This is a genomic window from Porphyromonas canoris, from assembly GCF_000765975.1.
In the GTDB taxonomy this organism is placed as follows: Bacteria; Bacteroidota; Bacteroidia; order Bacteroidales; family Porphyromonadaceae; genus Porphyromonas_A; species Porphyromonas_A canoris.
On the sequence record NZ_JQZX01000007.1, the window covers coordinates 1 to 115000 of the forward strand.

The following is a 115000-nucleotide window of genomic DNA, read 5'->3' on the forward strand; positions in this document are numbered from 1 at the left end:
ACAAACTCTTAAGGGGGATTAGCTCAGCTGGCTAGAGCACCTGCCTTGCACGCAGGGGGTCGACGGTTCGAATCCGTCATTCTCCACAAAAAAGAAGAGAGTCGTAATGTTATCTGGCATTGCGACTCTCTTTTTATACCCTCTTTCTACTCCTAAACTCATTAAGTTTCTGTTTAAGCATTTAATTTTATTATCTTAGGAAAGGATATTCAAATACGAGCCCACATACCCAATTCTTGATTCCCTTTATTAAGTGTCTGAAAATAAATCAGATAGTTGGAATAAAACTCTCCCTTTGTCGTCTGTCTCTACATTTGACCTGCATTTATTTCCCAAATTCTCTCAGAAATAATTCCATAAAATCTGATTATCAAATTATTAGAGTTGTTGTCGAACTCCCACTCTTTTTCTATTATTATAGAACGACAACTTTTCCCTAAAATTTATCCCCTCTTTCTCTTCTCTATCCCTTTGTTTGCATCACTTTTTTCATGTAATTTTACGGCTATCAATCGTACCTTAGTGGAATTAAAACTGAAGTCTGCAGCCCGACGCAATGCCTCAGAGATGGCTATCAATCGTACCTTAGTGGAATTAAAACTCAAGAGGTATGATAGACTCAGACATCACCGCCGTTCTATCAATCGTACCTTAGTGGAATTAAAACCAAATATAAACACTATTTTTCAATCAGACAAATGGACCTATCAATCGTACCTTAGTGGAATTAAAACGCTGCTGATTTTTGTCAAGGATATAGCGGTGTGGCTATCAATCGTACCTTAGTGGAATTAAAACACATGCGGAAACCACAATCTATTTGAGATGCGATGCTATCAATCGTACCTTAGTGGAATTAAAACGCTAAGGTGCAAAACACTAATCAATTGAGCATCGAGCTATCAATCGTACCTTAGTGGAATTAAAACGTTGTTTCGAGGATGCGATTAGTACGCGTCGGAGACCTATCAATCGTACCTTAGTGGAATTAAAACTTGACTTCAACCCGTCCGATCCCCTCAATAGCCTCTATCAATCGTACCTTAGTGGAATTAAAACATGCAAAAGATACGGTAACGAGGACAGCGGATGCTCTATCAATCGTACCTTAGTGGAATTAAAACCGAATCATCAACGACTACGGCATGCAGAAGAAGCACGCTATCAATCGTACCTTAGTGGAATTAAAACACATCGAGAGCAACGACAGGACGGACTATTTGTCTCTATCAATCGTACCTTAGTGGAATTAAAACATCTTGTTGCGACTGTTTAGTTGATAAATCATTGTTCTATCAATCGTACCTTAGTGGAATTAAAACATATGATAGAAATTCCCAAGAAATTCCTCTACGAGACTATCAATCGTACCTTAGTGGAATTAAAACCACGTATTCAGACGGATCTATTTGAGATATATTAAACTATCAATCGTACCTTAGTGGAATTAAAACATGTGAGTGTCTGGAGAGCTTTGAGGTATCACAATAATCTATCAATCGTACCTTAGTGGAATTAAAACAGCATATTATCACAACAAGATAAACAACTTGGAGATCTATCAATCGTACCTTAGTGGAATTAAAACACTACGGATTAAACGATACACAAATAGCAGGCATTCTCTATCAATCGTACCTTAGTGGAATTAAAACGGATTATAGCGAATAGAATCGCCAGGCATAACATCCCTATCAATCGTACCTTAGTGGAATTAAAACAACATATACCACACTTGTTCATCTTGTGTGTCCTCTCTATCAATCGTACCTTAGTGGAATTAAAACTGAATTTTTCGGGAGGAATAGGATGAGAAGAAGAAACTATCAATCGTACCTTAGTGGAATTAAAACATCCTCGGTGGTGTGGGCGACAGGCGAGTACGAGAGCTATCAATCGTACCTTAGTGGAATTAAAACCAGCACGGCGACAAGGACACTACACCCGCTATCGAGCCTATCAATCGTACCTTAGTGGAATTAAAACCAGAGTCAGTATCTGTCGTAGTGAGTAATGCCTCTAACTATCAATCGTACCTTAGTGGAATTAAAACAGAACTCTACTACAAATTCGGAGGCGGAGAGGGCGACCTATCAATCGTACCTTAGTGGAATTAAAACCTTCGAGAGTGTCGTACGCTACCTGCGTCTGTTGTCTATCAATCGTACCTTAGTGGAATTAAAACCAGCCTTGATGATTTTAGCTCTTTCTTCGAGATTGTCTATCAATCGTACCTTAGTGGAATTAAAACCGAGCAAGGAGTGATAACGCAGGAGACTGACGTTGCCTATCAATCGTACCTTAGTGGAATTAAAACCACTATTGCGTAACGGTATAGAGACTCTGTTAAAGCCTATCAATCGTACCTTAGTGGAATTAAAACAGCATCCTTTATTTTGAAAGGTTTTAGACACATTTTCTATCAATCGTACCTTAGTGGAATTAAAACATAATATACCTCAAGGTTGGAGCCTGATTAGGGACTATCAATCGTACCTTAGTGGAATTAAAACACGATGCGGATTTGCCACCAACGTTACCGAGAGGATCTATCAATCGTACCTTAGTGGAATTAAAACAAACTATTCGGTATTCGACCATCGAATTGTGATATTCTATCAATCGTACCTTAGTGGAATTAAAACCTGGGGGGCGTCGGTCGCCTCCGCCATCGGCACGGCTCTATCAATCGTACCTTAGTGGAATTAAAACAGCTGTATGGCTTGAAGGCAAAGGGGGAGATAACGACTATCAATCGTACCTTAGTGGAATTAAAACGTGCAGATAAGCACACATCCAAATGTGCTGCACATTCTATCAATCGTACCTTAGTGGAATTAAAACGAGCGAATGCAACGGCAAGAGCAAGCTGGGGCAGTCTATCAATCGTACCTTAGTGGAATTAAAACATACCTAGGAAATCTTCAATAGCCATATTATAGGACTATCAATCGTACCTTAGTGGAATTAAAACTGAGACGATAGTACGCACATGCTGCTTGCTTCCCACTATCAATCGTACCTTAGTGGAATTAAAACCATCTGGTAAAACTATAAAAAAACAGATGCTGAAAGTCCTATCAATCGTACCTTAGTGGAATTAAAACTTCGAAGCAGCGATAGATAATATTTATTCAAAAATACTATCAATCGTACCTTAGTGGAATTAAAACATGTTATCCAGAAGGAGTCTACCATTTCTTCTAAACTATCAATCGTACCTTAGTGGAATTAAAACGGTTGCTGACTCTTCGTGTGAATAGTTATCCTTTCACTATCAATCGTACCTTAGTGGAATTAAAACGCTCTACTAAAAATAGAGCGTTATCATAATATACGACTATCAATCGTACCTTAGTATCTTCGCTGTTGTTTGTTAGCGTATTTGCTTTGATTGTTTCAAGCTTCTCTTCTACTCGACAAACTAATGTATTCTCTTCATCTTCTACTTCGACATAGAAGATATTGTAGTCTTGTATCTTGTTCAAAAAGCGTTCATATTCTTCTCTTTGCTCTTCTGTTAAACTACTGTCGAAATCTTGCTCAAAATCTTCATCAAAAAGAAATCTGAAGAAATTATGACCTGATTGAGCTTCGAGTTCTATATACTCTCTGAAAGAAATCTCATGAGTGTTTACTTGTTGTTCGTAGCTCTCTCTTAGAACTTCAATCTTGCTGCTGTTAATAGTTTTCATTGCTGTTTTTAGGTTTTACTTTGTGTTTTATCTTTATACTGCAAACATACACCTATTTTCTGAACTACACAATAGGAAATTCAGAAAATATATTGATTTAACTTTATTTAATACACTTATGTTCTGTACTCATTATTATATAGTAGTATATTTGCAGCATGGAAGACGAAATTGTACAGCTCAGAATAAAAGAGATACTGAAAGAGCGAGGAATGCAGGCAAAAGACCTTGCGGAGGCTCTCGGAAAAAGTCGCTCATATATTAGCGATGTGATGAATTGCAAGAAAGGAATATCTATATCCTCTCTCACAGATATTGCTCGTGCTCTTGATGTTGAGTTTCGGGATTTATTTGCGTACACGCGTAAAAGCGAAGTGATTGGAATCGTGAGGGTAAACGATGAGACTTACACAATAAACAGTATAGAGGATATTAAGAGGCTTACAGAAAGCCTTTAATGTTTTGCTATAAATCGAACCTTAGTGGAATCAAGACCGAAATTAAACACTTAGAATACAGTGGGCTTTTTGGGAAATAACAGTACTCGCTTGGCATACCGTAAGATCTGCCAGCGAGTCATTTTTTTATAAAAAAATCAGAACAATAAAAACAGGGGCGAAAGTACAACACTCTCGCCCCTGTTCTATAATAGCCCAATCTGGAAGTCTGTTCAGAAAGGTCTCTTAGGTATTCTTGCCTTGCCTGTTGCGCCTGTCAGGGCGGTTTTAATCTTCTTCTTGAGGTCTTCTACCTTTATCGTCCACTCCGGCTTGAGGTGTGCATAGGTGATGCTTATCCAATCTTCTACAGCTCTGCATACAAGATATTCATGTATAAGTGTTTGCAGTAGATTTGCTGTTGTGATGGAGAATTTATCGTAGACATTCATTGTTACATGATAAGACTCCGGAACATGGAACTCATTAGTATATTCGCTCTTGTCGTCCACTTCATCTTTTGTTATTCTGTAAAGTAGCTCGACAACTTCATCAAAAGCAAGATTCAAGACCCTTGTAACTCTGTCGATGTTTCCATCTTGAGCAACATCTATAGTCATGTGTCTTGCGTTTTCTATCTCTTCGCCAATTACCTGCCCCTGAACATAGCAATAATTAGAGATGTCGTACAACAGAGCCTCACGACCGAAGCAGTATTGCAGCTTCTTCTTCCCTGCCTGTATCTCTAAATCACGGGGTATGTATATATGATAGCTCATTGTTATTATGACCTCACGGGTCTTTTTCTCTGATGTATAGATCTGATAAGGTTGTATACGTTCTCTTGAGACTTCGCGAGATACGTTGCAGAACCTTCTCTGTTTGTAATGTCAAACCAATCTGCTATTGATTTGTTAACTATGTACTGATGCGCCTCTGTTGCGATTGTGTTGGCAGAGGCGGAGTTATAATTTTCAGGCATAGAGAGAGCCAGAGTGATATTGCTACTTGAAGAAATCAGGTTGTTTGAAGCAGTTGAGCTGCTATCTTCAATGTATTCAGATAGTATTGATCTGAGTTTGTTATAGTGATCTCCGATACTTCTAAGTATTTGATTTAGTTCTTCTTCGTCATTGTTGGCCTGCATATATGCAGCTTTGTCATGATTCCCATCGTCTCTCTTCGATCTACCTGTCAAAAATGTTTTGTTCTGTATGTCATAGATCATCTCTGAGATGTGTAGTGTAATCGTTAGATTTTTTCGTGCCATTTTATTCTGTTTTATATTGATACTCGTTTTGGCTTTGCTCTGTAATATATGAGAGCCTTAATTTCTTTGAGTTGCCCAAGTGCTTGTTGTACGTAAGAAGAAGCAACATTCTCTTCTTTTGTCATTGTGAGCCATCTGCTTGATATAGAGTTGATAAAGTAAGAATATATAGATGTCTCTATGCTGCTTCTTAGGTTTGTGTCGAAGTTCGACGGCATAGAGAGCGTGAGTGTGTAGTTGCTTGAAAGATCCACTTTCGATGTTGCCTTTTGAGTGCTAACTGCTTTAATGTACTCTTTAACCACTTGCGTTATCTCATCGCAAGTGCTGACCCAGAATGTCTCAAGCATCAGCCTGTCTGCATCAGATGTAGATACTTTTTCGTATGTGCTTTCGTCGTTCTTCGCTATATAAGATGTCGTCTTCGAGACCTCTTCATAGACAGACCTCTTTTTTATTGTTATGCTTATCTCTTTCATTATTCGTTATTCGTTGTTGTCTGCTTTCGATAGTTCAACGAGTTTGTCCTCTATTGTTTTAACCTTGACAGTTTGATCCTCAAACTGTACGCTTTGCAGTCGAGGAGCACAGTACGGAAGAATTGCGACAAACGTTCTGCAATAATTCACTTCATCGAGAGCGTTCATTCTCTGTATAAATGTTTTCATGTTATTATCAACAAAGTCCTTTATCATAAGACGAACCTCTCTTGTGATAACATTTTCAGATCCTTTTTGTCTCCCTCCTCTTCTGACGCCTTTTTGTTTCGTCTCTTTGCTATTATCCATCTCTCGATTAAATACTTACGAGTTTAATATCTGCAACACTTCTACAAATATCGTATCGTACTTTCGCTCTTAGATTACAGATATTAAATTCATATAAGTATATGTTACCAATCGCAATTGGAGCCGGAATGTCCGTTCTTGGAAGTGTCCTCGGTGGCGTCCTTCAGGCAAATGAGATGAGAAAAGCGCAACAAGATCTTGAAAGCAGAAAGCAAGCGAATAAAGATCTGTTCGATAGAAGGTACAATGAGGATGCAACTCAGAGAGCATCTGCTCTCAGAATGATCAACATGGCTTCTGACGCTATCCGCAACAGATCTAACAGGTCGGCAGGGGCTCAGGCTGTAACGGGCGCAACGAATGAAGCAATAGCGCTTGAGAAGGAGACCGCCAACAAGGCTATGACAGATGTCGTTTCTGACATTGTGGCGCAAAACGATTATAGAAAAGATGCGCTTGAAAGAGCCTTCTTAAATAGAGATGAGGCGTTCAATGCTCAGGTCGCTCAGATGAAACTCCAGAGAGCGCAAGGTGTTGCTGATGCTGTGAGAGGTGTCATGAGCGCCGGTGCTTCTTTTGCTGCCAATCCGCTCTTGTCGAAAGGAGGAAAGCAATGAGAACGATAGACGCAATAAGCAAAAGAAGAACATCGGTCCGGCAGGATTCCGGCACTGAACCCAAGCAAAGAACTGCGATCTCAGCCCCGACACTTCAACCCATATCTACTGCTCCGGCAGTTTTGCCAAAGGTGGAATCAGATGTTGTTGTGAAAGCTCCAAGCACAAAGATGTCCTACCAGGATGCTATAGATATATTAAATCAAAACCACGAAAAGAAGGAAGAAGAGATTGCAAAAAGAGAGGGCAGGAATATGCTGCTTGCTTCAATAGGCGATGGCATATCTGCTCTATCTAATCTCTTCTTTGCATCTAAAGGAGCATATAGTACATACGATCCTCGTAATAGCCTCTCCGGAGCTCTACAACAGAGATATGATAAATTGAAAGCTGAAAGGGATAGAAATAGAGATGCCTATATCAACTATTCTTTGAGAGCTCGCCACTTCGACGATCAGAGAGCAGATCAGGATAGACGCTACAATCTTGCTACACAAAGAGAAAAACGAGATGCACAAGAGCAAGACGAGAGAATGAAAAGGGACAGAGAAAACCAAATAAACAGGGCTGCCCTTGATTATTACAAGATAAACGCAGCCAAATCGGACGCTGGCAGAAAGGAAGTGGAGGCTGCTTATCAGAAAGATCTATCGCAGAGTCAGATAGACAGAAACAGGGCGGCAGCGTCAAGCAGCAGGGCGTCTGCCGCTAATAGCCTGGCAAGTGCGGAGAAACACAAAAAGGGTAAGACGATATCTATCCCGATAGACGGAGAGATTGTTGATATTGAGGCAGGTAGGATCAATTCTGCGACAATCGGGAAAGGTTTTGCAGACTTAGGTCTCAGCGATGAAAGAGAGGTCAGGTCTACACGAGAGAATCCATATCAGGGCAAGACGACCACCGTATCTCGAAAAAAACTTACAGACGACGAAAAGCTTGTACACATTATAAATGAAGCAAACAATGGAAATGAGAGGGCGAGAGAGTTTGTGTACACTCTTGCCGGGAAAACAAAACCTAAAGCAACATGGAAATGGTGAAAGCGCAAGATAAAGAACTGAAGAGAATATATCAAACGCTGTCGAAGAATTTCGATGGCATAGGATCTGAAGATGAGTTCAAGAAGAGAATGCAAGATGAGGGTAGCCGAAGGAAAGTCTTCGACTACCTTAAAAGCATAGACGGTAGTCTGAAAGACTTCGATGCCTTTTCTGATAGTATAATATCGCGTCCGTCTTTTGGTCGGAGGGTGTCTAATCGGTGGTTTGAAGAGGAAGAGCTTTTCTCTCAACGAAGAGGGGCCGTTCCAGTCTCAGAAGAAAAAGAAGAGCGCCGATCTTCAGGCGGCAATGCTCCCATAAGGCGATTTGACGAAGGATTTATGCAAGGAGGAAGAGCTCTTATACAAGGTGGGAAAGCTCTTGCTGGAGAAACTGCGAATCTATTTACCGGATCAAGCCGTGATGCCTCTGAGGCTATCAAGGTGTTGAATGATTTTGATGCTATTGGAATAGACATAGACAGCTACGAAAAATCTTTGGGTGCCAAATTAAAGTATAGAGACCATCTGTACAGCAATGCGCATAAAAAATGGGAGGATCTGTCTAAAAAAGATAGAGGCTTTATATCTGAGGCTTTGTGGCGCATCAGCAACCCGGAGCCACAGAGATACCAATATAACAAGGAAGATAATAAGGGCGCCATTAAAGCTCTGAGGAAGGCAATAGAAGAGTCCGGAGGGGACAAGAAGAAAGCTGTCGAACTGCTATCCAAGTGGTCTGAAGACAAAACATGGGGGGATAAGATTATATCAGAAGCGGGCAAAGAGCTTTCAGAGCAGAGACCGGTAGAGGGCGCTGCTTGGTTTGGCAATCTCCTTCCTCAGATGGTGCCAAATATAGCAGCTGTTGCAAGTTCATTACATCCTGCCACGAGACCTCTCGCAAGACCACTTGCGCAGATAGGAATGGGCGGTATGACTGCCTCTGCAGCAGGACAAGCAATGGCGGAAGCCAGACAATATAGCGAGCAGGAAGGAAAGAAAATAAGCGATGGAGATATTTGGAAGTCCGGTATCACATCCGGAGCCATTGAGTATGCAACGGAGAAGATCCCTCTTGATTATTTCTTTGGATGGTTAAAGAAGCCCGGAGTCAAAAACAGCATAGGAAATGCCGTCGGTAAGGTTGTTGCGGATAATCCTGCGGCACGGCAAGAGATGTCTAAGCTTGCAGCAAAGGCAGGCAGAGAGCTTGGAGCGGATGCTTTAGGGAAGAAGACATTGCTTCAACTCGCCAAAGATTCAAGTGTAGAAGGTTTGAGTGAATTTACTGCGGAAAGCCTTGGAACATTTGTTCCTGTGATATACCAAAACCCGGAAGACTATCCCACACTCAACGAGGCGCTACGCAATGGATTTGAAGGAGCAAAAGCAGGTCTTTTCATGGGTGGCGTTATTGGGGGGCCTAATAGGATAGCATCCAACTATGTCAACAAAAAGAGACGACAAGCACAGGGAGAGGTGCATGTGGTGGAGTCTAAGGATGGGAAGATATCGGAAGTCTTAGGGGTTGACAAGGATAATAATTTGATTGTTCAGGATGCTGATGGCAACCAATCTTCTCTATCACATGGCGATATTGCAGACTATGCCTCCATACCCTTTGAGCAATTCAGCAAAGGATTTTCCGATCAGGTAAATAATATTGCAGAGAAGAGCAGAGAAGAGGGGTATAGCATAGAAGATCCTACTCAGAAAAATCAAGCAAAGATGCTCTATGATAAGAGCAGAGAAGGAGTAGAGTCTATTTGGGGAGGAGATCCGGATGAGGAGCTGTTGAAATATGGCAATACGCCTGCAGAGCAATTGCAATCATTGAGTGAATCGGGAGCAGACGAGAAGACCATACAGGCAGTATCCGACTATATCAATGCTCGATCCGCATACGAAGGTATGATTGATAAAGTCATAGAGAGTGTAGACCTGAAGATTGCTCAAGACAGAGAGACGATTCAGTCTAATGCCAATAAAGATGGTAACGTATATTCCGCAAAAATACACGGAAGAGATGAGACTGAGTACTATATCGTTGGTGGGGACATTCATCTACTCGAAGACGGCAGCGGAGATGTAGATAAAGAAAGCAGCAGCGGAAGCGTTGTTGTTAAAGATTCATCAACAGGAGCGCTTGAGATGGTCTCTATAGATCAGCTTTCAGGCGTACAATCTACGCCCATTGAAGATCTCCTTTCAAAGCTTGAAACAACTGTTCGACAGAATGAAATGCAAAGGCTTGCGGGAGAGATAGATGGAGATCTGCCTTTCAATCCCGGAGATGTGTATGAGATAGATGGACCGGATGGCAGTACAAGTTCTGTGCAAATTCTTCAAAGCAATCCGGATGGATCTGTTGTTGTTTCTGATGGACACAATCAAGAGGTTGCCAAACGAGAGGATGTGCAGGCGCTTGTTGATCTGAAGAAGAGAAACGACCTATTCGGAAGAGCAAAAGACGAGGGCAATGAATCCCGGATGCAATACGAGCCGGGGAATGTTGTACGGCTCGGTGATGGAATTGAGGGGGAAGTCGTTCGTGGAGAAGATGCGGATGGCAATATACTTGTAAGAGTAGAGAAAGATGGGCAAGAGTCGGTCATTCAGCACCCATCAAAAGACATCGGAACGACTGATGTAAAAGATTCTGCCAATGATGTTTATATCCCTGATAAGATCGAAAATGAATCTGACTCAGAAGAACAAAATAAGATAAAGCCTCCTGTTGATAAAAATGGAAATATAGATTATGACTCCATTGGTGATGCGCAGATGTACGCAGATGCTCTTGTGTCTGAATTTCCGGACGACGTATCTCTGCAGTCCGAGATTATCAATGATGAGGTGGATAGGATTCAAGCGCAGATAGATCATATTTCTTCTCCTGAACAATCGAAAGGGAAAAGGAGGATTGAGATAGAGAGAGAAAAGAAAGCCTTGAAGGAGAGACTCCGAATGCTCAAACAAGCAGAGGAACTTCTTAATCCTAAAGATATTCAAGAGGATGAGACATCTGTTAGTGTTGCAGAAAATATAGATGCCTCGGAAGACAAACAGCAAGGCGATAATGAATTAGAGGATGAAGTTCCTGTTTCTTCTTTTATAGAAGAGATGAGGGAGAGCATAGATACCAATCCCTCCGAGGCGCAGAAAGAAGCCGGCAACTATAAGAAGGGACATGTCAAGGTGGATGGATTTTCTATTACAATAGAGAACCCTAAGAATAGTGAGAGAAGCGGAAAAGACAAAGATGGAGTGGCATGGAGCGTAACCATGCGAAATGACTATGGATATATACTTGGAACCAAGGGCAAAGATGGAGACCATATAGACATATTCTTGTCCGACTCGCCGGAGGAGGGGTCTGTCTTTGTTGTAGACCAAATAAAAGAAGACGGCTCTTTTGATGAACACAAGGTAATGTATGGCTTCTCCGGTATAGAGGAAGCCAAGGCAGCATACTTATCCAACTATTCACCCGGATGGAAAGGTCTTGGCAATATAACAGAAGTTTCTAAAGAGAATTTTAAGAAGTGGATAAAGTCATCCAAAAGAAAGACCAAGCCGTTTGCGGAGTACTCTTCTATGAACAGGGAGGAGAAAAATCCGGACTATCTAAACGAGTTGGAAGAGTTCAGAAAACAGACGGACACGAGCGGACGGACGAAGATAGACGAGGCAGCATACGATTCTGAAGAGTTGTACGCTCCTTTATTGGTTGATGGGATGCCGTCAAAATTGGCTGTATTAACGGCGGTATCAGACAATATAACAGACCCGGCTATTCAGATTGCCGTCTATGACTATTCTGACGAAATAGATGAAAAGACAAATGAGGGATGGCAGAAATGGGCAGACCTTTCAGATGAGTATAATAGTGGAACCAAAGCCCCCGACAAGGCAATAGAACGAGGAGATACAGGCTCATTGGGCTTTAGAACGGTAGATGCTGCTTTGGAGTTTGCAGATTGGTTTGAAAAGAAAAAGGCTGGCAGCATCCTGTTTAGAGAGGGTCAGACGAATGTTTATTCCGACGAGGAGTGGAGCATAATATCTAAAGCAAAGGACGAGGGGATATTTATGCTTGCTCCCAATGGCAATCCTACAAATCTCAATGAAAATCAGTGGGTGCAAGTTCGTACCAAAGCTTTCAAAGATTGGTTTGGAGATTGGGAAAAGGTTGCGAGGGTTGAGAAGTTGCGCAAGAGCAGTCCTGTGTCAATATCAGGCACGGAAATAGAGGCGAGCAAAGATCTCAAGCAATACAAGAAGAACGCGTTTGAGTACGGCAAAAGCTTGCAGGGCGTCTATGTCAACCGGGACACAGGCAAGAAGATAAGCTTACAGCGAGGTCGCAAGCGAGGTGGTCTCAATGAGGTCTTGCAGCATGATTACAAGGACACCGAACACCTCCAGAGCATAGCGGCAATTCCAGGTATCATTGAGAATGCCATCTATATTGACAGCGCAGACAACACGGATAGAAAGGTCAATGCTCAATCATTCGACTATTATATTGTAGGGATACAGATCGGAAGCGTTGATTACACCGTTCGTGCGGTTGTAGTTAACACCAAGAGCGGTGAAACTTACTATGATCACAAGTTGTCAAGTATTGAAAAAGGAAAGCTCCTTGACCTGATAGCAAGACAAGGAGCCTACAACAGCGATTTTGGCACAACGCCCGACACGAAGTCTACTATCACTGATCTTTCTAAGGTCAAAGATACAAAACTTGTTTCTCTTTTGCAAACCAACACCTCAAAGGTTGTCGACGAAAATGGAGAGCCAATGGTGGTGTATCATGGAACATTATCGAAAAGTCTGACAGAGTTCAGCAAAGATTTTATAGGCAGTCGTTATAGCTTTGATGATAAAGGGTTCTTCTTTATCAGTAGCAAGAAAATCGCGGAAGATTATGCGACATCAGAGTTTGATTCTTCTAAAAAGGGAGAAGTTGTTGATGCCTATGTGGAGCTGAAGACTCCACTAATAATCGATGATAATTGGTGCAGGAAAAACGGACTTGGCAAAAACATATTCAAAGATTATGATGTAATAGGTTTTTGGGATAGTTACCAATCTTTAATTATAGAAGAGTCTGAAAACAATGATGGTGTGATCATTTATGATGGGAAGTCCTCTATGGTTGTTGCTTTTGAACCTAACCAAATCAAGTCTGCCTCAGAGAATGTCGGTACATTCTATTCTGAAAATCCAAGCATACTATTCAGAGAAAGCGATACGCCGCTAAGAGAGTCTGAGGAAGATATCTTCGCGAGAGGTCAATTATCTGATAATATTCCTGAAGACTTCGCCTCTGTACACTTCGCCTACGAACCCGGACTTAGACACATATATGCTAACCCGGAGGCGTACGACAAGTTGGAGGCGATGTATAAAGAGAATGGCGGATATTTGGAAGAAGGGTGGGAATATGAGTTCTCTCCTGAAGATTTTACCCTGAAGAAAGGGTATGTGTGCTGCAAATCTTCAAATGAGTATGAGTATCCTGCTATGATCCCAGGAGCCGGTGATGACAGCTATTGCGTATTCTTCGAGGGTGAAGAGGTCGCAAGGATATATGATGGTGTCGTGGCAAAGGTTGGCAAACTGCTTGATGTCTGGAAAAGGCAAAAGGGAGGGAGCTACGAAAAGATGGGTGTGCAAAAATCTGACTATTCGCAAGGCGGCAACCTTAAACAGATCAATGAGCGATTTAATGATGATTTATTCAATTTGACGGAAGAGAACGCCGGTAGAGTAATCTTATCGCTTGGAACTCCCAATGCAGTACTGAAGAGCGTTGGAATAAAGGACATGCCAATCCGTCTATATGGTGGTAAGGTGATAAAGAAAGCTAAGAAGCACGGCTATAAAGCAATCGATTTAAGGGACCTTCCTCAAGCTATGTCTGATCCGATTTTTATTTTCAAAGGAAGTCAGGAGAACAGTTTTGCGATCCTAACGGAATTGACCATTGGGAATAATAGTATTCTCATAAGCTTGTCTATAGGTAAGGGAGGTGCCGATGTTGATTTTAACATAGTTTCATCCATATATGGCAAGGAGAATAATAATGTTCTTTCTTGGCTCACAAACGACAGAGCTTTGTATATAAACAAGAAGAAAGCTCTTGATTATATTGCCAGCGCTTCCGCTCCAATTGCGGATGCTAAACATAATAACCAAGAGCTTATCTCTGCCACAAAGGTAATAAAAGAATTTGAAAACCCAAGCACAGGAGATAAGGATGTTAGGCTTAGAGATGCAGATGGTGCGAATAAGGGCATCGGTAACGGCACTGAGCGAATCGAACAAGCGGTAAAAGATCTTGCCGAAAAGCTCGGAGAAAATATACGAATCGTCAAAGATGTAAGAGAGATCGAGAATAGAAACAAAGGAATAGAAGCTCGCATGCGAGGCTCAAAAGGATGGTATGATTTGTCTTCAGGGGAAGTCGTACTACTGCTTGAAAACGCCACAAGCGAGGCAGATGCAAGGGCTACTGTTTTTCATGAGGTGGTTGGTCATAAAGGTTTGAGAGAGTTGTTCGGTGATGATTTTGATGCTTTCCTTGATAGGGTTTATAGTCAAGTCTCTGTCAAATCAAGAGAGCGCATCAACGAGAAAGCAAAGGAAAAAGGATGGGACTTCCGCGTGGCAACAGAAGAGTATATGGCAGAACTCGCAGAAAGAGGTTTCTCCGATAATGAGGAGCATTCTTTTTGGAGGAAGGTGAAAAATCTGTTCATGAAACTTTTAGACAAGGCGAGTGTTAAACTTGGATTCTCTTTGACGGACGACGATCTCAGGTATATCCTGTGGAGGAGTTATAAGAAGATGACCGATAAGAGCTTGCTTGCGGAGGCAGATAATGTCTCTATGAAAAACAAACTCGGCATAGGTGCTTTCAGAGAAAAAGGTAGAATACCGGAAAATAATTACCGAGACGAAGAGAAACCTGTAACCGGAGTGGCGAGAGAGTATTACGAAGAGAAAGTAAAAGGTTTCGGATATAAGATGATGGAGGGATATGTGGATCATTCAAGGGGTCTGTTGAAGTTTCAGGAGGCTCTTGAGAAAGAGCATGGCAAGCCAATCGAGGCTCACGAAAACGCCTATCTCGGTCTTAACAGGTTGAGCAGCGTTAATACTTTTGATATGGAGGATTATATGCTTAACTATTTCAAACCTCTCATGAAAAGCGTTGCCGATGTTTCCGATAAGAGCAAAAGCGGATATAATGATCTTTGTAACTACCTCATCGCAAAGCATGGTCTTGAGCGCAATGAATATATGGCAGAAAAGAAAGCTGTAGAGGCATTGTTCAAGGGTAAAGATGTAGATTCGGAGTTGGCAAGAAAAACAAAAGAGAGCTTCTTGAATGAGAAGGAGGCTCTAAAGAAGAAGCTTGAAGACAGAGAGATTTCTACGGCAGAGTTCAGAAGAGATCTTGAAGACTTGAGGCATAGATACCTCCCAAGGTATAGGAGATATAGAGCTATGGACCACTCAGGATTGTCGGCCTTAACCGGCGACCCTGTGAATTTTGAGTCGTTATCCAAAGAACTTGTTTCGGAGTACGAGAAGGGACGAGAGTCGGAAATACAAGGATTATGGGATAAGATTAGGTCTGCGACAGGCGAGACTCTGAAGAAAGCATATCATAGCGGTCTGATCAGTCGTCAGCAGTATGAGCATATAAGTGGGATGTATCAGTAAGTTATTATTATCCACATTACTGTCCTAGAGGGCGACCAAATCGGAATACCTCGACCCTGTCTCACAAGCAAACACAAATAGGTTTCGGATAATTACAGACAGCCCTTTAAGATCAAGGTTGTACAAACGCTCTATCTCATCATCGGACGAAGCAACCGTTGTAACCTCCTCAATGCCCATCTTGTAGTCCGAGTAGTCTCTGCGGGCATCATATCCATCACGCTTGAGGCGATTTAAGGTTGAGATGATTGCTTGTATTATTTTGACGACCGTGTTGTGTCTAAGCTCATAGTTCTGCCGCACAAAATAAAAGAATGCTTTGACCAGCAGATAGCTGAAATCACTATTATTCACCTCCGTACCTATATAGGCTTCGAGGTATTTGGCGGTGTTGCGCAGCGTGCTTTTCATGCTCGCTGCGCACCTTCTTTGCGAGGAGGAGATATTCAAATAAGTATATCTGTCAGAAAATCAAAATAATAAGTCTTCATAAATAGGAAAGGGATTACGACTTGTCAACGAGCGAACTTCTTTCATTAATGATGATTACTATGTGCCGATATAATAGAAATAGAATCTATGTTTCAGATCAGCAACAGACAACGATTAAATCTTTCAAGGTTCTACTTGCAGGGTGTGGCATAGGAAGTAATATAGCCGAGGCTCTACTGCGCCTCGGCTTTGAGACAATTACGCTAGTTGATTGAGATATTGTTCAAGAGAGTAATCTAAAGCGCCCAAATTATATGCTTTAGCTTTTTTAGTATATAAAATTGTATGCCCGTATATATAAAGAGTTATATTTACGTAGTAAAACAAGAGGAGATGAGAATAAAGGATGTCTTAAAAGAAAAAGGTATGACCTATCAGATTCTTGCAGATGCAATGGAGGTGTCTTTGCAATCTGTCAAGAGGATGCTTAACGCAGAATCCATTACAACCACAACAGCCGAGAGAATAGCCAAAGCAGTCGGGGTGCCTGTGTGGGAGCTTTTTGTTAAAAGGGAGGAAGTTATAGGAGAAGATCTGATGGCACTTGTCTCCCATAAAGGGAACTACTATAAAGCGGAAACAATATCGGAGCTTGAAAATATAGTAGAGTCAATAAAAAGCGATAACGGGCTTGTAGAAAGCCTTTAATATCTCTATATTTGCGACAAATCAAATCTTGAGAAGAATCAAAATTCCTGTTAGTTGATCTCTTTGTTGATTTGTCCTTTGATTTATCAATCGTACCTTAGTGGCAAAATATAAAGGATATTGGCTATATATGTTGTTCTATCAATTGTACATTAATGATTTGAAAGAATAGAGAGAATTAATCTCTAATTACTTGACAGCATAATGTTATCCTTGAGGAAAGATGATATTTGATTTTTTGCACAGATAAGTCAGGTCAAGAAAAATTTTATGGATTTTCTTTTCTACCTTTGTACTCTTCTAATTACAAGGATTTTGAACAAAAGATAAAGGGAAATATGAGCAATTATCTCAGTAGTGATAGAAAAAAAGTAACAACTCACAGACTGCTGGAAATGAAACAGAGGGGAGAGAAGATAAGCATGCTTACAGCTTATGACTTCTCTTTCGGTGGATTGATAGATGAGTCGGGCATGGATGTTATTCTTGTTGGGGATTCTGCCTCTAATGTCATGGCTGGGAATGTTACTACTCTTCCTATTACATTGGATCAGATGATTTATCATGGTAAGAGTGTGATGAAAGCTGTAAAGCGTGCTCTCGTTGTTGTAGATCTTCCGTTTGGCTCTTATCAAGGAAATTCAAAGGAGGCATTGCACTCTGCTATACGTGTGATGAAAGAGACGCATGCCGATGCTATTAAGATGGAAGGCGGTTCAGAGATTACCGAGTCTGTTCAGAGAATTTTGTCGGCGGGTATTCCAATAATGGGACACCTGGGACTTACTCCTCAGAGCATAAATAAATTTGGCACGTATGCTGTTCGAGCAAGAGAAGAAGCCGAAGCCGAAAAGCTTCTTGCTGATGCGAAACTTTTGGAAGAATTGGGATGCTTTGCTCTTGTGTTGGAAAAGATTCCGGCACAACTTGCCAAACAAGTTGCAGAGAGTGTAATGATCCCCGTTATTGGCATTGGAGCAGGTGCCGGAGTAGATGGACAAGTACTTGTTATGCACGATATGCTGGGAATATCTCAAGGGTTTTCACCAAGATTCCTTCGTCGCTATGCCAAACTTAATGAAGTTATTCATGAAGCATTGAAAGCTTATATTAAAGATGTGAAAAGCGGAAACTTCCCTAATGAGAATGAGCAGTATTAACTGTCTATAGAAGTAGATTGATGGTAGATTTTATTACGATTTGTGACTATCTAGGCACATTTGCTTTTGCTATATCCGGTATCCGATTGGCTTCTGCGAAGAAGTTTGACTGGTTTGGTGCCTATGTTGTAGGTTTTGTTACTGCGGTGGGTGGTGGTACCGTTCGAGATCTTTTTTTGGGTGTAACACCTTTCTGGATGATACAAGAGTCATATCTTATTATCTCTTTTGTGGCTTTGCTTTTTACCGCAATTTTCAAAAAATATCTGGTCCGTATGCAGAATACGGTTTTTCTTTTTGATGCCATAGGGCTGGGATTATTTGTTGTGGTTGGTGTTGATAAAACATTGGATTTGGGTTTCCCATATTGGGTTGCCATTATCATGGGAACTATCACCGGCTTTTTTGGTGGAATGACTCGTGATATCCTTATAAATGAGATCCCTCTCGTTTTTAGAAAGGATATTTATGCTCTCGCATGTGTCTTAGGTGGGCTTATTTATACAATTTTGGTGAGTATAGGTGTGAACTTAGGGCTTACCCAGTTGTTGTCTGCTCTTAGCGTAATTGTGTGTCGTGTTCTTTGTGCTTGGTTTAACATCAGCCTTCCTGTACTAAAAGGGGCAGAAGAACAGGAGCAGAACAAAGACCATCCGGATAAAACACCTTTTATATAATGCTGTATAGAAGCCAATTCTGATCACTCAAGAGTTGAAATAAAGTTGTATCTTTGTTTCCTATCATTCGGGAGGATAACTTCCGATAAGTGTTTTGCTTTTGAGTCTCTAAAGAAAAAAGAATAAAAAGATGCAAGTTGGTTTCAATAAACCATCAGTATTGCTTATTTATACAGGTGGAACTATCGGTATGATAGAGAATAGTGAAACTGGGCTTTTAGAAGCTTTTGACTTTCACTACTTGGAGGCACAGGTCCCGGAGTTAAAGCGTTTTGGATATAATATTTCATCCGTCTCTTTTGATCCTCCATTGGATTCTTCTTCAATGGAGCAATTCTCATGGATAGAAATAGCCAAAGTTATAGAGAAGAACTATGACATTTATGATGGCTTTGTAGTATTGCATGGAACAGACACGATGGCTTATACTGCATCTGCTCTTTCTTTTATGTTGGATGATTTGGCTAAGCCTGTGATATTGACAGGGTCTCAGCTGCCAATAGGGAAGTTGAGGACGGATGGTAAGGAAAATCTTATAACATCAATAGAAATAGCTGCTGCTAAAAGGGATAATGGATTGCCTTATATTCAGGAAGTTTGTGTCTTTTTTGAAAACAAATTGATGCGAGGAAATCGAACAACCAAAATTTCAACGGATCATTTTAATGCTTTTGACACACCGAATTTTCCTCCTCTTGCTGATGTCGGAATAAATATACACTATTCAAAGGCAGTAAGAAGTGCAAGTTTATTGCCATTGAATGCACCATTAAAGATTTCAACATCAATGGATGCCAATGTTGTTGCACTAAAGCTTTTCCCAGGAATAACTCCCATTGTAATCGATCAAATACTGAGCATCCCAAACCTTAAGGGCGTTGTCATGGAAACTTTTGGCAGTGGTAATGCTCCTACTCATGAGTGGTTCTTATCGGCCTTACGTAATGCGATAGAAACGCGAGATATTGTCATTGTAAATGTTACCCAATGTATTATGGGGGCTGTTGAAATGCGTCGCTATAAAACGGGAAATGAACTTTCAGAAGCAGGGGTTATAAGTGGAACAGATCTCACCTTTGAAGCTGCTCTATGTAAGTTAATGTATCTCTTGGGTAAAGGACTCCCTATGGATGCGGTTAGGAAACTTATGCAGGAGCCATTAAAAGGGGAAATAAGTTTGGATTGACGAAGCAAACTTAGGAGAGATAATAGCATTAAGGTGAAACAATCAGCTGACTATATTACATTTTTTAGCATAGGAAGTGGCAGCAGTGGAAATTGTTACTTCTTCTCGTATTTTGGAACATCTTTACTCATAGATGCCGGGCTTAGAGGACGAACGATCGCAGATGCTTTGAAAGACAAGGGCATAGATCCGACCTCTCTATCCGGAATCTTGGTGACACACGATCATGCTGATCATGTGCGCGGAGTAGGAAGTATTGCTACGAGATATCATATGCCTATTTACGCTACAAGAAAAGTAATGCATGCTCTAATCACAAGTAGATATATCCAAGAAGATATTACAGGGTATTTGAAACCGATTGATCTGAATAAGGCCTTGGAAATAGGGTCTATTAAGGTTCATGCTATTCCCATCCCACACGATAGCACGGACAATATTGGCTATATGATAGAGACTCCCGTAGGAGTGTTTACTTTGATGACGGACATAGGAGATGTTACACCGGAAGTTGAGGGTGCTATAAGACAAAGTAACTTCCTTGTGTTTGAAAGCAACTATGACGAAGAGATGTTGAAAGGAGGCAAATATCCTCAATTCTTAAAGGAGCGTATCACCTGTGGTACAGGACACCTTAGCAATACGAAAAGTGCTGAATGCCTTGCTTGTAATTATCACTTGGATATGACTTTTATAGCTCTCTGTCATTTAAGCAAAGATAATAATCATCCGGATCTTGCATACAAGTTTGTAGAGCATCGCTTGTTTAGAGAAGGAATAAGAGTGGGTAAAGATTTAGAACTAATGGTGCTCAAGAGGAGCATTCCTTCCGAAAAGCTTTTCTTGCGTCGTGGAGAACTTCCCATTAGAATCTTATGACCCAAAAAGAATAGTACCTTTGTTTTTAGTTAATGTGAGAAAATGAAGCATTTCCAAGAGTATATAGTTTTTCTGTTGGGTATCCTTGCTCTGATCTTTTGCGGTGGTGGCTTATCGGCTCAGACTGTTGCAGAAGTTTTTATTGACGCTCCGGAATCCGCTTTCCCCGTGCTTTCCTTGAATAACAAGAAAGATCTAATAGATCGTTATGAAGCAAGGAAGGAGAAAGAAGAAGTAGATTTGGAGGTAGAAAATGAATTTAATGGTAAAAGTAGACTCCTTTATCTGAGTGATGTGAGAATGGTTGTTGTACTGGATAAGCACTCTAAGATAGAGCTTTGTATGCTTCCGGTAAAGGGGCAAAAAGATCCTTTGATTGCTGTTATCAGAACATCTTTAATTTCTCCTGAGCATTCGGTTTTGTCTTTTTATGATGTGTCTTGGAAGAAAAAAGATAAAACTCTTCATGAGCCATCATATTCTTTTGAAACATTCATAAAGAACAGTTCTTCTAAAGCTACGACACAGGGCAAGCTCGTAATGTCTCAGCTTGCATCCATCACAAATCTTCTTACTTTTATAGAAGATGAAAGAGGGAAAGTTGGTCTTTCTGTACATCTTACGGGTATAGATGATTCTTCTCTTGAGAGTGAGGAGAGTGTGAGAAGCCTATTGAAAAGCGAAAAAATAACATTTTGGTGGAATAATAAGAAGTTTTTATAGAATAGAAATAGCGACAACATATGCAGAAGAAAGCTTTAGTTTATACCATAGTTGTAGTGGCTGCCATAGCTTTGGGAGTGGCAGGTTTTATCCTTCTGAGACAAAATAATGAGCTCAAGGAGTTCAAAGAGCAGATGATACTGGATAGACAACTTCTTGAAGAGGAGTTTAACGATCTATCTATGCAGTATGAAGGATATAAATTCACAGTGAGTAATGACTCCCTACTGAAAAAACTTGAGGGTGAGCAAGCAAAAGTACAGCGCTTGATGGAAGAGTTGAAAACCGTTAAGAGCAATAATGCAAAACGGATTGGAGAACTCAAGAAGGAGTTGGAAACACTCCGAAAGATCATGCGACACTATGTACAGCAGATAGACTCGTTGAACAAAGCAAATACGGAGCTTAAAGAGGAGAATACTAGAGTCCGTCAGCAGATATCTCAGGTAACTACTACTGCTCAGAGACTTCAAGCCGAGAAGACTGCCCTGAATGAGCAGGTTCAAAGGGCTAGTAAGCTTAGTGTTTCGTATATTTCAGTCTCTTTATTGGATAAGAGAGGTAAAGAGACCAAAAAGATAAAGAAAGCAGCTCAAATCCGTGTTGTTGCAAATATAGATCGTAACGTAACGGCAGAAGTAGGAGAGAAGATCCTCTATGTTCGTATTTTGAAGCCTGACGGAGAAATACTGACTCTGCATGATGGCACTTTTGCTTATGAAAATGGAATGCTTGAATATTCTATCAAAAGAACTATTGAGTATGATGGTGAACCGGTTCAGGTAACTCTGTTTTGGGATATCAGTGAATATCTCTTGGAGGGTAATTATAGGGCAGATATCTTTTCGGATGGTCATTTGATAGGTAAGAAAGCATTTAGAATAGAGTAAAACATTTTCTTATGGAAGTATTTGATGGAGGATGGGGATTTTTTCTCATCTGTATAGTATCCCTTGTTACTATATCTAATCCTTTGGCTGTTATGCCGTTTTATCTTTCTCTTACAAATGGGTTAACCCAAAAGGCTAAGGGGCGAGTTATCGTAAAGGCTATAACAGCTTCTATTGTAACACTCTTGTTTTTTGCATTTCTTGGACCTCTTATTTTTAAGGTCTTTGGAATATCCATAGATGGCTTTCGTATTATTGGAGGAATTATCTTTTTTAATCTGGGATATGCAATGATGAACGATGCCGGCAGTAGGAGAAACTCTAAGCTTGTTGAAGATCACGATACGGAAAAGCAGGAGGATACCGATAATATCTCTATAATTCCATTAGCCATTCCTATTTTGTGTGGTCCCGGCATGATGACCAACGGAATTTTACTCCGAGAAGAGGCCGATACTAATGGAAAGGTAATAATATTGGTGGCGACCATCATATTGTTTTATATTTCGGCGGGTCTGATTTTAAGAACATCAGAACGCATAACTGTTTGGCTCGGAGAAACCGGTAATAAAGTTCTTTCTCGAATTATGGGCTTGATATTGATGGTGATAGCTGCGGAATTTATTATAACAGGTGTTAAGCCGATTTTGACTGAAATTATTAGAACAGCTGTTGGCAGCTGATTTTTTGAATAGAGTTTTATGCAAGAGTTTAAGAATATTCTCCCCACAGAAAAAGAGCATCCGAAGACCCCATGTTATGTTATGGAGGAGGAGAAGCTACGTTATAATCTTTCCCTCATACAAGATGTTGCCCAAAGAAGTAGAGCAGAAATAATATTGGCATTCAAGGCTTTTGCTCTTTGGAAATCTTTTCCAATATTTCGAGAGTATATCAAATCAAGCACCGCAAGTTCCATATTTGAGGCTCGGATGGGGTATGAATATATGGGATCCCCTACATATACTTTTGCTCCTGCATACAAAGAGGATGAGTTTGATGAGATTTTGAAGTATAGCGATCATATTGTCTTTAACTCTCTATCTCAGTTTCAAAAATTTTATCCTCTTGTGCAAAGCTATGGAGGAACACACTCTTGTGGTATTCGTATCAACCCGGAATATTCTACGGTAGGGACCGATTTATATAATCCTTGTGCTCCGGGTTCACGATTGGGTGTATTATCTTCTCAGTTGCCTCAAGAACTTCCCGAAGGTATAGACGGCTTTCATTTTCATTCGCATTGTGAGAGTAATTCTTATGATTTAGAAGAGACTCTAAAGCATGTGGAGGAGAAGTTTGGAAAATATCTTCCCGAATTAAAGTGGCTTAATATGGGAGGAGGACACTTGATGACTCATGCGGAGTATGATGTTGAACATTTGATTACACTGCTGCAAAGATTCAAAGAAAAATATCCGAATCTAACGCTTATTTTAGAGCCGGGAAGTGCTTTTGCATGGCAGACCGGCTATCTGAAGACTCAAGTATTGGATATTGTCGAAAATAGCGGAATAAAAACTCTTATCATAGATGGTTCTTTCACTGCTCACATGCCGGATTGTCTTGAAATGCCGTATCAGCCACGTGTTCGTGGAGCGGAGATCGGGGCATTTCCGGAGAAAGGATATGTGTATAGAATAGGAGGCAACAGCTGTTTGAGTGGAGATTTTATAGGAGATTGGACCTTTCCTCAGGAAGTTAAGATTGGAGACATTGTCTTGTTCGAGGACATGATTCATTATACTACTGTAAAGACGACAATGTTTAATGGTATTCCTCATCCAAGTATTGCTATTAAGCATACAGATGGCACGTTTGAGATTTATCGCTCATACGGATATGAAGATTACTTGAATAGGATGTGTTAGGCAGTTAAGAAGATATTAAAGGCAAAAAGGGATAGAGTTATGGGATTATTTGGTTTTTTTTCAAAGGATAAGAAGAAAACTCTGGATGAGGGTTTGGAGAACACAAGGTCCAATGTCTTTTCTAAGATTGGTCGTGCAATAGCCGGAAAAAGTACGGTTGACGATGAGGTCTTGGACGAATTGGAAGAGATCTTGGTAACATCTGATGTTGGAGTAGAAACCACTCTGAAGATCATCAAACGTATAGAAGAACGCGTTGCTCAAGACAAATATTTTGGAACCAACGAGCTGACCAAAATACTTAGAGGAGAAATAGCTGCTCTATTGGAAGAGAACAATTCCATGGATGGCGAAGCATTTTCTCTTCCGAAGGAAACAAAACCCTATGTTATAATGGTAGTGGGGGTCAATGGTGTTGGAAAAACAACGACGATAGGGAAGTTAGCATACCAATTCAAGTCTGCAGGATATAATGTCGTTCTTGGTGCAGCGGATACATTTAGAGCCGCCGCTGTTGACCAGTTGGTTATTTGGGGCGAAAGAGTGGGAGTGCCTGTTGTCAAGCAGCAAATGGGTTCGGATCCTGCTTCTGTCGCTTTCGATACACTCTCTTCTGCAAAAGCCAGTGGAGCAGACGTGGTTATCATAGACACAGCCGGCAGACTTCATAATAAGGTCGGCTTGATGAATGAACTTACCAAGATAAAGAACGTCATGAAAAAAGTTGTACCGGATGCTCCTCATGAAGTTCTTCTTGTTCTGGATGGTTCCACAGGTCAAAATGCGTTTGAACAAGCAAAGCAGTTTACAGCTGCAACGGAAGTGAATGCTTTGGCTATAACAAAGTTGGATGGAACAGCCAAGGGAGGTGTCGTAATAGGTATTTCAGACCAATTTAAGATACCTGTAAAGTACATAGGATTGGGAGAAAAAGTTACCGATTTGCAGCTTTTCCGTAAGAAAGAGTTTGTGGACTCTCTCTTTGGTGAATAACTCTCAAGGAGTATATAAGAGATTCAATTTGAATGAGAAAGAATAGAGTAGATATCATAACACTGGGATGTTCTAAAAATCTCGTAGATTCAGAACTGCTGATGCACCATTTTATTACGGTGGGGTATCAGGTCTTTCATGATCCTGAGAGGGTTTGTGGAGAGATCGTTGTTATCAATACTTGTGGATTTATAGGAGATGCCAAGGAGGAGTCTATCGAAACTATTCTTAGAATGGTAGAGGCAAAGAAGCAAGGTGCCATAGGACAGCTTTATGTGATGGGTTGCCTCTCTGAAAGATACAGGGAAGAACTGAAAAAGGAGATCCCGGAAGTTGATGCATATTATGGAAAGTTCGATTGGAAGAACCTTGTCGGAAATCTTACCAAGGCTTTTCTTGTTGATGCTTCGGGTCTTAGGAAGATCACCACACCACAGCATTATGCTTATGTGAAGATTTCGGAAGGGTGTGATAGAGCTTGTTCTTATTGTGCCATTCCTCTCATCACCGGTAAGCACAAGAGTAGGAGTATAGATAACATCATAAAAGAAGTTACATCTCTTACTGATAGTGGTGTAAAAGAAATTCAGCTCATCGCTCAAGATCTTACTTATTATGGAAGGGATCTTTATAAGAGAGCTGCTTTGGCAGACTTGCTAAGAGAGCTATGTACCATAGACAGACTGGAGTGGATACGTTTGCACTACGCCTATCCTACACAGTTCCCTTTGGATATTTTGCCGGTTATGGCAGCAGAGGATAAGATCTGCAACTACTTGGATATCGCTTTGCAACACGCTTCAGACAATATGTTGAAGATTATGAGAAGAGGTATCTCGAGAAAAGAAACAGAAGCTCTTCTAAGTCGGATTCGGCAAGAAGTTCCGGGTATTCACATCCGTACTACAATGATGGTAGGACATCCCGGAGAGACAGAGTCGGATTTTGAAGAACTCTTGGATTTTGTCGCTGCACAAAGATTTGAACGAATGGGAGCTTTTGCATACTCCCACGAAGATGACACATACTCTTGGAAGCACTATAAAGACGATATCCCCTTGAAGATAAAGAAGGATAGACTATCCAAACTAATGAAGTTACAAGAGGGTATTGCTTTTGATAATGCTCAACAGAAAGTAGGACAACAGCAAAAGGTCATTATAGACAGAGAGGATGCAGAGTATTATATCGGTCGTACAGAGTTTGACTCTCCCGATGTCGATCCGGAAGTACTAATCTCCAAGCAAGGATGCTTGTCTGTTCCTTTGGATATAGGGCAGTTTTACAAAGCTGATATTGTGGACACTATAGGTTTTGACCTTATAGCAGAGATACGAAACAAAACATAAATTGAAATTGTGGCATGAACACATACGGGAACGAATCTCGCCTCATATGCTTATGGGTGCACTGGCTTCAGACTACGCTTCTTGACGGAAATCCTTTTTGTTGGGAAGGTGTAGGTACTCTCTATGTGAAATGCGAAGATGAGTACATCGGTGTTTTAGAAGACACTCCATACCTTTTCCCTCCTCATATTGCTCTTGTTTTCGAGCCGGCCGGAGAGCTTATCTCTTTTCTTCAGAAGAGAGACTTGTCCCTTCTCTCATCATACTCTCAACATCATACGGCTCAACTGCTTTCCGAGATTTACTCTACATTCTCTTGCAAAGAGTTTGCCCTTGATCTGGAAGAACACACTCGCTCTTTCTTGTCTCTGCTTTTAGAGGGGAAAAGTGCGTACCAAGAGGGATTTGGTACACTCTCTCTGCGTAATGCTTCTGAAGGTAGCACTCTCGATTTCTCCCCTGATGCCTCTTTTGTCGAGCGACTTCAAAAACCTTTTGAGGCTTTTGAGCCAACCATACTAAAGTCTGCCTCTTTATTCCCCGATCTTTACATCAAAAAGATATCCGATATTCATATCGAAACACCGGTTCAAACATTTTCTATTCCTCGATTTATACCGGAAGAGAAAAAGGTTGAAAGCGGTAGTTTCGATATTTCTGTTTTAGGGCAAAAAGATACACCCTCTTCTTCGGAACAAGGGATTGATGTTGTACCGGCTGTGCAAAACAAGAAGAAATGGTCTCCTGCCTTTTTGTTTATTCCCATACTCCTTCTCTTGCTTGGAGGTATTATGTTTTGGTATCTGAACTCTCATAAGGAGACAGTCCCTGAAACGCTTCCCGCTCCTCTTCCACAAACAGAGGTGGTAGAGGCTCAAAAGGTAGATGCCGAACCGGAAGAGCAGACAGACAAGATGCTTCCTCTTGCTGTGGAGACAGTAGAAAGAGGCACCACTTTAAGTGGATTGGCACAGAAACATTATGGGAATGTTATCTTTTGGGTCTGCATCTACATGGAGAACTATTCTGTTATATCGGATTACAATAATGTCCCTCTCGGACAAGAGCTCAAGATACCTCCTTTGGACAAGTACAAAATGAAAGGAGATAGAGCCGAAGATATATCCCGATGCCGAAGAATCGAGTACCTCATCTACTCCTCCCAGTACAAACCCGGCGATGAGAACGATCTCTAAAATACTTACCACACTATAACATACAATATCTAAAGCCATATCCAATGTTTACTCCGGAACATTTTCTTCTCGTAGGATCTTCACTCATCATATTAGGACTTATTCTTAGCCGAGCCGGCTTCAAGTTGGGAGTACCTGTACTGCTTCTCTTTTTGGGAGTTGGTATGTTGGCAGGAGAAGAAGGGCTCGGTATCAGCTTCAACGATACCAAGATTGCACAGTTCGTCGGAGTGATGGCTTTGACGGTAATCCTCTTTTCCGGAGGTATGGATACCAACTTCAAGGATGTAAAGCCTCGTCTGAAAGAAGGAATATCTCTGGCTACGGTTGGGGTCTTGCTTACAACACTGCTTACAGGAACGTTCATATACTATCTCTTTCAGCTTGAGTTCATGCCCATCCATCTTACCTATGTGCAATCTTTGCTTTGTGCTGCGGTAATGTCCTCTACGGATTCTGCTTCTGTATTCTCTATCTTGAGGACGAAAGAGATTACGCTGAAACAGAATCTCCGTCCCACACTGGAGTTGGAGAGTGGAAGCAATGACCCTATGGCATATATGCTTACAGTGATACTTATTCAGCTGGCTTCGTTAGGCGATATAAGTACTTTTGAAGCAGTGTTTGACTTTTTCAGACAGTTTATCATTGGTGCTTTTGTCGGTTGGGGGATGGGAAAGATAGCCGTTTGGATGGTCAATAGGATCAATCTCCCCAATCCTTCTCTATATCCCATTTTGTTATTGGCATTTTCGGGGCTGATCTTTGCTTCTGCATACGCATTTAAGGGCAATGGATATCTGGCTGTCTATATCGGAGGACTCATTGTAGGAAACTCCAAACTCAAGTTCCAGAAGTCTGTCAAAGGATTTTTTGACGGCTTTGCTTGGCTTTGGCAGCTTATTATGTTCCTTACGTTGGGGCTGTTGGTCGTTCCTTCCGAACTCTTCCACGTTGCCATCCCGGCGATACTCATTGCTCTGTTCCTAATATTTCTTGGGCGTCCTATTGCTACATTTTTGACCCTCTTACCCATAAGAAGCTCTTTGAGTAATAAGGCAAGACTATACGTCTCATGGATGGGTCTTCGTGGTGCTGTCCCTATTATCTTTGCCACCTATCCCTTGGTTGCAGAAGTTCCCAATGCCACTACTATCTTCAATGTGGTCTTCTTCATTACTCTGCTTTCCCTCATTATACAAGGCTCTACCGCTACATGGATGGCAGAAAAGCTCGATTTGGTGGATGAGCCGGTGCAGAAACGAGTATTTGATGTCGAGCTTCCCGAAGAGATCAAGAGCGCACTAAGCGAGATTATTGTAACGCAAGAGATGCTGGCTTATGGCAGCACTCTTACAGACATACCCCTTCCACGCCATACACTTGCGGTGATGGTATTGCGTGGAGGACACTATTTTATACCGAGCGGAACTACCGAACTCCAAGTGGAAGACCATATCCTGCTCATTTCGGACGACCAGGAAGCTCTCTTGGCATACTATGAAGAGACCGGAATAGCTCCGTACAGAATGGAAGTAAACGAATAACGTTATGACCAGATCTACTTTACTTGCACTTTTTCTCTCTTTTCTCTTTCCTTTTTTCTCCTCTTCTATTTCTGCTCGCAATAGCAAGGGGACGTTTGTCGTGGTCATAGATCCCGGGCACGGAGGCAAGGATGCCGGAGCATTGGGAACCATTAGCAAGGAGAAAGATATTGTTCTCAAAGTAGGACTAAAAGTAAGAGAGCTTCTACGTAAGCAGGATCCCGGCATCGCTGTTTTGATGACTCGCTCCACCGATGTGTTTATCGGTCTCAACGAGAGGGCAGACTATGCCAATCGTAACCATGCCGACCTTTTTGTCTCTATACATGCCAACTCCGTAAAATCCAAGTCGGCACGAGGAATAGAAACTTATACTCTCGGTCTCGCTCGCTCGGAAGAGAATCTTCGTGTAGCGATGAAAGAAAACTCGGTAATCCTTAAGGAGGATGACTACAAGACAAAATATGAAGGTTTCGATCCCAACTCCACGGAGAGCTATATCATGTTCGAGTTCATGCAGAATAAGAATATGGAAAGCTCCATAAAGCTGGCTCAGAACGTGCAGAAGAATTTGGTTGTTGGAGGACGTAGGGTCAATAGAGGGGTTAAGCAGAATATCTTTCTGGTTTTGCGCCGTACATCCATGCCGAGCATCCTTATAGAGTTAGGATTTATATCCGATCGGCAAGAAGAGAGTTACATGAACTCCGTAGCCGGTATAGATGAAATGGCTCGTTCCATATCCTCTGCGGTGATCAAGTATAAGCAGGATTTAGATAAAAAGCTTTCCGCTCAGTCTGCGCAGTCTGCACCACAGCCGCCTGCGGAAGAGGTGAATGCTTCTACCAAAACATCTGTTCACGCAGAAACACCGAAAGCATCCGCTCCGGAAGGGGAGAAGAGATACCGCATTCAGATCCTTACTCATTCCAAAAAGATAGATCCGTCAGATGCTCGCTTCAAAGGGTATGGACAGCATCTCAAATGTTATCGGGATGGCGACCAATACAAATATACTCTTTACGACTTTGCCTCTCAAAAAGAGGCTTTGGAGCAACAAAAGAAGCTGAAGAAAGTTTTTAATGGCTGTTTTATCGTTACCTTTGTCGGAGATAAAAGGGTAGATTAGAATTATCGTTGTATTTATATTAAGCAAAACTGTATGGAAACACTCAACAAGAAGTCGCAGTTGTTAAGAATCGGAATTGTAGGACTCATTGCATTGGTCATTCTCTATTTTGGACTCAACTTCTTAAAGGGACTGAATATATTCAGTCGGGAATACGTGTACTATACCAGTCTGCAAAATGCCAAAGACGTTACCGTATCCACTCCCATCCTCATAGACGGATACCGGGTAGGCTTGGTTACGGCTGTGGAGTACGACTACAAAGACTTCACAGGTACAAAGGTCGAAATGTCCATAGATAAAAATCTGAAGATACCCAAGAGCAGCTACGTCATAGTCAAGGGTAACCCTTTAAGTGGAGCCGAGCTGGTGATTGTTCGCACCGGTACTACCGATTTTCATCAACCGGGTGAGAGGCTGAACAGTAAAGCCACAACGGATATTCTTTCTCAGTTTACCGACGAGCTTCTTCCTAAGTTGGCAGGGACGATCAACAGGATAGATACTCTTCTCATGGGTATTCATACCATTATTGACAACGGGAATATTCCCGAAACACTTGGTGAAATACATGCCACCTCTATCAACTTGAACCAAACCGTACGTACGCTCAGGCTCTCCATAGACAAGCATCTGCCCGGAATGATGACCGATTTCAGAGCCGGAGCAGCCTCCATAGCCGGCATAACATCCAAGCTCGACAGCCTCGACTATGCCGCTACTTATGCAGAGCTTCAACGTACCGTAGAGCAGCTTCATCAGCTTACCCGGAGACTTCAACAGCCCGACAATACACTCGGACTACTTCTCACAGACAAAAGGCTCTACGAACAGCTCAACCGCGTAACCCTCTCTGCCGACAGTCTTCTTGTGGACATCAAGGCAAATCCCAAGCGCTATGTGAAGTTCTCTCTCTTCTGACAACAGGAGATCGAGCTGCTCCTTTCTTAGGAACAATCTTTTAAGGATATATAAAAAACCGATTCGATTTTGGTCGAATCGGTTTTTTTATTGTCGGGACAGATAAAAAGATACCTTTGAAAAGGTCTCAAAAAGAGGATCTGTCCGCTCTATTACAGCCATTGAGCCATGAAAGCATCCATCTCTTCCGCCTTCTCTTCCAGCCTTTTGAAAAACTCAAACTGAGCCAAAGAGCGTTGCAGATTATGCTTCGGACTCTCTATCTTGTAGTAAGTATCACCATTGATATAGTCTGTCAAGAAGCGCACGGTCTGCATACAAGTAAGCAGTCTTCCGCCATAAGGTAGCAGACGGATCTCCTGAGGCGTTAGAAATGCCTGCGCACTCTCCATATATCCACGAGTGTAAGCCTCGAATATAGGCATATTGACGCCGATCTTCTCAAGCTCCGGTTCATCTTCTCTGCCGGTATTCACTGCTGTACGGATGAAGTCGCCTATATCGGAAAGAACAAATCCCGGCATAACCGTATCGAGATCCACCACGCAGAGCACCCTCTTTTCATTCTTATCAAAAAGGATATTGTTCACCTTCGTATCGCAATGGTTGGTACGCATCGTGAGCTTACCCTCTTCATACAGTCTCTCTTGAATGCACATCTTTTCGGCACGGCTTTCAAGCTCATCCACCAACCACTGTACCTCCGACAGTCTGCCCGCTTTATCCTCTTTCACTGCATCCCTTAGCTGACCAAGGCGAAACGTCATGTTGTGGAAGTTTGGAATGGTATCGCCCAACACTCCGGCAGGAATATCTGCAAGCATCGCCTGGAACTCACCGAACGCTTTACCTGCTTCGTAGGAAAGCTCCGGAGTAACAGCCTCGTAGCTCACGCTGTTCGGAATAAAGAGGCACACGCGCCAGTAGCTCTCGCCATCGAAATAATAGTTTTTGCCATCTTTGGTACGGAAAAATGTCAGTACCTTTCTGTCCAAATCTTTCTCTCCTCGCTCCGATAGTTTCTTGCGGATATGCTCCGTAACTGCAAAGATATTGTTCTGAAGCGTCTCCACATCCGTAAAGATCAGATGATTGATACGCTGTAAAATATACTTGAACTCTCCATCGGACATCCTCACTCCGAGAGTGTCATTGATGTGTCCGTTACCTACGGGCACCACTTCCACAACCTCTCCTTCGATAGGAAAGTGCTGAAGAATAGACGCATAGTCGGCTCTTGTATTCGTCATAAATAGAAGGGTTTATAAGGGTTTACTAAATCTTTTGTGTCCATAAACACGTGATCGTAAAGATACTATTTTTTCTCCGTATCTCTTCCTGCATTTTCCTACGGCACTTCTTCTTGCTTTTGTCTATCCTGCAACACTCCCTACCACCGAATCCCATATCTTCCTCATGGCATTGCTTCCTGCTTTTGTCTATCCTACAACATCCCCTCTACCGAATCCCATATCTTCCTCACGGCTCTCCATCTTGCCGTATAGCCGTTCAGAAGTTCAGATAACCCTGTTCACATCTTTCGTTAAACAGGATAAAGAGTTCAAATCACGAGTTGATTTCCAAAATTCAAGCCTCGATTTCTCAAAACCCAATCTCGATTTCCAAAAATCTACCCTTGATTTTTATACCCCATGTCCTGACTTCCACAATTGTTTGCTTTTAGACCTATTTTTATTCTTGATAAAGAATATTTATAAATACGCTTATGCCATCTTTTCATCATCAAACATCATAAGACCATTCCTTTTCATCTCTTTCCTAAACTGTATTTTCTCTCTTTTGCGAGCTGTTATTCTCTTTATCTATTTTGTTATTAAATGATTAAGCCATTCTTTTATCCTTTCGGATAAACTTCTTGTGAAGCAAACCGAACGATCTTACAATCTTCATTATAATAATCTCATTGTTTTATGATATGGATTGGAATATTAGTATTTATTGGCTATATTTGGAGGAAATAAAATCCCCGAAATACATTTAACAATTTATGAAGATTAAATTAAGCATATCCGGAAATAATAGTTTTGTCCCTTTTGTTCATCAACCTTTACTTGTTGGAACCATTCAAAAATGGTTGGGAGATAATGAATGGCATGGGAATAAATCGCCTTTTAGTTTTTCTCGACTTAGAGGAGGACGAGCGGTAAAGGGTATGAACGGAATGATGTTTGAATCCACCGGGAGCCTTATCATAGGTACTCCATACAAGGAAGTTTTAGATAGATTCGTAGATGGAATTTCTAAAGATCCAACCATGTTCAATGGCTTAGTAGTCCAAGAAATATTGGTCATGGGAGATCCTGATCTGTCAGGTTGTGATATATTCTATCCGGTAAGCCCCATTTTGTTGAAGCAAAAACAACCGGAAGGAGGATACTCTCATATTATTTTTTCAGATAAGGAAGCAGATAACGTGCTTACAGAATCACTTCAAGCAAAACTCAGAATGGGAGGTCTTGAAGACCCTTCTGCTTATGCGGAATTTATTAGAGATAGCGAAGGAGCCAAAGGGATGCTCATAGATTATAGAGGAGTTAAAAATAAAACGAGTTGGTGTCCGATCAGAATCGTTGGTAAGCCGGAGACAAAACTATATATCTGGAATATAGGAATAGGACACTCTACCGGTATAGGTTTTGGTTGTATAACAGACAAATAGATTATCAGTATGAATACAACAGAAAAAAGCATAAATCTTGAGATCCTTCGGGATGTTCCGGAACTTACGGATAAGATTCAACTCATCTTAGAACCTCTTGTCCCTCTTTCAATGGTTTCAGAGTTCCCGGGATCTTACTATAAAACTTTGGACGTTCCAAGTAAAAAAATGCTATGCGGACTATTTGAAAATATTTTCGGATGGCATTTCAGTCCTAAGTGTAGGGAAGATATAATTAAGGATATCTCCAGATATAAACACGAAAAGTATGATTATTCTTCAAGCTATAAGCCACTTCTAATGGAACATTTTGATGTTCTTAAATGTGAGATAAAGTCGGAAAGAGAGAGCATAAAGTTTAATGATTTTTGGAAAAGGCAGTATAGGAGAGAGGATGAAGGAAAGACACATGTGGGTGGATGTGCTAATGTAGATTATCGGGTAATTCAAGATCTTGAAAATATTGTGAAAGATCGGAAATTATTTCGGGCAAGAAACGGTTATTTCCCCACTTACTATACAACCCCAACGAATAGAGAATATATAGATATTGGAGGGTATTATGTAGTGGATCTTAAGGTTTCTTCTTGTTTTGGGAAATGGCTACTTGAATCTCTGAACAATAACATAGGTTACTTGGGAACGAGTGAAGGTTGGATAAATATTGAAGTTGGAAACTATGAAGATAAATGAACATCCTTTCATTAAATATGCGGAAGCTCTTCTTTTGTTTAGAGAAGAAAATTCTTCTGATGTAAAAACAGAGCGGCAGTTTCTTTTAGAAGAGATCAAACGCAGCAAAGAACACTTTCGTATAATGCCTAATGAGGCTTGCGAAGGAAAAGAAGAAGTTCTTTACAAGTATGTTGCAAAAGAGAAGGGGGATACGGCTAAGGGAGTATATCTTTCTCCGAGCGTTATTTCTACTGATAGGCTTTTCCACCATGCATGGAAGAGTCTGAGTGCATACGAAGAGACCTTATGTGTGTCGGACTGTGATCTTGAAAAGATGAAGGAGGTTGTGATGTCTGAAATACCTCTTGCTGGAGAATTTTTGGGATTTACTGAAAAAGGAGGAATAACAAGAAGTAAGCCTAAAGCTTCTATCAAAGAGAAAATCTTGGGTACCATAGCGACTACGACTGATCTGAAGCCATGTTGTCAGCACGAAGGAAGTAACTTTTGTATTATACCTGATCTCTCTGCTGAGCGAATGCTTGACTTCATATATGTTTTTGATAGAATGATGAGACAGAGAACAGAGGGATTATTTAAGGGAAGAGTAATCAAGAATAAACCCAAACGTCCGCTTCTGTATCGTGGAAATTATCCCGGAGCACCGAAAAGTTTTGTGATGAATGGAATATCTTTACTCGCCGCATTGGGAGAAATGATAAAGGATTCCGAGTGCTCCATTCGGGCAGAACGCGTTTTAGACGCACTAAAATCTGCTGATATTTATCTGATACAATATGGGGATGCAAAGCTATTCTCGTATAGTCACCATATTATAGAGTTGGCAAAACAAAAACAACTGCGTGGCATAGTTGACGGAATGTATTACTCTATACTTTATAAGTGTGGAAAAAGAGTTGTACAGAAGTCTGTTAGTATTGAATATGAACGTTTCGATTTTGCATTGTCTCGTTTTTTACACTTGTTTAATTCGTCATCTTTCAAGGATTTTATGGTATTTAGAGCAGAATATCCTGTTAGTGCAGAATTATTATTTAACACATATTTTATAAGGATCGAAAAAATGGATCAGAAAGTAGTAGAATCGGCAAAAAGTCTAGGACAGTGGCTGAATAAGATAGCCTCTAATGTGGCTTCCAAAGAGCTGGAAGGGACGAAAGGTTCCGCAGACTATTGGAAAAAGAGAGATGAGATAAAATTTAAGATCTTAGTTGAGTTAGAAAGTTCAATATTTTCAGCTAAAAATGGTCCTGCTATGATTGCACAAATCTTAACAAGGGCTGGTCGAATTTCAAATACAGATGCTCCTTTTGAAGCGTCTCTATTTATTGAAAGTACAATTGCCGGAAACATCCCATTGGATAGTGCCAAGGATGTTCTTATAGCTTTTTCTCGAATAAAAAGTAAAAAGAAGTCCATGGAGCAAGAAGACATTGATGACGTGGAAGATGATAGTGAAGATCTAAATAACGAATAAAAAAGAAATGAGATGAATATTACAGGAGTTTTGGTGTCTATAGTAGCACCTTTTGAAAACCATATTGCTAATGGTGGAGATAAGCTGTTGGGGAATGCTAATTCTATTAAAAGAAGACCTGATGGTCGAGTCTATGTCAGTGGACAAATGCAAAGACATGTTTTGTTTTCCGCAATGGATAGGCTTAATATGGTAGATCCGGACAAAAAAGATACTTTTCTTTCTAATGCCGATGGTATCACTTCTTTGATCGAAAAAGACTTGCGTGCAGATCTTGGAGGCTTTATGGCTACTAAAAAAGGAGGGTATACCCAAAGGCGTTCGGCTCCTCTTTCTACAACTTATGCCGTTTCACTTAATGATAGTCATGTAGGCAGGGATTTATTGGTAAGAATAAAATATGATCATAAAGCTAAAGATCAGCAGGTGATAGCTACCAAAGAATTCAGTGAACAGGATTCTATGCTAATGAATTTTCATTTGGATGTGAGTGCCTTAAGTATATCTAAATTATTTAATTATGAGAAGACTCTAAATATTGGAGTTAAATACGTCAAGCACGCGACCGAGCAAGAAAGAAAGAGAAGAGTGAAGCTTTATCTGGAAGCAACCAGAATGATGAATGACTATGCAAATCAAGCAAGAAATGCTATTTGTGGGGAACCGGAAAAAGTATTTATTGTTTTTGATGAACATTTGAGTAGAAAGGCTATGAGATATTTTAGTGCTGATGAGCAAGAGAGAAAGAATATTATAGCCGAACTGGATAGTAGAAATGCAAAGTATTTTATAGGAGACGATAAAACAGAGAATAGCGTCAATAAAGCATATAGTGACGCACTTGCTTTCTTAGAAGCAAATAATCTCTTTGATCCTTCTGAAAAAGATGAGAGGGGAAATGAGATTATAAAGAAGTATGAAGACATATTCAAATAGGGTAAATATATCAGAGGAAAAATCCAAGATTTTGGCTAAACCTTCGGGAATCACATTAGAGGAACATACCTCTAATGTGGTTCGTGAAGGAGAGACTATTATTGCCATATTGCCGGCGACTAAGGAGAAATATCATAGCTTTAGCGGAAAAGATTTCTCCAGAAGATTGGAGTTGGCTTGTAGACATCATGACGATGGAAAGAGAGAAAAGTGTTGGCAACAAGCTTGTTGGAAAGACTATGAAAACTTTGTTTTGTGGTTTAAAAAGGAACAGACTAAATCTTTTTCTCAGTACCAATTAGAGAGAGGAACAGAAGTCGGAAAAAATCTCCGTATGGTAGGGATCCGTCACGAGATTTCTTCCATAAAGTACGTTCAGAAAAAATTTCCTCTTTGGCTTAAGGTAGCCATTGGGGCACACCATGGGAAATTGGGATTTCGATATGAAGAACGATGGAAACAAGAGGCAGGAAAGGAGATTTGGATAGAGTTCTTGAAGGGGGCTAATAATATTTCAGAATTAGAGAATACTGAAAGATTAGCGATAGAGCATTATTGTTATGCAGGTCCAAGAGGTCTTTTAAGATTAGCCGATCACAGAGCGAGTGCAAGAGAAGAAGGTTTGGAGGTTGTTGATATTTCTTCTTTTGAGTATTCCTTTCCCTCAAATTGGGAAAAACGCACTGTCCAAAAACTTGTAGAGACAAATTGGAAGAAAGATTTTCTTTTAGTACGTGCTCCTACAGGAGCGGGAAAAACAGATGCCGCTTTATTATGGGCATCAAAACAGATAGAAAATAAGAGAGCTGATCGATTGGTGATTGCAATGCCAACCCGGTTTACATCTAACGCTTTAGCCATTAACATTTCTAAGACACTCTCTGATACAGGGTTGTATCATTCAACATCATGGCATGTAAAGTATCAGAGTGCTATAGAGATGGGGCATTCTAATGTGCAAAAAGAGCGAATGACTCACCAATTAGCCCGGTATTTAGCTACTCCTATAACTGTCTGTACTATAGATCATCTGTTAATGGCATTAACACTGAGTCGAGAAGATCATCATCTTATTACTTTTAATCTTGCTAATTCTTGTTTAGTGGTAGATGAAGTGGACTTTTATGATGATTTCACACAAGCAAATATTAGAGTTTTGTTAGAACTTTTGAGCTATTGGAAAGTCCCTATTCTCATGATGAGTGCTTCTCTTCCAGACTCAATTCTTTCAGAATATCGTGAACTTGGATATTCTAATGCAGAGCTTATTGAAGATGATTCCGATTATCAAAGGGTCAGATTTTTTATAAGAGACATCCAAGAGAGAGAGGGATTGGAGAACATTGAGAATACTTTACAAATAGCATTGGAGAGGAAGACTGCTATTATTTATGCCAACACCGTAGATAGGGCAATAATGTATTACGATTGGTTTAGGAATAGAGGGGTAGGAGTAGAGGATGTTGTACTGTATCATAGTAGATTTTCAGAGCCGGATAAAAAGAAAAAGGAGGAGCTTCTAATAGAGATGCTTGGGCGAAATGCTTGGGAAAAAGGAGAGGCAAAAGGATTTGCTATTCTAACCCAAATAGGAGAAATGAGTATAAATATAAGCTCTGATATTATGATATCGGATATATGTCCGATAGATAGACTTACTCAGAGAGCGGGGCGACTCTGTCGTTTTGATAATAATAAGATAGGAGAACTTTATATTATAGTTCCTCTAAAGAATGGTTGTATGTACCCGGCTCCCTATGGATCTTATGACAACAAAACAAAGAGTTGGAAAGCTTGTGATGCACTAACAAGTACAATAGATCTGATCTCTAAAGATTGTTATTCTGCGCAAATGCTTATTGATTTGGTCAATAAGGTATATTCAGAAGAACGTAGATATTCATTTGAAGCACAATATAATGCAAGAAAATTGAGAAAATCATTTCGAGATAATTGGATGATCAATCCCATGAATAATCCGGAGAAAGAAGATACAAACAATGATTTCTGGAAGTCTCGTGATATATCTCCACAAGAGACTGTTTATGTAGAACGTCCTCCTAAAAAGTACTTTTCTTCACGCATGGAATTTGAAATATGGAAATTGTCTCATTCGGTAGATATTCCCATATATATGTTTGAGAAAGGATATAGAACTCATATGATAAGTCAAGAAAAGGTTGTCATAGGAGAGCAAGATCTGAGTATTTTTGTTGTAAATACAGGTTTTTATTCTTTTGAAAAGGGTATAGATCTGAAGGAATCAGATGTCTTTTTATAGTCTATTGGATGTCAATGTTTATCACCGGTACTCATTTCAACTACTATTTAGTCTGTCACAGAAAGCTATGGTTATTTTCTTCCGGGATCACTATGGAGCATACATCGGATCTTGTGTACGAAGGAAAGTTGATTCATGAGAATAGCTATCCGCAACGATCCTTGAGGTACGAGGAGTTGGAGCTTGATGGCATAAAGATAGACTACTATGATGCTAAAAACAAAGTGGTACATGAGATAAAGAAATCGGATAAAATAGCACCTGCACATAGGCTTCAGCTTCTTTACTACCTCTATGTCCTTGAGCAGAATGGAGTGGTCGGTGCAACCGGGATATTGGAATATCCGAAACTCAGACGGCGTGAGGAGGTTTTGCTAACGGATATGGACAGAGAGCAGATACGGGAGATTGGAGAAGAGATAGAAAGAATAATAGAGAGTAAAGAGTGTCCTCCTGTGATATCATCTAAGATATGTAAGAATTGCAGCTACTACGATTTTTGTTTTTCCGGGAAAGAGTCAGAGCCGTTATGAAGAAAAGTTATTATCTATTCAATCCGGGAGAGTTGTCAAGGAAGGACAATACTCTTCGCTTTACTCCCATCGAAGAAGATGGCAATGGTATTGAGCATTTCGGACAGCCCCGATACATTCCGATAGAGGGCATAAACGATCTTTTTGTCTTTGGTTCTCTGAGGGCCAATAGCAGTTTATTCAATTTCCTTGGGCAGAATGGCGTGGATGTTCACTTCTTTGACTATTACGAGAACTATACCGGATCTTTTATGTCAAGAGATGCCTTACTTTCCGGCAAGATGTTACTGGCACAGACCAAAGCGCATCTGGATTTTGAGAGACGCCTATCGCTTGCCAAAAAGTTTATAAAAGGAGCTGCTTTTAATATGCAGAAGAATCTCAGCTACTACAATAACAGAGGGAAAGATGTGCAGGAAATCATAGATCAGATCTCGGCTCTTGCTTCACATTTGAATGCTGCGGACTCCATCGAAGCCGTTATGGGCATCGAGGGAAATATCAGAATTGCCTACTATGAGGCTTTCAATACCATCATAGATCATTTTGAAATGGGAGCAAGAAGCAAGCAACCACCCAGAAATGAAGTGAATGCCCTTATCTCTTTTGGTAATATGATGTGCTACTCTCAGTGTCTGAAGGCGGTACATCAGACGCAACTCAATCCCACCATCAGCTTCCTCCATACTCCCGGAGAGCGACGATACTCTCTCTGCTTGGATATCTCTGAAGTCTTCAAGCCGATACTTGTGGATAGGACGATATTTAAGGTTTTGAACAAAAGACTCATTCAGGAGAGACATTTCGATAGAAAGCTGAACAGATGCATTCTTAATCCAAACGGGAAGAAGATTTTTGTTCAGGCTTTTGAAGAGAGACTTTCCGAGACCATCAAGCACAGAAGGTTGGGGCGTTCCGTCAGCTATAAACATTTGGTAAAGTTGGAGTGTTACAAACTGGCAAAAGATCTGCTTGATATAGAGGAATACGAACCATTTAAGATGTACTGGTGATGTATGTGATCTTGGTATATGATGTGGGAGAAAAGCGAGTGGCAAAGATGCTGAAGCTGTGTCGGAAATATCTCAACTGGATTCAGAACTCCGTATTTGAGGGAGAAATCACTGAAGTAAAGCTTCTCGAACTCAAAATGGAAGCCTCTGATATAATGGACGAAGAGGAGGACAGTGTTATCATCTTTTCCTCCCGACAGCACCGCTGGTTGGAAAAAGAGATAATAGGAAAAGAGAAAGCCTCTGTGGATATCTTCTTATGACACGGCTCAATGTCTGTTTCTGCTCTTCTTTTACTCTATTATTGTAGTTTTTGGAAAGGGATTGCAGGTGTTGATTGTCATAGAATAATAAATCTCCGAATGCTATTATGGTTTTCTGTTATCGGATTTGCTCAGCCTTTTATTCTGGATTATAGCCTTTTAGATATCTTTTGCTTTCTGTTTTTATCTGCTTTTCTCGTAAATTTGAGAGTATCAATCGCACTTTAGCGGAATTAAAACTTCCTTGCTTACCATTTGATTTATAATTATTTTTACTTTCAATTGTACCTAAGGGGAATTAAAACTGCTCTTTGCATCTTGCGTCAAGCATCGAAATTCTCTCTATCAATCGTACCTTAGTGGAATTAAAACGAAGTTTGTAACCATCATGTTTTCTGTATATGAATCTATCAATCGTACCTTAGTGGAATTAAAACAATGATATTATTCGGCTTGGTTCTACTTTCACGGTTCTATCAATCGTACCTTAGTGGAATTAAAACAACGCATTTGCTCCAATCTCTTCTACGGCGTCAAGATGCTATCAATCGTACCTTAGTGGAATTAAAACTTCTCAACAAAGCACATTGCAGACAGAAGTTTCACTACTATCAATCGTACCTTAGTGGAATTAAAACCAACTTGAATGTGAGCCGGCACATCGATCGGCATAGCTATCAATCGTACCTTAGTGGAATTAAAACGAAACCACTTCGTGGACATCTCTTATCTTAAAGACGCTATCAATCGTACCTTAGTGGAATTAAAACCAGGCGAAGACGATAGAGAGCGTATTCGGACGCTTTCTATCAATCGTACCTTAGTGGAATTAAAACGCGATCAGCTGCATCACGTTGACCGAAATAGGGCTCTATCAATCGTACCTTAGTGGAATTAAAACTCGTAGTGTCCGCAATCGCTGTTAACATAAGGCGGACTATCAATCGTACCTTAGTGGAATTAAAACGATTGAGTGCCGTATCTTTCGACGAAAACGCTGACCCTATCAATCGTACCTTAGTGGAATTAAAACTATCGTCTTTTACAGAACAACTTTGAGGAAATGTTACTATCAATCGTACCTTAGAGGAATTAAAACGCGAGATATGCGTTCGTTGCAAAAGTTCTTCTTGCTCTATCAATCGTACCTTGGTAGAATTAAAACTCAATCTAAATCTGTAAACTTGCAAAGCTCCATGACAATATCAATTGTACCATACAGTATTGAAATGGAGAGAGGGTAATGTCTGTATGATTGCTTTAATTATTCTTGACTATACCCTCAACAGCTCCAAATTTTTCCTTGAATCCCTTTGATCGTGTTTGCAAGGCTGCTTTTATCGGTGTTTTCATCCCAACATCAAGATGTTTAATCTTTTAGAGCTGTGAAGAGAGTATTTTTGTACTTTTGTATGACCATATTTGACAGTGGTATCGGTATCTCTAAAAATGGGAATAGTATGAAGTTAAGACAGATATTTTTTGTGGCAATCTTTCTGTTCGGATTGCTTTCCTGCTCCGGAAACAGGCAGGCGAGCAGGACTTCCGAAGCGGTGCCTGTGGAGGCTATGTCGGATATGGCTTCCTCGGTAAAGAGCCTGGCGATAGATGCGGATGGCAGCGATGTCAAGTGGACCGGCTATAAACCGACCGGTAAGCACTGGGGGGAGGTGAAGATAGCGAGTGGAGAGATCCGGATAGACCCTAAGACTCTTTTGGTACTTGGCGGTAAGATTGTGCTCGATATGAATAGCATAGAGGTGGACGACTTGGATGATAACTCTCCGGATAAGGTCAAACTGGAGACGCATCTGAAGAGTGAGGACTTTTTTAACGTGAAAGAGTTTCCGGAAGGTCTCTTTGAAGTTACCGGCAGTGAGCCTATCGAAGGCTCTAAAGCTCAGATGTTGTCCGGTAATCTGACCCTGAAAGGGGAGACGCTGAATGTCTCTTTCCGTGTAACCGTAACCAAAGGAGGTGAGGGCGAATATGAAGCCATGAGCGAAACCATCGTATTGGATCGTACAAAGTGGGGGATTAACTATGCTTCCAAAAACATCTTCAAGGATCTGAAAGATAACTTTATTGATGACCATTTCGAGGTTGTTCTGGAGATAGAAGCAAGATAGACTTTGCGGTAACCACTTTTAGTGAGGAGAAAAGAAATAGCGAGGAGAGTGTTTAAGATTTTTGGACACTCTCCTCGTTTCTGCTTCCTGCCGGGTCGGACTCTTTATTTTTATATATTCCATCCCATTTATCAGCCCGGATTTCCCCTGTTTCTATTTGGGTCGAAGCTGTTGTTTTTAGAGCAGAACCGAAATGTTAAATCGGCTTGTTTTATTTACACTTATTTGCTTTCAGGGATAGGAAAAAAGCTGAACAGATTCGGTTTTTCAACTAAACGTATTCAGATTTTTTCTGAATACGTTTACTGTTTTCATTAAACACGTTTATTGATTCCTCTGAATACTTTTAATGGATTGCTTAAACGTATTTAGAATTTTTCTTGAAGTGTTGATTATCAGAGAAATAGCTGTTTTAACGGTTTTTGAACGGGATTTTATATGATTTTATCATTAGGGAATATTTACGATTAAGGTATTTGTTTTTAACGAATATTGGCTCAAAACAGCCCTTGAAAGCGATCGGAAGGCGATTGGAACTCATTTTCGAGATTCTGTGTATTACCCTGTTTTCCAGAGTGATATGGTCTACTCAAGATTTTGAGAGAGTAAATTCAAGAGGAAGAAGAGAGTCTTGGAAGAGGAAAAAACAGCCTTCTGTTTTTATATAAAAGTGCACATGAAAAAAGCTCATCTTTAAGTAGAATATCCCCAAAGATGAGCTTTCCCATTGGTTATACGAGTCTTTTTTCGATCAATATCTGTAAGTGACGCCTAACAATATTTGGTGAGACATCTGTTTCATATTACCCCCCTTGGATGGGAAGACATAAACGTTGTTGTCTGCCTTGTAGGAAGATGAGGTGAACGGATATGCTTTAGCCGAGCGAGTGTTGTTTACATACGCCAAGTCCAGAGAGAAACCATTCTTGAATGCGTAGCCGATACCGAGTGTGTAGTACTGATTTTTTCCTTTGGTCAGGATAAAATCGGACATTGTTCCGGATGTTCCGACATCTTCTTTGAGTCCGTTTTCGTCTTCACCCAGTACATCGAGATCTTTAATCGGGTTGGAGTAGATGGCTGCTCCTCCTCGAATAGAAAACTGACGTGTAGGTTTAAGTTCCAAACCGAATCTATGGCTTGTTACTGCTCCATAATACTCTTTGATGTATTGGTTGTTGCTGTTTTCGACACCATTGTCAAACTTCAGTCTGGTCGAGCCTGCATTGGAATAGTCAAAGTCATACGTTACAACTCCATAACCTCCCAAGTAAATCATGGCACTGGCTGTGATAACGCCGGGTCTGATCAGAGAGTATTGGGTGTAGTAGTCTTTCGGAGTGCTATAGCTGAACGGGCCTTTATCTTTGTCGTATCTCCAGTTGAAACTTCTGGCTTCTGCGATATACTCATCCTTGAGTGCCAAGACCTGCGGAGTAAGATAAGAGACACCGATACGACCGAAATCACCAAGACTTACAAGTGCTCCGAAAGTGGCACTGACGCCTTGACCGGAGGTGTTGAGGTGATTGCTGATTTCGAGATAGTCGTTAGAGGCAGCTCCTTTGTAGTCGCTGTAATTGTCCGTATAAAACTTATTACTATCGAATGCCTCGCCATAGTAGGTTTTCTTATTGTAGTTGATGCTGTGCAGTCTGAGCGTTGCTCCGAAGTGCAGATACTCTCCGGAAGAGAACCCAAGAGAGAAGTCGAAAGACTTATCCGCGCCTCTCTCCTGAACTTTAAGCGTGGAGTGGTCGGGAGCAGAGCTCAGATTCTCGTAGATGAACGTACTGCGATAACGGTCTGTACCATCTACGTGTTCTATGAGACCTGCATTCTCGGCAAAGATCGGAAGCCATTCGTAGCCGGAGTTATAAGGATTGTTTTTCTTGGTATCCTGAATGGCAGCAGGAGGTATCTTGTATGCCATTCTCGCCGCATAGTCTGCAATGGAGACCGGCATACCGTCTGCTTCCATGCGATAAGCGCGTCCGAACTCTTTGTCTCTGTTGTAAGAGAATGAGAGATTCACACCACGACCCAATCTGGTCGAGGGTAGCACAAATGTAAAGTTGTTTAACGCTCTCGGCCTGTGAGTGGTAGAGATACCGGTCTTGGTATTCATACCCCACTCGGTAGCAGTGTTGAGATTGCCAAATCCGAATGTTCCGTGTATGATGTGTGAGGTGTAGAGGTTTACACCAGCGGGATTGATCCGTATGGCAGAAGGGTCTGCTCCCAATGCTCCGACAGCTCCACCCATACCCATGGATCGGGCTGTACCATTGAGAGCACGCTCTGTAAGGTTTTGAGCATCCCGCTCATTCTGTGCCTGCAAGCCTGAGAAGGAGCATAAGACAAGCCCCAATCCCAGCATTCCTTTGATACTATATGATACTATTCTTTTCATCAGTGTTTCTCTTTGTTGTGAAAGACTATAAGATCAAGACGCTTTATCTTCTGCCGCGTCCGCCTCCCGAACCGCTGCCGGAGTTGTGATTTCCGCCTCCGGAAGAAGAGTTGGATGAACCTGAACTGCTACTGCGTACAGAAGATGAGTTGGACGACGATGAGGACGAACCGCTTCTGTTGTAGTAGTCGTAAGAGGATCTTGATCGGTTTTCATAGCTTCCGTAGTTGCTGCCACGGTTATAGTCTGTTGCTCCCGAACGTCCACTGTTGCGATACACTCCTCCTCTGCCACTGTTGTAGTTAGGATCATTGCCGCTGCGATACCTGTCGAGCGTGCGACCATAATCCTGACCATAACGTGAACCTAAGGAAGAACCATCGGAGCTGTATCTGCCTCTTATATTATTGTTACTGCCATAGCCGGAACGTCCGGTATAGGAGTGCATTTTAGGAGTAGAGTAGTAGCCTCCGTATCCATAGTAGTCGTATCCGTAGCTATAATCGTAGAAGTAGTGCGGACGATATGGGCGGTAGTAATAGCCACCCCAATAGTCGTAGCCGTAATACGGACCACCCCAACCCCAATAATGGTGTCTCGGATAGCCCCAGAAGTCCCAATAGGAGTCGTACCAAGGATAGTAGTATCCGTAATATCTGTAATATGGATAAGGATATCCCCAGTCTCTCCATGGTCTGTAACCGAAGGAGATGTTTATGGAGACATTGTTGTAGTCGTCGTAGCCGTAGTAGCTGTCTGTCCATGGGTTGTAACGGACATCGTCCACGATATAAACATCGGCATCGCTTAGCACTACCGTGTTGTCCGAATGGAATCTTTTGATTCTCTTGGAGTATTTTCCATTTGTTCTCGGACGTTTTTCCCCTTCGAGTCTATCGAGGTTGGCTTCCATCTCTTCGGATGAAATGCCTTCCCATCCCTTTCCTCTTCTGTTGTAATAGTCTATGAGATCGCTCTCGTAATTCTCTTCTTTCTTGAGTTGCAACAGCCTTGCTGCTCGCTCTTCTTCCAGCTTTTTCCTCTTTTCTGCTTGTCTTTTGAGGTACTCAAGATGTTCCTTTTCTTCTCTTTCCTTGAGCTTTTTCACTTGGGAAGGAGTCAGATAGGCGTCATCTTCATACTGGGCAACAGCAACCGAGCTACCCAAAAAGGCTGCCAACAGGGCAACAAGTAAAAATTTCGTCTTCATGGTTGTTACTGTTTTTATGTATTGTTTATTGATTATCTTGTTTCTTTTTGGTGGATAAGTGGGCTGTTTTGTGCCTCTTTTCCGCACGAAATATAGTGATTATTTCCGAGAAACCCTTGATTCCATCTATTTTAACCTGCTTTAGACAAGGTAAGGTATTATTTTAATGAAAAGAGTGAAGCAACAAAAAACACTCCCGAAAAAGTACTTGCCTCTTTTCGAGAGTGTTTTTAGGTTTTTATTTCGGAATTGCCAACAATCGGCTCTTCCTGCTTGATCTATTAGAAAGCAAAGTAAGTCAAGATAGCAACGAGCAGAGCCAAGATCGCGTAAAGCTCCGGGAATACTGCCATAACAAGGCTGGATACCATAACATCGTGTCCGGAAGCCAATCCTGCAATACCGTTAGCACACACTTGCGCTTGTCTGATAGCAGAGAAGAGAGCCACTACACCAAGAGCAAGCCCTGTGGCAAGGATAGCCCATGCTTGTACAGAGGTGATAGCTTCTGTAAGGAATCCTTTTGCAAAGAAGAATGCCAAGAAACCGTAGATACCTTGAGACGATGGAAGGGCCGATAGTGTAATGTATGAAGCCATCTTTGTAGGATCTTTTTTCATCGCTCCTACCACTGCATTACCTGCGATTGTAATACCGACGCTACTTCCAATACCGGAGAGGATTACCATGAAGGCTATACCGAGCCATCCTAACATCAAATTCATTTCCATGAGATAATCGTTTTATTTAAGTGTTTATTATTTTGTTTTTATCTGTAATATCTGTTTGTACAAGAAGATTTCTTACTGTACTTCTTCCGTATTCAGCTTTTGAAGAGGCTTGTACTCGACTCCTCCTCCCTCATAATCGGAGTTATTAAAGTACTCTACGAAGATGAGACGTATCGGGTGTACGAATGCTCCGATGAGACATAAGCCAAAGTTGATGGCATGACCGAGAGCCAATATAATAAGCATTGGCAACCATTTAATATATATAGGTAGTCCCCCGGTAACCTGCATGGCAAGATCGTTGAACACACCACCGAGAATACCTCCGGCAAGTCCGATCGCAAATAGACGGATATAGGATAGAGTGTCTCCTAATAGCCCGGAAGCTGTATTGTAAGCCGTCCAAACTGCACTACCGACATTGATGAGCGGATTTTTACCGGGAGAGTTGAAGAAGACAATGAATATTCCGAAGAGTGCGAGGAGTCCATATACGGCATAAGTTACCCACTGAGGAAGCTCTATCTTCAGCAACGGAAGAGAGAAAAAGAGTACTCCGGTGAGTATCAGAAATGCCCATGCAAACTGCGATACGGAATATTTGAGTCCTTTTTGCTTGGTCGTTTTTACCGCCTTTATGACTTTCGCAAAGATGATCTGTACCAATCCCAAAGCAATAGCAATGATCATGATATTATCTTGCGATAGGAAGAAGGCTTTGAAAGGAGCTAAGAATGGAATATTGACATACTGCACGCCAAAGAATGTTCCCATGAAGAACGACACTATAATGGTTGCTCCTCCAAGATATTGCAGCATAGTCATCATTGCCTGCTTGTCCGGAGAAGACTTTCTTTTCATTAGTGTGGCTGCAAGAAGCAGGATTATGCCATAACCTCCATCCCCAAAACACATTGCAAAGAACAGCATGAAGAATGGTGCTACAAACGGAGTGGGATCAAGCTCGAAGTAGTTGGGGAATGAGTGCATCTTGATGATCGGCTCAAATGCCCTTGCAAAGAAGTTGTTCTTAAGCTTGATGGGTACTCTTTCTCCTTCCTTTATTTCTATTTCTGCAAAGGCATAACCCTCTTTATCCAGAGCACTCTCCATTGCCTCTGCCTTCTTTTGAGGCAACCAGCCTTCGAGTACGACCAGCTGATCATCAAAGAGAGATACACCTTGAAGACGGGCATCATCCATCCGATAAGTCTCTTCGAGAGAGAGTTGATATGCTTCAGCAATCTCTTTGTGTTGTGCTAATGCCGAGAGTTTAAGTTGTTCCTCTTTTAATCTGACCGAGAGTGTTTCATTTTCTGCTTCAATATCCGAGATGCTTCTGCTCGGTACTTCCAACAGACTGCTTTCGGGAAGATCCTTTGTAGTAAGCTCTTGTGGCGAAAGCGTTACAAAGTAAAAGAGCCTTTGAGAATCCCCTATAAACACTGCTCCAAACAGCTCTTCCCACTGTTCGTTATAGGCATTTGCCGGCACTGTCCAGAATTGAAGCTGAAGACCGTCCTTTCTGAATTTTTCTACGATGCTTGGATCAAAATCTCCCCAGACAGAGAGAGAAGATATGGTCTCCTTGTTTGCCGCAATCTTTTGAGAAAGCTGTTTGATCTGCTTTTGAGTCTCCAGAAATGTGGCGACATACTCTTCACCACTTTGTGGCACGACAAAATCGGAATGCCGGGCTTGCTGTTCATCTTTGGCTTCAGCTTTCCGGATGATCTCCAACTGGGTAAGAATGGTTGCAATCTCCTTTTTCTTTCCCAAAAGAGACTTGATATTTTCTATCTCATCTGTATTCCGATTCTGGCGGATATGAACCACTCCGAGTGATTTCAGCCGTTCCAGAAACGCTTCGTGTTCTTTCCTGTAGATGAGGAAAGAGTATTTACTCATAGGTACTATCATACTGCTTTCACCTCCTCTTCTGCTTTACGTTCTAAGTTTGCCCGCATGATTTTTTGTGCTGCCTTAGCCAAAGATTCTTCGTCTTCCAGATACCTTTTGATCTTCCTTATGGCATCTTGATAGCCCGGAATCTGTACCTTCTCAAAGAGATTTACTTTTTGAGTCGTTTTCTTTCTGGCATGTTCGAGCAGATTCATCTTCATGCGTTCAAATTCTGCCTGTATCCCCACTGTTGCAAGCTCCTTGACCAGAGAGAGACCCTCCATAAACCATGCAGGATGAGCAGCAAGGCTAAATGGTTTTACATTGAACTCGACATCCGATAGCAATGGAATGACCACACCTGCAATCTTTCTTGTCGCCATCTTCACATCTTTTACTTCCAAGAGTGAAGGGTCCAGTTCATTCCAAAGAGCCTTCATGTTGTCATACGTTCCGAGACGCATTTCCAACTCATTCTCAAGTCTCTCTACTTCGTCCTTGGTTCGCTTCACTTCCATACGCAGTGCACTCTCCTTGCTTTTTATTGTAGGAAGAGCTCGCACACGCACTTTGAGTTGCTTCTCCTGCTGTTGTAGTGAGGTCTTATTGTATTGGAATTTAATAGCCATTATCTCTTACTTTGAGGGCCAATACTTATCTACCAAATCTTGACGGATGTTTACCTCTTCCGGTTTGAAGTATTGAGAGAAGAGACCCCAAGTAGTATCCAACATTTGGGTATTGTTCAAGTTGACGTCTATCGCCAACAAGTGGCGAGAGTAATCCTTGGCAAAGTCGAGCGTTCGAGAGTCATACTCGGTAAGGTCAAAACCGTTTTCCAACTTGGTCTGTGCATTGGAAGCATCGGAGTATAGACGTACAGCGGCGTTCATCACCTGAGGATGATCTTCTCGTGTTTTCTTTCCGATTACAAGCTGTTTTAGGCGAGAAAGACTCCGGAATGGGTCTACGATAACCTTTCCTACCTGAGTGTCCCTACGGAGATAGAGCTGTCCCTCGGTGATGTAACCAGTGTTGTCGGGAACGGCATGCGTAATATCTCCTCCCGATAGCGTTGTAACCGCAATGATGGTGATGGATCCTCCGTCAGGGAACTGTACTGCCTTTTCGTAGATCTTAGCCAAATCCGAATAGAGAGAACCCGGCATCGCATCTTTGGAAGGAATTTGGTCCATCTTGTTGGATACGATTGCAAGAGCATCGGCATAGTTTGTCATGTCCGTTAGCAGTACCAACACTTTCTTGTGCTCCTCTACTGCAAAATACTCTGCTGCCGTAAGAGCCATGTCCGGAATAAGTACACGCTCGACCGAAGGGTCTTCTGTCGTATTGATAAAAGAGATAATACGATCCAGTGCACCTGCATTAGTGAAAGTGTTTTTGAAGTACAGGTAGTCGTCATTCGTCATACCCATTCCTCCAAGAATAATGAGATCACTTTCCGCACGAAGTGCTACCGTAGCCATCACTTGGTTAAAAGGTTGGTCAGGGTCTGCAAAGAACGGAATCTTTTGCCCTGTTACCAGGGTATTGTTAAGGTCGATACCGGCGATACCCGTAGCTATCAGTTCGGATGGCTGTTGCCGGCGAACAGGGTTTACCGAAGGGCCTCCGATCTCCACCTGTTTACCTTCAAGCTGCGGACCATCATCTATTGGTTCGCCATAGGCATTAAGGAAACGTCCGGCAAGAGACGGACCCACTTTGAGCGATGGAGAGTTTCCGAGGAAAACCACTTCCGCATTGGTACGAATATCTTCTGTACCACGGAAGACCTGAAGAGTAACCTCATCGTCTTGTATCTTCACTACTTGAGCCAACTTTCCATCTATTGTTGCCAGCTCGTCATACCCTACATCCTGTGCCTTAATGGAGCAGGTTGCTTTGGTTATCTTCGTAACCTCTGTATATATTTTCTGGAATGCTTTATTCGCCATCGTCTTGAATCTTATTTAAGAGTCTTGTCATTGATAACACTCTGTAGTTCTACCTCATACTTCTTAAAGCTCTCATCTTGGAACTTTGCGTAGTTCATCTGCTTGAGCATATTGATGAGCTTTTTGAAGAATGCCGATACATCGTTGAAGTCTTCAAAGTCGTATTCCCCTCTACAAATGTTTACCACGATCTCCAACATATATTTCTGTCTTTGCAGAGGAGTGATACAGTCTATCGAGTCGAAAGCATCCTGTTGGAGCAGAACAAAGTCTATGAGTTCGGACTTCCAGAATATATCGTGATACTCAACCGGCACACCATCGTCTCCGAGAATGTTTATCTGTTCGGCTATCTCCTTACCACGTTGCATTCTGGTACGGCATTCATGTACCATTTTGAGCCACTCTTTTCCTGTTATAGCGGAGATATACTCTTCAAATTCAGGGTATTCCAGATATTTGGAGTAGGAGTCTATCGGATTCACAGCCGGGTATCTCTTCTTATCCGCACGGTCTTGTTCGAGAGCATAGAAGCATCGAGCCACCTTCTTGGTATTTTCCGTTACAGGCTCTTTCAGGTTACCTCCGGCAGGAGATACCGTTCCGATGAATGTAACGGAACCGCTCTCGCCATTCTTCAGCTCCACATAACCTGCACGAGAGTAGAAGTTGGCAATGATGGCAGAAAGGTCCATTGGGAATGCGTCCGGTCCCGGAAGCTCTTCCAAACGGTTAGACATTTCACGAAGAGCCTGTGCCCAACGAGAAGTAGAGTCTGCCATCAGAAGCACTTTAAGCCCCATCGCCCGGTAATATTCCGAGATAGTCATCGCTGTATATACGGATGCCTCACGAGCCGCTACCGGCATGTTGGATGTGTTGGCTATGATGATGGTACGCTCCATAAGCTTTCTTCCTGTGTGAGGGTCCACCAGTTCGGGAAACTCTTTGAAGATCTCCACCACCTCATTGGCACGCTCACCACAAGCCGCTATCACCACTATATCCGCTTCTGCCTGCTTCGAGATGGCGTGTTGAAGTACGGTCTTACCTGTACCGAAAGGACCGGGGATAAAGCCTGTGCCCCCTTCCACCATCGGGTTGAAGGTATCTATGATACGCACACCCGTTTCAAGGAGCTTGTATGGTCTTGGTTTGTTCTTGTATCCCGGTACGGGCAGCTTCACGGGCCAGCGTTGTACCATCGTTACCTTATGCTCGTTACCGTCTTTGTCTTCAAGCACGGCAATAGTATCCGTAAGTGCATAAGTTCCGGCAGGAGCGATGCTCTTCACGGTGTAGATACCCTTAAACACGAAAGGCACCATTATTTTATGGCTCTTGTAGCTCTCGTCCACTTCTCCGAGCCAAGATGCTGCCTCAACCTCATCACCTGCTTTGGCAATGGGGGTAAACTCCCATTTGGAATCTATTTCCAACGGTGGAGTATAATCGCCTCTCTTTAGAAAGACACCCTCCATCTTGTCCAAGTCATTCTGCAAACCGTCAAAATTTTTGGAGAGAAGCCCGGGGCCGAGTTGCACTTCAAGCATATGTTGCTCGAAGCGAGCCTTATCTCCGACTCTCATACCGCGTGTACTGTCGAAGACCTGAACATAGGCGTTCTTTCCAATGATCTTGATAACCTCGCTCATCAGTTCGGTTCCCCGCACTGAGATATAGCAGATCTCATTTTGAGCCACCGGTCCATCCACCTCTATCGTTACGAGGTTAGACACAATGCCTCTTACTATCCCGGTTGTTTTCATGCGAATATGTTCTATCGTGTAGGTATTTATACTTTTTCTGTTTGTTGATTATCGGCAACACCTTTCGACTTGTTTTTTGTGCTCTCCACAAAGTTTGCAAGCTTCTGTTTGCCATCGCTGTTGAGCGAACTTATCAGGGTGCGGAATGCCATTTCTCCCTGTTCTTTGTCCAGTGTAGTCCATCGTTCTATGATTCGGGTCTTGAGAAAATAGACCATCATAGCCTCTATGGAGAATGTGTCGGAGAATACAACCTCATCGAGGAACCGCCAGCGGATCGTGTCCAAGTGGCGTTCTCTCGTGTACAGATTGCTCTCTTCCGCTACTTTTATGATCTCTTGAAGCGTGTCGCTTCCGGGTAAAAACTGCAGATCTGTCCAGGAAGAGAGGCGGAGTATCTCTGTCAAAGGAGATGCTCCGACCAGATAAGACGAAATATCCAATCCGAACTTCTTGGCAGTGGATGCCGCCATGATATTTGCTATACGGGCGTTCAGATCCACCCACTTCTTTACAAATCCTATTGCCTTCTTGCGGATATGGTCGTAGTATGCCACGGCAAGAAAATCTTCCGCAAACCCTTTGGCTCCATTCTGTTCAAACTTGCCCTCCAGATACTCTTCGACAAACCGAACCATGTATGCCGGTACATTTTCTGGTATCGGAGTCGGTTCATCGTTCTCCTCGTCTCTGCGCTCCTCAACGGCACGGATCAGCGTCCTGAGCGTATCTTCTCCGAGGGTAACCGGCACGGTCGGGATCTCTGTGGGAAGCCCTTTGAGCAGCTTGATGAGAGTCTTGTTGTCCTCCTGCAGAAAGAGCAGCTCCATCTGCCGAATGTCTCTTTTGGAAAACTGAGGACGCATCATCCCTTCCCACAACTCAAGCGAAGAGTAGGAAAGAGAGGTTTGTTCCTGTTTAAGTCCGGGTAGCTCCGCACCTAATGTATAGTAATGCGCCATCTCGCAGTCCTATGCTTTTTCCGGGAAAAGTATGGCACGGAGTCTCGGTCTGAAGAATTCTCGGAAGTACGCTTCAAGTTCCTCTTGTCCGATGACCATTTTGTAGCCTTGTCCTTCCGGCTTTAGTTCGAATGAGTGTGGTTTACCGTTGATGCTCTTGATGCTTACGCCCTTGTTCAGAGTCTCTTGTGCATGAGAAGCAAAGTAGGCTTGCAACGCATCCGCATCGGCTGTGGATATTTCCATGTTGCCTTTCGCGCTCCATGCTTTCACCATTTCCACTATGAGGTTGTATATCTTATCCGGTGTTCCGGCAGCGGCAGCCACTCCGGCAGATATGGCAGAGTCGTTGAGGATACCTGCCATTTCGCTTTTAAGAGAGTCTATCGCACGTCTTGCAGCCATCACTATCTCGGCTGTTGCTGTCTCTTTCTCCTTCACGGCATCTTGTTGTGCCTGTTGCAGTATAGCATCAGCCTCTTCTTTTGCCTGTTTTAGGATTTTCTCTTTTTGAGCTTGTGCGCTGTTCAGAATCTCTTCTGCTTCTTTCTTCGCTTTCTCTACACCATCGGCGTAAATCTTATCAGCCAAAGATTGAACTTTATTGTCTATAGAAGTCATAAACGGATATGTAATAGTTCGTAATGTTTGGTTTTCCCTAAGGCGCAAATTTAGCTTTTTCTTCTTGAAAGTAAAAATATTTTATTCGCTATTTTGAAAAACCTTAAAGAGCCTGTCTCACAAGAGGATTTTAACATCTGTTTTTCCTGTTATTCGTTCTTTTTCCGCTCCTTCTTGCCTGCTTTTTTTATTTTCAAACTCTTAGGATAGAGCCGTTTGTTACTTTGGAAGGTCTCTTTATGTCGTTTTGTCCCGGTGTGCGAAAAGAGGAAATGAAAAGGAGTGAAGTGATAGAAAATCGGGCTGAATCTGTTCGGAAGTTGTGCTGAATATGTTCAGAAATTATATTGTTCACGTTCAATGGTTGAAATCGGGCTTTGGTTCGTGGCATTCAAGCCTTGATTTACAGGACTCAAGCGCCGGTTCCCGGTATTCAAGGCTTGAAACTCATTTTTGAACCTGTTAAGAGTGAGAAATAAACGTGTTTAAGACCTTTTTTATAAGGGTTAATTTCGGGATTCTCTTTCGTTTATGGAGATTTCGCCACAGACTCCATTAAAATTTATTACCTTTGCCTTGTTACAATTGCCCTTGCACACACATCACACAGGCATAATAAAATAAAAATATAGAGATGTTATCCATAAAATATCTTCACGAAAACAGAGAAGAAGCTATCCGAAGACTTGCCGTTAAAGGCTTTAAGGGAGAGCAGATTATAGACGAACTTTTGGGTCTGGACAACGACCGACGCAACTCTCAACGCCAATTGGACGAAAATCTTGCCGAACAAAACAGGATCTCAAAATCCATAGGCTTGCTCATGAAAGAGGGTAAGCGAGATGAGGCGGAAGCAGCCAAAGCACAGATCGCTTCTCTAAAAGAGGGCAGCAAGCAGATGGAAAGCAGGAAGAAAGAGCTGGAAGACCGGATTCAGAACCTGATAGTCCAAATCCCGAACTTGCCTGCGGACATCGTCCCGGAAGGTACAAAGGCAGAAGACAACGTATGCGTGAAGGAGGGCGGATGCATGCCCCATCTTACGGATGAGTGCAAGCTGCCTCACTGGGAAGTGGTGAAGAACTACGACTTGATAGACTTCGAGGTGGGCGTAAAGATTACCGGTGCAGGATTTCCTCTCTATAAAGGATATGGCGCAAGGCTGCAAAGGGCTCTTATATCTTTCTTCCTCGACAGCGCAAGAGAGGCAGGATATTTGGAGGTAATGCCTCCTTATGTGGTGAATGAAGATTCTGCTTACGGGACAGGTCAGTTGCCCGACAAAGAGGGACAGATGTACCATGCCCAAACAGACAATCTCTACCTTATCCCTACCGCGGAAGTTCCGGTTACGAACATCTTCAGAGATGTTATCTTGGAAGAAAAGAGTCTGCCCGTATGCCTTACAGCCTATTCGGCATGCTTCCGCAGAGAAGCCGGTAGCTATGGAAAAGATGTGCGCGGACTCAACAGACTGCATCAGTTTGACAAGGTGGAGATCGTTCGGGTAGATAAACCGGAACACTCTTATACCTCTCTTCAAGAGATGGTGGACTATGTTCAGTCTTTGGTGGATAAGCTCGAATTGCCTTGGCGAATCCTTCGTCTGTGTGGCGGAGACATGAGCTTTACATCTGCTCTTACTTATGACTTTGAGGTCTTTTCCGCAGCACAGGAGCGTTGGTTGGAGGTGAGTTCGGTATCGAACTTTGAGAGCTTCCAGGCAAACAGACTCAAGTGCCGGTACAGAGACACCGAAGGCAAGGTGCAAGTGGCACATACACTCAATGGTAGCGCACTGGCTCTGCCACGCATCGTGGCAGCATTGTTGGAGAACAACCAGACTCCGGAAGGTATTCGCATTCCAAAAGCTCTGGTTCCGTACACCGGCTTCGATATTATTCCATTGCCGAAAGAGCCGTCTCCATTTTAACTAAACGGATTTGAATGACAACAAAACTATCACAACGCTTTATACTGCTGTTTTTTCTCCTTTTTACCTCTTCTTTCGCATTGGCGCAAGGGAAGAAAGGTGCGGAGTACTACGGATTTTATAAGGGAGAACGCTTGGAGTATGAAGTGAGATTCAAGTGGGGGATTATAAACGGACGTGCCGGTCTTGCCTCTGTTTCTACAAGAGAACTGGGTGGAGGCAAGCAGTGGTTCCGGGAACTGCACTTTCAGACTACGGGCATGATATACTCGGTCTTCCCTATGAAAGATACGCTCTCCACGCTTTATAACTCCAACTATCAACCTCTTCGCTGGGAGAAAAGGGTGAGGGAAAACGGCTACTATCTGATAGATGAGATTCAGTACGACTATTCGCCTCGCTTCACATCCATTCGCAGCAAGAGATATACACTCTCCGAAATGAAGGTGGACACACTCTTCAGCGTGCCCAAAGAGCGGATGGCTCTCGATATGGTTGCGGCTTTCGGATTTATTCGTTCGGAGGATATTCCTCTGCCCGATGGCGTTTCGGGAAAGTTCAAAGGCTACAACTTTTATGTCCCGATAGGTAAAGACCTTGTTCCATGTAGGGTCGTGGTGGTGAGCCGAGAAGTGATCTCCATGCCGTGGTCTCCTAAAGTGCCTGCGATAAAGATGGTGCTCAGCATCAACGATGAAGCGTTCACCGGAAAGAATGATAACGTCGAGCTGTGGATTTCGGAAGATAAGTACCGAATACCGCTCATGGTAAAAGCTAAGCTGAAGCTGGGTGCGGCGCATTGTATATTGCAGAAACATCCTCATCTGTAACTTTATCCCGATAGATATGAATCCGATCCAAATGCCCCTTGTCGTAGCTCCGATATTTGAGCAGTACTATCCGGAAGAGACGCTTTGCCGGCAGATCCTTGTGGAACATTCGTATAGAGTGGCACAGAAAGCTCTGGAAATAGCCGGGCTTCATCCGCATTGGGATCTCAACTTGGAGTTCATAGAAGAAGCCGCATGGCTGCACGACATTGGCGTGGATGCCTGTCACGCTCCCAAGATAGGCTGTTACGGGGAGAGACCTTATATTTATCACGGACTGGTCGGGGCGGAACGCCTTAGAGCCGCAGGCTTGGAAGCTCATGCGCTGGTGGCGGAAAGACATACGGGAACAGGTTTATATCATCACACCATCCTGCAACGAGGCTGGGACTTTCCTGTGGATAGGGTTTATGTTCCTCAGAGTCTGGAGGAGATTATTATCTGTGTGGCGGATAAGTTTTTCTCTAAAACCGAGCCGACGGAAGAGAAGTCGTACGAACAGATTTTGCGTGGACTTTCTCGCTTTGGTGAGGATGATGTGATAAGATTTAAGGCTTGGTATAAGATGTTGTTCGATACCGGAACTTCTGCCGAGGCGGTAGAGGTGTGAGACTGCTGCCGGTAAGATGAACTTCTATCTTCTCGAAAGAGATAGATAATATCCCGAAAGATAAAGTGTTGAGGCTTATCTTTCGGGATATTATTTTTATTTCTTCTGTTCTTGTATAAATCTTTTCTCCCAACGTGAAAACTTTGACATGAAAAAATAGGCAGAAGGAATGCTCAAAATCATTCCAACGAATCCTATGACAGAGTAGATAATGAGTTCTTGCACAGAGAGAAAGTTGCTATCTGAAAATATGATAAATGTATAGATGCAGTATGGAAGAGTGAGTAGGGAAGTAGTGACCAACGGAATATATCGTCGGTAGATAATCCATTGGGCTATGTGGATAAGGATATGGATGAAATATGCCATAAATCCGATAAACCAGAGTTCGGGAAGATTGAAATACAGCCCAAAGAATGTCGTGCAAGAGAGAAATAGAAACTCGTGAAAGACACCCACGGCAAAGGTTGAAGTGGAAAGCTCTGTGTAACCACGTGAATGGAGATAGCGGTAAGGTTTGTTGAAATGTTGCTTTAACACCTCTCTATTCTTATCTATCCATGATCTGAATAGAATTATTTCCTCAAAGTCGTGAATCATAAAGATTATGGGAAGCAGTGCCATGAGTAGTTGGAGTTGAGTGAACATATTTTTTTCGCAGTTTATGGAGGCTTAATAGTCTTGGCTATTAGCTCTGTCTCTCTTGTTTTGATGGTGTTTGTCGTGTAAAGTTAGCTTTTATATTTTATATTTGAGGCTGTATCTTGAAAGGTATAAAAGTGCCGTAAGAGGGAGTATATTCTTCTTTCTCTTCGACAGAGTGGGGGTAATGTGTTGCCGAATTAAGGAAAAGTTGTTACCTTTGTCCGGCAATCGAGTGCGGGGTGTAGCTCAGCCCGGTTAGAGTACACGTCTGGGGGGCGTGTGGTCGCTGGTTCGAATCCAGTCACCCCGACATAAAAGCATCGAAGATAGTATCTGCTACTCTTCGATGCTTTGTTTGTATGCAAATCTGTAAGGCGTAGACTTAAGAATATTTGCAATAGCCGTGTCAGCTAACGGCTATTGATACAGAAGCAAAAAGGTAATCCGAAGCAGTGTTCGCACTACTTCGGATTACCTTTTTGCTTAAAATGAGGAAGGAAAGAGCTTTGATTACTTGGAGAGGAGCTTATCCACAGCTCTTTTTATCTGCTCCATGGCTTGCTTCAATCTCTTTCTTGTTGTGCCTATATTGAGTCGCATCCAGCCCTCACCGCCTGTCCCGAAAGTGATACCGGGGTTGAGCATCACGCCAGCATCTTCAAGAAGAAAACGGTTAAGCTCCTCGTCCGAAAGGTTTAGTGCCTTAAAGTTGATAAAGATCAGGAATGAAGCCTCCGGTTCGATCATCTCAAGCATTGGGAGTTGAGAGGATAAAAACTCACGGACGTAGGCGATATTGTCTTGTATATAGCGTAGTGTGTCATCAAGCCACTCCTTACCATTGTTATAGGCGGAAGCGATTGCCGGAAAAGCACAAGAGTTTCCGATCTGAAGACCGCTATTCTCAAGATAAGGGAACAGACGTTGTCTCAGCTCAGGTTCAAGCACTATAAGCTGAGAGCCAACAACGCCCGGCATGTTGAATGCCTTGGATGGAGCTTGCAGGGTAATAACGCATTGGGCAGCTTCCGGGCAGGAAAGAACCATCGGTTGATGTTTTTTCGGGGTAAATGTAAGGTCTGCATGGATTTCATCGCAGATGATCATGACATTATGCTTACGGCATAGCTTGACGACCTTGGCGCACTCTTCCTGACTCCAGACACGGCCTCCCGGATTGTGCGGATGGCACCAGATCATCACTTTGGCAGATTTCAACTTTTCATCCAACAAGTCAAAATCTACCTCAAATCTGTTGTTCTCAAGCTTCAAAGGTGCTTCCACGAGAGTGCGTTCTGCATTTCGGATGACTGCCGAAAAGGGAGGATAAACAGGCGGACAGATAAGCACGCCGTCCGTTTTATCTGTCAAGAACTGCAATAGCTTGTATATCCCTGACACAATACCCGGAGTATAGCAAAACTCTTCAGGCGATACCTCCATGTTGTATTGGTTTTTCATCCAGTTGATGACCGCATTTTTATACTCATCTGTCGGGATAGAGTAGCCGAGGACAGGGTGTTCCAGCCTTTTCCTTATAGCATCCAGTACAAAAGGAGGAGTGGCAAAGTCCATGTCCGCAATCCATAGAGGGATCACTTCATGCCCTTTCGGAATGAATGGTGCAATAGCATCATATTTTGTACATCCGCTGTTTTTGCGGCAGATGTCTGCATCTATATCGTAGGTTTTCATTGTTTGGAATATTGAATAGTAAGATTTTTTGGGAAAGTAAAGATACAATAACTCCCTCGCTTTTCCAATTACCGCCCCTCGTAACCCCTTCTCTCTTTGGAAGAATATAAAAAAACATCTATATTTGCACCAAACAACACAAAATGTGCAATATTGAATCATGATTCAGCAGAACTTTATAGAGCTATACGAGAATAGCTTCAAAAAATACTGGAATCTTCCTGCGATAACCAACTATAATAATGCCACCACATATACTTATGCGAATGTCGCCAAGACCATAGCTAAAGTACATCTGTTGTTAAAGGAGGCAGGCGTTCAGAAAGGAGATAAGATCTCACTGATCGGAAAAGACTCGGCGGAGTGGTGTATGGTATATCTCGGAGTGATTACCTACGGTGCGATCATAGTGCCTATCCTTCAAGACTTTCATGCGAATGATATTCTGCATATCATCGAGCACTCAGACTCCAGAGTGGTATTCGTTTCGCAGTCTCACTACAAGGTTATGGAGCCGTCCCGAATGGGGGCAGTCAGTGTCGTTATAGATATAGACAGCTTGAAACCATTGGAGCAGTTTTCCATCAATAAGAGTCTGGTCTCTCTTGATGTCGAGGCTCTTTTTCGGGAGAAATACCCCAACGACTTCACAAAAGAAGATATAGCGTATCCGCACATCAGCAACGATGAGGTGATGTTGATCAACTATACTTCCGGCACAACGGGTTACAGCAAAGGGGTGATCCTTACTGCAAACAATCTTGCGGGCAATGTAACGTATGCCAACTACCTTAAGCTGATGTTCGAGCAAGAGAGAGTGCTCTGCTTTTTGCCTATGGCTCATGCTTACAGCTGTGCTTTCAACTTTCTTACACCCATGCAATGCGGTACTCACATCTATGTTCTCGGTACGACTCCAACGCCATCCATCTTGGTTAAAGCCCTGAAAGAGGTGAAGCCTCATCTTATTATCAGCGTTCCGCTAATCCTTGAAAAGATATACAAGAACGTTATCACGCCGAAGATCAGTAAGGGAGCAGCAAAATTTCTTATCAAGACTCCGCTGTTGTCTTCTGTCGTTTACAAGAAAATTCGAGACACGTTGTTTGAAAACATGGGAGGCAATTTCCGCGAGTTTATAGTAGGGGGAGCGGCCTTGAACGAAGAGGTCGTTGATTTCTTGAAAAAGGCTAAGTTTCCATTCACGGTAGGATACGGCATGACGGAGTGCGCTCCTCTTATCTCTTACGAACATCACCAGAAGTACGTGGCAAACTCTTGCGGCAAGCCGTTGAAGGAGATTATGGAGGTGCGTATATTTGAACCGGACTCTGCCACAGGCATTGGAGAGATACAGGTAAGAGGTGAGAATGTGTGCAAGGGCTACTACAAAAATGCGGAGGAGACAGAAAAACTTTTCACGGCAGACGGCTGGCTGCGTACGGGAGACCTCGGATACATGGACAGACAGAAGAATATCTTTATCAAAGGACGGAGTAAAACGATGCTTTTGGGGCCGAGCGGACAAAACATATACACGGAAGGCATCGAAGCCAAACTCACCATGATGGAGTACGTAGGCGAGACGGTGATCGTGATGAACAGCTCTCAAAAGCTTGTCGCTCTTATCTATCCCGATGTGGAAAGAGTGCAAAAGGAAAAGCTTACCACCGAACAGCTGGAGCAGATCATGAAGCAAAATATCGCTCATCTGAACGAACAGCTTGCTTCATACGAGCAAGTGGCAAGCTTTGTACTGCGTGACGAGGAGTTTGAAAAGACTCCGAAGCGTAGCATCAAGCGATTTCTATACACAGATATACTAACTAACCCATAAACCGTCAAAATCTTTTCTTTTTCGTAGATCGTTCTACGAATTTACATGAACAAATCTATGTTGTTTTTCAAGAGCATCTAACAGGTCTGTGAAGAGTGTTAGGTGCTCTTTTTTGATGGGAGCTTTTATATAAAAACGGGTGATCAGGGTCGGAACTCGACACTCTCATTTTCTTCTCCATTTCCGGATGAAAATCTTGAATTGATGCTGTAATCTTCTTGTTTTCAGACTTATATGGAATATCTCGAATTCAGAAATTTTTCCCTCCCGGACGGATTGAGGGGCTAAATTATAGTTAAAAAACAGCCCTTTTGAGCGGTTTGATTGTTAATGAAAATCAATGCAGAAATCTGCCTGAAAACAGCCAAAAATAGAGAGGAATGGGTAATGTGCTAATATTCAGCGTTATAAGTAAAAATTCTAAACACGTTAATCGAATCCGGTAAACGTGTTCAATGAAATCGGTAAACGTGTTTATTGAAAAATTAAACACGTTAAGCCGAAAGAATATGCTCGTTTAGCATTTTGGCTTAACAGGTATCAAAATTAGTGTTAATGAAATGGGGCTATTTTAACACTCTGTCCACCCTCTGAAAGCAAGGGGTCTGATCAAAATAGAGAGCGGAAATTTTGGAGTGGTCGGACGGGATGAAATATATAAAAACAGAGCTTTGTCCGAAGCGATATTCCGAGCAGTTTTACCTCCGAACTTTAAGGCGGGAATGGGCGAAAGCGAAGATCACCATGAAGCAGACCGCCGGCACCACAAAAGATACCCTTACAGCCCACTCTCCGATGCTGTTTTGGAGATCTATTATGGCGGCTTGGAGTGGAGGGATTAAAGCACCACCCCCTATTGCCATCACCAAAAGAGCTCCGGCTAAGCTTTTATCCCTATTCACCTCTTCCATGGAGACGGAGAAGATTGTGGGGTACATCAGAGACATACAAGGCGATATGGCTACGATCGCAAACAGCCCGAATGGGAATGGCAGAAGCATTGCTCCGATGAGCAGAGGGATGGCAAGAGCCGCATAGAAACGGAGTAGAGCCGGGGCGGAATACCTTTTCATCAGAGAGGTATTGACAAACCGGAACAGGCAGAAAAGGATCATTGCTGCGATGTTGTAGCCTTGCGCCCGTTGCTCTGCCACGGATCGTGTAAGACCTTCTTCCATAAAGAAGAAGCTGCCATAGTGAATGATGTAGGTCCAGACCATTATCTGCGCTCCCACGTAGAAGAATTGAGCCACAACGCCTCTCCTGTAACTTGGGATGGATAGCAGTGTCCGGATGCGTTTGAAGAGCGGTTCACCCCTCTCTCTGCTCCTTGTTTGCCCCTCTATCTTAGGGAGTTTGGCTACATAAAAGAGTAGCAGCATCACCAGCACGGCAACGGTAACACCCAGGTAAGGCTTCACTACAATCCACAGCTCCGGATGGGTCAAGGTCTCGGTGGAAGTGCTTACTTCTGCCAGCCTGCCCTGAATAAAGTAGATTGCCACAAACATTCCCGTCAGCGAACCTACGGGATTGAAGCTCTGAGCGAGGTTGAGTCTTCGGGACGCACTACGGCTCTCTCCCAACAAAAGGATGTACGGATTGCACGAGGTTTCCAGAAAGGAGAGTCCGCAGGTGAGAACAAAGTAGGCAAGTAAAAAGATATAGAAGTTTTCCGAAAAGGCGGCAGGCAGGAAGAGAAGTCCGCCGAGAAGATATATCCAAAGCCCCATCCGTATGCCGGAAGCGAAGTCCCGCTTGCGGATATAAAAGGCTGCCGGAAGTGCCGCCACCATATAGCCCATGTAGAAAGCTACCTGAATGAGCGAGCCATGCAGGGTGGAGATGGAAAAGATATTGGAAAAGACCTTCACCATAGGGTGGGTAAGGTCATTGGCAAATCCCCATAAGGCAAAGCAGAGAGTAACGATGAGAAAAGGGATGAAATAGGATTGTCCCTCTTTTCGGAAGATAGAGCCTGCTTTCATGACCGCTTACATTTCGGAGAGCTTAAAGAATAGCTCCGTCATTTTCCACTTTTCGGCAGATGAGCTGCCGGGGTTGCACTCTTGGAACTGTCCCATCAGAGCCTCCCACTCTTCCTGTCTCGGCATGGTGGCAAGCGTGGCAAAAGCCTCGTCCCAACAGAATCCTTCTTCGGCTTCTACTATCATCACGAGCCGATTGTCGGCTATGTATATCTCCATCTCCTCTATCCCGATGGCTCTAAGCCCCTCCACCACTTCGGGGAATATCTTTCCCCTGGTGTGCCACTGCTTATAGGTGCGGATGAGGTCGGGGTCGGGCTTTAAGTTTAATATCTGTACGTATCTCCGGGTATGCTTCATGGTGGTTTCGGGATTCAGAATAGTTTTAGAATGATCAGCTCGTAAGGAGAGATCGTAAGGTTTTTCAGAGCGGAGTCGGCATATAGAGAGGTTTCACTCTCTATCTCATACACTTCAAACTGCGGGGTTTGCGGGACGGACTCCGGGTGTTTGTGCCGAAATCTTGTGATGTGCAGATGCTTGTACTCTCGCTTTGTGTTCTTGAGGTTGATCTTATAGATGAGTTCGTGACGAGTGGTATTCACCGCCTTTATATAGCACTCTCCATCATCGGCAGAGGATGTACAGGAGAGATGGAGGTCGTCTATGGTGTCGGGTATCACCTTTTTCTTGGCAGAGGGATGCAGTTTGCTTCCGCTGTTTGTGCTTGTCCGGAGGAGCAGTTCATACAGACTGCTGCCCTTGGAAACCCCTCCGTGCGTGTAGAATAACGGAAGTAGATTCCAGCGAAATCTGTCCGCAAAGAGAGGAGAAAAGGCTATTCCTTTGACCTGCTCTCTTCTTTTTTCAAGCTCGATTATCAACAACATTCTGTCTACAAGCTGAGGCCACCGAACCTGTTCGTTTTCCAGAACGGAGGGAAAGGAGATCTCTCCGTAAAGTTCCGGCTGTCTCATATAGACCAAAGAGTCTCGTTCCGGAGGGAGAGAGGCTATAAAGCTGTCGGTATGCTGTATCTCCTGTGTGGTGTGGGCGAATGAGAAGTTGGGTGTGGGCCATATCTCCAACACTCCACCCGGTATAAGCTCCACCCCGGTCGAGTCCGGCGAGAAAGCATTGTGCATCAAAAGGAATCTTCGAGTGTACTCCTCTCCACGCATACCGCTACCAAATACAATCTTCGGCAGTAGTGTTTTGGAGAAAAGGGTGGTGTCGGACGGAGTGGGAAGAGTGGTATTCTTGGAAATATACCCTATTGCTTTCCTCAGCTTTTCGGTTCTGTTGGGCAGTTCGGATACACTCTCATGTCGGGGTAATGCCTTTATGGAGGTGATACCGGAGTTGACAACGTACAGAGGCATGCTCTTTGTCTCCTTGCTCAAAGAGAGGAAGTGAGAAAGCAGAAACTGTTTGGGGAACTCGTTACCCTGCAATGTCCAAAGAGAACGGGATGAAGAGTCGGACGCCCAATCGTAATAAGTCTCTTCATAATAGCCGTCTGCCAAACCTCCTCCGGGGAATGAAGTGAAAGAGGGATTGAGTTGCTTGAGCAGCTCTAACGAGCCTTTCGGGAGGGCGTACTCCTGCTCTTTGTTGTACCCGAAGGCAAAGAGAGATACATCATCAAGCTCTACCGCACCGGTTGTCTCTATTACAAGGTATGCACTATCTGCCGAAAGATCTGCTTTAAGCTCTTTGGAGAACGTGCCGAACTTATCCCCCCCTTCGCACATAGCTTCTATGGGAGAAGAGATGCGCAGTGAGTCTCTATGCTCTATGTAGCAACGCAGTGTCACGGGGCTGTTCAACCCACGAGCTTTGAACCGAAGTGTCATCCGGTCATCAGCGGCAACGGAAAACTTTGTATCGGCTCTGTTGGAGAGGATACGGCAAACACTCTTAACGGAATCCGAGGCTATCGGAACCGCTCTCATAAGATGATTTTGCTCTTTATCCGATACAAGGTCGAGCCTGCCCTTTTCTACTTCCCAGCCCGTACACACTCCCTGCTCCGGGTAGGGCAGTGTGTAGCCGTTGGGAGTAGTCAAACTCTTTTCCACCGAGCTGTATCGGCAAAGGGGAGGAACGTATGCTCCAAGATTGAAAGAGGAGTTGTAGATGAGATTATAATCCAGTGCCGCTCTCTCTCCACTGCCTTCATTGGTAAATACAACACCATAAGAAAGTGCTGTGGCAGCGGCAATGGGGGAGTTGAAGTCTATTTCGATTTCTCCCGTAACCTTTGGAGAGGTTTTACAAGAGATGAGCAGAGCACAACAAATAAAGAGAACCGCCGATCCCTTTACGGCTATGGTCTTCAGAGCCATAACCAAAGATTGTCGGCGGTTCTCTTTTATCTTCATTGTCAGAAGAGATAGGTCGGATTATATAGCGAGTTCGGACTTTATCCTTTCCACCTTGGCACGAGCCTCTTGGCGGATAACTTCAAGATCTGATCCTTCTTTTACCTTCAAGTGTACCTCTATGTAGTACTTGATCTTCGGTTCTGTTCCGGAAGGACGTATGGATAGCTTTGTGCCGTCTGCCGTTCTGTATTGCAGAACATTGCTTGTGGTCGGCATATCGAGAGTGAATTCCTCGTTTTGTTGAAGTAGTCTTCCCTTCAGGTCTACGTAGTCCAGCATTTCGGTTACAGGCGATCCGTCTATGGTGTTCATAGGTCTCTCTCTGTATCCCTTCATCATTCCTTCTATCTCCTCAGCACCGGATTTTCCTTTACGGACAATGGAAACGCCCACTTCGTAAGAGAATCCGTAAGCGGTATAGATGTGATCCAGAAGTTGGTAGACAGTCATACCTTTCTCTTTTGCCCATGCTGCTATTTCGGCAAGGATGGCACAAGCAGAGACGGAGTTCTTGTCCCGGCAGAAGTCTTCCCACAGATAGCCGTAGCTCTCTTCGCCTCCGCCGAGGTACTCTTTCTTGCCCTCGTTTTGTCTTATGATGTCTGCTATCCACTTGAAACCGGTATAGCTGTCGTACAGTTCCACATTATTTGCTTCGGCAATAGTGCGGATAAGATCGGTTGTAACTATCGTCTTTACGATGTATTGGTTATCCTTGAGCTGTCCGCTCTCTCTTCGTTTCTCTATTGCATAGTAAGCATAGAGCAGACAAGTCTGGTTACCATTGACCAGTATCCACTCTCCGTTGTTGTCCTTAATAGCGGAGCCTATGCGGTCTGCATCGGGATCCGATGCCAAAACAAGGTCGGCATTCACCTCTCTTGCTTTGTCCAATGCCATCTTCAAAGCCGCCGGCTCTTCCGGATTGGGAGATACAACGGTAGGGAAATCTCCGCTGATCACTTCCTGTTCAGGTACCGAGATGATGTTTTTGAAGCCGAAAGCACGAAGCGCAGCCGGTACAAGTTTCTGTCCGCAACCATGGATAGGAGTGTAGACAATCTTCATGTCGCTGTGCGCTCTTACCGCATCGGGAGAGAGAGAAAGAGATGCGATGGCATCCAGGAACTGCTTGTCCATATCTTCTCCCAATATCTCTATCATGTCGGTAGGACCATCAAACTTTATCCCTTTCACGTCTCGTATCTGATTGACCTCTGCTATCGTGTTCTTGTCATGCGGAGGAATCATCTGCGCACCATCGCTCCAGTATGCCTTGTAGCCGTTGTACTCTTTCGGGTTGTGCGATGCCGTGATCATCACGCCGCTTTGACAGCCGAGTGTGCGAATGGCAAAAGAGACCTCCGGAGTAGGACGAAGATTTTCAAACAGGTAAACCCTTATGCCGTTTGCCGCAAATACCCCTGCCGCTATCTCTGCAAACTTACGAGAGTTGTTGCGGCAGTCGTGTCCTATGACCACCTTAATTTCGGGAAGAGATGCAAACTCTTTTTTCAGGTAGTTGGATAGCCCTTGTGTGGCAGCACCTACCGTATATCTGTTCATGCGATTGGAGCCTACGCCCATTATGCCTCGCAGCCCTCCCGTACCAAATTCGAGGTCTTTATAGAACGACTCTATGAGCAATGTTTTATCTTCTGACTCCATCATGCGGCGCACTTCTGCTTGTGTTTCCGCATCGTATCCGTCCGTGAGCCATTGCTGAGCTTTACTCGTGACGAGTTGGAGTAGCTGTTCTGTTGCCATAATCTAAAGAAATTATTGTATGTGTTTCATGTTATGTCCGTCCTGCAAAGATAACGAAATAGAGAGAGCGTACCAAAATGAAGGTAGAGGATAGCCTCTCTTGTTGTCTATATTATCTGTTGGCTTGGATGAGTCTCTCCGGTGAAAGGAACCATTTCTTTAAGTCTTCCCAAAACTATGATAAAAAAGAGGCACCACTTCAATTCCGTTTGAAGAACAAGTCTCTCCAAAAAGAAGAATATTTCGGAAAAACAACGGCTGGTTTTCTCTCTTTTTGGGAACTCGAAAATGGGGAAACGGAGAGGCTATTTTTATATATTCCATCCCGTTGAAAACAGCTCTCTGATGGTCGCTCTCTATTTTGATCGGAGGGGTTGTTTTTAGAGCACGATCGAATTGTTAAATTCGCCTCATTTTATTAACGCTATTTTCGATACAGGTTCACTCAAAACGATAAAGCAGTATATTTTGTCGGCTTAAAGTATTTAACGAAACCGGTAAACGTATTTACCGATTTCATTTAATACGTTTACCGGATTCAATTAAAGTGTTTAGAAAATTTGGTTAGTTTGCTGATTATTAGTGATTTATCTGTTTCCTATGCTTTTTGGGCACTTTTTGAGTCATTTTGTCTTTATAGAATGTTTACAATGAATACTCCGAAAATTAAACTCTATTAACGCAAAAAAGGGGCTTGAATGAGACCAAGAGGAGAGTTGACTCCGTTTTTGAGATTTTCTGTATTAGTTTGTCTTTCAGATTATTGCTTTCAGAATAGAGATCTTTATCCTTATATTGCTCCTGGCATCGCTCTCTTTTTTTCTCTTCCACGAGGTTGAAAATGGGGAGAAACGGCACTCCGTTTTTATATAAAAGTGCACGCTGAAATGACTCTGTTTTTTGCCGTTTCGAGATGAAAAATAAGGGCAAAAAATAGCTCTGTATGATGGGGTGGAGGAGTGTCCTCTTTTCCCAAAATCATACAGAGCCTTATCTCCGAAAATCCTATAAACAGGATCTTCCGATGCTATTTTATGTCTGCACTCTGACCGTTATAGATGGCGCTGATCTCCTTTTCGTACTTCTCTTGTACCACACGGCGTTTTACTTTGAGTGTATTGGTCAGCTCGCCTGTCTCTATCGAGAACGGCTGCGAAAGGATATGGAAGCGTTTGATACGCTCGAACGATGCAAGGCCTTGTTGGGCTTGCTCTATGCGACCTTCGATAAGAGTGTGTACCTCTTCCATCTTTGCAAGATCTGTTTCTGACAGATCTTTGTTCGGCACTTGGCGCTTGTCCAGTGCCGTGCGCACCGCACTCCAGTTGGGATACACCAATGCGCTCACATAGGGTCGGTTATCCGCAATCACAGTTATCTGCTCTATGTATCTGTCTGATGATAGCAAGCCCTCTATCTGTTGAGGGGATATGTACTTGCCATTGGCAGTCTTGAAGAGGTCTTTGAGCCGTTCTTCAAAGAATATGGTCTGCCCTTCCATGCGTCCTTTATCTCCTGTTTTGAACCATCCGTCGGCTGTAAAGGCGGCTTCTGTTGCTTCCGGGTTTTTATAATATCCGGGTGTTATTGTGCCTCCCTTTACTAAGATTTCTCCCGTATCGGGGTCTATCTTTACCGAAACACCGGGCAGTGTCTCGCCGATAGAGTCCAGAATGTATCTCTTTTGAGGGTAGAAGCAGACGGTGGCTGAGGTCTCACTGAGCCCGTAACCCACTACGATCGGAATGCCCATGGATTGAAGATATTCGTTGATCTTGATAGGGAGAGCCGCTCCCGCCGTTGGGAAAAGTTTTCCATGCGAGAGACCTATTGCTTTTCTTACTGCACTAAAGCCGGTTTTATTGAAGAAAGCATACTTGATGGCAAGCAATGGAGGAGGAGTGAGCCCGTGTATCTTGTATTTCAGATTGTACTCTTTACCTATCTCAAGCCCTCTTCTCAAGATTTTTTGGACAAATGGAGAGGCGGTCTCTATCTTTTCCTGTACTCCCATATACACCTTTTCCCAGAATCGTGGAACGTTGCAGAGGAAGTGCGGTTCTACTTCTTTGAGGTAGGTCAGAATCTCTTTCGGTTTGTCGCAAATGGCTATGCGTACTCCACGTTGCAGGCAGAGATAACTCCAGAGCTTCTCGAAGATGTGAGACATCGGTAAAAAGTTGATAGACCAATGAGAGTGTCCCATATCCGGTATGCGGATGATGTGCCCTTCGAGAGCTATTATGATGTTGTTGTGAGTAATGATTACTCCTTTGCTTAGTCCGGTTGTTCCGGAGGTGTATATAAGGGTCGCAATATCCGATCGAAGTGCTTTGGATCTTCTTACCTTGACTTCAGCAGCTGCATTGATGGTATCTCCGAGCTTCAGGAAGTCCGAAAAATAGAGTGATGAACTATCTTCCGGATGAAGGCGCACACTGGTTTCAAACACCACAATCTGCTTTAGAGAGTCTATCTCTTTCAGCATCTTGTAAGCAATGTTATACTGCATTTGGTCACCGACAAAGAGTATCTTGACTCCGGTTTGGTCAAGTATAAACCGAAGTTGCTCCGGAGCGGATGTAGCATATACGGGCACACATATTCCACGTATGCTGTATATTGCCAAATCTGCATAGACAACCTTGTCTTTGTTCTCGGAAAAGACTCCCACGCAATCTTGAGGAGCGACTCCAAACTCTATGAGACTTTGTGCCGTTCTCTGTACATAATCGCTAAGAGTAACCCAGCTGATCTTACTCCATTTCCCATCTTCCGAACGTACTTTTAGGGCTGCATCCGAGCCGTATTTCTGTGCTTGTATCGGAGCTAACTCTGCTAAATGGTGTATCTTTTCCTGTGCCATGTTTCTTATTTCTTGTCTTTATTGGAAGATCACTCTTCTGTTTTTAGTCCGAAAAGCCTTTATTTCTTACGGAAGATATTGGCTATAATGAGAATGATACAAGCTCCAATGAAAGACATAACGAACTGTCCCCAATTGCTATCGCCCACTTGAATATCCAACAGACTGTAAACCAAACTTCCGACAGCTCCACCCACGAGGCCGAGCAGAGTGTTTATAAATACTCCGAAAGAACGATCACGGAACAACTTGCCTGCTAAAAATCCGGCAACACAACCAATAATAAGTGATAAAATAAAACTCATAACCTGTAATGTTTTTGTGTGTTTTTAATAACAAGATAGCTCCAATCGGAGACCTCTACTATACAAATATAATATAAAATAGTGAGATATCGGGGATTATTTAAGGATTGCAGAGATCGCTCCTTGCGATGTATCCACAATCTTAAACCCGAATTTTTCTGAAATTGTCTCCAATTTTTTTAGGTTGTCAGGCGTACCATTCCAATGGATGGGTGCAAAATATCGGGTGGTGGTTACCGTTTGGAGAAACTCTTCCAACCCTTGAAGATAGTTGGGACCCAGGCGAAGATCGGTAGGGAACAGGAGCAGATCCATGGGATAAAGCTTATCGGCAGAGAGGTTTGCAAGCTCTTCTTTATATGCAGCCGCATACAGAGAGCGATAGTATTCGTTGGCTTCTTGATCCCAATGCCAATGGTTGAGATCGCCGGCGTAGAAAATTGTAAATCCATCCCGTAATCGGAGGTAAAAAGAGCCGCCTTCGTCTGTCGAGCCGTACACTTTCAGGGATAATCCAAGCCTTTTCAGAGCATACTCTTCAAGGATGGAGAGAAATATCACATCGTCTATCCGATCTGCGGGTACACTCTCTCGTACCTGTTCGCAAAAGATATAAGTGGGATGAAAAGGCGTTAGCAGATCGAATATATCCCGGCTATAATGGTCGTGATGCGAGTGTGTGCAGAAAACAACAAGAGGCTTCTCATGAGAGAGAAGCCTCATTAGCGTGGGAGTTGTTTGGGATGAGTTGTAGAAGTCGAAGAGCAGAAAGCTCTCGTCTGTCTCTATCAAACAGGTGCTGTGAGCTATAAAGTGAAGAGTCTTCATCTTAAAAATGTGTTGTTACTTCTCGTTTGCCACTTTCCATGCACCGTCTATGTCCAAAGGATAAGGCGCGGTAATTGCTACCTCCTTGCCGGATATCGGATGCGTGAATGAGATTGTACGGGCATGGAGACCGATACTCCCTTTTGGTCCGGACCGCTTTGCTCCATACTTCAGATCGCCTCTTATGGGAGATCCGATAGATGAAAGCTGGCAGCGGATCTGGTGATGTCTGCCGGTGAACAACTTTACTTCCAACAGCGTAAAGTGTGTACCCTGCTTCAATGTCCGGTAAGCAAGAACAGCTTCCCTGGCTCCGGGGCTGTTCTTACTTACGACATAGGATTTGTTTTGCTCTTCGTTCTTTTTGAGATAATGTACAAGCTTGGGATTCTCTTCCTGAACGGGAGGTTGCTCTACCAGTGCATAGTAAACTTTGCAAACCTTATCCTCTCTGAAAAGTTGATTGAAACGAGAAAGTCCTTTAGAGGTTTTGGCAAACAGCACAACACCGGAAGTGGGTCGGTCCAATCTGTGAATCACCCCCAAAAAAACGTTTCCCGGCTTATTGTCTCTCTTTTTGATGAAGTCCATTATGATATCCGGAAGAGTGGTATCTCCCGTTTTGTCGCCCTGAGTAATATCTCCGGGCTTTTTGTTTACCGCAATGATATGGTTGTCTTCGTAGAGAATCTCAAGCTTCATTACACTTATCTTTTAGATCAGATCTCCATCCCTCCGCAAACGGGAAGCACTTGACCTGTAACGTATGAGGATAGATCGGACGCGAAGAATACTACTGCGCCTGCAATATCTTCGGGTTGACCGGCTCTCTTAAGAGGCAATCCTGCAACCCATTGCTTCTTTGATTCTTCCGGAAGTTCGGCAGTCATGTCTGTCTCTATAAAGCCCGGAGCGATGACATTGACGCGGATGCCTCTTGAGCCCAACTCTTTTGCCACACTCTTGGAAAAGCCTATCAAACCGGCTTTAGAGGCTGCATAGTTGGCTTGTCCTGTATTCCCGGAAATTCCTACCACTGATCCGAGATTGATGATACTGCCTTGACGCGCTCTCATCATAATGGGAGTAACGGCGTGAGTAAGGTTGAAAGCAGATTTTAGGTTCACGTTCAGAACATCGTCCCATTGCGACTCTGTCATTCTCATGAGCAGTCCGTCCTGAGTGATACCGGCATTATTGACCAGAATATCTATCTTACCGAAGTCTTTCATAACCTCTTCCACCAACCGGTGAGCCGCTGTAAAGTCTGCCGCATCCGAGGCATAAGCTTTTCCTTTTACGCCAAGATTTGCTATTTCTTGCTCTACCGCTTCGGTATTGGCGTTAAGGCTTCTACCTGTAAAAGCGACACTTGCTCCATGTTTAGCCAGTTCGATTGCAATACCTTTACCTATACCTCTACTGCCACCGGTAACTAAAGCTACTTTTCCTTCTAAAAGTTTCATCTGTTTATTGGTTTTATTATTGTGTTATTTCTGTTACTTGTAGTTGCCACACAGCCCATTCATGAAGAGTTTGCGTAGATCGATGAGATGGTTTTTCATCTCTTCGTTGTCCAGACTAATGAATCCTTTTATAAAAGGAACCTCTAACCCCTTGAAAGCACTCTGTATAATGTATGCCATGTACTTTACATCCCGTACCACATATATCTTTTTATCCACACCCTCTTGCAGGATCTTCTCTATCAGTCTGCGCTCTTTGATGTCGAACTTCAAGCGAGTACGCTCCACAAGCATGATGTCACGAAAGAAGTCTGCATCCAAAGAGCCGTTTCGCTTGACGATATTATCTATCGCCTGAAAGCGACGAAGAGCAAACCGGACCAGCTTATCTTGGGGAGGAAGATCTATCTCCGAAAACTCTCTAAGCTCTTCGTAAAGGGTGTCCAACTCTGTCTGCACCACAGCTGCAAATATCTCCTCCTTACTTCTAAAGTAGGTATAGAGAGTTCTTCTTCCTTTTTTTGCCGCTTGAGCTATGTCGTTCATGGTCGTTGCCTCTACTCCAATCTTCGCAAAAAGCTGGCGAGCTGTTTCTACAAATATCTTTCGTGTCTTTGATAATGCCATATCGGGAGCTGTTTAAGATAGATTAGAATTGTTGCATTTTGCATAATCTTGAGTAATGACCCTCAAGAGCAAGAAGCTGTTGATGTGTGCCTTGTTCCACGATTTTTCCTTCACTCAAAACGCATATAATATCGGCTTTCACAATTGTAGAGAGACGGTGAGCGATCACTACGGCTGTACGTCCTTTCATTAAGTTTTCCAATGCTTCCTGCACCTGCTTTTCGGAGGCGGTGTCAAGGGCGGAAGTGGCTTCATCCAGTATCAGCAGTTGCGGATTTTGAAGCACCGCTCTAGCTATGCTCAAGCGTTGCCGCTGCCCGCCGGACAGCTTTCCTCCTCTGTCGCCGATATTGGTGTGATACCCTTCTGCCATTTGAGAGATAAACTCATGGGCATTGGCAATCTTTGCAGCCCGCTCCACCTCTTCCTGTGTCGCATTAGGCACACCGAACGAAATGTTATTGAAGACGGTATCATTGAACAGAATAGCCTCCTGATTCACATTCCCCATTATGGAGCGCAGGTCTGCCACCCGGAGCTGACGTATATCCTTGCCATCTATCTTTATGGAGCCTTCCGTTACATCGTAAAAGCGTGGTAGAAGATCCACGAGCGTACTCTTTCCGGAGCCGCTTTCGCCGACGAGGGCTATGGTTTTTCCTTTCGGTATCTCCAGGTTTATGTCTTGAAGCACCCACGATTGCCCGTAGCGGAACCAGACCTTATCAAACTTGATACTCCTGTCAAACGTAATCTCTTCCGGAGTTGCAGGGTCTTGTATAGGGTTTTCTGCGTTGAGGATAGAGTCTATCCGCTCTAAGGATGCCATGCCTCGCTGTACGGCATAAGCTCCTTTTGAAAGTTCTTTTGCCGGATTGATAAGATTATAGAAGATGATAAGATAGTAGATGAATGTCGCTGCTTCGAGAGAGTCGCTGCCTTCAAGAATAAGCGTACCACCATACCACAATACGATGGCTATCGTTGCCGTGCCGAGAAATTCGCTCATCGGATGAGCCAATATCTGGCGACGAGTAATGCGTATAGAGGTTCTCCGGAAAGTGTTATTAAATTCACCGAAACGTCTGTCCATCTTATCTTCTGCACGGAAAGCCTTAATAATGCGTAAGCCGCTCAGCATTTCTTCAACCATACTCATGAGGAGTCCCCACTGTTGTTGTCCTAATAGGGAGGTGCGTTTCAGCTTCTTGCCTATTCGTCCCATGATATATCCGGCAATGGGAAGAAGTATGAACACGAAGAGGGTAAGCTGAGGAGAGATCACGATCATGCCTACGAGGAATATCGTGATCATTATCGGGTTCTTCAGCAACATATCCAAAGAGCTCATCACAGACACTTCCACTTCGTTCACATCACCTGCCACGCGTGCAATGATGTCTCCTTTGCGCTCTTCGCTGAAAAAGGAGAGCGGAAGAGAGAGCATCTTTCGGTAGAGTTGGTTTCTGATGTCCCGTACCACACCGGTGCGGATTGGAAGAAGTGCATACCCTGCAAGATAGGAGGTGCCAACCTTTAGAGCCGTCATTACCACAAGAGCCACTCCGAGAACTATCAGCGTATAGGAGCCGCCTTGGGTCTCTATCATTTGGGTCAGATAGTAGTTGAAGTTGTGTTTAAGTATTTCTGCCCCCTCTTTCAGACCACTCATAGAGCCAAGGCTAAGCTCGCTCCATGATCTCATGTCATACACTCCGGCATCCAGCTTAAAGAGTATGCGCAGGATGGGCATGATGAGTGCAAAGGTGAAAAGATTGAGGATGGCGGATATGATATTAAGAAGAATACTCATCACCAAGTACCACTTATAGGGTGGCACAAAGCGTTTTATGAGTCCGATAAATTTCTTCATCTCTGCTGTTTTGTGGATATGAATAACAAAGATAACGATTTTTATCGTTAGGGATGTCCCTACACAGGACCATTTCAAAAGGATAGAATACGAAAAAAACTCAATCTCCTTGATGCGGAAATTGAGCTTCTCGATTTGTCGGGGTACCAGGATTCGAACCTGGGACCCCCTGCTCCCAAAGCAGGTGCGCTAACCGGACTGCGCTACACCCCGATAAGACAAGATCGTGAGACCCTTTTGTCTTTTGCTCTGCAAAGGTAAGACAACTTTTTTATTCTCGCAAGAGTCGGAGCGAAAAATCTCTTCTTCTCTCTCCGCTTTCTTCAATATCGCTATCTTTGAAGCGTAAGAAGAGGCAATTTCCCCTTGATAAACAGAAATTAAACGGCAATTATCATGAATACGATAGGCACACATTTTCGTCTTACGACCTTTGGAGAGAGTCACGGCGCAGCCATTGGAGGCGTTATAGATGGCTGTCCGGCAGGAGTGGCACTGCGCTTGGATGAAGTGCAGGAAGCTTTGGACAGGAGAAGACCGGGCGGTTCGGATCTTACCACGCCCCGTAAAGAAGAGGATCGGATAGAGTTTCTTTCCGGACTCATGGACGGCATCACCACAGGAGCGCCTATCGCTTTTCTTATCAGAAATTCGGATCAACGTTCCGGTGACTACTCTTCTCTCGAACAGGTTTACCGCCCTTCTCATGCCGACTATACCTACACAGCCAAGTATGGTGTACGGGATCATCGTGGCGGAGGACGCTCTTCCGCACGAGAGACAGCCGTTCGGGTTGCTGCCGGAGCCATTGCAATGCAGATCCTTAACGATATGGGGATAGAGATAGTAGCCTATACGGCTTCTGTCGGAAAGGTCTCCATGCCTCAGATTTACTTGGATTTTGTGATGAAAGAAGAGGTGGAGGCTCATGCCGTGAGAACGCCCCTCTCCCAAATTGCCCGTGAAATGGAAGAGGAGATAAAGGCTGCAAGAGAGGAGGGAGACAGCGTTGGAGGTACTATTGCCTGCATTATTCGGGGAGTTCCTCCCGGATGGGGAGCACCTTTGTACGACAAACTGAGTGCAAAACTCTCTTCTGCGATGCTCAGCATAAACGCTTGCAAGGCATTTGAGCTGGGAGACGGCTTTGCCGGATGCCATGCCAGAGGAAGCGAGCAGAACGACTCCTTTGTGCCGTGTCCGCACTCTCCTCGTGGCATAGCTACGCTTTCCAACCACTCCGGAGGTATTCAGGGCGGTATTTCCAATGGAGAAGTGATCCGTTTCAGGGTAGGATTCAAACCGGTTTCAAGCATTTCCAAGAAACAGCAGAGCGTGAATAAGGCCGGGGAACAGGTGGAGATCGAAATTGCCGGACGGCACGATCCATGCGTCTTACCTCGTGCCGTCCCTATCGTGGAGGCTATGGCTGCTCTGGTTTTGGCGGACTCTTATCTCGCTTCTTTGGGAGACAGACGAGAGGGATAACGCTCCAATATTTGGGGTATTCCCTTTGAAATCTCTGTTTATGGTATAGATTATCAAAATATCTTATAGAAAAAGCTGCATTATCCACGTTATAGCCATTGATACATTGCAAATAATAGAACCTCAAAAGAGATAAACAAGTAAACAATAAGTACATATAAAACCACAACAATGAGCAAATTCAACAAGTATGCATGGGATTTGTACAAGCAAAGTCCTGCATGGGGAGAGACCGCTTCCCTGTTTGACCCGGAAAACTTATCTATGAATGAGTTTAGTTTAATGTCAAAAATAAACCCAATTGAAGCTATTCCGGAAGATGAAGACTTCTTTAATTGTGTTATGGAAGATCTCTACGTTTGTAATATTTCAAACCAGAAGGAGCCTTTGAGTATGGAGGAAGCAAAGGCTGTATATGAGAATATTTTATCTTCAGGCATTGTAGAAAATGATACTGAGTATCTTCCAAAAGGAGATTACAAGGCGATGCTTGGAATGACTGTTATGCTTTCATTTTTGTGTTATTATCGCTCCCCTGATTTTTTCTTTCCTTATCTTTTTAGGTACAAAGCTTTTGATCTTTATAAAATAGCAGACACATTTGATATAATGCTACCTAAACTTCCCAAGAAATCAGACTATAAAGCTCGATGTATGTACTATTGGGAGCTGTGTGAGGTCTTTTATCGCTTTAGGGAAGAGCACGGATTATCTCCTCTTGAATTGTGTGCTTTCTTGTACGATTTTGCACCCCAATATTGTGATATAAATAGAGAGGAAACAGGCTCTATGCCTCTTCCTTCTCAAGCATGGTTTATCGGAGGATTTATAAGTGAGATTGATAAAAGTGCAGGAACAGAGCTATGGCAGGCAAATCCGGAGACAAAGAAAGGAGATATACTGGTACACTACGAGACTGCTCCCATAAGTGCGATAACGCATATTTGGATTTCGCAAATAGATGGAGTAGTAGATCCATTCTTCTATTACTACGCTAATATTTATTTGGGAAGCGGGATAGAGGTACCGGCTATTACCATCAAGGAACTTCGGGAAGATGAGTATTTCTCTTCTCATCCACTTGTACGCAAGAGTTTTCAGGGAGTAAATGGTACCAGTATGAGTAGTGAGGATTATCAAAATCTGCAACGAATACTTCAATCGAAAGGTTTTGATATTAGCACTCTTCCAAAACTTTATACTCCGGAACTCCCCAAAAACACGAATATCAAAAATGAGAGAGGAGTGGAGACCGATTTGCTTGAACCGACACTCAACTCTATCGGATTGTTTGAGGGTAGAGATTTTATCCGTCAAGTGCCCATCCAGTCGGGTAGAGGTACATCTATCTTTCCCGACTACGTGATAGGATATGATGGAGCTAAAGGAAAATGTTCCGTTATGATAGAAGCAAAATATCACATGAAAAGCAGCAGGGAGATTGCTGATGCTTTTAGTCAAGCACGCTCTTATGCTCTTATTCTGCAAGCATCCACGATGGTTCTTTGTGATAAAGAGTGTATGATAATTTATCAGAACAAGGGAGGCTTTGATAGAAATACGGGCGTTCGGTACTATTGGGGAGATATGAAGAATCCGGATAAGTTCGTAGAGATAAAATCTCTGTTGAAAGCATAAGTTTGAAGTAGGATATACATCGTCTCCGCTTTTGCTCGTTCCCTTGCGGAAAAGTACTTATCGTGGAAGTCTCCACTTGGGAAAGGCGACATGTAAGGGATTTGTACTGAAATCATAATGGGTTTGAAAGAAAAGCTGGATTGCTCTTGTGGGGGAGTTATTGTTTCTCGAATATGGCTGTTGCAGAGAAAAAATAGGGAATTGGTGTTGTGAGTTCAAATCTTTTGACTTATCTTTGCACAGCAAACGGCGAGATAGCTCAGATGGTTAGAGCGCATGATTCATAATCATGAGGTCCCGAGTTCAATTCTCGGTCTCGCTACTTCTTTAGAAAGTGTCGGAGAACATCCCGGTGGATGAGGCTTCGACACCTTTTTTGTTACCCTCTTTCTGCTCCTCCGAATAGGTCGTCCGGATGCGATAAACAGCTCTTACGGAGGGTTTTGAAGTGTCTGGCTTCTCCTGATTTCTGTTTCCTTTTTTCTCTTTACGGCAAGAGGGTCGGGTATGATGCTTGATGAGAAAAGAGGTAAAAGGGTTCGGAAGTTTTGCCGATAAGGTTCAATAAAAGGCGTAAAGAGGTTAAAGTTTTCAGATCAAGGTTCGAGTTCTACAAAACAAGGCTTGGTCTCCAAAAATTGTGGTTTGATTTTTGGAGACCAAGCCTTGTTTTTATCCCTTGTATCTGTTTAGCGAAACTTTTGAACGGGTTTAGCCCTTTTCCAAAAAAGGTTAAAAGGAGTTTGCATACCGCTTTGGCGGTTATCGGCCCTGCTTATCCACTATCATGGTTTCACCTTTGACGTTTTGGCAGACGGGAACGACATCCCAAATGCTCTGCTTCAGGCAGTAGGCGGCATCTTCTTCCAGCCCGAGAGCTTCGAGGCGAGCGTAGTGGTCGGTAGTGGAGAGATAGAGAGCCAACTCTTCATTGTGATCGTTCCAAATGGTGTTCATGGATCTTATGGAGTCCGATAGCGGAGTGAGGTCGGTAAGTCTGCTCAGAGAGCTGTACAGCGCACCGGCAAACAGGGAGTCTTCCAAGCTCATCTTGTCTCGCCATCCGGCTGCAAGTATCAGTACCGTTCCGGAGTGTCGGGCAAGGTAGCGGGCGAGGGCTTCGATATTGACGAATGCTCCAACCAGCACTTCTTCTTTTGCTATCTTCATCGCTTCCGCCAAGGCGTGAGTGCCATTGGTGGTCGTGAAATATATGAATCTGCCTGCCACCAAATGGGGCTGATACTCGCAGGGAGAGTTGCCGCACCGGGCAAAAGAGCATCTGCGTGCGTCTCTCTCCGCGCCTACAATCTCTCCCATTGCGGCTTTGGCTTCTGCCTTTTCAAGAGAGTCGAGCGGATAGACCGCTTTTGCACCATTACCCAGCATCGTTACGATGGTGCTGCTTGCACGCCAAACATCCACGACAACCACTCTATCCACACCTTCCGAGTAGGGAGGGAGTAGAAGGGGAGAGATGCAGAGGTCTATTTTGATTTTGTTTCTCATCATTCGTCTTTGCAAGAAAAAGCCCGAAGCAACTCTGTGGGAGAGTCTTCGGGCTTTGGATATAAGATCGGATCAGACCGATTTTAGTCGTTATCAATAGAGACAATCTCCACACGTCTGGCTTGTGCCGGAGTGGAGGAAACACTGTCTATGCCGCCCATGTAAGCATCTATGCGAGATGGTGATACGCCTTTATCCATGAGGTAGCGCTTTACGGCTTCCACTCTCTTTGCGGAGAGAGCATTGTTCTTAGCCAGATTTCCCTCAGGGGAAGCATATCCGTTGAGACGGATGCGTTGGTCGGGATAGGTTTCCAGGTAGACAATCACTTGCTTCAGAGCTGTCTCGTACTCTCCGGAAATCTTGTCCGAACCTACGGGGAAGAAGATCTTGTGAGAGATGCGAGGCGTTCTTGCCTGTGCCACTTGGATATACTCCACGATGGTATCCTTAGGAAGATTTTTGGCATCTATCGTAAGCTCCACCTTTGCGACTCTCTGATCTTGAGGTGATGCAGGAGCAGAAACCCTCTCTTCCACCAACGGAAGAGCCGTTTGGGGTTTCACTCGGCTCTCCTCTCTGAGTATCGGAGGTTCCATTACCGAACGAGGAGGTTGCGGAGCGGTGTTTACGATAACAGGTGCAGATGACGGCAATACCGCAGGAGCAGAACCGGACTCCGGTAAGATGAGTGTCTGGAGAACCTGCGGAGGCAGTTTGCTGTTGTTGGCTACCATTAGAAGCAGGAGCCTTTCAAGGCGATCCAGACGAGCTTCAAGGTGTCCGCTGTAACTCTTTGCCAACGCTTCGTCTATCATCTTACGCTTGAGAGCCTCTATTTTGGCGCGCATCACAAGAGCATCCAACTCTCTTTGAGATTCGATGGAGTCTCTTTCGAGGGCGGCGGTTACAAGCTCCGTAACCAGGATTTCTGCCTGTTGGCGTGAGATCGGGATAAGCTTTTCTCCCTCTCCCGGACGTAGTACACTGGTCTTGCGAACCTTCTCTTTAGACTCTTTTTTGTGTACAACCTCCTTCTTCTGTGCCCATACAAAGCCGGGCACAGAGAGAAGAAGAATAGCTGTTATAAGTATTTTTCTCATAATCTAACATCGAATTTTGGGGTTAGAATACGAAGCGATATCCTACTGTAATCTGGTTGTTTTGGAATAAGTTGCGTGTAGAATAGTCCACGAAGATAGAGTTCTCGCCCACCTTAAGGTTGGTTCCGAGTATGATGTTACTACCGGCTCTCATCGTGTCGTATTGCTTAAACAGTCCCAATCCAAAGCCAATATAAGGTTGGATAGGCGAATCTGCAGGAAGCGATATATTGTATATCACATTACCGGAAAGACCATAACCGGTCTTTTTGCCCAATGCTATGAACAGTTCGGGAACGAAGTCAAAGTTGGTATCGCTCACTTGCAGGTAAGCACGAAGACCGATATTGGCTGAAAGTTGTTCACCGAAGTTTACTCCGACGATAGGTGCCAAAGTGTTGTATCTGAGGAATGCGGTTTTGGTGGAAGTCTGATAAGCGTCTCCCTCCATTGACTTTGAAATCACTCGGCGTCCCTCTTTGGCATTTGGTTGTGTCGCATGTTCCGGATTGATGATCACCGGTTGGGCAGGAGCAACAAGCGGTGTGGACTGTCTTGGTTGTGTAGGCATGATAACCGTTGTAGAGGGTTGCGGCTGCACGTTGGAGCGGAGAAGTGTGTCGTAGTTTCTGTCCATCTTTTCTATGAGAGCCTTAAGCTCGGCTACCAAAGCATCGTTGGAAGATGGTGCCACACCTCTTTGATCTTGACGGAGAGCCGATAGAACCAAAGCAAAATCTGCGTCCGAAACAGCGTGGCTTCTACGTGATTTTCTTTGTGTAAGCACTTTCTCTACTACTCTGTCCACAAGCTCTTCAAACTCGCGAGCTGTCATTGTTTCACTGCTTCTCGGTTGAGATACGGTTTCTATCTTCTTGCTTGTAACGCTCTTTTCTTCCAAGACCTCTTTGCGTTGCTCCATAAGTGTTTCCACTTGTGCGTCATCTCCTGCTTTTAGAGCTTCTGCAAGCTGTCGGTTGATAGCGGCAAGCTTGTCTTCATACTCGGCACGAAGTGCATTGATCTCAGCATTGCTTCTCTCTCTCTCTCTTTCCAAAGCAGAGCCGTAAAGCGTAGAAGCACTCTTGACAGGAGCACCAAGATTGATGCGTAAACCTGCTGTGTACATCATGTTGGCTTTTACTTGAGAAGGCGTAACGATCTTTTCGGGAGAAACATCCTGCTTGGACATCAAGATGGCATTGGCTGTACCGTAAAGAGCAAAGTAGCGAGAAAGAGGTATTTCTATACCTGCTCCTGCCTGTGCAAAGAGATTGTTTTTGTTGAAATCGGTTTGATTGATTTCCTTTTCATCTTTTCTTGCATCAAGATAGCCGGCACCAAACTGCAAGTAAGGTACAACGCCGCGAGGCTGATTGAGGCGTGCAATCACGTTAGCCCCGTACATGCGCAACTCTTTATTGAACTTCGTGGAGAGTTTTCCCGGTTCCTCTGTTGCCTGATAGTAGTAACCGCGTATTCCGACAAGGGAAGAGAAATCTATTCCGGCTGAACCTCCCACAAACCATTGGTCTTTATATGGGAAGCTTTCATTGAAGTCCATGAATGCTACACCCGGTTCAAGAACAAATTTGAGTCCGTGTGCAAAACCTCCTGTATAACTGTCACGGACACGTCTGTCCAAGGATGTGTTCAATCTTGGATTGGATCCGCCAAGGTATATATCCAGAGATGCAAGAGCAGAATAGTTCTTCAAAAACTCGTTCTTGTTCTGTGTATGCGGATTCAGATACGCATTCGTCGGGTCCATATTGAACAGTAGCTGCTTCGCTTCTAAAGAGAAGACCACGCGCGGAGAGATATTCATCTTGAGACCTGCACCCAAAGAGGCATAGATCTGTTGCTCTTTATGCGCTCTGGCGTCCGTGCCTTCTGTCAATGGGTTATAGTCGAAATACTGAATACCGGTCCCTGCCAATATATAAGGAGAGAACGATACGCCGGAGAATATATTGAGCTTGGCTTCTCCTCCAATGCGTGTGATATCCAACGAGTGATTAGGTAACTTTTCTGCAAGATTGTCTGCAACATTCCAATTGAGACTCTTGAGTTTCCCTTTGAGGTCAAAAGATTTTTCAGCAATAGCTCTCAGTTCGAAATGCGGACCGAATCCAAATCCGGCACGAAGCCCATAGAACATATTGTTTTCAAGATTGATATTTTTATTCCACCACTGGTACTCGATCAAGGGAGAAACGGTTACGCTGACGTCTCTTACCTGAGCGTTTGTAGTTCCAAAAGCGGATGCCCCAATCAGAAGGGCGGTCAGTAGATGTTTTCTTTTCATGGTTATAAAATTTAGAACATTACGAATGTGTTTATCGTAGTAGATAACTCCTTCAGTGTAGTACAAAGATAGTAAAAATATATAAAAGGAAAGCGGTATTCTGAAATTGAATACCGCTTTTCCTTCTTTTATATACAAAAACCACTCTCGGTTTTGAGCGTTTTATCAGATTCTTTCCAACACAATCCGGATAAGGTTTTGTAAAGATTGTTTATAGTCGACATTCATTTTTTGAGCCTTTCTTCCTGCTATTATACAACAGACTGTGAGGATGTTATGTCCCAGTATAGCTCCTATACCGGCAAGGGCAGAAGACTCCATTTCAAAGTTTGTGATGATCTTGTTATTCCATGAAAATGCCTGAATCTTCCTGTTTAGATCCGGGTCTGCAAGTTCAAAGCGTAACTTTCTACCCTGTGGAGCATAAAATCCGTTTGCGGCAATGGTAACGCCTTTTAGTATATCATCTTTACAGATTCTGTCTACAAGCGGATCCGGAGCCTCTACAACGTATGGAAGAAGTCCTTTTATTTTCCAGTCCAATTGTTTCATAAGCTCTTTTTCAAACGCCAAATCGCAAACTTGATCCCGACTGGCATAGAAGTTCAATACGCCATCAAAACCTATTGCATACTTTGCCGCTACGTATGTCCCAATAGGAGAGATGTCCTGAAGCCCTCCGGATGTTCCGATACGTATGATATCGAGCTTGCGAAATTCATCTTTAACCAAACGGGTATCAAAGTCCACATTAGCCAACATATCGAGTTCGTTCACTACGATCTCTATATTGTCTCCACCGATTCCATGGGACAAGACCGTGATGCGCTTGCCTTGATACTTTCCGGTAATCGAATGAAACTCCCGGCTGCTAATATTACACTCAATATCTGTAAGGAATGAAGCGATGTTGTCTACACGTGCCGGATCTCCGCAGACAATGACTTTATCTGCAAGATGTTCGGGTTTCATGTGCAGATGGAATATGGATCCATCGCTGTTTATGATCAGTTCCGATGGCGGAATAGGCTGCTTACTGTTGTTAAGCATCTTTTTCGTGATTTTTAGGTTTAACATCAAGCGGTTTCGCTATACTCTCTCTCATGGAAGTATCGGCTTGAATATTTTTCAAGTGATAATAGTCCATGATACCGAGGTTTCCGCTTCTGAATGCTTCGGCGATGGCTTTGGGCACTTCTGCTTCTGCTTCTATCACCTTCGCTCTGGCTTGTTGGGCAAGAGCTTTCATCTCTTGTTCGCTTGCCACAGCCATGGCTCTGCGCTCTTCTGCCTTTGCTTGTGCAATGTTTTTGTCCGCTTGAGCTTGGTCCATTTGTAGCACCGCACCGATGTTTCTACCTATATCTATATCCGCTATATCTATGGAGAGGATTTCAAAAGCCGTTCCGGCATCGAGACCTTTACGAAGAACCAGTTTTGAGATAGAGTCCGGATTTTCGAGTACACTCTTATGGCTTTCGGATGAACCGATAGAAGAGACGATACCTTCGCCTACACGAGCCAAAACGGTCTCTTCTCCTGCTCCCCCTACAAGTTGTTTGATACTTGCCCGAACGGTTACACGAGCTTTGGCAATGAGCTGGATACCATCTTTAGCCACGGCTGTTACCGGAGGTGTATCTATCACTTTCGGATTTACAGACATCTGAACCGCCTGAAAGACGTCTCTACCGGCGAGGTCTATTGCGGTAGCCATTTGGAACGGAAGGTCTATGTTTGCTTTGGAAGCAGATACCAGAGCATGTACCACCTGCTCTACGTGTCCTCCTGCAAGGTAGTGGGCTTCGAGTTCATCGCGTGTGAGTTGGAGGTCTGCCTTGTGCGACTCGATCATCGCTCTCGTTATCACATGAGGAGGAACATTTCTGATGCGCATCAGAAAGAGTTGCAACAGAGAAATTCTCACTCCCGACACACGTGCGGATATCCATAGCAGCACAGGGAAATAGATAAGAAAAATGGAAAGGAGGATGATAGCCACAAAGGCAACCCCTATCCAGAGATAAAATGTTTCTTGCATAGTTCTATGATTTATATATTGAGTTTTAATGTTGATCGGCTATTCTTCTGACGAGGATCTTACCACTTTCGAGGCGAACAATCTCCACTCTTTCGTTTTCATCTATCAAACCTTCGAGCGATGTAGCCTCTACAATCTTTTCCGTATCGTCTAAGAGAATGTTTCCGGAGAGAGCAAGTCGGCTTGTGGTCTTGCCTGTCATTCCCACTGCAACGCTTCCTGCTTCATTCGGACTCTTACCTTGTATTTTAGAGCTAAGCCCTATCTTATCCAATGTTTTCGTCTTCGATATCCAGTATGCGCCAATGAAGAAGAGCAGCAGGCTGAGAAACAGCAGCGATAAAGCCACTATCGGAGAGATGCTATAGGAAAAATAGAGCAACCATATAAGCAGTGCCACAGAGAGTGTCCCGGCTATGCCCCAGCCCGGAATGAAGAACAATTCTGCCAAAGCCAGTGCCACCGCAAGCAGCGTAAACAGCAGCAGAATAAGAATAGTGGTTACAGGAAGTATCATGATCTTTATATTTTGATATGGTGTTTATATTACGATTCTATGGAAGATATTATCATGTTCTTCAGGGATTTGAGTCTCTTTTGCAGCTCTTCCCTTTTCCCCTCCAGATGGAGAATGGATTGGCTCACGCTCTTATATCGGGGACTCTCTTTGGAGATCGTTTTATACTCTTCCCTCAAACGCTTTAGCCGTTCGGCATCGCTCTGCATCTCTCTCAATGTCCTGCTGTATTCTTGTGTCAGCTTAGAGTGTGAAATATATACCGCTCTTCCGGATGCAGTGTAAAACAGAGGTTGTTCGGACTTTGAAGTATCATTGTAGCTCTCTCTCTTTTTGCCCGAAGCCTCTCTTAGCGATACTCTCCGGTCGCTCCAAGATATACGCTCCATCATTCGGTGTTCTCGGAGTGTTGCAAAATCTGTATCCGGAGAAGCCGACTTTGTTTCGGATGGTCTGAAAGCATATAATATATATGATGGTTCTCCTTCATCCTTCAAGGTGTTTCTGTTGGAGAGGAAGAATGCGAAGTCGTTCTCTTCATCATTCATGTAGGCAATGTCATCCGCATAGCTGCTAAACGGCATCGGGAGCTTTTGGGAGCGCAGGAAGCTGTTATCGCTTTCGCGGAACATGGTTACATACAGATTGCTTCTGCTCCCCGGAATGGTATCCTTATAGGAGTAGTAGAGTGTCTGTCCGTCAGGCATTAGACATAGCCAGGAGATCTCTCCATCGGTAGGAAGACCTTCGGGTACAGAGCTGTATCCGGTGTCTCCACTCTCTTTGTCGGGAGACTCAAACCAGACCACCACTCGGTCTGTCCCCGTTTCGGGGTTTCGTTCCACTTTCCACGTCCGGTAGTCTCCGTGGATATGGAAAGACTTTTCTCTGAACGAAACACTCTTAGCCCCTGTTTGGGCAGCCAATATTTCCGGCAAAACGTCCCCTATTTCCGAGGCAGAAAGATGCAGCGTATCTATCAAAGAGAGTATCTTGATGCTTTGCAACGCTCTCTTTTCCTGTTCTATCATTCGCTCTGTCTCTTGAATTTTCTTTTTGATGGCATCGGAAGCTCTTTTGTTCTTCTTTATATCGGTCAGCTGAGCTTCAGCCTGTGCAAACAGATGACTTTTCACAAGAATCAGCACCACATCCAGACGCTCCATCGGCTTCCTTTTCAAGGAGGGCAGAAGCTTTAGCCCTGCCTCTGCGGCCTCATCTACCCGCCCTTGTTGGGCAAGAGAGCCGACCTGGTCAAGCGTTTGAGCATTCATGCTTATCGGTGTAAGGAATAGCAGCCCCGACAGCAAGAGCAATGCCCAAGCCTTTATACCTGTTTTGGCTGAAGCATTGCTTATGATATTTGTTTCTATATTTTGTCCTTTCATAGCTTTCCAAAGTTAATTAAATCTTTTGAAGAATAGAGATATTTTGCCTCTTCATTTGGTGAGGCAAAAGCTCATGTCTGCTCTCTTTACCCTGTGCCTCCATATAGAAGAAAGGGTATCGAAGACAGTGCTCCGATACCCTTTCCGGTTATTTATGAGGAAAAATCTTTTTCTTATCCCAGATAAGACTTCAGAAGGACACTTCTATTGCCCTGTCTCAATCTGCGGATGGCTTTCTCTTTAATCTGCCTTACGCGCTCTCTTGTAAGCCCGAAACGCACACCGATTTCCTCCAATGTCATTTCCGGACAACCGCCTATCCCGAAGAACATCTTGATTATATCGCTTTCTCTTGGCGTGAGTGTCGAAAGAGCTCGTTCTATTTCCAACGATAGAGAGTCGTTGATCAGAGTTCGGTCTGCATTAGGAGCATCATCATTCACAAGTACGTCCAGCAGGCTGTTATCCTCTCCTTCCACGAAAGGCGCATCTACAGAAAGCTGTCGTCCGTTTATTTTCATTGTCTCGTTTACCTTGTCTTCCGACATCTCCAGTGCTGCTGCAAGCTCTTCGGATGATGGTTTGCGCTCGTGCTCTTGCTCGAACTTCATCACCGCTTTCTGAATCTTGGAGATATTGCCGACCTGATTGAGAGGCAGACGAACTATTCTCGACTGTTCTGCCAATGCTTGAAGAATGGATTGGCGAATCCACCACACGGCATAAGATATAAACTTAAAACCTCTGGTCTCGTCGAACTTCTCTGCTGCTTTGATCAAGCCTAAGTTCCCTTCGTTGATAAGGTCGGGAAGGCTCAATCCCTGGTTTTGGTACTGTTTTGCCACAGACACAACAAAACGAAGATTCGCTCTCGTTAGTTTTTCCAATGCGGCTTGGGAGTTTTCATCATTGCGATGAATGGCTTGCGCCAACTTTACCTCCTCTTCCACCGTGATAAGTTCTTCGCGTCCGATCTCTTGCAGATACTTGTCCAAAGAAGCACTTTCACGATTGGTTATAGACTTCTGAATCTTGAGTTGTCTCATTATCTAATGATAGTTATACGTAGTAGGGGAAAATTACTGCAAAGGTAGTAAATAACGAACAATAAACCAAAAGGAGAAAGGCAGTAGGGATAAACCTCTTGTTCTACCGAACCGGAGCTTCGGATCGTTGTGGAAAAAACATTCCGAACATCGGTTTCAAGCTCTTGCAATGAGGGAGAAGAGCCTCTTTGCATTCCCGAAAAAGATAAGCATGAACGGGGAAAACGCCTGTTTGAAGGGTGGCAAATTTCTGCTTATGCCGTTTAAGAAAAGCTTTTATATCCGTTCGGAAACTGTTTTTAATCCGTTTACAAATCTGTCCGAACAGCTAAAGATCTTCTTTTCAAGGTTTGACTTGCAGAGGTCGTGTCTCTGTTTTTGGAAGTCAAGTCTTGTCTTGTGGAAACCAAGGCTCAATTTTCACGAATTTCGACGAGATTTCCGGAAAACAGCAGAAGATGGCGACATTTTGAAGCGTTTGGCAGAACCTCCGAACAGGGCAAACTACTTTTGTGATCGCATTAACCATAACTTCAAAAACAGAACAATCATGGCAGAGTACAGAATGAGAGAGATGCCCGACCTGGGCAAGACCGGCAAGCAAGTGAAATATCCCAAGATGGTCATCATACAACAGCTTGGATTGGAACATCTTGCAAAAGAGATCAGTGAGAGTTCGAGCTTCACTCCGGGAGATGTGAAAGGAATCGTTACCGCTCTTTCACAGAGCATTGCCCGCCTTATAGCGCAAGGCTTTTCCGTAAAGGTGGATGGTCTGGGTACATTTTCCGCTTCTTTGGGACTGAAAGAGGGAACAGAGCCGGAGAGTGTTGCCGGTAAACGAAATGCGACAAGCATAGAGATGAGGGGTGTTAATTATCGGGCAGATAAGGAACTTATACGGAGAGGAAACAATATCTGCTCCTTGAAACGAGGGCATAGCCGCATCTATACGGATGCTTCCACCGGAGAGGCAGAGCGTCTTGCGGTTGCTCTGAAACATATTCGGGAGGAGGGTTTTCTGAAAGTAAAAGTCTATGCCGTCCTTACCGGACTTTCGGCTTCTACCGCAGGACGGGAGCTGAAAGCCTTTGCGCTCTCCGGCAGACTGCGATGCCGAGGACAGGGGTCGCATATCTACTACCTCTCTCCTGCGGAAGAATAGGCCTCTAAGATGCGGATGCTTCTACATTTGTGCGTATAAAAAAGCTCTCTCACAAAGCCGGTGTCTACCATGGAGGTGGACAAACTTTGTGAGAGAGCCGTCTGTCTTGTCAAGGATCTCTCTTTCCTGAACCTCTAAAGGTTTAGGAGAGATCTATTGCAAAGTATTTTCTTTCGCCATTAGGCTGCAACCCTTTGATGAACAGTACTTTGTCCGAAGAAGATGAAGCGATTACCTCGTTCACGATACGCTCCATGTCTTCCGGTGTCTGCACTGCAACATTGTTCACGGAAAGGATGATGAAGCCTTTGCGAATGCCTGCCTTGCTGAGTCTGCCGTCGTCCACGCCGGCAACTTCCACGCCGAAATCTATGCCGAGGCTCTTTCTCTTTTCGGCAGAAAGTGCTCTGAACGCAGCACCAAGCGAGTCGAAAGAGGCTTTTCTTACCACTTCCGTGTTGCCTTTGCTGTTTTTAAGGGCAACATTCAGCTCCATGCTCTTGCCTTTTCTATCTATTCGGAGCTTCACCTGATCGCCCGGACGATATTTGGAGATCTGCTCTTGCAGTTCGGAGATACTGCGAATCTTGGCACCATTGACCTCTGTGATGACGTCTCCGACCTGAACACCTGCCGCTTTGGCAGGACTGAAGTCGGCAAACTCCTGCACTACCGCTCCTTCGGAAACCTTGAGGCCGAACTTCTCTTTAGAGTCCGAGTCTATATTGCTTCCAACCACTCCGAGTATCGCACGCTGCACCGCTCCGTACTGCTTGAGGTCTGTAACCACCTTGGAGGCAATGGATACGGGAATGGCAAAGGAGTAGCCGGCAAACTGTCCGTTTTGAGAGTAAATCATGGTATTGATTCCTACCAACTCTCCTCGTGTATTGACGAGAGCGCCACCACTGTTACCGGAGTTTACCGCTGCATCCGTCTGGATGAACGAAGAGATTTGCTGAAGATTGCCGGAAGGCATACCGTTTCGTCCCTTTGCGCTCACGATGCCGGCAGTTACCGTAGAGGTCAGATTGAAAGGGTTTCCGACAGCCAATACCCACTCTCCCACTTTCAGTGCTTCGGAGTCTCCGAACGGGATTACAGGCAGATCCTTTGCTTCTATTTTGAGAAGAGCCAAATCGGTAGCCTTGTCCGTTCCGATGATCGAAGCGTTGTACTCCTTGTTGTCATTGAGTGTGATGGTGAGCTTGTTCGAGCCTTCTACCACATGGTTATTGGTTATGATGTATCCATCGGAAGATATAATCACTCCCGATCCCATGGAATAAGAGGGTTGTGGCTGTATTCGACGAGAACCTTGTCCCGGACCGAAGAAAAACTCGAACGGGTCTATAAACTCTTCTTGTGCTCTGCGACCGGAACGAGAAGTGTTTCTGGAAAGTTCTGCACGGATATGCACTACTCCGTGCACACTCCTTTCTGCCGCTTCCACAAAGTCTTTGGGCAGTCCGGCAGGAGCGAGTGCCACCTGCTGCATATTACCTTCAAAAGCAGCTGAAGGCGTTCCGCTGTTTCCGATAGCGTGAGTGTCTCCCACGTGTGTCCCTCTCAGACCTGTATATCCCGCATATAAGCCCACTGCCAATACTGCACTGAGGCAGGAAGATCCGATGATGGCAAGAACAAATTTGGTGTTTGTCTTCATGATTAAAGCTTTTCTTAGTTATGTGTTTTTGTTGTCTGTTGTAGATTTCAACTCTTTCTTGCAATCTGTTGGATGCAAAGTAAGCAAATAAAATGATTGATTTAACATAGTAGAGACCTGTTTTTAGCATTTGATAACTATGTTGCTCCCATCTTTATGGTTGTTTAGCAAGGTACCTGATTCGTACCAATGAGATTAACAAAGAATAATATCGGAACCACTTTCAGAGGGGATAAAAGAGGAGTGAAAAGTGGATTCTATTCCATTTTTGTACCTTTGGAGACGAGTATGCTCTCGTAATACATTCTATATATAAGTAAAGATGATTCTCTGTATCGCCGAAAAACCCTCTGCTGCAAGGGATATTGCCGCCGTGCTTGGAGCTACACAAAGACGTGATGGCTACCTTGAAGGGCAGGGCTATTGCGTTACGTGGACATTCGGACATCTGTGCACTCTTAAAGAACCGCACGACTACAAGCCGGAATGGCAGAGGTGGTCTCTGGAGCAGCTGCCGATGATTCCGGAGAAGTTCGGTATCAAGCTGATAGAAGGAAGAGGGATAGAGGCACAGTTCAATGTCATCAAGCATCTTGTCTCACAGGCATCGGAGGTTGTAAACTGCGGTGATGCCGGACAGGAGGGAGAGCTTATACAGAGATGGGTGCTCCAGTTGGCAGAGTGTAAAGTCCCCGTAAAGAGACTTTGGCTTTCGTCCATGACGGAGGAGGCGATAAGGGAGGCGTTCAAAAACCTCAAGCCTGAGAGCGACTACCAGAATCTTTACATGGCAGGGCTAAGCCGGGCAGTGGGCGACTGGATACTGGGTCTCAATGCCACACGCCTGTACACCCAACGGTTCAAACCGGCTCACGAGAAAGGAATACTCTCCGTAGGACGAGTGCAGACGCCTACTCTTGCTCTGCTTGTGGAGCGTCATCTGGAGATTGAGCAGTTTGTCTCGAAGCCTTATTGGGAGATAAAGACAACATACAGAGATACTCTGTTCAACTCCACAAAAGGGAAGTATGAGGAGGCATCCGAGGCTCAGAAAGTGCTCGAACAGATCCTTTCCGAACCGCTTCGCGTAACCAAAGTGGAGAAAAAAGCTGCCAAAGAGGGACCTCCTCGCCTTTTCGACCTCACTTCTCTGCAGATAGAGTGCAATAAGAAATGGGGTTTGACGGCAGACGACACACTGAAATGTGCACAATCTTTGTACGAAAAGCGGCTGCTTACATACCCTCGTGTGGATACGACATATCTTACCGATGACATCTTTTCCAAGTGTCCGAACGTGCTTCAAAACCTTGCAAACATCCCGGATTTGAGGGATGTGGTTGCTCCGTTATTGGGTAAGGCTCTAAAGAAGAATAAGAAGTTTGTGGACAACAGCAAGGTAACGGATCACCATGCGATAATACCTACCGGAGAGACTCCACGCTTCTTGAACGAAAACGAAGAGCGTGTTTATTATCTTGTATCAAAGCGTTTCATCGCATCTTTCTACCCGGATGCGGAGATCAAAAATACCACTATATCGGCAGAGGTAGCCTCTATCCCATTCCGTGCGACAGGCAAAGAGATTACATCTTTAGGCTGGAGAGCCGTCTTTGCAGACCCTTTGGCAGACAAGGAGGAGTCTGTAAAAGATGAAGAGGAAACAGGTATCCTGCCCGTTTTTACTGAGGGAGAGTCCGGTCCTCATAAGCCGGACTTGCAGGAGAAACAGACTCAACCGCCAAAACCATATACGGAAGCAACTCTGCTGAATGCCATGGAGACAGCCGGAAAGCTGGTTGAAGACGAAGAGCTGAAAGAGGCGATGAAGCAGAAAGGTATCGGAAGACCTTCCACACGATCCGCTATCATCGAAACCATTCAAAAGCGTGGCTATGTGGAGAAGAAGAGAAAAAATCTGATTCCAACGGCAAAAGGCATAGCTCTCATCCGGATCATCAAGAGCGATCTTCTGAAAAGTGTTCGTCTGACAGGCGAATGGGAGTACAAGTTGCAACTTATAGACAAAGGGAAATACTCTCCTCATACTTTTATGGAAGAGATGAAAGCATTAGTAAAAGAGCTTGTTCAAGAGGTGATCTATGGGTCTTCCACCATGAAATCCGCGGATAATACTTATAAATGCATAGATACTTCGGTGGTCTGTCCGGCTTGTTTTTCCGGGACATTGCTGAGAGGAAATGGTGCGTATGGGTGTTCTCTTTTTCGGGAAGGGTGTTCTTTCCGGATCGGTTATGACTCTCTTTCTGCCACTGCTTCTATAGAGGAGATACGGGAAGCGGTATCGAAATTGTACAACAAATAAGCCCCTTTCTCTTATGAAACTTATCTATCGGGTTGTTATAAGGCTATCTATCTCTTTGAGTATCATCCTTACGATATGGGCTGGACTCTTCTATGCTGCGATGATAGATGAGTTGAACGATGAGATTGATGACTCTTTGGATGACTATTCGGAGCTTATCATGGCTCGATTTCTCGCAGGAGAGAGTATTCCGACAGTGAGTACCAACTCGAACAATCAGTACTATTTGAAAGAGATTTCAAGGGAGGAGGCACTGAATAGACGGCGTGTGAGGTATATAGATACCATGGTCTATCTTCCGCTTAAAAAGGAAACAGAACCTGCCAGAGTGCGTTCGGCTGTTTATCACAAGGGTATGGGAGAGAAATATTATCGTTTGGATGTTTATACCCCAACCGTGGAAAAGCACGACCTTAAAGAGTCTATACTTTCATGGATCATATTCTTATATATATGTCTTCTGCTTACGATCATTGCCGTAAATATCTGGATCTATGAGCGGATCAATAGACCTCTGTACAGATTGCTCTCTTGGATGGATGGGTATAAAGTAGGAGAAGTTAATCCGGCTCTTAATAATCCGACCATTATATTGGAGTTTGACAAACTGAATAAGGCAGCAGTGCGCAACATGGAGAGGGCAGAGGAGCTGTTTGAGTCTCAAAAGCTGTTTATCGGAAATGCTTCACATGAGATGCAGACTCCTATTGCCGTTTGCCTTAACCGTATAGACACGCTGATGGAAGACGAGACACTCTCTGAAGAACAGCTGGCTGAACTTGCAAAGACTCAGCAGGTGTTGGATTATCTTTCCAAGCTAAACAAAGCTCTTATGCTCTTGTTCAAGATAGACAATCATCAGTTTGTGGAGAAAAAAGAGCTGGACTTCAATACCCTTGTTCATCAAATGCTACCGAACTATTCGGATGCTTATGAACACATGAGTATATCTTTGAAGATTGTGGAGAGTGGTGTGTTTCGAACCGAAATGAATGAAATCTTGGGCTCTATCCTGATCGGCAACTTTATTAAGAACGGCTATGTGCACAACATACAGGGGGGGGAGTTTGTGGTTGAGCTTTCGGATAATAAGATTGTGTTCCGTAATAGCGGAGTAGATACACCGTTAGATCCTCTTCAGATCTTTAATAAATTCTATCAGGGTAGTAAGAAACAAGGCTCTTTAGGCTTGGGATTGGCTTTGGTTAAATCTATCTGCGAGGTAGAACATCTGCAAGTAATTTACTATTTTGACGCTCAAAGCAGACACTGTTTCGAGCTCTCTCGTCAGAATAAAGTATAGAAAGATCTCTTTCTGATGGGGAACAATGCAGGTGTAATCCTCTATATAGAATGAAAACAATATAAATCTCACTTTTTTATTTCATTCCAGATTCTTTTCAGGTTTCGTTTCGATATTTGCAGTACAATCATCAAAACTATATGCCATGAAGAAAGAAATGAAAAAGATTGGATTTATACTTTTTACTGCAACTCTTGGAGGAGCATTGGTATTCTCTTCTTGTACGAAGAATGAAGACGTTAAGCAAGATCTTCCTATAGTTCAAGAAGAAACAGACAGACTGCCTGAGAGTGCTTCTCAGTTCGTTTCCACTTACTTTGAAGACTATACTGTAGAGAAAGTGGTAAAGAGAGATAAAGAGAATGAATTTGGTGCTCTTTATGCAGGAGTGTTGAAAAAGAAAAACAACACTATTATTACGGACAATGTCAAGATCGAATTTGACAGAAATGGTCAGTGGATAGAGATTGAAAGTCTCATAGATCGACGTCCTATTCCACGTAATCTACTCGGTCTTCTTCCTGCTGCTATCGTACAGTATGTAGATACAAACTATCCTAACATCGGTTTACAGGAGATAGAAAGAAAGGCTTATGGCTTCAAGGTTGAGCTTGTAAATGACAAAGAGTTGCTCTTTGACAAAAGCGGAGCACTACTTAACGACAATTCTCAAGGAACGAATCCTAACCCTGGAGAAGGCGATACAAACACTACAATAGATCAGTTTGTAAGCACTCACTTCCCTGGATACAGAATTGTTTATACCAAGATCGAGCGTGAAAAAGGTCAGATTAAAAAGAAAGTTTATCTGAAGCAAGGATACTTCAAGAGCTACAAAGTTGTATTTGATCAACAAGATCGTTGGATCGAAGTAGAGGGAGATGACGATTACTATCTACCGGTTCCGGAGTCCATCATGAGACTTATCCCTGCAAGTATCTCTGAGTATGTCAAGAGAACTTACCCAAGAACTTTCATCGTAGAACTAAAGAAAAAGACTTACGGATTTGAATTGGAATTGGCGAATGATGTTGAACTTCGTTTCGATGTAAACGGTTCTTTGATAGGTCCGGATAATGATCAAGGCGGAAACAATCCGGGTAACGGAGGCGATGCTCCTATTGTAGACGACAGACTCCCTCGTATCGCAAACGACTTCCTTGCTACTCATTTCCCTAACGTACGTATCAAAGAGATCAAGATTAAGCGTCGCAGCAACAATCCTTACGTTACTATGTACGATGTAGATCTTGTAAATGGTGTTGACATTAACTTTAACAGCAATGGCGAGTGGATTGAAGTAGACGGAGATGAGCGTGCATTGCCAAACTCATTCATCGAAACTCTTCCTGCCAATATCAGAAACTATATCAGTGCAAGGTTTCCAAGAGCTTATATTTCTACTGTTGAAAAGAAATCTAACGGATATAAGGTAGAAATCATGCACAGAGGTGATGATGTTGAAATCTATTTCGACAGAAACGGACAGTTTGTAAGAATCGATGACTAACCTTTAGAATTAAAACCAGAAAACACACAGAAAAGAGATCCGATATGGAAGCCTTCCATATCGGATCTCTTTTTTATATCGTCAGCAAGTTTTTTGCTATTTGTTGCCGTACTTGCTTTTTACCAAAATCAATATAAAGGCTGCTCCTCCAATGATACCGGTTATCACTCCGATAGGCAGTTCATTGGGGGCTATTATCGTTCGGGCAACAACATCAGAGAGTATAAGGAATACGCTTCCTGCCAAATATGATGTCAAGAGCAGTTTACGATAATCCGTACCAACCCATAGTCGGACAATATGAGGAATAACCAATCCGACAAATCCAATCACTCCCGCAACAGCAATACAGGCACCGGTGAGGAGCGAAGTGGTTATAAAGAGAATACGTATAGTGGTATTGGCATTGATGCCGAGGTGCATTGCTTTCTCTTCTCCAAGCCTTAGAGCATTCAGGGGCGTGGTAAAAAGGTAGGTGATACCCAAAGAGAGGATGGACAGAATAAGCATTGAGACCCACAGCATCGCATTGCTTTCATTCAGAGATCCCATAATCCAGAACACTATCCCGTGAATGTTTTCCACATCCGTAACACTCATCAGGAACATCATTAGGGAAGAGGAGATAAAGCTGATCATGACACCGATCAGAAGCATCCTTGTAATGCTGAGGTAGCCATGCTGCAAGCTGAGAGTATAGACAAGAAAGATTGTGAGCAGAGCACCGACAAATCCGGCAAGCGGTAAGAATAGTATCGTAACGGCATGCAGTCCGGAGACGATTGCAAAAGTTACTCCCAAAGATGCTCCCCCCGATATTCCTAAAGTGTAAGGCTCTACCAACGGATTCCTGTATATCCCTTGCAGCACCACTCCGGCGAGGGACAGAGCACCACCCACAGCCAATCCCAAGAGAGCGCGGGGCAGTCGGATATAAGTAAGAATGCCATACTCCATACTGTCCGGATCCTGCAATATCTCTTTCCATTTCCAAAAAGGAATGGAGATTTCCCCGATACTCAGAGAGAGTAGCAGTACTCCCACAAGACTTACAATAAGGATCGGGATGGCAAAGGTTGAGCCATACTTCGCTGTTCGCATACGGGTATTCAATATTCTATCCCTTTTCGAGAGCGTATCTTACTATCGAAAGGGTGTTTCACTTTCTTGCAGTAGGTAACATAGTGAGCAAGCTCCATGAGATTTTCCGTAGCACCTCTTCCGGTGAGTATCAGTTCAAGATGTTCGGGTTTAGAATGGATAAAGTCGAGCAGCAACTCTTCTTCTATGTAGTGATCTCGTACCGAAATGAGTATCTCATCCATGATAAGAAGGTCGAATATCTCGTGTCGGACAAGATCCTTAAGGAAGTTCACAGCTTCTTTTGCCTCTTGTGCAACGGCTCCGGGAGATATTGATTTATCCAAGTGTGGGTGTCCTTTGGCAAAGTTATAGACGGATGCTCCCAATTTTTTCAAGCTCTCCATTTCTGTGTATCCATACTTTTCGGGGCGCTTGTGAAAGGAGCAGTAGCACACCTTAAAGCCTCCGCCCAATGCGCGAGTAGCGAGTCCTATCGCTGCTGTTGTCTTACCTTTCCCGTCTCCGGTATATATGTGTATAAGTCCGAAATTGTTTTTCATCTTCTGTTATCTGATATACTTGTCCAAAACTTCGAGTGTCTTTTTGAATGCGATAGGGGATGGCTGACACGCTATTGTAGAGTCCACGATATATATATGTCCGTTTTTCGTGGCGGTCATGGTCTTATGTTTTAGCCATGTATCTCGCTCTTCTTCTCCCACTACTCCCATTGTTACCACTATGATATAGTCCGGATTCTTAGCCACAACAAACTCTCTCGTCAGAGTGCCTTTGATCTCTTTTTCGGCTATATTCTCCACGCCGAGAAAAGAGAGGTAGTCTGCCATGAATGTATTCGGAAGAACCGCGAAGATCGGATTGGCTCCAATCTGCATGAGAACCTTAGAGCGCCTTGTTTTCTCCCTTTTTCTTTTCTCGCGGATCTCTTGGATCACCTTTTGGCTCTCCTTTACTATTTTTTCCGCCTGCTCCGTGTAGCCCAAGGTGCGTCCCAATTGGAGAAACTGGCTGCAAATCTCTGCATAACTTTTCGGAGTGGGTTGCATCTGTATCTTTACTCCCATCCGTTTCAGCGTTTCCATATCTTTCGCATTGGTGAGCCCCGACACAAAGACAATGTCAGGCTTAAGACGAAGGATCTTCTCCACATTCATCTTTACGGCGGAAGATACCACTTCAGCCTTTACGCCCGTAGGAACATTGCAGTAGGAAGTGATTCCGACCAGATATTTTTCAGCCTTGAGGTCTACGATACTCTGGGTTACCGATGGGACGAGAGAGACTACTCTCACAGGCTTTTGAGCTATAACCGAGAGGAGAGAGCTGCATATTATGAACAATAGCAGTATCTGTTTGCGAAGCCGAATCATAAGAGTTGAAGTGTGTTAAAGTAGTGTTTATCGTTTTCGGTCTGACTTGTTGTCCGGAAAGAGAGTGGTTTTTGAAACAGAGGACCGTCGTAAACAAAAGTGTGGTACTCTCCATTCTCTCCGCACGGATCTATTCCCGGCATGGCCTTAAGCGTATCGAGGAGCGGATGAGAAAGATCTTTTCCCAAGAACTCTTCGGGCGAAAGCTTGCCTTTGCGTATGGATACGATGGTGGTTCTGAACTTTTCGTCTATCAGCGAACGCACCACCTCTTCGCTTTTCATCCCCCAAAGAGGGAATATGGGGGTGATGCCGCACTCTTGGCATACTCTTTCCACCCATGAGCGATGGGTTTCCAGATAGATGTCCCCAAAGACACCATGCGTAACGCCCTTGACCATCAGTTCGGCGACACCTTTTTTGAAAGAGGCTTCATACCCTCCGCCATCTCGTTGTACCGCTATTTGCAGAAGATGGAGACCCATTGCTTCTGCCTGCCTTTGCATAAGCAGAGCACTCAATCCATGCGAACGAGACATGGAACCATCCTCATCGCACATATTCAGCAGATAGACTTCCGATGGAGAGTGAGTCTGTATAGCTTTATGGAGAGCCAGCATACAATCTTTACCTCCACTCCAAGAAACCAGTATTTTCATTCTGTAATGTGTTATCGTTTATTACGACAGAAACAGAGTCTGCCACGCTTTGGCAAGAACTCTGTTTCTATTTTTCTTAGATAGGAGAGTACTTACACTTTGGTAACACCCTTTTTGCGCTTGTGATACTTTACGATCATTCTCTTGATGAAGAGGTAATATCCCGTAATAGGTAAGGTGGCACCAATGAGAGCAGCCAAGGCTGTGAGTACTCTTGTTATCGTTCCTCCCCAGCTTCCTACGTGTACGTTGTAGATGATGCTGCGGAACTTGTTCTGTTTGGGTACATCTTTGTAGAGGTTACGTTCCGTTATGGCTCCGCTCTCTCTGTCAAAACTGTATTTGTTGGCTGCGTTAGCATTCCCGAATTCTCCTATTATGGCAGAGACAGAACCATCGGATACGTTGATCTGCTTGTGCTTAGGATTTTCTGCCAATACAGACTTGTAAGCTTTTTCCCATGCAATGAATGGATTTTCCGGAGAGATTTCGGCATCTTTTTTATCACCTCTTGTTCCATGTCTGTTACCGCCCTGTTCCGACGGCTGTTGAGACATACCGAAAACGGCATAAAATCCTTTCTTATACCACGAGTAGCTCCAATTCAGCCCCGTAAGAGCCATGGCAAGAAGGAAGATAAGAGCATACATACCTGCTGCATTATGAAACGAATACCAAAACTTCCATGCACCTTTCCCGACAACTATCTTTAGATTTTTTGCCAGATACTTCCTCGAACGAGGCCACCAGAGAACAATACCCGTAATAAGAGCTATGACAAACACGATGGTACTGATACCTACAAGTTCGTTGCCCCAGAAGATTTCATCTTTGCTCTCTACTTTATCCAGCAGTGTATAGTGAAGCTTCACCATGGTATAGAAGAAAACCGGACGCTTTATAAAGCCCTTTATCTCTCCCGTATATTGATCTATAAACAGCAGAGTACGGCGGGGCTCCGATATGGCAAGCTCATAGCTTTTCTTCGGATCGGATGAGATGCGGAGTGATGTGATCTTTACTCCTTCGGGCAGACTCCTTTGTGCCAGGTTCATAAGCGAATCCATAGGCAGGGTCTCTGCTTTCACTTCGGCTACTTTGAATATTTTCGGATTAGACCACTCCGTAATCTCTCTTTCAAATACCAGCATAGCTCCGCTGAAACAGATGATTGAAATGATCACTCCGAACGGTAGCGAAAGCCAGAGGTGGGTCTCCTTGATTAGTTTTTTCAATGTCATGTTAGTCTATGATTTTAATTTTGAGACAAATATACAGAAAAAGTACCTTCTTTATCTATTTGGGTTCTCAAGTTTGAGATTGGAGAGTGGGAGAAACAGGTAAGACAGCTCAAAAAACGGTGTGGATATTTTCTCCTCCGGAAAGAGACAATACAGCCCTTTTCCGGAAGCTCTGTTTTTATATATTTCATCCCGAAAAATGCTCGCTTTTTTTCTGCTCTCTATTTTGATCGGAGGGGTCGTTTTCAGAGCACGACCGAATTGTTAAATTCGCGCTATTTTATTAACACAAATTCCGATAGCTGTTAAGCGAAAACAGTAAACGAGCATATTGTTTCGGCTTAACGTGTTTAATTTTTCAATGAACACGTTTACCGATTTCATTTAATACGTTTACCGGATTCTATTAACGTGTTTAGAATTTTTGCTTATGGTGTTGATATGTAGTGTTTTATGCGTTTTCGGCTCTTTTTTGTCGTTTTTTGTCCCGAAAGTGCATTAGGATTTATTTACGATTAACGGTGTTAAAATTCACAGCTATTAACGCGAAAAAGCCCCATCAAATGGCTTGGAGAAAAATTTTTTTCAAAGATAGGCTGTTTTATATACGATTGACGGACAGTGTTTTATCTCTTATTGGAGATTTCTTTCTTTAGACTGGAGGTTTTTTGGGGAGCTGTCCGCTCCGATTTTTGACCATTCGTTTTTATATAAAAATTCCGCTTTGAAGCCGCTTTTTTTCTTTGACCGGGCATCGGGTAAAAACGGCTTTTTCTCCTTTTCGTCCCTCTATTTTCTCTTTTGAAATGGCTTGATCTTCTCCCTTTGGTATAGTGTGAGAAAAGTCGTATTTTTGTAGCCAACTTATTCATAGAATAGATATGATCAATCGTACACTGATACGTATAAAAGCCCTCCAAATACTGTACAGTTTTTACCTTTCCGGAGGCAAAAAGGCTTCTGTGGCATCCAACAATCTGACCATGGCATTGGACAAATCTTATCACTTATACAAGCTGATGGTACTGGTGCCATACTATGTGAAAGTAAAGGCTGAGAGGAGAAAGGAGATCGAACTGGAGAAGAGATCTTCGGATATGGAGCTGGTGAAAAAGCTGGATATTATCATCGCTTCCCCATACGTGGCAATCTTGGAAGCTGATCCCGACTTCATTGCAGAGTGTGAGACGCTGATTCCGGCAAGGGAAGAGTTTACGGACTACTTCTCTAACATTCTCTCTTTCCTGCTTCGAGAAGAAGAGGAGGATAGCATACCGCTTCCGGCAGAAGACTTCGACTCTCATAAAGAGTTCTGGAAGCGCATCTACAAACGCTTCATCTTGGATAACGATGAGTGGTTCGCTATCTTGCAAGACTCTTCTATCTTCTGGAACGATGATATTGAGATCGTGATGAGCTTTGTATTAAAGGTGGTGAATGGTATGAAAGAGGACACCGCTTTATCACGGCTTCTTCGTCCGCAATATAACGGCAACGAGGAGCGTGAGTTCGGTACACAGCTTGTCTCTCAGGCTATCCTGAACGAGGAAGAGTATAGAGCACTCATTAGCAAATACTTCCGCAACTGGGACAAGGAGCGTGTCGCCGAGATAGAATACCTTATCTTGCAACTCGCCATAACGGAAGCGATACACTTCCCAACCATAGCAACCAGCGTGACGATGAACGAGTACCTTAACCTCGTTAAGTATTATAGCAATCCGAACAATACGAACTACATCAACGGTATTCTGCATCAAGCCATAATGGATCTGAAAGCAGAGGGACGCATTCTCGGAGCATGATGAACCGTTTGGGACGTTCGGAATAAAAGAAAAACAATTTTAACTTTCAAATAACTTCAAACAACTATGAACATGGTATTTTTACAAGCAGCACCTGCCGGCGGCTCATATATGCAGTTTATCTTTATAGGTGTGATGGTGCTCGTCTTCTGGCTCTTCATCATCCGTCCCAACAGCAAGCGTCAGAAAGAGGTACAGCGTCAGAGAGAGAGCCTTAAGACCGGAGACAAAGTGATCATTTCGGACGGCATCATGGGTACACTTAAGGAGATAAACAAAGAAAACGGATACGTTGTTGTGGAGATAGCCGAAGGCGTAAAGGTGCGTGTAACATTCTCCAGCATATTTCCTCTTGTGGTAGAAGAGAAGAAAAAATAAGCAATAAAGAGATCATCGGGAAAGAGTAATGTCTCGCAGGCAAAAGTTATCGAAGAAGATCAAATCCCTTCTTGGGCGTATAGGTATGCGTAAACTGATGGCATACCTCTTCTTTTTTGTGCTTAGTTTTGCTTTTTGGTTTATACGGGCAGTGCAGGACACCTATACGGATAATGTTACTTTCAAGCTTGTTGCTCCGGAAATACCTGCCGACATCTCTCTCTCGGAGCCTATTCCCGAAACCGTAACCGTAACCATCACGGACACGGGAAGTGCCTTCTTGAGATATATATGGCTTCAGAGAGCACGGGAGATCGTTTTGCCGATAGAGTTTTCCGAGAAAAGATACGGAGCTGTGGATATACCTGCGGGGCAGTTGGAGAAGTTGATCTATTCGCAGGCATTGTCATCGTCCCGAATAGACCGCATTGTGCCTGCAAGCATCGGGTTCAGCTATACCGCAAAGGCTAAGAAGCAGCTTCCCATAAAGCTCTCCACGAAGATAGAACCGGAGATAGGAAGTATTTTGGACTCTGTCTCCATGAGTCAGACCTCGGCTATCGTCTATGGTGGAAAGCATCTTTTGGATCTCCTGACAGAGGTGGAAACAGATACGATCGTATTCAGCAATGTCAAAGACTCCACCATCTTTACGGTGCGACTCCTTTCTCGCAACGGAATCACCATTACTCCCAATGAGATAACGCTTTGTGCTCACATCCAGAAACTGGTTCAGAAAGAGTTTGAAGTGCCTATCTCCATGAATGATGAAGAGCTTCCTTTCTATGTGCGTACGTTTCCCTCTTTTATCCGTGTTACCTGTTTTATTCCGGAGAATATGTTCAAAGAGCTCTCTCCAAAGGATATTGTGGTAACGATAGACAAGGCAGAGCTGGGAGGCAGCAGGTCCGGAAAGGCGGATATAATCATACAGCAGAAGCCGTTTTACGTGCAGATGATCCAGACCGACCCTACCACTGTGGAGTATCTTTTGGAAGAAAAAGAGGCACAAGAATGAAAAAAGAGACGCGTGTCCTCGGTATCTGTGGCGGCATAGGCAGTGGAAAAAGCATTCTAAGCAGGCTTGTTGCTCTTTATGGTATCCCTGTTTTCGATACCGATAGCGTTGCAAAAGTTGTTTATTTCGATTCCGGCGTTGCGGTTCAGCTGGAAAAACTGCTCGGAAGATCCGTGTTGAACGAGCAGGGAGAGATAGACAGACCTTTTCTAAGCTCTATCATTTTCGGGGCATCTTCTGTTAAAAAGATAGAAATGGAGCGGATCATCCATTCGGCAGTAGAGGAGAAGTTTCTCTCTTGGAAGGCACAATCTCCATGCGAATGGGTCGGGATGGAGTCCGGCATACTTTACTCCAGCAGAATGAACCGGTTTTGTGATGCCGTTATTCTGGTTGATGCTCCGGAAGCAGTAAGAACAGAGAGAGTGATGCTCCGCAATAAGATGCCGAAAGAAGAAGTAGAAAGACGTATCAGAACGCAAAGCGATGAAATAGAAACGGCAAAGGTTCTTGCCTCGTACACAATAAAAAACTATTCCCCACACTCTGTTATAGAACAGTGGGAAGAGATATTCAACTTAATTATCACCTAATAAAACATTAAAAAGAAAGAATAATGTCACTGAAACAAATTCTCTCCATAAGCGGTAAACCGGGATTGTTCAAAATCTTGACCGGAAACAGAACTCCAATAGTCATTCAAGATCTCACCACTAAAGTGAAGCGTCAGCTTTTCCCAAAAGATAAAGTTGTTTCCCTGTACGATATTTCCATCTACACCGAAGAGGGCGATCTGCCTCTAAGAACACTGCTCACCACTATTTTTGAAAAGCAGAGCGGTAAAGAGTTGGACGCTGAAAACATCGCTGCAACACCCGAATCTCTCAAAAGTTTCATGGAAGAAGTGTTGCCCAGCTACGATAAGGAGAGAGTCTATCCCACAGATATCAGAAAGGTTGTACTTTGGTACAACACACTTGTAAAGGATGGATTCACCACGTTTGAAGAGCAGGAAGAGGAAAAAGAGGCTTAATGGATAGTCGGTTTTAGAGATTATATCTTTTTTACTCATTTGTTAGCATTGCGAGGGCAATCGGTATGGCGAAAAGAGTAGATAGATTGCGGACTACTATTTGAATAATCTGACTTATTTTCTTACATTTGTGAGTGTAAAAACCAAATTGAATAAGAACATGAAAAGAATCATCATTGCCATTACAGGACTACTTCTTGTTGGAGGTCTTACTTCTTGTAAACCTAAACAAAGTGCATATCGTGAAGCTTGGGAAAAAGCTAAACAGCGTGAAATGGCACAGGCCGGAAATCAGGGAGCTATGGATGATATCAAGCCGATAGCTCGTACAACCGAGCACACTGCTGTGGTTCGTGAAAGAATTGTTCCTGCACAAGGAGAAGATGCAACAGGGCTTCGCGCTTTCAGTGTAGTGATTGGCAGCTTCCAAAATGTGACTAATGCAAAGTCATTGAAAGAGAGAATGACAGCTGAAGGATACAATGTTTTTCTTGCGCAAAACGAGATGGGCATGTATCGTGTTATTGTTGCGAGCTATGACACAAAGGAAGAAGCCGTGGCAACAAGAGAGTCTATCAAGAGACGTTACTCTCAGTTCAATGACGCTTGGATCCTGCACAAACAGTAAATTTGAGATAATATCGTTCCGGATTACGCACCGTTAGGGCAGAATTCCTAACGGACAGTTTTTTACCGGAAAGGTGAACCTCAATACATTTTAAGGTCATACCCTCATCGCATAGTCCCTTTTCTCTTAGAGTCCGGGGGTATATGCCGTGGGGGTTTGGTCTTTTTTATAAATATGAAGATACATACAGACTATAACGTAGAGCCTCTCAACACCTTTGGTGTGGGAGCACAGGTTTCGTACTATGTGGAGATAGAGTCGGAAGAAGATATTTCCACTCTGCTTCGTGACGAGTACTTCCGCTATGCCGACAAGCATATCATCGGGGGAGGATCCAATCTCCTGTTTACGGCAAATGTGAACGGGGTTTTGATCAAGTACATCTCCGATGAGATACGACTGCTTTCCGAAGACGAATCGAGCGTGCTTTTGCAGTTGGATGCAGGTGTGGAATGGGATCGCGCAGTAGCATACTGTTGTGAACGTAACTGGTGGGGAATAGAAAATCTTTCTCTTATACCCGGAGTGGCAGGTGCTGCTGCGGTACAGAATATCGGAGCTTACGGCGTCGAGATTGCCGATGTCCTTGTCTCTGTGGAAGGGTACGACCTTGTGGACGGAGAGCATCGGACTTATATGCAGAAAGAGTGCGACTATGCTTACAGAGACTCTCGCTTCAAGAGACCAGAGGAGATGGATCGTTTCCTTATCACCAAAGTTGTCCTTCGTTTGAGCAAGCAGCCGAATCCCATTCTCTCTTACAACGGATTGCAAGACCTGGCAACGGCAGATGGTTCTCTTACTCCGTTGCAGGTGCGAGAGCGTGTCATCTCCATCAGAGAAAGTAAACTGCCGGATCCTAAAGTGCTTGGAAATGCCGGAAGTTACTTTATGAATCCGGTTGTGGACGCCGATAAACTTCAGTCTTTACTGCAGGAGTATCCGGACTTGTCGTATCATCTTCAAGATGACGGACGGGGAAAGCTATCCGCCGCATGGCTTATAGACCGCTGTGGCTACAAAGGATACCGCTCCGGAAATGTGGGAACGTACGAAAAGCATGCTCTTATCATTGTCAATTATGGAGGAGCATCGGGGAGAGAAGTGGCAAGGTTGGCGGAAGAGATACAGGAGAGCGTGTGGAAAAAGTATGGTGTTCGCCTCATCCCCGAAGTGAAATACGTTGCTGCTCCCACATACAATCATCCGCAAGAGTAGGGCATGAAAGGAAAGATTACATTCTTGGGAACCGGTACATCTACCGGTATTCCGGAGATTGGCTGCAGCTGCTCCACCTGTGTTTCGACAGATGTCAGAGATAAACGCTTGAGGGCTTCCATTCTTCTCTCTTTCGGGGAAAAAGAGGGTGCCGATGCCGCTCATTATGTGATAGATTGCGGGCCCGACTTCAGGGAGCAAATGATACGAGAGAATGTCTCTTCCTTAGAAGGGATATTCCTTACGCACGAACATTACGATCACGTAGGCGGACTGGACGATATTCGTCCTCTGTTTCGAGGACAGACGGACTGCCCTCTATATACGGAGGAGTACCTTTCGACCATTCTCAAGGAGCGTATGCCGTATGCGTTCAGAGCCGTTGCCTATCCGGGCGTTCCGCATTACAGCTTTACGATAATAGAGCCCAATGTGCCTTTTCCTCTTCCTAAACCGAAAGGGATAGAGATACTACCGCTCCGTGTGATCCACGGCAAACTGCCGATACTGGGTTTCAAAATAGGCAATGCAGCCTATCTTACGGATGTGAAAGTAGTACCGGAAGAGACCTTGGAAGCTGTTCGAGGAGTGGAACATCTGATCATAGATGGTCTGCGCTTCTATACTCATCCCACGCATTTTTGCGTTCAAGAGGCGATAGAGTTGGGCAACAGTATCGGGGCAAAGCAGATCTATCTCACCCACTTGGCACACACCATCGGCAGACATACAGAGGCGGAAGCGGTTCTGAAAGCCCTTGACACTCGCACCCATCTGGCTTACGACGGAATGAGTTTCGAGGTCAGTTTCTGATCTGCACTCTGCTTTTCGATGTTATAAGAACTTTCGAGCTGAAATATAAGCTGTGTTACGGAGCGGATCCGTGGCACAGCTTTCTTTTTGTATGCAAGTCTGCCGAAGAGAGCCGCCGTCGGTTCATTTTTACGGATGCTCTTTCCCATCTTTGATTATACCTGTTCGGAAAAGGAGTTATAAGTGAATAAAACTTCCTTTTATCCTGAAAAGAATTGGTTTTCAAGCCTTGTTTTGAGGGAATCGAAGGCTGACTTCTACAAACCAAGCCTTGTCATCTGTAAATCAAAGCCTGGTTGCAAGATTTTAATCCGTTAAGACTTGAAATTTAATCCGTTCAGAGACAATTTCATACAGGTTCAGACGAGAAAAGAGAGCCTCCGGGCAAGATGCTCCTATGCAGGGAGCAGAACAGATACCATGCTTCCCTCCACGGTTATAGTGCCGTTGGCTATCAGCCGAAGCTCCATGGAGACTTTCCTTGCCGTTGTCTCCACGACACGTGCTCTCAGCTCCAGATCCACGCCCATAGGGGTAGGCTTTTTGTAGTTGAGGTTCAGATTGGCGGTTACATACCTCAGAGCCGGCAGAGTATCCATGGCTCTCATCTCTCTTTTATAGCCTGCCGCAGCGGCAGTTCCGTTGCCATGGCAGTCGAGTATCGCGGCAATAAGACCTCCGTAAACGAATCCCGGAAATCCTCCGGTATGATGACCTTCCGGTCGGTAATACGCTACACTTTCGTTTTCTGTACCGTCCACCCAATAGCTTTTTACGTGAAGACCCTGTTCGTTTGCCGTTCCGCAGCCGAAGCAGTGGCTGAACTCCGGAGCATAATATTCCTGAAAAGATTTTTTGTTCATTCTGTCAAGTGTCTATTTTGGAGTAAATATACGACTTTATGAGAGAAATTTTTCGGAACTTTGAGCCATGGAACAGTTAGAAAGAGATGGTTTGGTACTTTCCGTCATTACGGTCTGCTACAATGCCGCACCCTTGCTCAAGCGCACCATTAAGAGTGTTAAGGATCAGAGCTATAGGCATATAGAGTACATCGTGATAGATGGTGCCTCCAAGGATGATACTGCAAAACTTGCCCGGGATCATGGAGATACGATTTCGGTTTTCGTATCCGAAAAAGACAATGGCATCTATGACGCAATGAACAAAGGGCTGAAAAGAGCTTCCGGCGACTATGTTCTCTTCATGAATGCAGGGGATACGTTTTATGATTCGGATACCGTCTCGCGTGTGATGGATAAAGCAGTGGAGTATCTCAGAGAGCCTGTGAACGCAGGCAGGCTGCCTGCTGTACTGTACGGACATACGGAGATCGTCGATTATGATGGATGCAGTATGGGTCCGAGAAAACTCTCTCCACCACGAAAGCTGACCTGGAAGAGCTTCAAGAACGGTATGCTTGTGTGTCATCAGTCATTCTATGCCGGGCGAGATCTTGTACCTTTTTATAATGATGAGAAGTACAGGCTCTCTGCCGATTTTGACTGGTGCATACGTATCCTTCGCCGTGCCGAAGAGGTGGGGGCAGAGTGTCTGAAAGTGGAGGGTTTCCTTACAAAGTATCTCCATGAGGGTGCCACAACCAAGCATCATAAAGCCTCTTTGAAGGAGCGATTCATGATCATGAGGGCTTATTATGGTACCATCCCCACGCTGTTTCGACATCTCTACTTCCTGTTTTTCAAGAAGAGATGAGAGTTTAAGTCTAAGAGTTTTTTATTTTTCAAATACAGATTGTCGTGTACAAAAGATTACTTCCTGTTTTTATGTCGCTCTCTTTCTTGCTTCTGCTCTCCTGCGGAGTGAGAAAGCCTTATAAGAGTTCTCAACCCGTTACTCTCACGCTGGAGGAGTTTGGCGGTCGTTCGGAAAAAGATTTTGACAACTCTCCCGCTCTTCGCCGTTTGCTTCAAACATCGCACCGGATGGCTCAGGAGGGTAAGAGTGTGAAGATCTCGTTGAAGAACGATTCTTATCACTTCTATCCGGACAGTCTGCCGGGTTATGAGCTGTTTATCTCCAATCATGACCACGTAAAGGATAGAAAGGTGGCGTTTATGTTTGAGGGAATAACAGGCGGAAAGGTTGTGGTGGAAGGTGGCGGACAGACCAAGCTGCTCTTTCACGGCAGACAGATACCGTTTGTGGTGAAAGGGTGTTCCGGGGTTGTCCTGCAAGGTTTTTCCATAGACGATCCTCGTCCGGCACTGATGCAGATAGAGGTGTTGGAGATGAGAGATGAAGATAAGTCGATGCTTGTAAGAGTTCCGGAGGAGACCCGGTTTGAGGTAAGAGAGAACAAGATAGTCTTGCAAGGAGAAGACTTTGAAGTTACACCCTTTGTAGCCATGCCGTTTGAGGAGGACAGAAGAATGGTTTGGGGCAGAGCAGATGTCGCTTTTAACCCGGCTCAGATAATACGTCAAAGCGAACGAAACCTGATCTTGAGAGGGTGGGGCGAGTATCCCTATGCTTCTCAGCATAACAGATATGTGCTGAGGTCGTATTACAGACCTGCTCCGGGTATCGTGGTGATGGATAGCAAGAATATCGAACTTAAGGATGTCGTTGTGCATTATGCCGAAGGAATGGGACTTATAGCACAAGACACCGAGAATATATCGCTGGATGGCTTTAAGGTGGAAGTGGCACAAGGCTCTGAACGTTACTTTACACTACAAGCCGATGCCACACATTTCTCGGGTTGCAGAGGGTATATCTCTTCCGTTAATGGGTTATACGAGCAGATGGCAGACGATGCCATCAATGTGCATGGAACCTATTTGAGGGTGGACTCCGTGCTGAATGCTTCCGAAGTGCAAGCCTCTTTTGCGCACGGGCAGAGCTTTGGGCTTCGCTGGTATGAGAGTGGAGACTCTATCCGTTTCATTGATCGTAAAACGCTTTTGCCGGTACATACATCTAAAATACAATCATTTTTCCTTCTCTCTGAAGGAGATCAGAAAAGAAGGATGATCGCTTTTGAGGATCCGCTTCCATTGGATAAAATAGAGGGCAAACAGCTTGCGGTGGAGAATCTTTCTGCCTATCCTACGGTGCTGTTCAGTAAGAATATCGTTAGGAACAATAGGGCAAGAGGGGCTTTATTCTCTACAATCAAAAAGGTGGTCTGCGAAGAAAATCTGTTCGACCATACTCACGGCAGTGCCATACTTCTTTGCGGAGACTCCAATGGCTGGTACGAGAGTGGTCCGTGCGAGGAGGTGATCATCTCTAAAAACCGTTTTGTGAATCCGCTTACGGGGATGTATCAGTTTACCAATGGTATCATTTCTGTAGATCCGGTAATTCGGGAACTTGACTCGAAAGATCGGTACTATCACGGGAGAATAGTGGTGGAGGACAATATCTTTGAAACATTCGACTCTCCTCTCTATTATGCCAAGAGTGTCAGAGAGTTTGTTTTCAGAAGAAACAAGGTCATTCCGAACAACGACTATCGTCCCCTGTTTGAGGATACAAGAAGCAGGCGGATCCATGTAGGGAATGTTATAGAGGAGTAATGCCTTCTCTGAAAGTTTGCAATGCGCTCTTTTATAGATCAATAATTATTTCTAACTTTGCCGTCAAAATATATTATTGTAAATGGATAAAATAAGCTATGCGTTAGGCCTGAGCATCGGGCATAATTTTACAGCAACAGGAATTAAAGAACTTAATACAGAAGAGTTTGTGAAAGGATTGGACGTGGCATTGAAAGGTGTTACTCCACAAATCTCAATAGAGGAAGCACAAAAACTTCTTAAAGAATATTTTGAGAAATTGCAGGAGGATAAGTTTACTCTCAATAAGGAAGCCGGAGAAGAGTTCTTGCGTATCAACAAAGAGAAAGCAGGAGTCGTAACGCTGCCTTCAGGTGCTCAATATCAGATTTTGACCAAAGGAGAGGGCGAGAAACCTAAGGCAACGGATAAGGTAAAGTGTCATTATCATGGTACACTCATCAATGGAACGGTCTTTGACTCCTCTTATCAGAGAGGCGAACCGGCTACATTCCCATTGAATGGTGTCATCAAGGGCTGGACGGAAGTGGTACAACTGATGCCCGTAGGCTCTAAGTGGAGAGTGTTTCTTCCTTATCAGCTCGCTTACGGAGAGCAAGGAGCCGGTCAAAGCATCGAGCCGTACAGCACCCTTATATTTGATATAGAGCTTCTAAGTATAGAGAAGTAAAAGCGTCTTGACGAGAATATAGGATATAATTATTAAATAAACGGAAATGAAAAAGATTCTTCTTACAGCAGCTCTTATAGGAGGTGCATTTGCCTTTACTGCTTGTAACGGCACAAAGAATTCTGTGCCTCTAAGTGCACAAAAGACAACAAAAGACTCTATGGCATACCTTATCGGTTTCTACCAAGGTCAGCAAATGAAGTTCCAAATAGATATGATGAAGGGCCAAGTAGGTTCTGTCATACCTGGGGACTCTCTTGATGTAGCACTCTTTACAGCGGGTCTTGAAACAGCTTTGAAGGGTGATACTATCGAAATGAATAGCATGGCTGTTCAAGAGTTCTTGGAAACTGCTTTTGAAAAACTTCGCAAGGTGGCTGCTGATGCAAATAAGGCAAAAGGCGAAGAGTTCATGGCTAAGAATGCAAAAGAAGAAGGCGTTATCACAACTGAATCCGGTCTTCAGTATAAGATCGAAACAGAAGGTGAAGGTGCTATGCCAACAGTTGAAGATATGGTCGTAGTTCACTATAAGGGAACACTTCTTAACGGCGAAGTGTTCGACTCTTCTTACGATCGTGGAGAGCCTGCTACTTTCCCATTGAACGGTGTTATCAAGGGATGGACAGAGGGTCTTCAACTTGTAAAGGTTGGATCTAAGTTTACTCTTTGGGTCCCGGCTGAACTTGCTTACGGAGAAAATGGCTCAGGTAACAAGATCGGTCCTAACGAAACACTAAGATTCGATTGCGAGCTTATTGAAATCAAAGCAAAAGAACAATAAGAACGTAGCTTTAGCATAAATTGAAAGGCTGTATCAGGATTGAATTCCCGATACAGCCTTTTTGCTTTCCCTTTCTGCTTTTAATGAAGAAAATAAAAGGGTGATACATTAGTAATATATATAGGGGAGGGCTGTTCGGAAGTAAAAAGAACACTTTTCGATAAAATCTTTATTTGTCTTCGGGCTTGAAAACAAGCGGGTTAAATGCTATTTCGGGAGTGCTGTTTGATATGTTTGTCTATCTTTTGTTAGTAAAGTTTGGTAGAATGAAAAACTCTTTCTAACTTTGCACCCACGAAACGGGNTGCTGTTTGATATGTTTGTCTATCTTTTGTTAGTAAAGTTTGGTAGAATGAAAAACTCTTTCTAACTTTGCACCCACGAAACGGGAGAGCATATTTCCTGTGAAGAGTATGAGATCATAGACATATCGGAAGAGAAGAATATAGTAGCATTATCCTGTATGGAAATACGGGATGGTATAAAACTACAATAGCCGTATCGTACCGTTAGCGGTATGATATGCGAGAGCAAAAAATATAAGCAAAAGAAGGGCAGACGGTGGATGCCTTGGCTCTAAGAGGCGACGAAGGACGTGATAAGCTGCGAAAAGCTGTGGGGANAAAAAATATAAGCAAAAGAAGGGCAGACGGTGGATGCCTTGGCTCTAAGAGGCGACGAAGGACGTGATAAGCTGCGAAAAGCTGTGGGGATCGGCAAATACGAAATGATCCACAGATATCCGAATGGGGCAACCCGGCATACGACAGTATGTCACCTGTGAGATATTACAGGAGCGAACGTGGGGAACTGAAACATCTCATTACCCATAGGAGAAGAAAACAAAAGTGATTCCCTCAGNATGTCACCTGTGAGATATTACAGGAGCGAACGTGGGGAACTGAAACATCTCATTACCCATAGGAGAAGAAAACAAAAGTGATTCCCTCAGTAGTGGCGAGCGAACGGGGAGGAGCCCAAACCGATGCTGTTTCGGCAGTGTCGGGGTTGTAGGATCTCGAATAAAGCTTTACAACAGACAGGTAGTAGAAGATTCTGGAAAGGATCGCCAAAGCGGGTGACAGCCCCTTATACGAAACTTTGAAGTTGGAGTGACGAGAGACCTGAGTAGCGCGGGACACGAGAAATCCTGTGTGAATCCGGGAGGCCCATCTCCCAAGGCTAAATACTCCTTAGAGACCGATAGTGAACAAGTACTGTGAAGGAAAGGTGAAAAGAACCTCG

Annotated in this window: 95 protein-coding genes, 4 tRNA genes, 1 rRNA gene and 2 CRISPR repeat arrays (1 of these 102 cut by a window edge); of the genes, 55 read left to right on the forward strand and 45 right to left on the reverse strand. The window is 43.6% G+C overall.

Annotated features, from left to right (window positions below; genetic code table 11):
* Positions 1–12: 12 nt before the first annotated feature.
* Together HQ29_RS02495 and HQ29_RS02500 are read left to right on the forward strand one after the other, a co-directional pair.
* A tRNA-Ala gene (locus HQ29_RS02495) sits at positions 13–86 on the forward strand.
* A gap of 419 nt (positions 87–505) precedes the next feature.
* A CRISPR array of direct repeats spans positions 506–3304; the repeat unit is 30 nt; unit sequence CTATCAATCGTACCTTAGTGGAATTAAAAC.
* A gap of 549 nt (positions 3305–3853) precedes the next feature.
* The gene (locus HQ29_RS02500; protein WP_036867354.1) at positions 3854–4153 is read left to right on the forward strand and encodes a helix-turn-helix domain-containing protein; all 300 of its coding nucleotides are present in this window, start codon (positions 3854–3856) and stop codon (positions 4151–4153) included.
* A gap of 212 nt (positions 4154–4365) precedes the next feature.
* On the opposite strand, the gene HQ29_RS02505 is transcribed toward HQ29_RS02500, so the two are convergent.
* Genes HQ29_RS02505 through HQ29_RS02520 form a run of 4 tightly spaced genes read right to left on the reverse strand, consistent with a single transcriptional unit; the run spans position 4366 to position 6190 of the window.
* On the reverse strand, positions 4366–4911 hold the full coding sequence (locus tag HQ29_RS02505; protein WP_052089718.1) for a hypothetical protein: 546 nt from the start codon (positions 4909–4911) through the stop codon (positions 4366–4368).
* Between the two features lie 5 nt (positions 4912–4916).
* Positions 4917–5402 (reverse strand): hypothetical protein, encoded by a 486-nt coding sequence (locus HQ29_RS02510; protein ID WP_036864660.1) that lies wholly within the window; start codon positions 5400–5402, stop codon positions 4917–4919.
* Between the two features lie 11 nt (positions 5403–5413).
* Entirely contained in the window at positions 5414–5881 is a 468-nt protein-coding gene (locus HQ29_RS02515; protein WP_036867356.1) for a hypothetical protein, read from the reverse strand.
* Between the two features lie 6 nt (positions 5882–5887).
* The gene (locus tag HQ29_RS02520; protein WP_036867358.1) at positions 5888–6190 is read right to left on the reverse strand and encodes a hypothetical protein; all 303 of its coding nucleotides are present in this window, start codon (positions 6188–6190) and stop codon (positions 5888–5890) included.
* 101 nt (positions 6191–6291) lie between these two features.
* On the opposite strand from HQ29_RS02520, the gene HQ29_RS02525 reads away from it, so the two are divergent.
* Genes HQ29_RS02525 through HQ29_RS02535 form a run of 3 tightly spaced genes read left to right on the forward strand, consistent with a single transcriptional unit; the run spans position 6292 to position 15589 of the window.
* The gene (locus tag HQ29_RS02525; RefSeq protein ID WP_052079496.1) at positions 6292–6807 is read left to right on the forward strand and encodes a hypothetical protein; all 516 of its coding nucleotides are present in this window, start codon (positions 6292–6294) and stop codon (positions 6805–6807) included.
* The gene (locus tag HQ29_RS02530; protein WP_036867360.1) at positions 6804–7850 is read left to right on the forward strand and encodes a hypothetical protein; all 1047 of its coding nucleotides are present in this window, start codon (positions 6804–6806) and stop codon (positions 7848–7850) included. The genes HQ29_RS02525 and HQ29_RS02530 overlap by 4 nt, the downstream gene beginning before the upstream one ends.
* On the forward strand, positions 7838–15589 hold the full coding sequence (locus tag HQ29_RS02535; RefSeq protein WP_036867362.1) for an ADP-ribosyltransferase-containing protein: 7752 nt from the start codon (positions 7838–7840) through the stop codon (positions 15587–15589). Before HQ29_RS02530 ends, HQ29_RS02535 begins: the two co-directional genes overlap by 13 nt.
* Positions 15590–15613: 24 nt before the next feature.
* Here the strand turns inward: HQ29_RS02535 and HQ29_RS02540 are convergent, their stop codons facing one another.
* Complete coding sequence (locus HQ29_RS02540; protein WP_316931420.1) at positions 15614–16039, reverse strand: phage integrase SAM-like domain-containing protein; 426 nt, start codon at positions 16037–16039, stop codon at positions 15614–15616.
* Positions 16040–16140: 101 nt separating this feature from the next.
* On the opposite strand from HQ29_RS02540, the gene HQ29_RS10070 reads away from it, so the two are divergent.
* The 16 genes from HQ29_RS10070 to HQ29_RS02615 all read left to right on the forward strand — a co-directional run bounded on the left by HQ29_RS10070 (position 16141) and on the right by HQ29_RS02615 (position 31250).
* Positions 16141–16296, forward strand: a complete 156-nt coding sequence (locus HQ29_RS10070) for a ThiF family adenylyltransferase (RefSeq protein WP_081964543.1) — start codon at positions 16141–16143, stop codon at positions 16294–16296.
* A gap of 70 nt (positions 16297–16366) precedes the next feature.
* The gene (locus HQ29_RS02545) at positions 16367–16729 is read left to right on the forward strand and encodes a helix-turn-helix transcriptional regulator (protein ID WP_052089720.1); all 363 of its coding nucleotides are present in this window, start codon (positions 16367–16369) and stop codon (positions 16727–16729) included.
* 338 nt (positions 16730–17067) lie between these two features.
* Positions 17068–17889, forward strand: coding sequence for a 3-methyl-2-oxobutanoate hydroxymethyltransferase (gene panB, locus HQ29_RS02550; protein ID WP_036864666.1), 822 nt, complete (start codon positions 17068–17070; stop codon positions 17887–17889).
* A 20-nt stretch (positions 17890–17909) separates the two neighbouring features.
* Positions 17910–18566 carry a trimeric intracellular cation channel family protein gene (locus tag HQ29_RS02555; protein WP_036790452.1) on the forward strand — a complete coding sequence of 219 codons (657 nt, stop codon included), beginning with the start codon at positions 17910–17912 and terminating at the stop codon, positions 18564–18566.
* 130 nt (positions 18567–18696) lie between these two features.
* Positions 18697–19752: an asparaginase gene (locus HQ29_RS02560; RefSeq protein ID WP_036867363.1), complete on the forward strand. Its 1056-nt coding sequence runs from the start codon at positions 18697–18699 to the stop codon at positions 19750–19752.
* A gap of 33 nt (positions 19753–19785) precedes the next feature.
* Positions 19786–20631, forward strand: coding sequence for an MBL fold metallo-hydrolase (locus HQ29_RS02565; protein WP_235317647.1), 846 nt, complete (start codon positions 19786–19788; stop codon positions 20629–20631).
* 42 nt (positions 20632–20673) lie between these two features.
* Entirely contained in the window at positions 20674–21354 is a 681-nt protein-coding gene (locus tag HQ29_RS02570) for a DUF3256 family protein (protein ID WP_036790447.1), read from the forward strand.
* A gap of 20 nt (positions 21355–21374) precedes the next feature.
* Entirely contained in the window at positions 21375–22244 is an 870-nt protein-coding gene (locus HQ29_RS02575; protein WP_036867366.1) for a hypothetical protein, read from the forward strand.
* Between the two features lie 11 nt (positions 22245–22255).
* On the forward strand, positions 22256–22927 hold the full coding sequence (locus HQ29_RS02580) for a MarC family protein (RefSeq protein ID WP_036867367.1): 672 nt from the start codon (positions 22256–22258) through the stop codon (positions 22925–22927).
* Between the two features lie 18 nt (positions 22928–22945).
* Entirely contained in the window at positions 22946–24115 is a 1170-nt protein-coding gene (nspC, locus tag HQ29_RS02585) for a carboxynorspermidine decarboxylase (RefSeq protein ID WP_052089722.1), read from the forward strand.
* Between the two features lie 39 nt (positions 24116–24154).
* On the forward strand, positions 24155–25108 hold the full coding sequence (ftsY, locus tag HQ29_RS02590; RefSeq protein ID WP_036790438.1) for a signal recognition particle-docking protein FtsY: 954 nt from the start codon (positions 24155–24157) through the stop codon (positions 25106–25108).
* Positions 25109–25140: 32 nt separating this feature from the next.
* Entirely contained in the window at positions 25141–26457 is a 1317-nt protein-coding gene (rimO, locus tag HQ29_RS02595) for a 30S ribosomal protein S12 methylthiotransferase RimO (RefSeq protein ID WP_036867370.1), read from the forward strand.
* 14 nt (positions 26458–26471) lie between these two features.
* Complete coding sequence (locus tag HQ29_RS02600; protein ID WP_036867372.1) at positions 26472–27653, forward strand: LysM peptidoglycan-binding domain-containing protein; 1182 nt, start codon at positions 26472–26474, stop codon at positions 27651–27653.
* A 44-nt stretch (positions 27654–27697) separates the two neighbouring features.
* A complete protein-coding gene (locus tag HQ29_RS02605; protein ID WP_036867374.1) occupies positions 27698–29200 on the forward strand; it encodes a potassium/proton antiporter in 1503 nt (500 codons plus the stop codon).
* Between the two features lie 4 nt (positions 29201–29204).
* Positions 29205–30329, forward strand: coding sequence for an N-acetylmuramoyl-L-alanine amidase family protein (locus tag HQ29_RS02610; RefSeq protein ID WP_036867376.1), 1125 nt, complete (start codon positions 29205–29207; stop codon positions 30327–30329).
* A 33-nt stretch (positions 30330–30362) separates the two neighbouring features.
* The gene (locus HQ29_RS02615) at positions 30363–31250 is read left to right on the forward strand and encodes an MlaD family protein (protein ID WP_036790422.1); all 888 of its coding nucleotides are present in this window, start codon (positions 30363–30365) and stop codon (positions 31248–31250) included.
* A 152-nt stretch (positions 31251–31402) separates the two neighbouring features.
* On the opposite strand, the gene HQ29_RS02620 is transcribed toward HQ29_RS02615, so the two are convergent.
* On the reverse strand, positions 31403–32500 hold the full coding sequence (locus HQ29_RS02620) for a phosphotransferase enzyme family protein (RefSeq protein ID WP_036867378.1): 1098 nt from the start codon (positions 32498–32500) through the stop codon (positions 31403–31405).
* A 758-nt stretch (positions 32501–33258) separates the two neighbouring features.
* Here HQ29_RS02620 and cas6 point away from each other — a divergent pair.
* The 9 genes from cas6 to HQ29_RS02665 all read left to right on the forward strand — a co-directional run bounded on the left by cas6 (position 33259) and on the right by HQ29_RS02665 (position 43258).
* Entirely contained in the window at positions 33259–33930 is a 672-nt protein-coding gene (cas6, locus tag HQ29_RS02625) for a CRISPR-associated endoribonuclease Cas6 (protein WP_036867380.1), read from the forward strand.
* 9 nt (positions 33931–33939) lie between these two features.
* Entirely contained in the window at positions 33940–34623 is a 684-nt protein-coding gene (gene cas5p / locus HQ29_RS02630) for a type I-PGING CRISPR-associated protein Cas5p (protein WP_036867382.1), read from the forward strand.
* Positions 34610–36103: a type I-PGING CRISPR-associated protein Cas8c/Csp2 gene (gene cas8c, locus HQ29_RS02635; protein WP_036867384.1), complete on the forward strand. Its 1494-nt coding sequence runs from the start codon at positions 34610–34612 to the stop codon at positions 36101–36103. Before cas5p ends, cas8c begins: the two co-directional genes overlap by 14 nt.
* A 12-nt stretch (positions 36104–36115) precedes the next feature.
* Positions 36116–37039, forward strand: a complete 924-nt coding sequence (gene cas7p, locus HQ29_RS02640) for a type I-PGING CRISPR-associated protein Cas7/Csp1 (RefSeq protein ID WP_036867385.1) — start codon at positions 36116–36118, stop codon at positions 37037–37039.
* On the forward strand, positions 37020–39320 hold the full coding sequence (gene cas3 / locus HQ29_RS02645) for a CRISPR-associated helicase Cas3' (protein WP_052089724.1): 2301 nt from the start codon (positions 37020–37022) through the stop codon (positions 39318–39320). Before cas7p ends, cas3 begins: the two co-directional genes overlap by 20 nt.
* A gap of 14 nt (positions 39321–39334) precedes the next feature.
* The gene (cas4, locus tag HQ29_RS02650) at positions 39335–39853 is read left to right on the forward strand and encodes a CRISPR-associated protein Cas4 (RefSeq protein WP_036867388.1); all 519 of its coding nucleotides are present in this window, start codon (positions 39335–39337) and stop codon (positions 39851–39853) included.
* Complete coding sequence (gene cas1b, locus HQ29_RS02655; RefSeq protein ID WP_036867390.1) at positions 39850–40866, forward strand: type I-B CRISPR-associated endonuclease Cas1b; 1017 nt, start codon at positions 39850–39852, stop codon at positions 40864–40866. Before cas4 ends, cas1b begins: the two co-directional genes overlap by 4 nt.
* Positions 40866–41129: a CRISPR-associated endonuclease Cas2 gene (gene cas2 / locus HQ29_RS02660; protein ID WP_036790397.1), complete on the forward strand. Its 264-nt coding sequence runs from the start codon at positions 40866–40868 to the stop codon at positions 41127–41129. The genes cas1b and cas2 overlap by 1 nt, the downstream gene beginning before the upstream one ends.
* Before the next feature lie 210 nt (positions 41130–41339).
* Positions 41340–42294: a CRISPR direct-repeat array (repeat unit 30 nt; unit sequence CTATCAATCGTACCTTAGTGGAATTAAAAC).
* A 295-nt stretch (positions 42295–42589) separates the two neighbouring features.
* Positions 42590–43258 (forward strand): YceI family protein, encoded by a 669-nt coding sequence (locus HQ29_RS02665; RefSeq protein WP_161781549.1) that lies wholly within the window; start codon positions 42590–42592, stop codon positions 43256–43258.
* Between the two features lie 751 nt (positions 43259–44009).
* Here HQ29_RS02665 and HQ29_RS02670 read toward each other — a convergent pair.
* The 9 genes from HQ29_RS02670 to HQ29_RS02715 all read right to left on the reverse strand — a co-directional run bounded on the left by HQ29_RS02670 (position 44010) and on the right by HQ29_RS02715 (position 54824).
* The gene (locus HQ29_RS02670) at positions 44010–45671 is read right to left on the reverse strand and encodes a hypothetical protein (protein WP_152566473.1); all 1662 of its coding nucleotides are present in this window, start codon (positions 45669–45671) and stop codon (positions 44010–44012) included.
* 43 nt (positions 45672–45714) lie between these two features.
* Positions 45715–46881, reverse strand: coding sequence for a hypothetical protein (locus HQ29_RS02675; protein WP_036867394.1), 1167 nt, complete (start codon positions 46879–46881; stop codon positions 45715–45717).
* Between the two features lie 281 nt (positions 46882–47162).
* Positions 47163–47612, reverse strand: a complete 450-nt coding sequence (locus tag HQ29_RS02680) for a hypothetical protein (RefSeq protein ID WP_036790391.1) — start codon at positions 47610–47612, stop codon at positions 47163–47165.
* Positions 47613–47684: 72 nt separating this feature from the next.
* Complete coding sequence (locus HQ29_RS02685; RefSeq protein WP_036867395.1) at positions 47685–49532, reverse strand: V-type ATP synthase subunit I; 1848 nt, start codon at positions 49530–49532, stop codon at positions 47685–47687.
* On the reverse strand, positions 49529–50143 hold the full coding sequence (locus HQ29_RS02690; RefSeq protein WP_036790385.1) for a V-type ATP synthase subunit D: 615 nt from the start codon (positions 50141–50143) through the stop codon (positions 49529–49531). Before HQ29_RS02690 ends, HQ29_RS02685 begins: the two co-directional genes overlap by 4 nt.
* 6 nt (positions 50144–50149) lie before the next feature.
* Positions 50150–51472 carry a V-type ATP synthase subunit B gene (locus HQ29_RS02695; RefSeq protein WP_036864710.1) on the reverse strand — a complete coding sequence of 441 codons (1323 nt, stop codon included), beginning with the start codon at positions 51470–51472 and terminating at the stop codon, positions 50150–50152.
* 11 nt (positions 51473–51483) lie between these two features.
* A complete protein-coding gene (locus tag HQ29_RS09820; RefSeq protein ID WP_052089729.1) occupies positions 51484–53241 on the reverse strand; it encodes a V-type ATP synthase subunit A in 1758 nt (585 codons plus the stop codon).
* 26 nt (positions 53242–53267) lie between these two features.
* A complete protein-coding gene (locus tag HQ29_RS02710) occupies positions 53268–54203 on the reverse strand; it encodes a DUF2764 family protein (RefSeq protein WP_036867396.1) in 936 nt (311 codons plus the stop codon).
* Positions 54204–54212: 9 nt separating this feature from the next.
* Complete coding sequence (locus HQ29_RS02715; protein WP_052079501.1) at positions 54213–54824, reverse strand: hypothetical protein; 612 nt, start codon at positions 54822–54824, stop codon at positions 54213–54215.
* Between the two features lie 634 nt (positions 54825–55458).
* Here HQ29_RS02715 and serS point away from each other — a divergent pair.
* Genes serS through HQ29_RS02730 form a run of 3 tightly spaced genes read left to right on the forward strand, consistent with a single transcriptional unit; the run spans position 55459 to position 58197 of the window.
* A complete protein-coding gene (gene serS / locus HQ29_RS02720) occupies positions 55459–56757 on the forward strand; it encodes a serine--tRNA ligase (RefSeq protein WP_036867398.1) in 1299 nt (432 codons plus the stop codon).
* 14 nt (positions 56758–56771) lie between these two features.
* Complete coding sequence (locus HQ29_RS02725) at positions 56772–57587, forward strand: DUF3108 domain-containing protein (protein WP_036867400.1); 816 nt, start codon at positions 56772–56774, stop codon at positions 57585–57587.
* A 16-nt stretch (positions 57588–57603) separates the two neighbouring features.
* Positions 57604–58197 carry an HD domain-containing protein gene (locus tag HQ29_RS02730; protein ID WP_052079502.1) on the forward strand — a complete coding sequence of 198 codons (594 nt, stop codon included), beginning with the start codon at positions 57604–57606 and terminating at the stop codon, positions 58195–58197.
* A 96-nt stretch (positions 58198–58293) separates the two neighbouring features.
* Here HQ29_RS02730 and HQ29_RS02735 read toward each other — a convergent pair whose 3' ends face one another.
* Positions 58294–58845 (reverse strand): HXXEE domain-containing protein, encoded by a 552-nt coding sequence (locus HQ29_RS02735; protein WP_036867402.1) that lies wholly within the window; start codon positions 58843–58845, stop codon positions 58294–58296.
* Positions 58846–59077: 232 nt separating this feature from the next.
* On the opposite strand from HQ29_RS02735, the gene HQ29_RS02740 reads away from it, so the two are divergent.
* A tRNA-Pro gene (locus HQ29_RS02740) sits at positions 59078–59152 on the forward strand.
* A gap of 200 nt (positions 59153–59352) precedes the next feature.
* Here HQ29_RS02740 and HQ29_RS02745 read toward each other — a convergent pair.
* Positions 59353–60537, reverse strand: a complete 1185-nt coding sequence (locus tag HQ29_RS02745; RefSeq protein ID WP_036867404.1) for a MalY/PatB family protein — start codon at positions 60535–60537, stop codon at positions 59353–59355.
* Between the two features lie 160 nt (positions 60538–60697).
* Between HQ29_RS02745 and HQ29_RS02750 the strand changes: the two genes are divergently transcribed.
* On the forward strand, positions 60698–62374 hold the full coding sequence (locus HQ29_RS02750) for an AMP-binding protein (RefSeq protein ID WP_036867405.1): 1677 nt from the start codon (positions 60698–60700) through the stop codon (positions 62372–62374).
* 698 nt (positions 62375–63072) lie between these two features.
* Here HQ29_RS02750 and fucP read toward each other — a convergent pair.
* The 12 genes from fucP to HQ29_RS02820 form a co-directional block, all read right to left on the reverse strand.
* Complete coding sequence (gene fucP, locus HQ29_RS02755) at positions 63073–64362, reverse strand: L-fucose:H+ symporter permease (protein WP_036867406.1); 1290 nt, start codon at positions 64360–64362, stop codon at positions 63073–63075.
* A 6-nt stretch (positions 64363–64368) separates the two neighbouring features.
* Entirely contained in the window at positions 64369–64722 is a 354-nt protein-coding gene (locus HQ29_RS02760; RefSeq protein WP_036867408.1) for an L-rhamnose mutarotase, read from the reverse strand.
* Positions 64723–64736: 14 nt separating this feature from the next.
* Positions 64737–66746 carry a hypothetical protein gene (locus tag HQ29_RS02765; RefSeq protein ID WP_152566474.1) on the reverse strand — a complete coding sequence of 670 codons (2010 nt, stop codon included), beginning with the start codon at positions 66744–66746 and terminating at the stop codon, positions 64737–64739.
* Positions 66747–66767: 21 nt separating this feature from the next.
* A complete protein-coding gene (locus HQ29_RS02770; protein ID WP_036867412.1) occupies positions 66768–68516 on the reverse strand; it encodes a phospho-sugar mutase in 1749 nt (582 codons plus the stop codon).
* 1027 nt (positions 68517–69543) lie between these two features.
* Positions 69544–71382, reverse strand: coding sequence for an AMP-dependent synthetase/ligase (locus HQ29_RS02785; RefSeq protein ID WP_036790336.1), 1839 nt, complete (start codon positions 71380–71382; stop codon positions 69544–69546).
* Between the two features lie 59 nt (positions 71383–71441).
* Positions 71442–71687 (reverse strand): GlsB/YeaQ/YmgE family stress response membrane protein, encoded by a 246-nt coding sequence (locus HQ29_RS02790; RefSeq protein WP_036867417.1) that lies wholly within the window; start codon positions 71685–71687, stop codon positions 71442–71444.
* A 96-nt stretch (positions 71688–71783) separates the two neighbouring features.
* The gene (locus HQ29_RS02795; RefSeq protein WP_052089731.1) at positions 71784–72515 is read right to left on the reverse strand and encodes an MBL fold metallo-hydrolase; all 732 of its coding nucleotides are present in this window, start codon (positions 72513–72515) and stop codon (positions 71784–71786) included.
* 15 nt (positions 72516–72530) lie between these two features.
* Positions 72531–73217 (reverse strand): RluA family pseudouridine synthase, encoded by a 687-nt coding sequence (locus tag HQ29_RS02800; protein ID WP_036867419.1) that lies wholly within the window; start codon positions 73215–73217, stop codon positions 72531–72533.
* 17 nt (positions 73218–73234) lie between these two features.
* On the reverse strand, positions 73235–73981 hold the full coding sequence (gene fabG / locus HQ29_RS02805) for a 3-oxoacyl-[acyl-carrier-protein] reductase (protein ID WP_036864746.1): 747 nt from the start codon (positions 73979–73981) through the stop codon (positions 73235–73237).
* Positions 73982–74014: 33 nt separating this feature from the next.
* A complete protein-coding gene (locus HQ29_RS02810) occupies positions 74015–74608 on the reverse strand; it encodes a TetR/AcrR family transcriptional regulator (protein ID WP_052079503.1) in 594 nt (197 codons plus the stop codon).
* Positions 74609–74630: 22 nt separating this feature from the next.
* Positions 74631–76481 (reverse strand): ABC transporter ATP-binding protein, encoded by a 1851-nt coding sequence (locus HQ29_RS02815; RefSeq protein WP_036847400.1) that lies wholly within the window; start codon positions 76479–76481, stop codon positions 74631–74633.
* Between the two features lie 138 nt (positions 76482–76619).
* Positions 76620–76694: transfer RNA gene (locus tag HQ29_RS02820), tRNA-Pro, on the reverse strand.
* A gap of 183 nt (positions 76695–76877) precedes the next feature.
* On the opposite strand from HQ29_RS02820, the gene aroC reads away from it, so the two are divergent.
* The 3 genes from aroC (at position 76878) to HQ29_RS02835 (ending at position 79929) form a co-directional block, all read left to right on the forward strand.
* Positions 76878–77969, forward strand: coding sequence for a chorismate synthase (aroC, locus tag HQ29_RS02825; RefSeq protein ID WP_036867422.1), 1092 nt, complete (start codon positions 76878–76880; stop codon positions 77967–77969).
* 171 nt (positions 77970–78140) lie between these two features.
* Entirely contained in the window at positions 78141–79607 is a 1467-nt protein-coding gene (locus HQ29_RS02830) for a type I restriction enzyme HsdR protein (protein ID WP_036867423.1), read from the forward strand.
* Positions 79608–79855: 248 nt separating this feature from the next.
* A tRNA-Met gene (locus HQ29_RS02835) sits at positions 79856–79929 on the forward strand.
* 440 nt (positions 79930–80369) lie between these two features.
* Here the strand turns inward: HQ29_RS02835 and HQ29_RS02840 are convergent.
* The 8 genes from HQ29_RS02840 to HQ29_RS02875 form a co-directional block, all read right to left on the reverse strand.
* Positions 80370–81119, reverse strand: a complete 750-nt coding sequence (locus HQ29_RS02840; protein ID WP_052089733.1) for a 2-phosphosulfolactate phosphatase — start codon at positions 81117–81119, stop codon at positions 80370–80372.
* An 80-nt stretch (positions 81120–81199) separates the two neighbouring features.
* A complete protein-coding gene (locus HQ29_RS02845) occupies positions 81200–82219 on the reverse strand; it encodes an OmpA family protein (protein WP_036867425.1) in 1020 nt (339 codons plus the stop codon).
* A gap of 22 nt (positions 82220–82241) precedes the next feature.
* The gene (locus tag HQ29_RS02850; RefSeq protein ID WP_036867467.1) at positions 82242–84527 is read right to left on the reverse strand and encodes an outer membrane beta-barrel protein; all 2286 of its coding nucleotides are present in this window, start codon (positions 84525–84527) and stop codon (positions 82242–82244) included.
* Positions 84528–84692: 165 nt separating this feature from the next.
* Positions 84693–85577 (reverse strand): nucleoside phosphorylase, encoded by an 885-nt coding sequence (locus HQ29_RS02855; RefSeq protein WP_036867428.1) that lies wholly within the window; start codon positions 85575–85577, stop codon positions 84693–84695.
* The gene (gene floA, locus HQ29_RS02860) at positions 85570–86568 is read right to left on the reverse strand and encodes a flotillin-like protein FloA (protein ID WP_036847235.1); all 999 of its coding nucleotides are present in this window, start codon (positions 86566–86568) and stop codon (positions 85570–85572) included. Before floA ends, HQ29_RS02855 begins: the two co-directional genes overlap by 8 nt.
* 25 nt (positions 86569–86593) lie before the next feature.
* Positions 86594–87085 carry an NfeD family protein gene (locus tag HQ29_RS02865; protein ID WP_036867430.1) on the reverse strand — a complete coding sequence of 164 codons (492 nt, stop codon included), beginning with the start codon at positions 87083–87085 and terminating at the stop codon, positions 86594–86596.
* Between the two features lie 29 nt (positions 87086–87114).
* Positions 87115–88473 (reverse strand): hypothetical protein, encoded by a 1359-nt coding sequence (locus HQ29_RS02870; RefSeq protein ID WP_036867432.1) that lies wholly within the window; start codon positions 88471–88473, stop codon positions 87115–87117.
* A 173-nt stretch (positions 88474–88646) separates the two neighbouring features.
* Positions 88647–89519 carry a sigma-70 family RNA polymerase sigma factor gene (locus tag HQ29_RS02875; RefSeq protein ID WP_036790302.1) on the reverse strand — a complete coding sequence of 291 codons (873 nt, stop codon included), beginning with the start codon at positions 89517–89519 and terminating at the stop codon, positions 88647–88649.
* A 550-nt stretch (positions 89520–90069) separates the two neighbouring features.
* Between HQ29_RS02875 and HQ29_RS10380 the strand changes: the two genes are divergently transcribed.
* Positions 90070–90684 (forward strand): HU family DNA-binding protein, encoded by a 615-nt coding sequence (locus HQ29_RS10380; RefSeq protein ID WP_036847391.1) that lies wholly within the window; start codon positions 90070–90072, stop codon positions 90682–90684.
* Between the two features lie 142 nt (positions 90685–90826).
* On the opposite strand, the gene HQ29_RS02885 is transcribed toward HQ29_RS10380, so the two are convergent.
* Positions 90827–92350, reverse strand: coding sequence for a Do family serine endopeptidase (locus HQ29_RS02885; RefSeq protein WP_036864762.1), 1524 nt, complete (start codon positions 92348–92350; stop codon positions 90827–90829).
* Positions 92351–92672: 322 nt separating this feature from the next.
* Between HQ29_RS02885 and HQ29_RS02890 the strand changes: the two genes are divergently transcribed.
* The 3 genes from HQ29_RS02890 to HQ29_RS02900 all read left to right on the forward strand — a co-directional run bounded on the left by HQ29_RS02890 (position 92673) and on the right by HQ29_RS02900 (position 97489).
* The gene (locus HQ29_RS02890; RefSeq protein WP_036867434.1) at positions 92673–94676 is read left to right on the forward strand and encodes a DNA topoisomerase 3; all 2004 of its coding nucleotides are present in this window, start codon (positions 92673–92675) and stop codon (positions 94674–94676) included.
* Positions 94677–94689: 13 nt separating this feature from the next.
* Complete coding sequence (locus tag HQ29_RS02895) at positions 94690–95979, forward strand: sensor histidine kinase (RefSeq protein ID WP_036867435.1); 1290 nt, start codon at positions 94690–94692, stop codon at positions 95977–95979.
* Between the two features lie 157 nt (positions 95980–96136).
* Positions 96137–97489, forward strand: coding sequence for a PepSY-like domain-containing protein (locus HQ29_RS02900; protein ID WP_161781550.1), 1353 nt, complete (start codon positions 96137–96139; stop codon positions 97487–97489).
* A 96-nt stretch (positions 97490–97585) separates the two neighbouring features.
* Here HQ29_RS02900 and HQ29_RS02905 read toward each other — a convergent pair whose 3' ends face one another.
* The 5 genes from HQ29_RS02905 to HQ29_RS02925 all read right to left on the reverse strand — a co-directional run bounded on the left by HQ29_RS02905 (position 97586) and on the right by HQ29_RS02925 (position 101863).
* A complete protein-coding gene (locus tag HQ29_RS02905) occupies positions 97586–98590 on the reverse strand; it encodes a FecCD family ABC transporter permease (protein WP_036867437.1) in 1005 nt (334 codons plus the stop codon).
* Positions 98591–98598: 8 nt separating this feature from the next.
* Positions 98599–99132, reverse strand: coding sequence for a cob(I)yrinic acid a,c-diamide adenosyltransferase (locus HQ29_RS02910; protein WP_036867439.1), 534 nt, complete (start codon positions 99130–99132; stop codon positions 98599–98601).
* 6 nt (positions 99133–99138) lie between these two features.
* Positions 99139–99963 carry an ABC transporter substrate-binding protein gene (locus HQ29_RS02915; protein ID WP_036867440.1) on the reverse strand — a complete coding sequence of 275 codons (825 nt, stop codon included), beginning with the start codon at positions 99961–99963 and terminating at the stop codon, positions 99139–99141.
* Complete coding sequence (locus HQ29_RS02920) at positions 99960–100622, reverse strand: Dph6-related ATP pyrophosphatase (protein ID WP_052089739.1); 663 nt, start codon at positions 100620–100622, stop codon at positions 99960–99962. Before HQ29_RS02920 ends, HQ29_RS02915 begins: the two co-directional genes overlap by 4 nt.
* Positions 100623–100714: 92 nt before the next feature.
* On the reverse strand, positions 100715–101863 hold the full coding sequence (locus HQ29_RS02925) for a PepSY-associated TM helix domain-containing protein (RefSeq protein ID WP_052089741.1): 1149 nt from the start codon (positions 101861–101863) through the stop codon (positions 100715–100717).
* Between the two features lie 881 nt (positions 101864–102744).
* Between HQ29_RS02925 and HQ29_RS02930 the strand changes: the two genes are divergently transcribed.
* The 8 genes from HQ29_RS02930 to HQ29_RS02965 all read left to right on the forward strand — a co-directional run bounded on the left by HQ29_RS02930 (position 102745) and on the right by HQ29_RS02965 (position 108756).
* Entirely contained in the window at positions 102745–103668 is a 924-nt protein-coding gene (locus HQ29_RS02930) for a transcription antitermination protein NusB (protein ID WP_036867442.1), read from the forward strand.
* Positions 103669–103734: 66 nt separating this feature from the next.
* Positions 103735–104046 carry a preprotein translocase subunit YajC gene (gene yajC, locus HQ29_RS02935; RefSeq protein ID WP_036790264.1) on the forward strand — a complete coding sequence of 104 codons (312 nt, stop codon included), beginning with the start codon at positions 103735–103737 and terminating at the stop codon, positions 104044–104046.
* Positions 104047–104074: 28 nt separating this feature from the next.
* Positions 104075–105064, forward strand: a complete 990-nt coding sequence (locus tag HQ29_RS02940; protein ID WP_036867444.1) for a YbbR-like domain-containing protein — start codon at positions 104075–104077, stop codon at positions 105062–105064.
* On the forward strand, positions 105061–105657 hold the full coding sequence (gene coaE / locus HQ29_RS02945; protein WP_036867447.1) for a dephospho-CoA kinase: 597 nt from the start codon (positions 105061–105063) through the stop codon (positions 105655–105657). The genes HQ29_RS02940 and coaE overlap by 4 nt, the downstream gene beginning before the upstream one ends.
* Positions 105658–105680: 23 nt before the next feature.
* Positions 105681–106097, forward strand: a complete 417-nt coding sequence (locus HQ29_RS02950; protein ID WP_036790259.1) for a DUF5606 family protein — start codon at positions 105681–105683, stop codon at positions 106095–106097.
* A gap of 160 nt (positions 106098–106257) precedes the next feature.
* Positions 106258–106725, forward strand: coding sequence for an SPOR domain-containing protein (locus HQ29_RS02955; RefSeq protein WP_036790256.1), 468 nt, complete (start codon positions 106258–106260; stop codon positions 106723–106725).
* 174 nt (positions 106726–106899) lie between these two features.
* Positions 106900–107943 carry a UDP-N-acetylmuramate dehydrogenase gene (gene murB, locus HQ29_RS02960; RefSeq protein WP_036790253.1) on the forward strand — a complete coding sequence of 348 codons (1044 nt, stop codon included), beginning with the start codon at positions 106900–106902 and terminating at the stop codon, positions 107941–107943.
* 3 nt (positions 107944–107946) lie between these two features.
* Positions 107947–108756 (forward strand): MBL fold metallo-hydrolase, encoded by an 810-nt coding sequence (locus tag HQ29_RS02965; RefSeq protein ID WP_036790251.1) that lies wholly within the window; start codon positions 107947–107949, stop codon positions 108754–108756.
* Here HQ29_RS02965 and HQ29_RS02970 read toward each other — a convergent pair.
* Both HQ29_RS02970 and HQ29_RS02975 read right to left on the reverse strand, forming a co-directional pair.
* The gene (locus tag HQ29_RS02970; RefSeq protein ID WP_036790249.1) at positions 108723–108905 is read right to left on the reverse strand and encodes a hypothetical protein; all 183 of its coding nucleotides are present in this window, start codon (positions 108903–108905) and stop codon (positions 108723–108725) included. The genes HQ29_RS02965 and HQ29_RS02970 overlap by 34 nt on opposite strands.
* Before the next feature lie 246 nt (positions 108906–109151).
* Complete coding sequence (locus HQ29_RS02975; protein WP_036790246.1) at positions 109152–109619, reverse strand: PaaI family thioesterase; 468 nt, start codon at positions 109617–109619, stop codon at positions 109152–109154.
* A gap of 67 nt (positions 109620–109686) precedes the next feature.
* Between HQ29_RS02975 and HQ29_RS02980 the strand changes: the two genes are divergently transcribed.
* The 5 genes from HQ29_RS02980 to HQ29_RS10075 all read left to right on the forward strand — a co-directional run.
* Positions 109687–110472, forward strand: a complete 786-nt coding sequence (locus HQ29_RS02980; protein ID WP_036790244.1) for a glycosyltransferase family 2 protein — start codon at positions 109687–109689, stop codon at positions 110470–110472.
* A gap of 44 nt (positions 110473–110516) precedes the next feature.
* Entirely contained in the window at positions 110517–112301 is a 1785-nt protein-coding gene (locus tag HQ29_RS02985; RefSeq protein ID WP_152566475.1) for an alpha-1,3-galactosidase-related protein, read from the forward strand.
* A gap of 82 nt (positions 112302–112383) precedes the next feature.
* Positions 112384–112971: an FKBP-type peptidyl-prolyl cis-trans isomerase gene (locus tag HQ29_RS02990; RefSeq protein WP_036867449.1), complete on the forward strand. Its 588-nt coding sequence runs from the start codon at positions 112384–112386 to the stop codon at positions 112969–112971.
* A gap of 46 nt (positions 112972–113017) precedes the next feature.
* Positions 113018–113755: an FKBP-type peptidyl-prolyl cis-trans isomerase gene (locus HQ29_RS02995; RefSeq protein WP_036790239.1), complete on the forward strand. Its 738-nt coding sequence runs from the start codon at positions 113018–113020 to the stop codon at positions 113753–113755.
* Positions 113756–114383: 628 nt separating this feature from the next.
* A 23S ribosomal RNA gene (locus HQ29_RS10075) occupies positions 114384–115000 on the forward strand; it runs 2379 nt beyond the window's last position.

Bases quoted from the DNA above. Each gene is read 5' to 3' on its own strand.
- HQ29_RS02500 (WP_036867354.1), top strand. From the start codon at position 3,854: ATGGAAGACGAAATTGTACAGCTCAGAATAAAAGAGATACTGAAAGAG.
- HQ29_RS02505 (WP_052089718.1), bottom strand. From the start codon at position 4,911: ATGAGCTATCATATATACATACCCCGTGATTTAGAGATACAGGCAGGG.
- HQ29_RS02510 (WP_036864660.1), bottom strand. From the start codon at position 5,402: ATGGCACGAAAAAATCTAACGATTACACTACACATCTCAGAGATGATC.
- HQ29_RS02515 (WP_036867356.1), bottom strand. From the start codon at position 5,881: ATGAAAGAGATAAGCATAACAATAAAAAAGAGGTCTGTCTATGAAGAG.
- HQ29_RS02520 (WP_036867358.1), bottom strand. From the start codon at position 6,190: ATGGATAATAGCAAAGAGACGAAACAAAAAGGCGTCAGAAGAGGAGGG.
- HQ29_RS02525 (WP_052079496.1), top strand. From the start codon at position 6,292: ATGTTACCAATCGCAATTGGAGCCGGAATGTCCGTTCTTGGAAGTGTC.
- HQ29_RS02530 (WP_036867360.1), top strand. From the start codon at position 6,804: ATGAGAACGATAGACGCAATAAGCAAAAGAAGAACATCGGTCCGGCAG.
- HQ29_RS02535 (WP_036867362.1), top strand. From the start codon at position 7,838: ATGGAAATGGTGAAAGCGCAAGATAAAGAACTGAAGAGAATATATCAA.
- HQ29_RS10070 (WP_081964543.1), top strand. From the start codon at position 16,141: ATGTGCCGATATAATAGAAATAGAATCTATGTTTCAGATCAGCAACAG.
- HQ29_RS02545 (WP_052089720.1), top strand. From the start codon at position 16,367: ATGCCCGTATATATAAAGAGTTATATTTACGTAGTAAAACAAGAGGAG.
- panB (WP_036864666.1), top strand. From the start codon at position 17,068: ATGAGCAATTATCTCAGTAGTGATAGAAAAAAAGTAACAACTCACAGA.
- HQ29_RS02555 (WP_036790452.1), top strand. From the start codon at position 17,910: ATGGTAGATTTTATTACGATTTGTGACTATCTAGGCACATTTGCTTTT.
- HQ29_RS02560 (WP_036867363.1), top strand. From the start codon at position 18,697: ATGCAAGTTGGTTTCAATAAACCATCAGTATTGCTTATTTATACAGGT.
- HQ29_RS02570 (WP_036790447.1), top strand. From the start codon at position 20,674: ATGAAGCATTTCCAAGAGTATATAGTTTTTCTGTTGGGTATCCTTGCT.
- HQ29_RS02575 (WP_036867366.1), top strand. From the start codon at position 21,375: ATGCAGAAGAAAGCTTTAGTTTATACCATAGTTGTAGTGGCTGCCATA.
- HQ29_RS02580 (WP_036867367.1), top strand. From the start codon at position 22,256: ATGGAAGTATTTGATGGAGGATGGGGATTTTTTCTCATCTGTATAGTA.
- nspC (WP_052089722.1), top strand. From the start codon at position 22,946: ATGCAAGAGTTTAAGAATATTCTCCCCACAGAAAAAGAGCATCCGAAG.
- ftsY (WP_036790438.1), top strand. From the start codon at position 24,155: ATGGGATTATTTGGTTTTTTTTCAAAGGATAAGAAGAAAACTCTGGAT.
- rimO (WP_036867370.1), top strand. From the start codon at position 25,141: ATGAGAAAGAATAGAGTAGATATCATAACACTGGGATGTTCTAAAAAT.
- HQ29_RS02600 (WP_036867372.1), top strand. From the start codon at position 26,472: ATGAACACATACGGGAACGAATCTCGCCTCATATGCTTATGGGTGCAC.
- HQ29_RS02605 (WP_036867374.1), top strand. From the start codon at position 27,698: ATGTTTACTCCGGAACATTTTCTTCTCGTAGGATCTTCACTCATCATA.
- HQ29_RS02610 (WP_036867376.1), top strand. From the start codon at position 29,205: ATGACCAGATCTACTTTACTTGCACTTTTTCTCTCTTTTCTCTTTCCT.
- HQ29_RS02615 (WP_036790422.1), top strand. From the start codon at position 30,363: ATGGAAACACTCAACAAGAAGTCGCAGTTGTTAAGAATCGGAATTGTA.
- HQ29_RS02620 (WP_036867378.1), bottom strand. From the start codon at position 32,500: ATGACGAATACAAGAGCCGACTATGCGTCTATTCTTCAGCACTTTCCT.
- cas6 (WP_036867380.1), top strand. From the start codon at position 33,259: ATGAAGATTAAATTAAGCATATCCGGAAATAATAGTTTTGTCCCTTTT.
- cas5p (WP_036867382.1), top strand. From the start codon at position 33,940: ATGAATACAACAGAAAAAAGCATAAATCTTGAGATCCTTCGGGATGTT.
- cas8c (WP_036867384.1), top strand. From the start codon at position 34,610: ATGAAGATAAATGAACATCCTTTCATTAAATATGCGGAAGCTCTTCTT.
- cas7p (WP_036867385.1), top strand. From the start codon at position 36,116: ATGAATATTACAGGAGTTTTGGTGTCTATAGTAGCACCTTTTGAAAAC.
- cas3 (WP_052089724.1), top strand. From the start codon at position 37,020: ATGAAGACATATTCAAATAGGGTAAATATATCAGAGGAAAAATCCAAG.
- cas4 (WP_036867388.1), top strand. From the start codon at position 39,335: ATGTTTATCACCGGTACTCATTTCAACTACTATTTAGTCTGTCACAGA.
- cas1b (WP_036867390.1), top strand. From the start codon at position 39,850: ATGAAGAAAAGTTATTATCTATTCAATCCGGGAGAGTTGTCAAGGAAG.
- cas2 (WP_036790397.1), top strand. From the start codon at position 40,866: ATGTATGTGATCTTGGTATATGATGTGGGAGAAAAGCGAGTGGCAAAG.
- HQ29_RS02665 (WP_161781549.1), top strand. From the start codon at position 42,590: ATGAAGTTAAGACAGATATTTTTTGTGGCAATCTTTCTGTTCGGATTG.
- HQ29_RS02670 (WP_152566473.1), bottom strand. From the start codon at position 45,671: ATGAAAAGAATAGTATCATATAGTATCAAAGGAATGCTGGGATTGGGG.
- HQ29_RS02675 (WP_036867394.1), bottom strand. From the start codon at position 46,881: ATGAAGACGAAATTTTTACTTGTTGCCCTGTTGGCAGCCTTTTTGGGT.
- HQ29_RS02680 (WP_036790391.1), bottom strand. From the start codon at position 47,612: ATGGAAATGAATTTGATGTTAGGATGGCTCGGTATAGCCTTCATGGTA.
- HQ29_RS02685 (WP_036867395.1), bottom strand. From the start codon at position 49,532: ATGATAGTACCTATGAGTAAATACTCTTTCCTCATCTACAGGAAAGAA.
- HQ29_RS02690 (WP_036790385.1), bottom strand. From the start codon at position 50,143: ATGGCTATTAAATTCCAATACAATAAGACCTCACTACAACAGCAGGAG.
- HQ29_RS02695 (WP_036864710.1), bottom strand. From the start codon at position 51,472: ATGGCGAATAAAGCATTCCAGAAAATATATACAGAGGTTACGAAGATA.
- HQ29_RS09820 (WP_052089729.1), bottom strand. From the start codon at position 53,241: ATGAAAACAACCGGGATAGTAAGAGGCATTGTGTCTAACCTCGTAACG.
- HQ29_RS02710 (WP_036867396.1), bottom strand. From the start codon at position 54,203: ATGGCGCATTACTATACATTAGGTGCGGAGCTACCCGGACTTAAACAG.
- HQ29_RS02715 (WP_052079501.1), bottom strand. From the start codon at position 54,824: ATGACTTCTATAGACAATAAAGTTCAATCTTTGGCTGATAAGATTTAC.
- serS (WP_036867398.1), top strand. From the start codon at position 55,459: ATGTTATCCATAAAATATCTTCACGAAAACAGAGAAGAAGCTATCCGA.
- HQ29_RS02725 (WP_036867400.1), top strand. From the start codon at position 56,772: ATGACAACAAAACTATCACAACGCTTTATACTGCTGTTTTTTCTCCTT.
- HQ29_RS02730 (WP_052079502.1), top strand. From the start codon at position 57,604: ATGAATCCGATCCAAATGCCCCTTGTCGTAGCTCCGATATTTGAGCAG.
- HQ29_RS02735 (WP_036867402.1), bottom strand. From the start codon at position 58,845: ATGTTCACTCAACTCCAACTACTCATGGCACTGCTTCCCATAATCTTT.
- HQ29_RS02745 (WP_036867404.1), bottom strand. From the start codon at position 60,537: ATGAAAACCTACGATATAGATGCAGACATCTGCCGCAAAAACAGCGGA.
- HQ29_RS02750 (WP_036867405.1), top strand. From the start codon at position 60,698: ATGATTCAGCAGAACTTTATAGAGCTATACGAGAATAGCTTCAAAAAA.
- fucP (WP_036867406.1), bottom strand. From the start codon at position 64,362: ATGAAAGCAGGCTCTATCTTCCGAAAAGAGGGACAATCCTATTTCATC.
- HQ29_RS02760 (WP_036867408.1), bottom strand. From the start codon at position 64,722: ATGAAGCATACCCGGAGATACGTACAGATATTAAACTTAAAGCCCGAC.
- HQ29_RS02765 (WP_152566474.1), bottom strand. From the start codon at position 66,746: ATGAAGATAAAAGAGAACCGCCGACAATCTTTGGTTATGGCTCTGAAG.
- HQ29_RS02770 (WP_036867412.1), bottom strand. From the start codon at position 68,516: ATGGCAACAGAACAGCTACTCCAACTCGTCACGAGTAAAGCTCAGCAA.
- HQ29_RS02785 (WP_036790336.1), bottom strand. From the start codon at position 71,382: ATGGCACAGGAAAAGATACACCATTTAGCAGAGTTAGCTCCGATACAA.
- HQ29_RS02790 (WP_036867417.1), bottom strand. From the start codon at position 71,687: ATGAGTTTTATTTTATCACTTATTATTGGTTGTGTTGCCGGATTTTTA.
- HQ29_RS02795 (WP_052089731.1), bottom strand. From the start codon at position 72,515: ATGAAGACTCTTCACTTTATAGCTCACAGCACCTGTTTGATAGAGACA.
- HQ29_RS02800 (WP_036867419.1), bottom strand. From the start codon at position 73,217: ATGAAGCTTGAGATTCTCTACGAAGACAACCATATCATTGCGGTAAAC.
- fabG (WP_036864746.1), bottom strand. From the start codon at position 73,981: ATGAAACTTTTAGAAGGAAAAGTAGCTTTAGTTACCGGTGGCAGTAGA.
- HQ29_RS02810 (WP_052079503.1), bottom strand. From the start codon at position 74,608: ATGGCATTATCAAAGACACGAAAGATATTTGTAGAAACAGCTCGCCAG.
- HQ29_RS02815 (WP_036847400.1), bottom strand. From the start codon at position 76,481: ATGAAGAAATTTATCGGACTCATAAAACGCTTTGTGCCACCCTATAAG.
- aroC (WP_036867422.1), top strand. From the start codon at position 76,878: ATGAATACGATAGGCACACATTTTCGTCTTACGACCTTTGGAGAGAGT.
- HQ29_RS02830 (WP_036867423.1), top strand. From the start codon at position 78,141: ATGAGCAAATTCAACAAGTATGCATGGGATTTGTACAAGCAAAGTCCT.
- HQ29_RS02840 (WP_052089733.1), bottom strand. From the start codon at position 81,119: ATGATGAGAAACAAAATCAAAATAGACCTCTGCATCTCTCCCCTTCTA.
- HQ29_RS02845 (WP_036867425.1), bottom strand. From the start codon at position 82,219: ATGAGAAAAATACTTATAACAGCTATTCTTCTTCTCTCTGTGCCCGGC.
- HQ29_RS02850 (WP_036867467.1), bottom strand. From the start codon at position 84,527: ATGAAAAGAAAACATCTACTGACCGCCCTTCTGATTGGGGCATCCGCT.
- HQ29_RS02855 (WP_036867428.1), bottom strand. From the start codon at position 85,577: ATGCTTAACAACAGTAAGCAGCCTATTCCGCCATCGGAACTGATCATA.
- floA (WP_036847235.1), bottom strand. From the start codon at position 86,568: ATGCAAGAAACATTTTATCTCTGGATAGGGGTTGCCTTTGTGGCTATC.
- HQ29_RS02865 (WP_036867430.1), bottom strand. From the start codon at position 87,085: ATGATACTTCCTGTAACCACTATTCTTATTCTGCTGCTGTTTACGCTG.
- HQ29_RS02870 (WP_036867432.1), bottom strand. From the start codon at position 88,473: ATGAAAGGACAAAATATAGAAACAAATATCATAAGCAATGCTTCAGCC.
- HQ29_RS02875 (WP_036790302.1), bottom strand. From the start codon at position 89,519: ATGAGACAACTCAAGATTCAGAAGTCTATAACCAATCGTGAAAGTGCT.
- HQ29_RS10380 (WP_036847391.1), top strand. From the start codon at position 90,070: ATGGCAGAGTACAGAATGAGAGAGATGCCCGACCTGGGCAAGACCGGC.
- HQ29_RS02885 (WP_036864762.1), bottom strand. From the start codon at position 92,350: ATGAAGACAAACACCAAATTTGTTCTTGCCATCATCGGATCTTCCTGC.
- HQ29_RS02890 (WP_036867434.1), top strand. From the start codon at position 92,673: ATGATTCTCTGTATCGCCGAAAAACCCTCTGCTGCAAGGGATATTGCC.
- HQ29_RS02895 (WP_036867435.1), top strand. From the start codon at position 94,690: ATGAAACTTATCTATCGGGTTGTTATAAGGCTATCTATCTCTTTGAGT.
- HQ29_RS02900 (WP_161781550.1), top strand. From the start codon at position 96,137: ATGAAAAAGATTGGATTTATACTTTTTACTGCAACTCTTGGAGGAGCA.
- HQ29_RS02905 (WP_036867437.1), bottom strand. From the start codon at position 98,590: ATGCGAACAGCGAAGTATGGCTCAACCTTTGCCATCCCGATCCTTATT.
- HQ29_RS02910 (WP_036867439.1), bottom strand. From the start codon at position 99,132: ATGAAAAACAATTTCGGACTTATACACATATATACCGGAGACGGGAAA.
- HQ29_RS02915 (WP_036867440.1), bottom strand. From the start codon at position 99,963: ATGATTCGGCTTCGCAAACAGATACTGCTATTGTTCATAATATGCAGC.
- HQ29_RS02920 (WP_052089739.1), bottom strand. From the start codon at position 100,622: ATGAAAATACTGGTTTCTTGGAGTGGAGGTAAAGATTGTATGCTGGCT.
- HQ29_RS02925 (WP_052089741.1), bottom strand. From the start codon at position 101,863: ATGACATTGAAAAAACTAATCAAGGAGACCCACCTCTGGCTTTCGCTA.
- HQ29_RS02930 (WP_036867442.1), top strand. From the start codon at position 102,745: ATGATCAATCGTACACTGATACGTATAAAAGCCCTCCAAATACTGTAC.
- yajC (WP_036790264.1), top strand. From the start codon at position 103,735: ATGAACATGGTATTTTTACAAGCAGCACCTGCCGGCGGCTCATATATG.
- HQ29_RS02940 (WP_036867444.1), top strand. From the start codon at position 104,075: ATGTCTCGCAGGCAAAAGTTATCGAAGAAGATCAAATCCCTTCTTGGG.
- coaE (WP_036867447.1), top strand. From the start codon at position 105,061: ATGAAAAAAGAGACGCGTGTCCTCGGTATCTGTGGCGGCATAGGCAGT.
- HQ29_RS02950 (WP_036790259.1), top strand. From the start codon at position 105,681: ATGTCACTGAAACAAATTCTCTCCATAAGCGGTAAACCGGGATTGTTC.
- HQ29_RS02955 (WP_036790256.1), top strand. From the start codon at position 106,258: ATGAAAAGAATCATCATTGCCATTACAGGACTACTTCTTGTTGGAGGT.
- murB (WP_036790253.1), top strand. From the start codon at position 106,900: ATGAAGATACATACAGACTATAACGTAGAGCCTCTCAACACCTTTGGT.
- HQ29_RS02965 (WP_036790251.1), top strand. From the start codon at position 107,947: ATGAAAGGAAAGATTACATTCTTGGGAACCGGTACATCTACCGGTATT.
- HQ29_RS02970 (WP_036790249.1), bottom strand. From the start codon at position 108,905: ATGGGAAAGAGCATCCGTAAAAATGAACCGACGGCGGCTCTCTTCGGC.
- HQ29_RS02975 (WP_036790246.1), bottom strand. From the start codon at position 109,619: ATGAACAAAAAATCTTTTCAGGAATATTATGCTCCGGAGTTCAGCCAC.
- HQ29_RS02980 (WP_036790244.1), top strand. From the start codon at position 109,687: ATGGAACAGTTAGAAAGAGATGGTTTGGTACTTTCCGTCATTACGGTC.
- HQ29_RS02990 (WP_036867449.1), top strand. From the start codon at position 112,384: ATGGATAAAATAAGCTATGCGTTAGGCCTGAGCATCGGGCATAATTTT.
- HQ29_RS02995 (WP_036790239.1), top strand. From the start codon at position 113,018: ATGAAAAAGATTCTTCTTACAGCAGCTCTTATAGGAGGTGCATTTGCC.